Source organism: Segatella oulorum F0390 (assembly GCF_000224615.1).
In the GTDB taxonomy this organism is placed as follows: Bacteria; Bacteroidota; Bacteroidia; order Bacteroidales; family Bacteroidaceae; genus Prevotella; species Prevotella oulorum.
Genome location: NZ_JH114215.1, coordinates 1,333,135 through 1,448,477, shown reverse-complemented (window position 1 = coordinate 1,448,477; position 115,343 = coordinate 1,333,135). Strand labels below are relative to the sequence as shown.

Here is a 115,343-nt window from a genome sequence, read left to right as displayed (position 1 = left end):
GCCTCGTCGAACGCCTGATTGTGGTCGCCGATGCGCTTCACGGCCCCCTCGGCATGCAGCACCTTCAGAGCTTTTGCGGCCTCCGTCTCGGCCAAATCGGCCAACAGATTTTTCAGTCCGCCCGTCTCCTTGTCATAGTTCATCGTAGCCACACCGGCATAGCGTTTCATGATTTCGCTGACGCGTTTCGCCGCCTCCAACTCTTCCGCCTCCTCGCTGTAGAGGCCCGCGTCCACGGCATGTTGCAGCGAATAGTAGGCCTTGTCGCGTCGGTCGTCCAACTCGCGCAGCTGCGCATTCATCGCGTTTCCCCGTTGCGGAAACACCGCCTCGTCCTCGGCTTTGAAGGCATCCTCCAACGGTTTCAACACAGCGGTTAATTTTGCCACGTTCGCCTCCTTGGCCATGCTGAGCAAGTGGCTCGTAAACTGGTAATGCTCCAAGTGTTGAAGATTACATCTTCTTAAAAATTTAATTTCCATTGTACATTTGTTTAGATTATAAAAAATATGTTCCGCAGATGCGGATATGCGAATTTACAAAATATTCTTCGTTCCGCAGGTGCTGAACGCCTATTTTTTTCATTTTTCTTCGTTCCGCAGGTGCTGAACAGCTGTTTTTCTCATTTTTAGTTGTTCCGCAGGTGCTGAACAGCTGTTTTTCTTATTTTTGGTTGTTCCGCACCCGCTGAACGAGTTTTTTTTCGTTATGGCAGTTGTTCGCCCGTGGACGAACAACTGCTTCCTTCTCATTTTATTGGAATTTCACGGCGCGGCGGGCATAGCTGCGCGCGTTGCCGATATAATTCCAGTTACACATAATAGTACCCATTGAGAAAAACCAAATATAAGGGCCTATTAATTCATTGCCTGCAAGATAGCCATCACGAATGGGGCAACTGGTACTTGTCCAATAACTGGCATAGCCAAACTCGTCGTTGCCGGGCAAGGTGAAATATTTTTTCATCTCGCTTGGGCTGGGACTTCCTTCTCGTGCCCCTTTTATAAAAACGGTAACACTTGGGTCATAGCCGGGGAACCTTGAAGGATCTCGTGCCGCTTGATCATCTGGTTGCCCCGTGGCATCGGCTGGTATTGAGGTGGGGATGGCCGTTTTGCTGGCACCGTGGTCGGCCACGAGATAGGCCCATTTTTTGAAGCGACGCACACCTTTGTACACCTTTCCGTTTGCCGTCCAAAATTCGTCGTCATCTTTGTAGGCATAGAAGGTCAGATACCAGGCTGCTTCAATCTGCGTGGGGCAGTCGCGGCATGAATACTGCGCCACCTCGGCATGGCCGGCGGTAAAATTGTCGTTAAACCATCGGTCGGGGTCGGCGGCTTTGCTCTGTGGGGCATCGGCCGCGGTGTAGGGAGGCGTCTTGCCGTAGTAATAGGAGCGCTTGGCATCCCACATGTAGAGGGTGGTCTCTTGCGAATAGTCCTTCACCAGGTCGGAGGCAAAGTCATAGAAGCCGTTGGCATCATAGGTTTGCGACGGCACGTTGGTGGTGACGGTTCCAGTGGTGTTGGTGGCAGGATTATAGAGCTCGTAAACGATGTTGAGCGCCGTGGTCTGCGGTGCCATGACGATGTAGCAGGCGTTGTCGATGGCATAGCTGGCGGGCAGCGTGAAGTCGTTCACGGTGAGCTTGATTTCTTTTGTGCCGTTGGCCGTTGGTGCGGCCGAGAGCCCAGCGGTGGTGAGGGCATAGTCGCCGGCAATGTCGTTTTCGGCCTTGATGGTGACCGATTTCAGCTTGAAATTGCGTGCCAAGGGGTTGCTTGTGAACGGCATCAGGCAGAGGTAGGCGGCCTTGTGCTCTAACTGAAAAAGATATTCGTTGGTGTTCATCGGATTGATGGTGGCCGAGGCTACGCCGCAGTCGCCCGACACGCCGAGATGGGCGAAATCGTTGGGTGAGGTTTGGCTTTGCGTGGCCTTGATGGTGACGCGGTTGGCCATGGTGCTGGCCTTGCCGGTGTAGTAGACATCGTAGGACGGTGCTGTGAGCGTGCCGGGCATGCTGAATTGTGCATGAGCCATTCTGCCCGTGATGTTGCTCGAAATGCTCGAGACGAACGTGCCGCTGTTGTCAATCCAAATGTTGTCGCCCGCTTCCCAAAACACATCGGCACCGTTGCCAATGGTGTGGTTGAGCGTGGTGCGTGTGGGCACCGTAGCTTGGGTGGCAAAGGTGGTGAACGTTTCGGGTTGCGTGGGTTGGGTGTTGTCCTTGTCTTTGTCGCCCATTTCGCCGGCACAGCCTGTCCACAATGCTAAAAAGGCGCAGGCAGACAGCGCAAGCACATTGAATTTTATTTTCTTCATACCGTTGTTTCTTTTGTTTTATTCTTCGTTCTCCATTTCCATTTCGTCTTCATCCTCGTCTTCCCAAACGGCACCGCCTTTCTTTGCGTTGGTGATGATGACACCGCCGCCTTGATTGATGCGTTTGTGGTCGCCGCTGGTGTTTTGCAAAAGACTTTCAACCGCCAGGGGATAAACTTTACTTTCGAGCTTTATGTATGCCCGCTTTGTTGCTTGTTTCTTCATTTTGTTAAAACTATTTTTTAATTGTGAGTGATTTTATCCTTGTTTTGCATACAAAATCCGTTCATTTATGCACGCAAAAAGGGCATGCAAAAAGTTTATAAAAAACTTCTTGCACACCCTTTGTTTATAAGTGATTATGTTGTATATTACGCGCGCGTCGCGCGTACCTTTATATTGGTCTCGCTCCTGTGTGTGTGTGTGTGTGTGTGTGTGTTACACAATTATTTGGATTGACCAAATAAAAAGGCATAAAAAAACAGGCAGAAGAAAAATTCTTTTGTGCTGCGAAAGTTGCCTTATGGTGTAAACTACTCATCACTTAACGTTTTATTTTATTGGCCGCAAAGTTAAATGTTTTTAGCGAAATGACGAAATATTTTCGAAAAGAATTTCCTTTTGTGGCGTTTTCGATGCGATAGACGGTGTGCTGAACTTGGTTCCGGCGGCAGCAAACAACGATTTTAGGGTTGTGGCATCGCCAAATTTTCGTTTGCGACATGGTGCCACCTTCTTATATTTTTTACTACCTTTGCTCGGCAATGAAATATGTAGAAGTTGTTCTTCCCCTGCCTTTGGATGGCCTTTTCACCTATTCGTTGCCCGAAGAATGGGCGCAGCAGGTGGCTTGCGGCATGCGCGTGTTGGTGCCTTTCGGTAAGACAAAGCACCACATTGGCATCGTGTGGCACCTCACGGATGTGAAGCCCGACTATGAATTGAAGCCCATTCTCGAAGTGCTCGACGCACAACCGGTGCTCCTGAGCCAGCAGATTCGCTTGTGGAATTGGATGGCCGACTACTATCTTTCGCCTTTGGGCGACATCTATAAGGCCGCGCTTCCCTCGGGCATGAAGATGGAAGAGGGCTACAAACCCAAAATGGAGACCTATGTTGCGCTGGCTCCTGCGTTTCAAAACGAGCAGGCGTTGCACTTTGCACTGAATGCGTTGGCACGCGCCACGCAGCAACAAAGGGTGATGATGGCCTATCTTTCGCTGTCGCATTGGGATAGCCTTTCAGCCGCCATGCCGCAGCCTTCCGTCACGCCCATCACGCGCGATGAGCTGCTGAACGTGACGCATTGCAGCATGGCCACGCTCAAAGCGCTGGTTGATCGCGGCTTTCTCGCCCTTTATAAGCAGGAGGTGGGGCGACTGAACAGCGCGACAACGGCGACGGCTCCGCTGCATTCGCTCAACGCGGCGCAGCAAAAAGCCTACGACGAAATCAAGGAAACGTTTCAAACGCGGAACGTAACGCTGCTGCATGGTGTGACCTCGAGCGGCAAAACGGAGCTGTATATCCATCTCATCGAGCAAGCGATTAAGGAGGGAAAGCAGGTGCTTTATCTTTTGCCCGAAATCGCCTTGACCGTGCAAATCACCAACCGTTTGAAGGCTGTTTTTGGTCAGCGCCTCGGCATTTATCATTCGAAATATAGCGATGCCGAGCGGGTTGAGATATGGAACAAACAGCTTTCTGCCGCGCCCTATGACATTGTGATTGGCGCACGCAGCGCGGTGTTTCTGCCTTTTCAGCGGTTGGGCTTGGTGATTGTCGACGAAGAACACGAGACGAGCTTTAAACAGCAAGAGCCTTCGCCACGCTATCATGCGCGGAGTGCGGCCATTATCTTGGCCCATCAGTATGGGGCGAAGACGCTTTTGGGCACAGCTACGCCGTCGATGGAGAGCTATCACAACGCCATCAGTGGAAAATATGGGCTCGTCAGGCTGGCAACGCGCTACCAAGACATTCAACTGCCGCAGATTGAAGTGGTGGATGTGAAGGATTTGCGGCGCCGAAAAATCATGAAAGGGCTTTTCTCGCCGCAACTGTTGCAAGCCATTGATGAGACGTTGGCTGCGGGAAATCAGGTGATTTTGTTTCAAAATCGCCGTGGATTTGCGCCGATGCTCACGTGTAAGGATTGCGGGTGGGTGCCCAAATGTGCCAACTGCGATGTCTCGCTCACCTATCATAAACAGCTCAATCAGCTCACTTGTCATTATTGTGGCTTCACCTATACGGTGCCAACCCACTGCCCTGAATGTGGCAGTGAGCAGCTCACCACGCAAGGTTATGGCACCGAAAAGATTGAAGATGCCATTCAAAAGCTGTTCCCACAGGCTAAAATCGCGCGGATGGATTTAGACACTACGCGCACGAAGAACGCCTATGAGCGATTGATTAGCGATTTTTCGCAGGGCAAAACGAATATCCTCATCGGTACGCAGATGATTAGTAAAGGGCTTGATTTCGACCATGTGCAGGTGGTGGGCATCTTGGATGCCGACACGATGTTGAACTATCCCGACTTCCGTGCCTATGAGCATGCCTTCACGATGATGGCACAAGTGAGCGGACGCGCGGGGCGGAAGGGTCGGCAGGGGCGTGTGATTTTGCAAACGAAGATGCCCGATTTGCCGCTGATTAGGCAAGTGGTGGCCCATGATTTCAACCATTTTAGCCACGACCTGTTGGAAGAACGTGCGTTGTTTCATTATCCACCGTTCTATCAGTTGGTGTATGTCTTTTTGAAACACAACAAGAACGAAGTGGTCGAAACGGCTGCGGTGGAGATGGGAAGCCGACTGAAACAGCTCTTCGGTACGCGCGTTTTAGGTCCCGATAAGCCCGCTGTGGCGCGCGTGAAGACAATGCACATCCGCAAAATTGTGATTAAATTGGAACGAAACCTCGACCCCAAAAAGGTGCGTGAAGCACTGCGGTGGGTGCAAAAACAAATGATGCAGGACAAACATTACGCTACCCTGCACATTTATTATGACGTTGACCCGCTGTAAAAAGCGGCCATTTTAGTGAGCAATCAATATCGAATTACGCGGTAATTGCTATCATATTACGCGATAATTCCTATCGAATTACTTAGAAGTTAATATCTAACCCCGCCGCAAACACGTTGTTATTGCGCGTGAAGTCGGCCTTATAGTTGCCGGCATCACCATTCACATGGCCGTAGAAGGTGTGGAAATAACCCAAGTTGAGGTTCATCTTCTCGCCCAGATGCAGGCAAACGCCCGCACCAACCGAGTTAGAATTGGCCACAAACGACTTGTCGTCCATGTATTCTTTCGTCAGACCATAGCTCGTGTTTTGCCAACCTGCACTCACGGTTAAGCACTGATTAACCTGGTATTCCGCACCCGCATTGTATTCAAGTGTGCCGCGTTTCAATTTCTTTTCGCGGTGTCCGTAGCTCGTAGCGTGCTTGTCGTCGAAGAAATGGAAACCCACATTGAGCTTTAAACGGTCGGTAGGCGTGTAGCCAACGCCCAAAGCTAAATAGGCCGGAATGTCATTTGCAATGGTCTTCCCATCGGAAAACTCGCCGATAGCTTCATCCATTTTGTGGTCGAACTGCTGTTTGAGTAATTGCATACCACCTGAAATTGCAGGATTAGTGAGAAGCGCTTGTGCTTGAGCGGGCGTGTAATGTGCCTCCGTAATGAGCATAGCGCCCAAGGTGGTGGGCAGGTTTCCAATGCTGGGTAATTGATTTACCGACTCGTTCTTTAGACGTATGCGCGTCTTAAACTCATATTTCGCAGCAAAATTCCATTTGCCTACTTTGTAATCAACGCCGATGATGGGGGTAAAACCAATCCCCGTTTGGTCGCAGTTCAATTGAATATCGGCCGAAGAAGGTTTGGTTTTGTCGAGCATGGTGTAAAGTGGCACCTTTCCAACCTTGATGTTTCGCACGTAACCATAGTAGTTGCTCATGGCATAAATGCCGCGAACGCCAGCAAAAGCACTAAGCTCCGGGGTGATGCGATAGGCTGCACCGAGCGACAAACTGTAGTAATATTGGCGGCCACGCATGTAGCTTTCAAAAGCATAGGTTCCTTGGTTACCAAACTTATTGGCCGAAGACAGCCCCAACACATTGCCTGTCGCATGGTCTAAAGCTTGTGCCAACAGATTAACTCCTTGTGCAGTTTCGCCAACAACCTTCTCGAATGAACCTAAACCATTATCGAAAGTGCATTTTCCACCGCCTCCTGTTACGCCAAACATCGCCTGGAAAGAAAACTTGTTCCAGTTGTATGCCGCTTGAATCGAAGGAATAACGGGGGCAAAAGCCTTGCCCTCGAAGGTTCTTTCCGTAGAAGGATTTTGCTGGTTGCGTGCGAAAAGGGGATACGAATTCTTGATCGTTCGGCTTTGAAAGGCCAGCTGCCAGTTGAACGACAAGTGCCAACCCGGTGACAAGAAAGCCACACCTGCGGGGTTAGCATAAACACCATCGATGCCAATGGCTGCATCTCTGCTCAGCATGCGGTCAAAGGCTGCATTTTGATTGGTGTTGGTTAATAACCCGCCTGCAAAGGTTTGTTGCGACAACACCATTGCAGTGCTTATGAAAACGAATTTTAATTTATTCATCTTTAAAATTACTAATAAAAATCTCCGCAAAGGTATTTCTATTGCTCTAAAATGCTACTATTTCGCGATATTATTTAAATAGCCTTAACATTCGAGCGCCTGTTTCATGCACAAGAGTGTTGTTTTGTGCAACTTTCCGACGGTTTTTCTTTCTTGTTTTAAAGAGTAAGTCCTGCACTTTCCATCGTTTCTGACGGTGGGGCCGTGTGCATCATGAGGATGAGAAGTGGGGTAGTGTGTGCTTTTGTTACTTCAGGAGCGCACCGGTAATGACACCTTATTATATAAGGGCTACCTCGTGGCGCTTGATGACGTATACACTTAGCGCGCCAACCAATAGTTATGATGCTATTGGTTGGCGCGCATCGTTATCCTCGATGCCCACTCTTTGTGAGCAATCTCATGCGATGGCGCGCACGTGCAAAGCACCATCGCTTGCAAACGCTATTTGTTTGCGTAATAGTTCTTGGTTGATTTCACATTGCCATTCTTACTCAATGTGAGCGTTACTTGCTGTAACGATTTGTTGGTATGGTCGAAAATAACGGCAGGGTTGAGCCTATGTCCTTGGAAGAAGAGTTCAAAATGCAGATGTTCTGTCGTGGCTCTGCCTGTTCTTCCCGTTAAACCAATCACTTGTCCTGCCTTTACTTTGTCGCCCACTTTCACTAAATTCTTAGACTGATGGCTGTAAAGGGTTTCAAAACCATATTTATGTTTGATGCGAATGCAATTACCATAGCCCGAAAAAGGACTGCTCCTAACGACGACACCATCAAAGGCTGCCAAGATTTTATCATTGGGAATGGTTTTGATATCAACACCCGAATGGTGGCGAGCCCCGCCATAAGGGCTGATGACATGACTTCCCGGGAGCGGATAAGCCCACTCTTCTTTTTCTAAATAGGAGAGGTTCCATTTGAAAGATTCTCGGTTGCTGAATGGATTTTCTTCGTCAATCTTGTCTTCTTTTTCAGGTTTATTCTTTGTTTCGGCGAGGGCTACATCTACATATTTCCCATTCTTGGTGCAGACAAGTGTCTTTTTTCTTAGCCGGTGTCCACGGATTTCCAAGACCACATCGGGATTAATTTTTCCACCATTAATCATGATGAAGAAGCGGCAAAGTCCTTTCTTTTTCGACTTTGTCGATGTGTTGTCAGTCCCAACAATCGCAATGCTTTGCCCAGCCTGCACTTTATCTCCTACTTTTACGAGGTTTTGTGCATTGTTTGCATAAACGGTTTCAAGGCCATTATCGTGGCGAATGACGATCGTGTTCCCATTCGTTCCCATCGTTTTTGCAAGGCGCACCGTACCGTTCAGCATGGCTTTCACCACGTCTCCTTCTTTCGTTGCAATCTCAAGGGTTTGATGATCGTCCGCGAGGTTTGCTTTTCCGACGGGCAATGGAAATGAAAAATTGTCTTTCCCAATGTCGCTTAGGTTGATTTGAAAGGCGTTTGAACGGGCAAAGAGCCCAGGTGTCGCGATACTTATCTGTTGCTGTTCGGCGGCTGTAAATTTGTCTTTTGCAGGCATAAAAGCTGAGCACAGCATGCAAAAGAAACTCAAAAATAATAGTACTTGGATTTTTTTCTTCATAAGTCTAAAGTGTTTAGAATGGTGGGTTGCTTAAAAATGAGCGGGTTGTAACATGATTCCCGAGTAAATACGCCCTGAATGTATGCCCAATTTCCGTGCAGAGAAATAGTCTTCTGACTGCTGATAGGTGCAGATATGGCTCATGATGATGTGCTGGGGAGGCACACCTTTCTCAATGAGTTGCAGTTGATTGCATCGCGGAAGGTCAATATGCCATTTCGTTTTTTGGCATGCAATGGCCGACATATCGAATGCAGCTTGCTGAAAAGCCTCATACACTTCGTCGCCCACTTCAAACGCTTCGAGCGATATTCCAGGGCCAATGGCGGCATAGAGGTGTTGAGGCTGGGTGCCAAAGGTCTGTGCCATGGTGTGGATTGTCTTCTCAACAATGCGTGCAACGGTGCCCCTCCATCCTGCATGAACGGCTGCAATGGCTTGCTGTTGCGCATCATAAAGCAGGATAGGGATGCAATCGGCTGTCGAAACACCAATGCAGAGGCCACGTTCTTGCGTAATCATCGCATCAACATCGTCTAAATATTCTTGCCGTTTCTCAGTGGGTTGGTTCAGCATCTCTTGATCAACGCAGGCCACTTTTGTACCATGCACCTGGTGAGGAACGAGAATGTTTTGCGAGGGAATGCCCAAGGTGGCTGCCAAAAGCTGTTTGTTTCGTGTTACATGTTCTAACGAATCGCCACAATATTCGTTAATATTGAACGCACAAAAGGTGCCTTTGCTTACACCGCCCTTACGCAAAGAGCTAAAAGCAAAGACACCTTTTGCTATGTCGTATATGTGTAACTGTGGCCTCATTCTCCTTCCTCTACTTCGTATTCATAGTCGTCTAAGTCCTCGATTTCATCCTCATCAACAAATTCTATGTCGTCGAAGTCGGCATCTTCGGCTTGCATTTCTTCTGCAAAAATGCGCATGTCTTTATCGCGATGCACCAAGGTATCTTCAGCAGTAATCTCTTGTAACTTGTTGCTTTCGCTATTGAGTTCGCGCCACAACACGTCTTTTAGTTCGTTTAATCCTAAGCCCGTTACCGATGAAATGAATACCACGGAGAGGTCTTCGGGCAGCGTTTCGCGAAGCATTTCGATGAGTTCATCGTCCAAAAGGTCGCTCTTTGTGACGGCCAGCACACGATGTTTGTCAAGCATCTCGGGGTTAAACTGCTGCAATTCGTTGAGCAGCACCTCATATTCGTGCTTGATGTCGTCGGTATCGCCCGGCACCATGAACAGCAAAAGCGAATTACGTTCGATGTGACGCAGAAAGCGAAGCCCCAAACCTTTACCCGAACTTGCACCTTCTATGATGCCAGGAATGTCGGCCATCACGAATGATTTGTGGTCATGATAGGCCACAATGCCTAATGAAGGCTCTAAGGTGGTGAAAGGATAGTTGGCGATTTTGGGACGAGCGCTCGATAAAGTTGAGAGCAATGTTGATTTCCCTGCGTTGGGAAAGCCCACCAATCCGACGTCAGCCAGCAGCTTAAGCTCCATGATAATCGTCATTTCTTCCATGGGTTCTCCCGGTTGTGCGTAGCGAGGAGCTTGGTTAGTTGATGTGCGAAACTGAAAGTTTCCCAAGCCTCCGCGTCCACCTTTGAGCAAAAGCACTTCTTGCTTGTCGTAGGTTACATCACAAATATACTTGCCTGTTTCAGCATTGTAGACCACCGTACCGCATGGAACATCGATGTAAACATCTTTTCCATTGGTGCCATGGCACTTGTCTCGTCCACCATTTCCGCCATGTTCCGCATAGATATGGCGCTGGTATTTCAGATGGAGCAGCGTCCAATAATTGTGATTGCCCCGCAGATAGATGCTGCCTCCATTACCTCCATCCCCGCCATCTGGCCCACCATTGGGCTGATATTTCACGTGACGGAGGTGCATAGAGCCTCGTCCGCCCTTGCCAGAGCGACAATAAATCTTGACGTAGTCTACGAAATTGGAGTCAGCCATGCTATGCTTTGCAGATTGATTTTATTCAGAAAGTTGGTCTATCTCGCTGGCAATGCGCGCGAAAATCTCTTCGACTGTGCCTAAACCCTCTACATGATGGTGCACACCTTCCTTCTTATACCAGTCAATCAAAGGAGCCGTTTGGGTGTGGTACACATTCAAACGTTTTTTAATCGTCTCCTCATTGTCATCACTTCTGCCGCTCTCTTTGCCGCGATTAATTAAGCGTGCCATCAGTTCTTCTTCTGGAACGGCGAGCTCAATCATTGCAGCTATCTTGTGACCCCGCTCATGAAGCATCTTTTTCAACGCCTCAGCCTGAGGTGTTGTACGTGGGAAACCGTCGAAAATTACACCTTTATGGTGGCTGCCGAAGCTGTCATAAACATGTGCTAAGATGTCAACCATCAGCTCATCCGGAATTAATTGGCCGTTGTCAATATAGCCCTTTGCGGTCTTTCCAAGCGCTGTTCCATTCTTAATCTCATTGCGTAGTACGTCACCTGTAGAGATATGGCCGAAGCCATACTTCTCAATCATCTTGTCGCTTTGTGTACCTTTTCCGGCACCTGGAGCGCCAAAAATAACAATATTCTTCATTATGATTTTATAAAATAATACTAACTGAATCTTCGTTCTTTAGGGTTCAACCACGGTATAAATATCACGAAGCTGACGACCTTGCTGGTCATAGTCCAAACCATAGCCCACAATGAAATCATTTGGGATTTCCATTGCGACATATTCGATGTTGAGTGGCACTTGCAACTTTTCTGGTTTTAAAAGTAATGTGCAGATATGTAGCGACCCGGGATTGCGTGTTCCTAAGGTTTCTAACATCCGTTTCATGGTCTGTCCCGTGTCAACAATGTCCTCAACAATCACCACAGTGCGCCCCGATATATCTTCATTCAGACCGATAACTTCTTTGACTTCTCCTGTTGAAATGGTGCCTTGATAGGAAGCTAACTTCACAAAAGAGATCTCACAAGGGATGGTAATATAACGCAATAAGTCGGCTGCAAAGACAAAAGAGCCATTGAGCACGGCCAAGAACAGTGGGTTCTTGTCTGCTAAGTCGCGATTGATTTCCTCGGCAACTGCTTTTACGTGCTGTAAAATCTCTTTTTCGGGAATAAACGTTTTGAACGTTAAGTCCTTGATTTTGATAATATTCATCGGTGCGAATAGGATTAATTTGTTGCAAATTTACTAAAAATATAGGAAACGCTCCCCACCAATTAGCATTAATTTTGTATTTTTGCAGCAACTATAACGATTAGTATGAAGATATTCAACAGCGCTCAAATTCGTGAGCTCGACAGCTATACCATCGCCCATGAGCCTATTGAATCGATTGAATTAATGGAGCGAGCCGCCAAGGCTATCACCTATAACATCATGCAAACATGGACTAACAAAACCCCATTTGTGGTGTTTGCCGGTTCCGGAAACAATGGTGGTGATGCGCTTGCCGTAGCAAGAATGCTGGCTTCGCATGATTATGAAGTGAGCGTTTATTTGTTTAATATTCATGACCATCTTTCAGAAGATTGTGCAAAAAATAAGCAACGGGCACTTGATGGCAAAAATTTAAAGGACTTTCATGAGGTCGTTGTTGACTTTGAACCCCCTAAATTAACAGCTGATATGGTGGTTGTTGATGGTTTGTTTGGAAGCGGTTTAAACAAACCTTTAGCGGGAGGTTTCGCTTCTTTGGTGAAATATATCAATCAAAGTCCATCCAAAGTAGTCAGCATTGATTTGCCTTCGGGACTGATGACCGAAGATAATACGTATAATGTGCGGCAGAACATTATACGCGCCGATTACACTTTTACGCTGCAACAATTAAAACTCAGTATGCTTTTGGCTGATAATCAGCCCTATTTAGGTGAAGTGCGCGTGTTGGATATCCGACTTTCACCCACCTATATCCAAGAAACCGTTGCGCAATATCAGCTACTTGAAGAGCAAGATATTCGTAATCGGTTGCACCGACGTTCCCCTTTTGCGCATAAAGGCGACATGGGTACAGCCTTTTTGGTGGCGGGATGTTATGGCATGGCGGGTGCAGCTGTGTTGGCAACGCGCGCTTGTTTGCGGGCGGGAGCCGGCAAAGTCATTGTGCATACGCCTAAACGTAACTATGGAATTATGCAAACCAGCGTTCCTGAAGCGGTATTGCAGATGGATAAAGAAGAAACGATTTTCTCGGAACCTGTAGAAACCGACGATTATGAGGCCGTTGGAATGGGACCGGGATTGGGTAAGAATGAGACAACCGCTATTGCTCTCATTGCCCAAATTCGGCGCACACAATGCCCCATGGTGTTAGATGCTGATGCCCTGAATATCTTGGGAAATCATCGCGCTTGGATGCAACAGTTGCCCGAAGGGCTTATCTTTACGCCTCATCCGGCAGAGTTTGATCGCTTAGAAGGGGTTGTTTCAAATGGCTGTTACGACCGTCTTTTGAAAGCCATTCGGTTAGCTGAGCGCATACATGGTTATATCTTGCTCAAAGGTCACTATTCCGCTTTGTGCACACCTGATGGGAAAGTGTTCTTCAATCCTACGGGAAATGCAGGCATGGCCACAGCAGGTAGTGGGGATGTGCTGCTGGGTATTATCACAGGATTGTTGGCACAGGGCTATCATTCAAAGGATGCTTGTCTCGTAGGGATGTATCTTCATGGTTTAGCGGGCGATTTAGCCGTGCGCGATTTGGGCGAAGAAAGTCTTTTAGCTTCGGATATGATTGCCTATTTGCCCAAGGCATTCCTACGTATTCGTGAATAGAAATTATGGAAATATGAAAAAAATATGGAGTTTATGGCTGTGCCTTCTATGGGTTGTTGGCCATGCACAAAATGTGGCAGAAGGTGCTACCTATTGTCTGCCTAAAACGGCTATACAGGTGCGTTTGCTGGTAGAAAAGACGGTTTATACACCAGGTGATTTGGCAGCGTATGGCGAAAAGTATCTCAAATTGCAACAGGTGGCTTTCGAACCCACAACCACTTATCGCGTCGTGCAAGCAAAGATGTTGCCCGTAGGCATTGCAGACACGGCAAAACAACACACGGTTTTGCTGGATAAAAAGCATAGCATCATCAAAGTTGACCGCAATCCTGCGGGCATTTTGTTGGCTATTAATGCCACAGGAAAGGAACCTGCGCCACCCAAGCCCTTCGTTTCTGCACCGAAAGCCACCCCTTTAAATCCACGCGATTTTATGAATGCCGACATTCTCTCTGCCGGTTCAAAAGGCAAAATGGCAGCACTTATCGCGTCTGATATTTATGAAATCCGCGACAGTCGCAATCAACTCACGCGCGGTGAGGCCGATTTTATGCCTAAAGATGGCGAACAGTTGCGTCTGATGATGGATAATCTGAATCGGCAGGAGCAGGCCTTGTTGCAGGAGTTTAAGGGGACAACGGTGTGCGATACAGCCGAAGTGGTGCTCTCTTTTGTGCCGCAACCCAATGTCATGCGCCACACCTTGTGCCGTTTTTCCGACCATGCGGGCATCTTAGATGCGAATAATGTGGAAGGGCGACCGCTCATAGTGCATGTGCAAGACCTGCATCAAGTGGCGACTTTCCAGCAACCTGTGGATGCAAAGAAGAGCAAAGAAGACATTGGGGTATATGTAAATCTGCCCGGAAAAATAAAGCTCTTGCTCTATGATGGCAACATTTTGCTGTCGCAACTCGAAACCCCTGCAGGGCAGTTTGGGCGGACAGAAGCCATCAGCAGCGAACTTTTTGGTAAGAAATTTACCACACATATTCGCTATGATGCGGCTACTGGCAGTGCCATCCAGTTTGATGTGGAGCCTTTGCAATAAGGTTATTTGATAGCCTCTGTAACCAGTTGGTTATAAGGATGCTATAAATTGCAAAGAAAAAGCTATGCTTTTGCACGGTAAAGTGGTGCAGATTGCACGGTAATCGCCATCACTTTGTGTGACAAAAGGATAGCTTTTTTGTTGCATTTCATTTGCGAATGAAAAACTTGCAGGTCTCATTTTAATTGTTTATATTTGCGCCATGAACACTAAGAAAAGGGAGAAATTGGGCGATTTGTCTTTAGATATAGCCAAATATATCATTACCGCAGTGTTGATTTCGGCTTTGTTTAACCGGTCGGATGAATGGAAATGGTATAACTTTATCTATCCGATAATTGCCGTAGCATTGACCATTTGGATTGGTCTTCTTCTCATTGATAGCAAGAAAGGTGATGGTAAACAACATAAAGGAGAAGGATTATGACAGGGGTAGATTTCTTTTTAACGGGAATTGTTTTAATGTTGTTCGGCTGGAAGCTCTACTTTGATTATGCAGATCGGAAAGAAGAGCGTCGGCAACGTGAGAAAAATGCACACCATTCTAAATAGTCTGCGCACTATTTCCCGATAGAAGGGTGCAGAAAAATGCATGCTTTAGTGGGTCAGATGAATGGAAATGGTATGATTTTATCTATCCTGTTATCGTTGTTGGAGTGATGATTGGGGTAAGTCTCTTTCTTATAGATGGAAAAGAAAACGAGAATAAGAAACAATAAAGGAGGCATCTTATGGCAGGAATAAACTTTTTTTAACAGCAATTTTATTGATGTTTTTGGGATGGGCACTTTATTTTCGGTTGCAAGATAAGAAAGAAGAGCGTCGGCAACGTGAGAAAAATGCGCACCACTCTGAATAATTGTCGTTGTTTTTTGCCGTAAAAGGCTCGCACGAAAGCGCTTTGAAAGCGCACTCTTCTTTGTGGTAGAAGGCGCTTTGGAGAGGAGTTTATGTTAAAGTATGCGTGTGGAGGGATGGCGATGTATGAAATAAAACTTCATCATAAGTTTGCGTTTTTCTTATGATTGTCTTAAATTTGCAACGAAATAAATCTGTTTTTTAAGCAGCATCAGCCATTCGATATGAAGAAAGCCACATTAACCAATCGGCAGTATTTCGTGCCGTTTGTGCTCATCACCTCATTGTTTTTCTTGTGGGGCTTTGCACGTGCGATACTAGATTTGCTCAATAAACATTTCCAAAACGCATTAGACATTAGCATAACGCAATCGTCGTTGATTCAAGTCACAACCTATTTGGGTTATTTCATCACCGCCATTCCTGCCGGATGGTTTATCAATCGTCATGGCTATCGGTTGGGTGTGGTGATGGGATTGCTGCTGTTTGGCTTCGGAGCACTCTTGTTTGTCCCGCTTTCGGCGCTCCATTCCTTCTACACTTTCTTGATTGCTTTATTTATAATAGGGTGTGGTTTGGTGTTTTTAGAGACCTCGGCTAACCCTTATGTTACGGAACTTGGCGCAAAAGAGACAGCCACAAGCCGATTGAATTTTTCGCAATCATTCAATGGCTTAGGCAGTTTGTTTGCAACATTTATCGTGGGACAATTCCTTTTTGGCGGCTCTGTTGGCGAGGGAGAGATCGTGGTACCTTATACCATCTTAGGCATTTTGGTGCTTCTTATCGCATTGGTTTTCTCACGGGTGCAGCTTCCTGAAATCAAACATGCCGCGTCAAGCGATGATGAAGTGAAAGGAACACGCATCATGAAACTGTTTCGTTATCATCCGATGTTTGTGTTTGGGCTTTTCGCTTTGCTGGCTTATGAGGTGTCCGAAATATCGATTAATAGTTATTTCATCAACTTTATGACCGGCGAAGGATATATGACCGACCGTACAGCCAGCGTCATTTTGACCGTTGCTTTAGGCTTCTTTATGGTGGGACGCTTTGTGGGTAGTTGGCTGATGCAGTATGTCCGTGCCGAGAAATTGTTGCTCCTTTGTGCTGCAGGCAGCGTCAGTTCTATGGTAGTGGTGTTGCTGGGCTTAGGTAAAATCAGCATGGTGGCACTCATAGCCAACTATTTATTTGAGGCCATCATGTTTCCAACCATCTTTTCTTTGGCGCTGAACGGATTGGGAAACCTTAAAAAGAGTGCGGCATCTCTGCTGATGATGACCCCTATTGGTGGATGTGGTTTCTTGCTGATGGGGATTATTGCCGATGCTTCTAACCTGATAGCACCATTTGTTATCCCCCTCTTTGGTTATTTTGTGGTGTTGCTTTTTGCATCAGAATTGTTGCGTAAGGCCCATGAAGCGGTATCCTGAAAGGGCCTACTTTGTTATATCTATGTGGCAATTATAAAGCGTAAAGGTGATAATTTTGCAGGCTTTAGACTTTTTAAACTTTCATCCAGTAAAAAACAAGAATAACATTTTGCGTTCTCAAAAGAATATGTTAAATTTGCAGTACTTATAAAAAGTGATAGCAATTCATTTGGAACATTCATTCATTTAAATAAAAATCATAATTATGGCAGTTAGTTATAAAGATTTAGGTCTTGTGAACACGCGTGAAATGTTCAAAAGAGCAATCAAAGGTGGTTATGCAATTCCTGCATTTAATTTCAACAACTTGGAACAGCTCCAGGCAATTATCACCGCTTCTTCAGAATTGAAGTCGCCCGTTATTCTTCAGGTTTCTAAAGGAGCTCGTAACTATGCAAACCCAACTCTCCTTCGTTATATGGCTGAAGGTGCCGTTGCGTATGCAAAAGAATTGGGTTGTGCGCATCCCGAAATCGTGCTCCATTTGGATCATGGTGATAGCTTTGAGTTGTGCAAAAACTGTGTAGACATGGGCTTCTCTTCAGTGATGATTGATGGTTCTGCACTTCCTTACGAGGAAAACATCGCTTTAACGAAGAAGGTTGTGGAATATGCACATCAGTTTGATGTTACGGTTGAGGCCGAATTAGGTGTGTTAGCAGGTGTTGAAGACGAAGTGGCTTCTGAAGTTTCTCACTACACCAAGCCCGAAGAAGTTGTTGATTTCGCTACACGTACAGGTTGCGATTCGTTGGCAATTTCTATTGGTACGTCTCATGGTGCCTACAAGTTCACGCCCGAACAGTGCACACGTGACCCGAAAACCGGTCGCTTAGTTCCTCCTCCATTGGCATTCGATGTGTTGGCAGAGATTGAGAAACAGCTTCCTGGATTCCCCATTGTATTGCATGGTTCATCTTCTGTTCCTCAGGAATATGTGGATATCATCAACAAGTTTGGTGGCAAGTTGCCTAACGCAGTGGGTATCCCTGAAGAGCAACTCCGTAAGGCTTCGAAGAGTGCTGTATGCAAAATTAATATCGATTCAGACTCTCGTTTGGCTTATACGGCAGGTGTTCGTGAGACATTGGCAGAGCATCCCGACTACTTTGATCCACGTCAATATGGCAAGGTTGCCCGCAACTACATGATCGATATGTACAAACATAAGATCACTGACGTATTGGGTTCAGAGAATAAATTAGCCGAATAAGGGTAATTTAAGATTGAATAATCGTATTTTTTATATGAATAAAAGGCGGAAGTTGTTGAGACTTTCGCCTTTTTAGTTCTTTGTCATAAGCTAAATGGCACCTTAATAGGAGGCAGAACAGGGTATTCCGGCTGCAATAACCTGTGCTTTGATGGCATCAAGTTCTTGTGGAGTAGCCTTAAAGAGGGTTTGATCGGGTGTCTCTCTGTCAATGGTGTAGACCATCACCGATTGAGGTTGTATGGCTTTAACAGCAGCTAACCAGGGTAAGACGTAGTGGTCTGAGAGGTTGCTTACATCGTTTCCATGCATGTCTTGCCCTTTTAGAAACATGGTTTGAATGATGATATGCCCTTGAAAGCGCTTCATGTTCTTGATAATTTCTTCCACCTTGTAATGTAATCCTGTAGGTCGGTCAACGCGTTGGATATAGTTTGCGTCGATAGTGTCTAATTTAAGTATGTTGTTGTCTACGAGCATCAGTGCCTCGAACACGTTGGGATGATGGATGAATGTGCTATTGCTGAGCACGCTGATCTTTGCGTTGGGACAGTATTTCTCGCGCAACATTCGGGTGTCAACAATAATCTCTTTGAAGGCCGGATGTGCGGTAGGCTCGCCATTTCCGGCAAAAGTGAGTACGTCGGGCAGTTGCTTTTGGGCAGCCATTTCTTGGAGTTTAACCTCAAGTTTCAGCCTCACTTCCTCTCGTGTGGGACGGCGTTGCGATGGAATGTGGCTCTGATTAAATCCACATTCACAATAAATGCAATCGAAAGTGCAGACCTTTCCATCTGCAGGCATGAGGTTAATGCCTAATGAAATGCCTAATCTTCGGCTGTGAACAGGACCGAAAATAGGGGCGGGATATATTATTGTACTCATAAGGACAGCAAAGTTACGGAATCTATTTCAGCCACTTTCTGTTTTAAAAGATTTAGAATGATATTAACGTTAAGGGACGTTAAACAATTGCTCTCCGCTGTTTTTTGCATTACCTTTGCAAGATATTAGGTGTGGTATATACTTTTCTTAGATGAGACAACGTTATAAAAGGTCGGGAAATCATTATGGATTGCAAGGCGTGACCCTCTGTATCAGTACGGCAATGGTGCTGATTTTGTTAGGAATGGTCGTGTTTTCAGTGCTCGCAGCACATAATATGTCGACTTATGTAAAAGAGCATTTGTTGGTTACAATGACATTCCAAGATGACGTAACCCATTCTGAAGCGCAGCAAGTTTGTGCGAAGTTGCGCCAGCATCCTTATATCACAAGTGTAAATTTTATTAGCAAAGAGCAGGCTTTAGCCGAGCAAAAGCGTGCCATGGGCACTGATCCTTCAGAGTTTATTGGCATGAATCCGTTCTTGAGTTCCATAGAGATTCGCTTGAAAGGTGATTACGCTAACAACGATTCTTTAGCATGGATAACGAAGGATTTGCAGCGCTATCCTAAGGTGGGGAAGGTGAGTTATGAGCGTGGTTTGGTGGAGAGTGTCAACCAAACGCTACAAAAGTGTAGCGTCATACTTTTGGTGTTGGCCGCCTTACTGACATTCGTTTCTTTCTCACTCATCAACAGTTCTACGCGGTTAGATATTTATTCGCGTCGTTTTTCCATTCATATTATGAAGTTGGTCGGCGCATCATGGGGTTTTATTCGTCGTCCCTTTGTGTGTCGGGCAATAGCGGTTGGTGTGGTAGCGGCATTGATAGCCGTGGGCGTTTTGGGTGCATGTTTGTATGCATTGTATTGTTCTGAGCCCGACGTATTGTTGGTTGTTACCCCCGATGTGATAGGCATCACGGTTGTCTCGGTGTTCTTTTTTGGCATAGTCATTACAGGGATTTGTGCCAATCTATCGGTGACAAAGTTCTTAAAGATGAAGGCCAGCGAGCTTTATAAGATATAGTAAATACGAAAACGCTGTTTCAATGCCGGGCTTTTGACGCTGCATTGTAACGGCAAATGCAAGATTAAATAAAATGGATAAGAAGAATTTTGCCTTTGATAAAGTCAATTTCATATTGTTGGCTGTGGGCATGTGTGTAGTGATATTAGGCTTTATTTTGATGAGTGGCGGTGGTTCTACCGAGACAACTTTCGATGAAAATATCTTTAGTCCCCTGCGCATTAAGGTAGCTCCTGTAGTGTGTTTTGTCGGATTCATTTCCATTATTTATGCTATTATGCATAAACCTAAGACGAAACAGGACGAATAAGGCTTATGGATTTCATTCAAACCATTATCATTGCCATTGTAGAAGGGCTGACAGAATTCCTTCCTGTCTCGTCAACAGGGCACATGATTATTACGCAAAATCTCTTAGGTGTGCCTAAAGGTGACCCCTTTGTGCATGCTTTCACCTTTATTATTCAGTTTGGAGCCATCCTGTCTGTGGTGTGTTTGTATTGGAAACATTTCTTTCAAATGCGCACAAAGGAAGAGTTTCAAGCTAAGTTAAGGTTCTATGGGCTACTGATTGTTGGCGTCTTTCCTGCTGTTGTGGTGGGCTTGTTGGCTAAAAAAAGTGGTCTTTTAGATTGGCTTTTAGACAGTGTTACCGTTGTTGCCATCACCTTAGTATTAGGAGGTGTATTCATGTTGTTCTGCGATCGACTGTTCAACGCAACGGATAAAACGAACGAAGTGAATTGGAAACGCGCCTTTAAGATTGGTTGTTTCCAGTGTTTGTCGGTCATTCCGGGCATGAGTCGCAGCATGTCTACCATCGTAGGTGGCATGCAACAGGGACTAACGCGTAAGCGAGCGGCTGAGTTTTCATTCTTCTTAGCGGTTCCAACGATGGCAGGTGCGACACTATTAGACCTATTAGAAATGTTTAAAGAAGGCACTAATTGGGCTACAACCACCAATATAGAACTGTTGCTTTTGGGCTGCATCGTGGCATTTGTCGTTGCCATCTTTGCCATGAAATGGTTTGTTGCTTTCTTGACAAAATATGGTTTTAAAGCCTTTGGTTGGTATCGAATTATCGTCGGTTTGGTGATTCTTGTGCTTTTAGCAACAGGACATTCTTTGACAATGGTTGACTGATGGATTTCAAAGCAGGCGAAATTTTTGCAATAGATAAGCCCTATCGTGTATCGAGTTTTGGGGCTTTAGCCCATGTACGCTATGTGCTTTCCCGCGCATTGGGCTATAAAGTGAAGATTGGTCACGCCGGAACTTTGGATCCATTGGCTACAGGTGTGCTCATTCTTTGCACCGGAAAGGCCACCAAACGCATAGAAGAATTTCAAGGACAGACGAAAGAATATGTGGCAACCTTGCAGTTAGGAGCGACCACAGCAAGCTATGATATGGAGCATGAAGTAAGCGAAACGTTTGCAACGGCTCATATTACACGTGCCCTGATTGATGAAAAGTTAGCCCAGTTTGTGGGCGATATTCTCCAAACCCCACCCAGTTATAGCGCCGTAAAGGTGAAAGGTGAGCGCGCTTATGACCTGCGTCGTTCAGGCGAATCCGTGCAGTTGAAGCCCAAGCAAGTGCATATTGAGCAGATAGAAGTGCTGCATTTCGATGCGGAGCGCATGCGATTGCAGCTTCGTGTCGTGTGTGGAAAGGGCACTTATATTCGTGCTTTGGCGCGCGATTTGGGCAGAGCTTTGCAAAGTGGTGCCTATTTAACCGAGTTGAGGCGCACCCGTGTGGGCGCATTTACGGTTGATACCTGCCTCGATTACGAAAACATTCAGGCTTGGTTAGACGAAAAAGAAATTTAAAGAAACGAGATATATGAAGTTATCGCAATTCAAATTCAATTTACCCCAAGAGCTTATTGCGCTCTATCCCCATAGCTTCACACGGGAGTTTAAACATGAAGATGGCAGCGTTGAGCGTTTCCATGTGACGCGACGCGATGAATGTCGTTTGATGGTTTTGCATACTAAATCGGGTGAAATCGAACTCTTTCACAAAGATGCCGATGGAAAACCTATCGAAGGAGACTATTTAGACTTCCGCAATCTTTTAGATTATTTTGATGAAGGCGACACCTTTATCTTCAATGATACAAAGGTTTTTCCGGCGCGTCTCTATGGAACAAAGGAGAAGACAGATGCAAAAATAGAAGTATTTTTGCTGCGTGAGCTCAATGCCGAAATGCGTTTGTGGGATGTTTTGGTTGAGCCTGCCCGCAAAATCCGCATTGGCAACAAACTCTTTTTCGATGATACGGGTTCTATGGTAGCCGAAGTTATCGACAATACCACCAGTCGTGGGCGCACATTGCGTTTCCTTTATGATTGCGATCACGAGGAGTTTAAACGCGAACTCTATTCGTTAGGCGAGGCACCTTTACCACGCTATGTCATTGATTATCGCGAGGATCATCATGCCACTGCTGAGGATTTGGAGCAATTTCAAACCGTTTTTGCCCAGGCAGAAGGTGCTGTAACGGCGCCTGCTACAGGTCTTCATTTCAGTCGTGAACTGATGAAACGTATGGAAATCAGGGGCATTCGTCATGCTTTTATCACGTTGCATTGTGGTTTAGGCACATTCAATCCCATTGAAGTTGAAGACTTAACCAAGCATAAGATGGACTCAGAGCAAATGCTGATTCATGCTGAAGCCTGCCGGATTGTGAACGCGGCAAAGCGCGAAGGGAAGCGCATTCTCTCTGTTGGTACCAGCGTTGTGAAGGCTACAGAGACAGCAGTTGGCACCGATGGCATGCTGAAAGAGTATGATGGTTGGACGAATAAGTTCATCTTCCCCCCTTATGATTTTGGACTATCCAATGCGATGGTGGCCAATTTCTATCATCCTTTGTCCACATTGTTGATGGAAACTGCGGCATTTGGCGGGTATGATGCTGTGATGGAGTGTTATCGTTTGGCCGTGGAACATGGCTATAAGTTTGGCTGTTACGGCGATGCTTTGCTCATTTTGAACGATTAAAGGAGCCGTTCGTGCATACCATTTATTTGAGCTTAGGCACCAATTTAGGTTCGCGCGAAGACAACCTTGAACGCGCCTTGCACTTGCTTCAGGAGCAAGTGGGCGCGCTTTTGCGTCGCTCTTCGGTGCATGAAACCGCACCATGGGGCTTTGAATCGTCCCACATGTTTCTCAATCTCTGCGTCTGTATGGCAACTTCACTGTCGCCTTTGCAGCTGTTAGCGACAACAAAACAGATTGAAAGACAGTTGGGACGGACACAAAAGAGCGTGCATGGTCACTATGCCGACCGCTTGATAGATATTGATATTTTGCTGTATGACGATGCACGTATCAACGAACCGGGCTTGGTGATTCCCCATCCGCACATGTATGAGCGCGAATTTGTGATGATGCCGTTAAACGAAATTTTAGAATAAGCAACCTAATCCCCAAGCGGTCGTTAGACCACTTGGGGATTATTTTAGATGGAACCATCGTTCTCCGCTCATCTTTCTGTTGCTGCTCGGTAGCCTGTCTGTCGTCATCTCTCAACCTAACCGGCTATGCTTTCGATAAGAAGAGCAACCATCTGACCAGCTGTTAAGCAAAATCTGTACGGGGGTTAATAAGCGGTTTGGAATCAAGACTTGCAGAATTTTTCTGCAAGTCTTTTTTTTGTGCGTTAAGAACCCTATGGGGCTGCGATAGAAAAGGGTAGAGATTACTGTGTAAAATGCACTATATTGCCGTGTAATACCATGCAAATCAGTCTTTAATTCAGATGCTTTTGCGGGCAATGTCGTGTTGAAAGCCTCAGAAACGGCGTAAGGTAACGGCATTAAAAGCAAAAATGCTCACTTCTCACGAAGCGAGCACTTGAATACTAAAGATGTTTCAATTGAGACCCAAACAATCTTATCATGAGAGAAAAATAGCTTTCTACATCAATGCTTTTAATTCCTTTATGGGGCGTTTCTCCATAGCACCATCAGGTAATGTTACCATAAAATGGTCGTGCATTGACTTTCCTTCTTTAAATTGCACCACGGCAATGCCTCCCTCACGCAAATGAAGTGTGAAATAGCCATTGCGCTTTCCGTTGACATATTTGCCATGCCATTTCTCTTTTCCATTCTGATAATAGGTTGTAACCTCGCCATTGAGAATGGTATTTGCATCGTTTCCTAAGTCGATAAAACTATATTCGCCTTCGGCTTTCAGTTGACCATTCATATAGAAATCCTGGAAAACGTCAACCTTTCCAATGCCTTTGTTCTGCTGCATCAAAAGGCGATAGTACTCGGCTTGCTCGCTATTTTGCACACGTGACATATCGGCTGCATAATAAATCGTATCGGCCACTACGGTAGCATTTTCTGAAACGTGTTTGCGTGCATAGCTAACAACAGAGAAAAGTGCCATTACTGTAATCAATAGTCCTTGCTTCATAATTGTAATTCTTTTAGGTTAGAGTATTTTTTCTGTTGCAAATATAGAGAAAAAGCATAATAGTTGTTCTAATTATTAACACTATTTTGCAAATAATTTTACCTTGAAAATGAGTTGAAATAGGTTGTGTGCTTTCAATTTAAAAGTGTATTATTTTTGTGCTTTTTACTTATGATTTTAAAAAGCATGATAAACTGATAGAGACGGGAAAGGGGAGGATTGCGCTCGAGTTGCTCCTTGCGGTATCCTATTGCGATAGAGAAGCCTTTTTTTATGGCTGTTACTTTTAAATTGAAAGTTGTTTAAAGGTGTAAAATTGCGTCTTTGAACGTTAATAGAATTGATTTATATCAATTTCGTTAAAAACCATATCAATCGCTTATAGATTGCAACAAATTATTTGAGTTTGATGGGAAGTTGCACCACGCTGCGCACCTTTCTGCCAGATTGTGTTGCGGGTTTCCACTGCGGCATTGCAAACAATACATCGACAAGGGCACGATCGGCCGAGGGAGATAGGGTTTGTTGCATCACGCATTGGCTTAATGTGCCGTCGTTTTCCACGATGAAGCACACCACGCCTTGCTTTGAAAGTCCCTCGTATTCTGTGGCCTTTGGAAGTGAAAGATGCGCTGTAATATAGTCTGATAGCGACTGGCCTTGAGCGGAAAAGGTAGCGGGTATGTCGGGGTTTTGGCAGATGGTGGTGTCGTTTTCCCATGGAATGTGCATGGGAATAGGTGAGTCATAGCTCACAGGGAGCGCTTTTTCTTTCAATAATGCTTTGAAAGGTTTGGTGAGAAAGTGTTTCCATGGCATGGTAGGAAGCACGGATGCAACGAGATGGGTGCTATCCTGACCGATGAAAAACTGCATCACTTCGTCGTTGATGGGAGCCGGCCCGAGTATCACTTGTGCTGCAATCTCGCCATCAAGGGGTTGCTGGAGTCCGGCAGTCAGGGCGTTCCCAAAGACATAGGCGTTGTAATCGTTGTTGAGAATAGCCGCACTTTTGAATAATTCTTCGCCATTGAATAGGTGTTGCTGTTGCAGGTCGTAGGTGAGTACGGCTAAATGATGGCAGGCCTTTTGCGAAGATAAAGCCGCAGGAACAATGTGCTTCTCGACGAGAAAAGAGATATAACGACCCTCTGAAAAGCCCAACTTTGTGAGGCGATAGGTGGCATAACAGAACTTGCTGTCGTCGGGAAGGCTGTCGAGTTGCTGTGTGAGACGGTGTCCATAGTTTTGAAGTTCGGCCTGCATGTTGCTTGTCAGGTCTTCGAGAGAACTATACCATAGCAATTGATTGAGCTTTTGTTTCAAGGGCCTTTGCAGATTGAAATCGAGCCATTCAGGCCACTCTAAGTTAATATCCACCACGTTCATTTCGCCTTTCTCATTGGTGTATACGGCATGATGGCGCACGTAACGCACGCTGTTTCGTGCCATATAAGTCTCTGCGGTGGCTGGGGTGAAGCCTAAGATGAGCAGGCATGCAATCAGGAATTGTTTCATTTTGCGTTTCTTTTTGTCTGCAAAGATATAAAAAAATAAGGCTTGTCATCACGACAAGTCTTATCGATACTTACTAAAACTAAATTAACCACTAAAAAAAACTAATCTTTTTCTTTTCGTTGCAAAGATATAGATAAAACTTAAGACTACACTTATCAAAAAGTCGTTTCTTTTTAGCATTTTGGCAGATTTTGTTATTTTTTGTCGCATTTCGGCCTTGAAAACCCTGTTTTTGCACTCTCATGGTGGTAAATTTACCCCCGATAAACGAGGAGAGGTGTGATGAACTGCGTCGGGATAAGGTTGTGTGTGGCATGTGTTTTCTGTTCCTCTGGTGGCGTTTAGCGAGAAGGGTGGGGTGTTCTTACATCTGTTAAGACGAAAATGGAGGAACTTCCTCCCGGAAATTCCTCCCATGAATGATAGTATATCACTCGTATAGGTATGATTATAGTTTACTGATAATTCCTATTTTTGTTGCCTTCACGAATGCTATGAGTGCGCGAACTTCGGGGCCATCGGGCACCTGTTCTTCAATTTGCCGCACTGCATCGAAGACACTTGTCTGCCCATGAAAGAGCAAACGATAGGCATTTGCGATGTGTTTCTGCACCTTGGGGTCGAAATTTGCTTGCTCCATGATGACCTTGTTCGTACCCGTATATTGCACAGGATTGCCTCCTGCTATAATATAAGGTGGTACATCTTTCGAGAAGGTAGTGCCGGCTTGCACCATCGCATAGCTTCCTACGCGTGTCTTTGCATTCTCAATCACGCTGCTACTGAGCACTACATAGTCGCCAATAACGCAGTCGCCGGCAATCTTACTGCCATATCCGAAGACGCAATAGTCGCCCACTTTGGTGTCGTGAGAGATGTGACTGCCCTCCATCAGGAAGTTGTTGTTGCCAATAACGGTTTGTCCGCCTTCGTAAGTAGCGCGGTTGATGACCACATTTTCGCGAATGATGTTGTCGTCGCCAATGATGAGTTCGGTCTTGGCGCCATTGTAATTAAAGTCTTGTGGAACGGCTCCGAGCACCGAACCTTGAAAGACTTGGTTGTTGTTTCCCATTCGAGTGCCAGTAAGAACACTGGTAAAGGGATAGATAATGCAGTTGTCGCCAATGACAACATCGTCTTCGATGTAGGCGAAGGGATATATTTTGCAGTTGTCACCAATCTTTACATTAGTGGCAATTTCTGCTTTGGGACTGATTTCACTTGCCATATTTTAATTGTTTAATGTGAAATATTGTGTGATAGAAGCTGTCGTATGACCTATTTTGCACCACCACCTAAGGCACTATATAGGTTGACAACGGCTTGCATTTTGCTGAAATCGTCGGCAATCTTTGTGAGCTGCACGTTGAGTAAACTGCTCTCTGCGGTGATAACTTCGAGATAGGTGCTATTGGCACTGGCCATTAATTCGCGTGTGTCGTTGACGTTTTGCTTGAGCACTTCAATTTGTTTTGCCTCGATTTTTGATTTCTCTTCGGCCGAATTATATTGAATAAGGGCGTTGCTTACCTCATTTCCTGCTGCCAAAACGCTATTCTGCCAGTTGTTATAAGCTTGCTCATATTGTGCCTTAGCCACCTTTAATCCGGCAACGAGCTTGCCATTTTGGAAAATAGGTTGCGTCAAAGAGCCGACCGCTGTGAGCAACCATTTGCCCGGATTGACGATGCCCATGCCACCACTGTTGGTGAAAGCACCCGATGCACTGATATTAAGTGCAGGGTAGAAGCGGCTGCGTGCCGTCTGGACATTGTAGAAACATTGTGCCAAATTCATTTCTGCGGCATGCACATCTGCGCGATTCTTGAGCAGCTGTAGGCCTATGCCGGTGGAGAATTTCGCAGGGAGTGTCTGTTGATCGAGCGAACCTCGTGCAATGGTTTGCGCCTGTTGGCCTAAGAGTAGCGATAGAGCGTTCTCCGTTTCGCGTATCTGTCGCTTGATATCTGTCTTCTGTGTGAGCACCGAATAATAGCTCGATTCGGCACGTTGCACAGCTGTTGACCGCACACCTGCTACTGCATCTTTCTGCAACACCATGATATCCCATGTATCTTTTGTGAGTTTCTCCATGTCGGTTACAATGTTTAATTGCTTGTCGAGCATGAGGAGTGTGTAGTACATGTTGGCGATATTGGCGATGAGTTTCGTTTGCACCGACACTTGATAGTCTTTGCTTTGCAGCAAAGCTACTTGTGCAGAGCGTTTCGATGAAAGCAAGGTGCCAAACAAATCAACGTTCCAGCTGGCTTGAATCGGCAGGCTATAAATCTTATTTGCTTTGTTTCCGTCCCATGAAGAGAGGGTTCCTTGTGGAGTAAGTGCTACCGAAGGAAGAAACGAAAGTTTTGCCGCTTGGAGCTGAGCTTCAGCCATTTTCACATTCAGCGCAGCATTAAGCAAGTTAGGATTGTGGTTTAAACCTTGCTCAATGAGCTTTTGTAGTTGCGGATCGGTGAACACACTGCGCCAAGGTATGTTGGCAAAGCTGGATGTATCTGTTGCGGCTAAGGTGTCGCGATCAGATGTAATATCGCGAATTAAGCCGCTTGTTTTGAGTTCCGGACGCTCATATTTCCCATAAAGGGCTTTGCAAGCCGTCAACGAGACGGTTGCAAGCGCCAGAAGTATCATGTGACTATATATCTTTTTCATACGATGCTTATTTGTTTTTATCCGTAATCTTTACTCCAAATGTGCGTGCATATTGCTTGAGTTCGGCCTCGGCTTCTGCGTTATGATCATCGTCAAACTTCAGCGGACTGAGCTTTTCTTGCAACCATTGGAAGATGACAAAGAGTGCCGGAACGATGAATACTTGGCAGAGTGTACCAATCAACATACCTCCAACTGCTGCTGCACCGAGGGTCTGGTTACCATTCTTTCCGACACCACTGGCAAACATTAAGGGCAGCAAACCAATGACCATGGCCAATGAGGTCATGAGGATTGGGCGCAAACGAGCTGCTGCTCCGAGGATAGCACTATAGCGAATGGCCATACCTGTGCGGCGTCTTTCCAAGGCAAACTCTACAATCAAGATGGCATTCTTAGCCAAAAGACCAATCAACATGATGAGCGAAATCTGCATATAGATGTCGTTGGAGTGACCGAAGAGCTGTGTAAAGAGGAATGCACCCGCCAATCCGAAGGGGATAGACAGTACTACAGCTAACGGAAGAATGTAGCTTTCATACTGTGCACTCAAAATCAAATAAACGAAAAGCAGGCACAAAACGAACACGATGGCGGTGGTATTGCTGCTCTCTGCCTCAGAACGTGTCAGGCCAGAATATTCATAACCATAGCCTTGGGGCAGCGTATTCTTTGCTACTTCAGCAATCGCTTGCATGGCTTGTCCTGAAGAATATTTCGTATTGGGCGTCACACTCACGTTGATAGCCGTGAACAAATTGAAACGAGCAATGTTTGATGGCCCATAAACACGCCTCAATTTGCAGAACTCTGACACAGGAGACATCTGCCCATTTGCTGTGCGAACGTAGATATTGCTCAACTGATCGGGGCGCAAACGGTCGCTGGCCGGTGCCTGAATCATCACGCGGAAGAGCTTACCATAGGCGTTAAAGTTGGATGCATACATACCTCCTAAGTAGCCTTGCAGCGTAGAAAGCACCACGGTTGGCGATATTCCGGCCTGCTTTGTCTTGGCAACATCGACATCAACCATATACTGTGGATAGTTAGGGTTGTAGGTAGTCATCGCCGTTTGTATCTCGGGTCGAGTATTTAATTCTTTCAAAAAGTCTTGCGTTATATTGAAGAATTTATTCAAATCACCACCCGTTTTGTCTTCCATCGTCATGGTAATACCATTCTGCATGGAGAAACCTGGTACCATTGGTGGACCAAAAGCCAAGATTTGTGCATCCTTAATGCTTGCCGTTTGCTTGTAGATCATGCCCAGAACCGAATTAGCTTCCAAGGGATTTACGATTAAAGCCATGGGATCTCCCTGCGTGATGGCATGCTTGATGCGTGCAAAGAAACCACCCGAACGCTCTTCAAAGGGTTTGAGTTTGATGATAAAGGTGGCTTGATCGGAGCCTTGTCCGGCGATGAAGTTGTAGCCAACGATACCTTCACGACGCTGAATAGCGGGGTTAGTAGCCAGCATTTGGTCAACTTCTTTCACGATTTCGCGTGTCCGTTCCTGGCTTGTTCCAGGGTTAGCCGATATCATCACAAACAAAGTTCCCGTGTCTTCGTTGGGCACAAGGCCAGTCTTTGTGGTGGCCATTGTTATGCCTAACACGACAAATCCTATCGCTACTGCAGCTGCAACCAACCATTTTTTGCCAATAATCTTGGTCACAATGTTTTTATATTTGTTGGTGGTTTTGTCGAAAACGCGGTTGAAATTGCTGTGGAACCGACTCACAAAGGTATTGTTATGCGCATTTTTCTCTTGGTCATGCGGCTTCAATAAAATGGCACATAAGGCGGGAGAAAGTGTCAATGCATTCAAAGCTGAGATGACAATTGATAGTGCCATCGTCACACCAAACTCGCGATAGAAGGTTCCTGAAGTACCACCTAAGAACGAAACGGGCACGAATACGGCAGCCATCACAAGCGTAATGGAGATGATTGCACCTGAAATTTCGTTCATGGCATCGATAGATGCTGTCAAAGCATTGTCATAACCTTGGTCTAATTTAGCGTGAACGGCCTCCACAACCACAATGGCATCGTCGACCACAATGGCAATAGCCAAAAGCAAAGCCGACAGTACCAGCAAGTTAATTGAGAAGCCAAACACCCAAAGGAAGAAGAATGTTCCGATTAAGGCCACAGGAACGGCAATCAAAGGAATGAGCGTTGAGCGCATATCTTGCAGGAAGATATATACCACAATGAATACCAATGCCAACGTAATGAACAAGGTTGTAACCACCTCTTCGATAGAGGCAAAGAGGAATTCCGTGGTATCCTGCTCAATCGTATATTCCATTCCCGGTGGAAAACTCTCGCTGGCCTCTTTCAAAGCTGCCTTCACATCGCGCGCAATGTCGGTAGCATTCGAGCCTGCAATCTGGTTCACCATGCCCATAACAGCAGGATGTCCGTTGTTAATCAAGCTCACATTGTACATCAATGAACCGAGCTCTATCTTGGCAACATCCTTCAAACGCAGGGTCTGTCCAGTAGTAGAACTGGTGATAAGGATGTTCTCAAACTCAGAAGCTTGCTTCAAACGGCCCTTATAGCGCAGTGCATATTCATAGGCAACTGAACCATTTTCGCCCAAAGAACCCGGTGCCGCTTCGATATTTTGCTCAGCCAATACCCCCGAAATGTCTGAAGGAATGAGGCCATATTGCTTCATCTTGTCAGGTTGTAGCCATATTCTCATCGAATAGGTTTCCAAACCTGGAGTCTGAACATCGCCCACACCTTTGATACGTTTCAGCAGAGGAACGATGTTAATGTTGTTATAGTTTGTCAGAAACTGACCGTTATAGCGTCCATCTTCCGTCGTCAGCGAATACATAATCACGTTGGACGACTGGCGTTTCGACACCGTAACACCCACACGTGTTACCTCGGCTGGGAGCAAAGCCTGTGCCTGTTGCACACGGTTCTGCACGTTGACAGCCGCCATGTCGGCATTCGTTCCTTGCTTAAAATAGACCGTTATCAACGCCATACCCGAGTTTGTTGCCGTCGATGTCATATAAGTCATGTTCTCAACACCATTGATACTTTCCTCCAAAGGTGTGACAACAGAGTTTAATACCGTCTGAGCATCGGCTCCGGTGTACGAAGTCATCACCGAAATAGTAGGTGGTGCAATATTCGGATACTGCTCAATAGGCAGCGAAACCAAGCCGATAGCACCCAATAGCACGAAGAATACCGAGATAACCGTCGAGAGTACGGGGCGCTTAATGAAGTTTGTAAAAGTCATAAACCTTTCCTTTTTTATTTACCTTGCATCGTTTTTACAAAGCCACCTGCGGAGCTTTGCTTCTCACCTAACTTCGCAGCGTCGTTGATACTCTTATTGTATTGTGCCAAGCTGATGGGCTTAATCTGCATGTTGTCGCTCAGTTTGGTCAAGCCTTTCAGCACGATGCGGTCGCCAACAGCTAAGCCATCGGTTACAATATAGGTGTTCCCATCGTTTTGTGGATTAACTTTTATCTCAGTGTATTTCACTTTATTGTCTGCACCCACTTTGTAAACAAACAATTTATCTTGCACCGATGTAGCAGCTTCTTGTGGAATAACAATCGCATGTTGGCTGGTACGTGGAATGATAATCGTACCCGAACCACCACTCTTCAGCAACTTTTCGGGGTTATCGAAGTGTGCTATAAGCGAATAAGCGCCGGTAGATGCGTTGATAACGCCACTCATCTTCACCACCTTTCCGGGGTGATTGTAAATCGTTCCGTCGGCCAACTGCAACTTCACAGCGGGTAAATCCTTCAGTGCAGCAGCTACGTTGCCTGCCGCTTTTGTCATATCTAAGATGTCACTTTCAGCCATAGAGAAGAACACTTCAACCGTTTTGATGTCTGAAACGGTTGTCAAGGCATCTACAGAAGATGCGCTTACCAAAGCTCCTTTCTTATAAGGTAGGCTGCCAACCACACCTGCTGACGGACTTTTTACTTGGCACCAGCTCAACGTTTCCTTAGCCGATGCCAGCGCAGCTTGTGCTTGTGCTAAGGCAGCTTGTGCGGTTGTGAACGCGTTTTGCGCCGTAGAAAGCTCATATTGTCCAATCACTTTCTTGTCGAACAATTTTTTATTGTTCTCGTAAGTCAAGCGTGCTGTGTTCAATTGTGCTGTAGCCGTGTTCACACCGGCTTGCGCTTGACGTACCGCTGCACGATAGGTTTCGCTGTCAATGGTAAACAACAACTGACCGGCCGATACCGCTTGCCCTTCATGAACATAGACGTTGGTGATGAAGCCCGATACCTTTGGCCGCACCTCTACGTCTTGGATACCGCGAATCGTTGCGGGATAGGTCGATTGAAGCGAAGCACTATTCGAACCAATCGTCTCTACAGGGAATTCGTTATTGCCAAAGTTGGGCATTCCACCACCGCCACCACAAGCGGTAAGCGCTACTGCAAGTGTGGCTACATACAAATAATTTTTAATCTTCATACCTATCTTATACTATATTATTGCCTTTGAAAAACAGTTACTTTTTTATTCGGTTGAATATCGTTATCAACAATCTTATTTCTGAAAACTTCTATAAAACTCTTGGTTTTGATAACGCAAAATTACAAATAATAGTTGGCTTTATATTCTTTCGAATGCCATATTTTAAGGAATATTATAGCTTGATGAAGTGAATTTAGTGGTAGTTGAGCGCATTCCTGCCAAGAGAATATTCTTATCTTTCCCCATAGCTGTAGGTCAACGAAGCTGCATTTCCTTTCTTCTGTTGTTGCAATGACGAGCCTGTAAGGCTGTATGCTTCCAAAAGTCTTGAAGCATATTGCTGCAAATCAATAGGCGAACGGGCCTAACCGCATTGCATCTTTCTTGGCTAATTCTAATGCAGTAGGGAGCATAATCCTTTTGTTTTTTTTGGCTGTTATGCACCTTTTCTTTATCTTTGTGCTGCAAAGCGGGTGCAAGTATATCTGAATTTGGTTGGCATAAACCGGTACTCTGTTTCCCGAACACGTGTTAAACAAGCACGTCAGCATGGTAGTATCGTAAAAATAAATCGTAAAAACGAATGAAATATTGGCTATGTCTCCTCCTTCTTATGGCGACTCCGGCATTGGCACAAGTGCGCCTTTCTCCATGTGATAAACAGGATTATGAGCTGTATGCCTCACGCTTGAAAGCACTTTTTAATCCCGACGCTTCGCAACAATATATTGTGGTGGATGGGCAAAAAGAATTATATGCCTTACAAGTTATCAAGGGAAGCCATTTGGGACAAAGGAAAAAGACGCTGGCTCTCAAAGATTTCAAGCAGGTGTACACCATTGATGATGACAGTCTTTGTCAAATAAAGGTTTCATCTTTATTGCGTTTCGCCGTATTTTCGTCCACATATCTTGTTCGTAAGCGGTTAGGCTTTTTAAAAACCTGCTTCCTCTTCGATATGCAAGATGGCGCACAATACTCCATAAGGAATGCCGATGTCGCTGCCGGTAGTTTAACAGATGTCCTTGAACAAGTATGTATAGCGGTACGAAAGAATAATCCTGAAACCATCAGGCGGCTCTTTCCGCAGATAGACTCACTTACGAAACATTTTAAATCTTATGAATTGGAAGAAAGTTGGGTGATTGAAACCGCAGAACAAGATGAGCGCAACATGCCTTCTGTGATATTATCCACACATTACAATGGTTTCAACTTTCAATTTTTTCAGCCGGAAACAGACACTGATTCACTCTGTCGAAAGTATGGGAAACTATTAAAAACAGTAGCACAATGGCTTTTTCTACATTCCAATGTGCTCGATTTCAATGAGCGCGTCTATGTCTGCATTCATCATGACCGTTCGACGATTTATGACCGTTTTGCCCATCTCTATGGAAAATATTATTTCCATATTACCGCCGACGAACTTAAAGAATCCACCTTGTATGCGCTTTTTAAATCTCGTTTTCTTGATTCTTGAATTTGCGTGAACTGTGAAGATGCACTGGGTTGTGTCCATTAAAGTTTAGAAATATGGTAAAGAAAAATCATATAGAATTGAAGTCTATCCGCTCTTTTGAGGTGTTTAGTCGATATTATTGGTATCGGAAAGATTTGTCGGATATATGCAAGCAGTTGGGGATAGAATATGTGGGAACGAAACAAGAACTGAATTCCTATATAAAAGAATACTTCAATGGAAATTTGATAGCACATCGAACAGGAAAAGAAAGTGAACCGAATGCCATAAAAGTTCCTCTCCATCAAATCTCTTTAGCAACTCCTTTACTGGATTGTGGTTTTGCATTTAATGCTTCTTTCCGAAAGCTATTCTCTGATTATACCGGCAAAGCCCATTTCAAGTTCACAGCAGATATGGCAGCTGCATGGCGGAAAGTAAAACGTGAGCATGACCATTCATTTACGCTTCAAGATATGTTGGATATCTATAATGGATGTTCTTCTTATGCTCATTATGATCATAGTTCTTGTCAATGGAATCAGTTTTTGAAGGATTTTTGTGCAGATTCACGGAATGCAGTCTTCACTAATAAACTGAAAGTTGCATCAATCCTTTGGAAACAGGTGCGCGATTCGTTCCACCCTAAAGTTTATAACTACAATCTCGTATTGCGCTATTGGGATATCATAGAGAAGTTGTTGTAGGGAAAGAACGAGAAAACAAGAATTTCCGAACGGCGTAAGCCTTTGCGATGCTATTTAATCTTGGTTTGGATTTGTATGGTATGCAGATGAATACGCCCCAAAATGGTGGATGAAGGACTTTACAAATCCTCTTCATTTTTCATTGCTTTCCCCGATAAAAGAAAAAGGAGTTGAGGTGAAACCGTAACTCCTTGACGTTGATTGTAGCGGGGGTGGGACCCGAACCCACGACCTCCGGATTATGAATCATATCTAACACATTTCTTCAAGTTGCTTAATATTTATAAACAACTGAATATTAAACACTTAAATATTTTGTAGATTCTATGAAATTACTTAAATTTGCACAGAATTTAGGTAGCAAAGTTCACCAAAAGTTCACCGATTTCATTCTTAATCCACCACAAATAAAGGGTTTTGTGATTTGTAATATGAGTAGAAAGTTCACTGAATCGGACATTTCGTCCAACAGACAGTATAGGGATCGAGGAGAAACAACACTTGCAAAGTTTGTTTCTTCCAATGGCAGCGTAACGGGAACACTTATGATAGATCCTCGCAGAGCATCTGGTGATGAATCGGAAATTCTGCCTGTTGCCATCCGCGTTCAATATAATGGCAAGAAGATATATTTACGAATTGGTAAGACTTTTGTTTTGTCAGAATGGAAAGCCTTGTGTGAAATAGAGCGGTTAGGAAAAAACAAAAATGCAAACGAGCGGGTAGAACTAAAGTCTCATTTGAACAAGGTAGAACGACTTGTTAATTTATTGATAGAAGAAGGTGCGTTTACTCTCAAAAGATTGCAAGAGCGATTTAGCGGTATCACACCCGAAGAAAGAACAATCTATACTGTATGGGATAAATATATTGAAGATAGGAAAATTGATAAATTAGGTACTGCACGAACTAACACAGACGTGAAGAGACGTTTTGTCAAGGAAATGGGTACGAATGTTACCTTTGGAGACATAGATAGGTCATTTATTCAGAAATGGGCAACGGTCATGAAGAAGCGTGGACTAAGCACGACAACTATTGGAATCAGCCTGCGTACATTCCGAGCCATTGTAAAAGTCTGCATAGATGAAGGACTAATAAAAGGTGATACACGAGAAATGTTCAAAGACACAGGCTATAACAAATCTAACAGCCGCAAACATGAGTTTCTGGACGTTACTACGATGCACCAACTTTACAACTTCTGGGAGAAAGGAGAAGTTAAGGGGGAGAATGGAAAAGAAGTTTTTTATTCGCATGAGAAAGAAGCTATTTTTCGTGACCTTGGTCTATTTCTCTTTATGTATCTCGGAGACGGGCAGAATCTAGCTGATACCTTGCGATTGGAATATGACGAGTGGTATTTTTCATCTCATGGCAAGCAACTTCGTTTCTATCGTCAAAAGACACACGATAGAAACGAAAGTGCCAGTGAGGTTATATTTCCAGTTACACCAGAGTTGCGAAAAATAATAGAAAAGCATGGCAATGAGCCCAAATTAGGAAGACGAGTTTTTCCGATTATGCCAAGGTTACTTCTGCCAGAGAGAGAATTATGGGTAATCCAACGATACAACAAATATATTAGTATCCATATGAATAAGGTTGCAACATTGTTAGGGATAGAGCAAAAACCTACTTCAACATGGGCCAGACATAGTTTCGCTACAAATTTGAACAACTCTGGTAAAGTCCCTTACAAATATATTAGCGATAGTATGGGACATAGTGGTAATGGAGATATAACTTCCAGCTATATAGGTGCCTATCCGATGGAAAAAATGCTGGAATATAACCGGTACCTGCTGTATGAAGATAAGAAAGATAATGACAAGCAGGCATTATTGAAACTTTTGAAAAATATGACGGAGGCTGAGCGAAGAGAATTAATAGATTCCATTTAATAATTGCTCTGTAGGATAGAAATTTAAAGAATTATTTGGAATACGGTAATATAATCACTACCTTTGCCTATGAATTATTGATAAAAATTACTATAAAAGAATGTTAATTAATTCTGGGAGTACAAAACAAATACTTGATCGCTTGGACAAGATGAAAGCACCTTGTGTGTGTTTTGTCAGCGATTTTACTGACATAAGCAGTGCTAATTATGTTCAGCAGGTGTTGAGTATCGCAGAACAAAAAGGACTTATTGAGCGTCTGGCACCTGGCATATATTGCAAGTCTGTTATTACCAAATTTGGCCCTCTAAGACCGTCTATATATGAGATAGCCGAAGCCATTGCAAAACGAGATCAAGTAGAGATTATGCCTACGGGGGCTACGGCTCTCAACATTTTGGGACTATCTACCCAAGTTCCAATGAAAGTGAATTATTTGACGACAGGATCTTCAAGAACTGTAAAAGTGGATGGGCATGAGATTAAATTTGTTCGAAGTGTACCACGAAACTTTGCTTATAAGAGTAGATTAATGTCAATGTTGGTTCAGGCTTTGCACAATATAGGAAAGGGAAAGGTTACAGAGGAAGATTTGTCTGCCCTGTATAAACTTATCCAGGATAATCCTGCAGAGGTTCCATATATTAAAAAAGATATATCCTTGGCACCCGCATGGATGCAAAACGTTTTTAAGGAAATAATAAAATAGTGACATGAAACATTGGCAACAATATAGTTCTCAAGAACGTTTGGTTATGCTGGATGCTGTCAGCAGAGAGCTGCATCTCTCGCCAGTCGCAATAGAAAAGGATTGGTGGGTGACAATAGTGCTTAAAGCTCTATCTATGACCTCTATTTCCCATTTGCTCAATTTTAAAGGTGGCACTTCGCTTTCTAAAGGCTTCGGCTTGATAGAACGTTTTAGCGAAGATATCGATTTATCAATTAGGCGTGAAGGAGATTTCTCCATATTGTCAACGTCTAAAAGTCAACGTGAACGACTTAGAAAGAAATCACGTTCTTATATTCAGGAGTTCTTGAAGCCTGAATTAGAGCAAGCCTTGAATCAAATGGGTGTTGTTGATTTTGACGTGAGGAATGTGACGCATGTAGAAACTAAGGATGGACTTAAGCCTATAGATTCCGATAAGGATCCTACAGTAATCATGGTTGATTATAAAAGTGTCGTTCCCAACAGCAACAACTATGTTTCATCTTGGGTTAAAATTGAAATAAGTTGCTTGTCAATGGAAGAGCCTACGACTAATGTCAATTTACAATCGTATATATCTCAGCTTTTTCCGGATGACGATGCCGACTCCCAAGTTATGCTTAGGACAGTCCTTCCAACAAGGACATTCCTTGAAAAGGCTTTTCTGTTATGTGAGGAGTTTCAAAAGGAGCATCCGCGCGCAATGAGAATGAGTCGCCATTTATACGATTTAGAAAAACTAATGGATACCAGTTACGGTTTTCAAGCGTTGAAAGACAAACAACTTTATGACGAAATTGTAGAGCATCGCCGTACTTTCTATGCCCTCAAATACGTAGATTATGACAAACTGAAAAGAGACACTATCGACTTTTATCCACCTTCATCCGTATTAGACGACTGGAAAAAAGATTACGAACAAATGACACACGACTTCATATATGGCAATCATTTGTCTTTTGAGAGTTTGTTAGAAAGAATAAAGGAACTTATAGACAGATTTAGGGGACTGGCTGAATAATAAAATAGAAGTAGCGGTGAAAAATAGTATAGAAAAAGCTTCGGTATTAGCTTGGTATCAAAACAACAAAATCACTGCAGACCGCATCATCAACGATTTGAAGAAGCAGTCGTTTGAAGCGGTAATGCACCTCTATGCTTATACTGCCAAATCATTGAAACTGGAACATATTGTGAGTCAGAGGGACTTCCCCATTCTGTTTTCCAACAATTACACGAGAGTTGGTGATACCATTGTAACAGCGATAGTATTTCTACTCAGTGAGGGGAACATAAATTTTCTTTGTCCAAACAGGATAAAGAATACATTAAGATACTGGCTATTTTGTGGCAATCTGTACGAAACGATTGTCTCAAAAATCATCGTCAAGACTGATGAAGCCCGTGAACGATTAGAGAAGAACGCCTATTCCGATTTACAGCAGCAATTAGTTGAGACCAGTATGCGAAATGGCATCAAGACTCAGGATGATTGGAATCGATTCTTTGGCTTGGAGATTACACTCGATGATGAATGTGAAATTGAAAATAAGCCAAATCCCATCCCAACCGAACTCCAGACGGAAGAAGCTCGACTGATTCTTGGCTTGGCGATTACACCCAATGACAAAGGTGATATCGAGAACAAACCTGTTCCCCTGCCAGCCGAACTTCAAACAGAAGCTGCCAGACAGATTCTTGACAAAGCAATTTTGTTGAGGTTATGTGATAATGAATATCACTGGCAAAAGACAAACTCCTTGTTGGCCTATTTCGCTGATTGTGCCTGTGAACATTTGAAGCTATCCAAAGCGGAGCAGGACGGCAAGAAGAAAACATATTGGAAGCCTTTTGAAACCCTATTCGGTGTTTCCGGACTGGCCAATTACAAGAACACCTATACCAACAAGACGGGCAAGCTGCCTATTGACCATGAAATCGTGGAATCTATATTCCGCTAAAAGAAGAAACCCATAGCCGTGTAAGTCAGCCTTGCATAGGCTTTTTCATTCATTCCTCTTACTATACAAGTATTCCGTTCCATAGGAGGAAATGCGCCCATACCCATATAGTTACCATGTGGTACCTATATGGGCATAATGCCATGTAATTCCATGATACTTTTGCAGCAAACTTTTAAAACCAAGAGACATGCAAGGAAATTTCATCATGCTGCAAAAGGAAGACCTCAAGGAGGCCATTGCAGAAGTATTAGAGACAATGGTAGGCAAGAATCTTCTGAAGGAATCCACTCCGGCAGAATCCACCAAGTATTACACCCGCGACGAGCTGTGCGCCCGTTTGCACATCACCTATACCACATTGTGGCGCATGGAGAAGCGTGGCGACATCCATGTCCATAAGATTGGCAGACGCAACCTGTATTCTAAGCAGGAAGTGGATGCACTGATAGCAAATGGACTTTCTTCTGATTCTGTAAGCAGGTAGTATGGCTATGGCAGAACTTAGTAAGAATATCCCCAAACCGCCAGAGGTGGATTATATTATTTCCTCTTTTCAGCAGTTGCAGGAACAGGATGCCATTGATGCGGGTGGCTTTCATGTGGCATCCATGAACGACTGCTTGAAGGCGGCCAAATCTTTGCCGCCTCTTGTGGTTCTCTATCTGAACATTGTCCTCGAAGGTGATCTTTGCATCATCTTCGGATAGTCAGGTGTCGGTAAAACCATCTTCGCCATGCAGATGGCAAGGGATATTGCCGCACAGGGGAAGCGCGTGCTCTATGCCGACTTTGAGATGACACTGCGTCAGCTGGCCCTGCGGTACGAGGTTCCGGACTACCCTCCTACCTTCTTCCGTGCAGAGATGGACAGAGACAATCTCGTTGATGATGTATTGAAGGGAATAGAAAAAGCAGCCGTGGCGAATCTTGCGGAAGTGGTGTTCATCGACAACATTACCGCCCTCAGCCAGTCGCTCGACAAAAGCTCTGACGCGGGCTCGCTCATAGCATCGCTGAACGCCTTGAAACGGAAGTATAACTGGACGCTGGTCGTCCTCAACCATGTTCCCAAGATGTTCTCCGGTTCAGTCCCTCTTTCCCTGTCGGCCATACAAGGCTCCGCCAAACTCAACCAGTTGATAGACGATGCCGTGGGACTGGGGCAGTCAGTCCGTGACAAGTCGTTGGTCTATGTGAAGCAGTGCAAGTGGCGCAACGGTGAAGTTGTGCTCGATGCCGACAATGTGGCTCTGTATGAGCGAGCCAAGAACAAGGACGGCAATCTTTGCTTTACCTTTCGTGGATATGACACGGAGGTCGCCCATCTGGAAACAACAGGTACCAGCGGTCGTGAGGAACTGAAATCAAGGGTCAGGGAATTGTCCTCGCAGGGCATGAAGCAGCAGGACATAGCCAGGGAATGCGGTATCACCCAAAGCAAGGTGTCAAGGCTCTTGAACCGTTGATTATTCACTTTATGCAGTTTATGCAATATGCATAAGTGCATAAACTGCATAAAACGCATAGCAAAAATGGGAAATCAGGACTTGAAGAGAATATCGGCGACTAAGGCTGCGCCCAATGATCGGATGTTGATAGAGATACCCAAGCAGGATATAGGATGCCATTATTCTTCTCTTACGGATTATCTGGATAAGATGGCTGGTTATGATTCCAAGATATTGTCGGCTATTGATAGTTTAATTATGAGATTTCATCTGGGAGCCGTTACCAAACTTGTGAACGGACATTATGGCACGGTGCTGCCTCGGATTAACCGGAACAACAAGGTTGTAGGAGGAAGTGTGCAGTACTTTGATACTGAGAGTGGAGCAATCCTGCAAAAAGAGTCCTTAGTGGAGCATCTTTATAGCTGGTATTGCTTCGACTATTATACGGATGATGAGGTGTTCTTTGGCGAGCATCTGCTTTCAAGCAAACCTGTCGCCATTGTGCAGGAGGAAAAGACGGCCTTACTGGGTACGCTGGCGGAACCGTCCGTTGACTGGCTGCCGGTTGGCGAGGGCTGCAATCTCACCAATGGTATGATGAGTAAACTGGCTGGCAAGAGAGTGGTTCTTTTCCCTGATGATATCAGCTGTGATTGTTGGAACGAGCAATTTGGAGGTCAGTTCAAAGTGGACAGCGGATTCACGCAGCGTGACATCAACGAATACCTAATTGATAAAATCAAATGCCGTGGAAGTCCATAGTCGCTGAAGGGTTGGGGCAAACGAACAGGGCTCTGCCCTTGTTATAGCCCACTATAACTACCCGCTGCGCTTTCGTAGTTGTGGGCCCAAGGCCAGCCTTGGAGAACCGGCGGGGATGACTCTCCCCCTGCACCCTCCACTCGGTGGCATCTGCCCCCAAGACCCCTGACCAGAGCGTGACCCTCTCTCTGGACTCTCCGCTTAGGGAGCCCCCCTAAGAACTTTATGAAAAGAAAAACCAACAATCATTTAATTCCCTTTTGTTATGACACAAATGACATCGGTACACATCAAGCCCTGTAATATCGGGCAAAGTGAGGCACACAACCAACGGACAAAGGCATATCTCGACCACATCAATGCAGAGAAGCTTTATATCAGGAAAGACCTGATACCTGAGAACCAATCGTGGACATCGGAACTGCAAGGCGATATGACCTTGCGGCAGTATTACGATGCCATTGGCAGAATGGTGAAGGAAAAGACGGGCAGGGCTATGCAGATCAAGGAACGGGAGCGAATCAACAAGAAGACGGGCAAGGTAACCAAGATAGCCGGTTGTACTCCTTTGCGTGAGGGCGTCGTGGTGTGCAAGGCAGACACCACCATGGAGCAGTTGCAACATTTCGCCGACCTTTGCCGACAGCGTTTCGGCATTACGGCCATACAGTTACACCTCCATCGTGACGAGGGGCATTGTCTTGATCCGAATGACACATCTACATGGAAGCCTAACTATCACGCCCATGTTATCTGGGACTGGATGAACCATGAGACGGGCAAGTCCTACAAGCTGGACAACGAAGACATCAGCCTCATGCAGGACATGGCAGCCGAGGCGTTGGAAATGGAGCGCGGTGTTTCCAAGTTGGAGACGGGCAAGCAACATCTTGAACGGAATGACTATATCGTGGCCAAACAGAAGCAGGAGTTAGATGAAAGCAAAAAAACAAGCAGAGAGGCTGACAAAGGAGAATGAGTAGAAAGTTCTCGCCTGTGAAAAGTTGGATAAGGAAATCCACAAGAAACAGGAGAAAGTCAATCGGGAAAATGGCAGTGCCATTCTTTCCGGTTTGGCTCATATTGCAGGGAAAGGCAGGTATGCCCAGTTGGAAACAGAAAATGAAGAAAAGTTGCTGCAATTCCGCAAGTGGTCGCTCAACAAGTAGAAACCTTAACCATTACCTATAAAGAGGGGATAGCCAAGGAGCGAGAACGTGCAGTCTTCTGGTTGGAAGAATGTAATAAGCAAGAGCGCATCTACAAAGGGTTGCTCACACAATCGAAGAATCGGGAGGTTGACCTCAAGCAAGAGTTGCAGCAACGTGATAACATTATCGCTACAATGAGGGCTGGACTAACAGATTTCCTGCGAGGATTCACGATTATTTGCCAAAATGCCATTAATGCCGTTATCGGCTTTGCCCATGACACTAAATTGCAGCACTTTACCTTCCTCCAGGCTGCAGCTCTCAACGAATATCTTTCAGAAGAGTCAAGTGACAGGCGTAATGGTGCCACGATTCTGGCCCTCCTCACCCGTCCCTTTCTTAGTTTGTTTGAGCATCAGAAAGGAAAGGCGGAAATTAAAAATGTGGTTAATAACTTTGATTGGTACAAGGAAAAACAGAAGCAGCAAGAGGAATTAAGAAATAAACAAAGATTTAGAAGATAGATAGGTTATGAAATAATGGTACTCCGCATAAGAGGAATTATGCAAGGGTATCATATTTAACGCATTCAAATCAAGATAAAGTCTACTAAATGATTCTATAATGAATAGTATGGACTAATTCCCTTAGTCATTTTGGCCATTTTTATAAGTCGATTTATTATCGCTTGTTCTTTGGGGTGTAAGTAGCCATCAACTTCTGCCATTGACAGAAATAGGCTGTGTACATATTTTAATTTTTCTACTGACATCTGCATAACTATTTGCTGTGAAATGAGTTCATCCATTGAACGACAATTCTCTAAATCTGCAATTTTTATGTCTTGCTCTGCAAAGAAATTATCCATAAACTCCTCTTCCTTTGGATCAACAATACCATCGGCATTCATTATTTGTGTTAGCACACTGACAATGGCATATTTTTCGTAGGTTGTAAACTGTATCATATTGCTTGTTCTCTAAAAAAATCATCATAAATAGTGTTTCCTATACTAATAATGTATAGGTTTTCCCTTGCACGTGTTATTGCCGTGTAGATTGTCTCAGGTGTAGCTGGGTTGAATGTACCTCCAGCGATAGTACTTTCATCTTCCAATATCAGTATCACTGCAGGAGACTCCCATCCTTTAAAACTTTGTACTGTTGATAGTTTCAGGCACCGCTTATCAGTTGTAAATTGCAGCTTTCTTGATCGCTCAAGTGCTTCGTAATCTCTCTTAAATTGCCAATTTGCATTACTTATATCGGTAACATTATGAATAGATTTCAAGCGTTCGTAATTTTCGCTGTTGACAAAAGTGACTTCCGTTTTATTACCCGTAGCTTGTCTGTAGAATTTGTCCACGTTTCGCAGAAGCTGTATCGTTGGTGCCAGAACAACGAAATTTTTGACCTCTTTACCATCGTTGCGTATGTACTGAGTGATTGTTGAAATAAGTTTTTCTAACGAAAAATTATTTCTTATGTCACTATAAGAAACGATTTTGAAATTCAGTGTATTCCCCATAGTCTCTTCTGTTTGTATATCATCCTTAGGTATGTTTAACATGTAAGTTGATTGAAAAGCCATTGCGAGTTTCGCCAAACGTGGGTTAGTAAAGCGGTGGCTGTTGCTCAGTTGCCTATTCCATTGACCACCAATGATACCTAGCCTTATGTCGCCATTAGAATCGAGCGGTCTGTGATATACGTTCTGTTTTGGATCGCCAAATACAACGAATTCTCCGCCTGGCACAAGAAAATTCTGCATGACGATTCTCAGCCATTCTGTTGTATAGTCCTGCACTTCATCTACAAAGATGGCGGCATAATGTTTCTTTATCTCTACTTTCTCAAAATGATGTAAGTCATCATAAGAACCGAACGAAACGTGCAGTTTATATTCAGATGATTGTATTCTAAAGAACTGATGATAGTGGTAAATATCGACCTTGTTCCAAGAGAAATCCTCCCGTAGTTCAGAAAGTCGGAACTTCAGGTAGTTTGTCAAAGTGATATTGTATGTAAGTATCAGCACATCGCCGCCGGTGCGCTTCATGGCGTTCACAGCTCTTTGTGCAAGTACATAGGTTTTTCCTGCACCTGCAACGCCGCTAATCTTTTGCTGCGTATCAACGCTCTTAACAAGCTCTCTCTGTGCTCCCTTGGGCTCTAAACCATTTCGCCCCTCTTGGTAAGAGTGCCATGATGGTGAGATGATGGAAGCCAGCTTGCGTTTCACGCAATCGTCAAAATAGTGGTTGTGGTGTGTTAATCCAATATCTTGGAAAAGGTTTCGGCAGGTTTGCCTATCATTTATAAGCTCGCTACCATACAGATGGGTGTAATTTTTCTGTCCACTATCTGTATGAAAAAAATTACAGACTTCCTGTTTGTTGTTTTCGGTAAAAACTACGATTTTTTTGATTAATGAGAAATTGCGTTTATCCTCAATGGTACTAATCAGCAGTTCCTCTATCCCGTCTTTAATGCTGTTTTGGCACAAGCTAATCAAGTCGATAGGCGACTGGTATGTTTGGCTGGAGCATAGAATCTCTTTTCCATCAGCCGACAACTGGCATTCTTCTAAGGATTCTTCGAATACATTTACTAAAAGTACACCTGTATTCGGGCGTACAATAATAAAATCAACAGTCGCTTCATTAACCACAGGACTTATATATAATATATCATCTATCGCCAATATGCTTTGCAGACGGTAAGCCACTCTTGCCTTTTGCGGTGTAAGTATTTTATTCTGAATTTGTAACTGCAAATCATAGTCGTTAAACACTTTTTCGGCAGAACTAGAAATGCTTGCCATTTTACCAAAGTCTAACGGTGCTCCGTTATAGGCAAAGCAACGTGTTATGCAGGTAAATGAGTGTCCTGTTCGTTTGGTGCGATCAAACCGAGCACTGTCGATGCAGCTGAAATATTGTTGGTCACCAAACGCTGAACAAAACTGCTCAATTCTGTAAGCAGCGGCGTTCTTTGGTCCGATGCATATTATATAATGTTGCCCGTGTGAGGAGGCTACCATTTTGGCCACGCGGGCTAAATCAATGGTAGCTACATCAAGGATGTTGGAAAAAATATGTATTACATTTGTATAGGTATAGCCTATGGAATTCAGTGTGTTGTCGGATGTTTCCGTAGCTGGCATAAACTGGTTGATGGGCACAATCTCAATGTTTCCTTGCACTATTTTCATTAGGTTACACTCTGCCCGCTGCATAGCATTCGGCGACGGTTCAACAAGCGTAATCCGTTTAACCCAGTTCAGCAGCTGATGCTGTTTCAGTATATCAACAATAGTGCCTGAGCCGATGCCTTGTCCGCAGCCCCAGTCTACAATTTCAATACTTCCCTTGAGTTTGTCGAAAGGAAAGTTCATCATGGCTGCCCTGCACTTTACAGAGTGCATTTCACCATAAGCCGACATATAGCAGTTTAGGGCTTCTTCGCTCGCAAGCAGATCTACACCGTGGTTCAGTTCCGGGTGTGTCCACGGTCGCGTCTTCCATTGTGTTGGCAAATATTCGTGGCATCGGTCAATGATGTCATATATGGTGCTACACGCTGACTTTGCAATATCGTCCTTGTAATTTGTCATGGCTATTTTCCTGTAATGGTATCTGCGTTTCTGTTTTCCTGATGCCGCTTCCAGTTTGCTATTGCAAGTTGCTTGGTAGTATTGGCATAGCAATACTCACAGAGATGCGGACAAGTGTTATACTCGCCAATATCCTTTGCTGCCATACAGCCACAGAAAGCCCGCTGACCGGAGTCTTTCTTGTGTGCGCTCAGAAAATATTGGTTGTTAGGCAGCGCAATGGCTCCCTCCGGAAGAGGAGGGCTGTCATCAAATAGCGATAGGGTAGGCATAGGAAGAATTTTTACCTTCATAAAGTCCATTAAGACCTTATCCTGCCACGCCAACCGTGTTATCAAGTCTCCGTCGATGCAGCGGTTGTGTGCGATACCATATTTCTCTATATCTATCTTCTCGCTGCACGTAGCGAGCTGATAGTTCCACCCAAGCTTACGGTTTAACTCCGATAACTTAGCTGCAAACTCTTCCATTTGTGGTGTTACCCATTCCCTGTAGAGTATGCCGCTTCTTTCGAGGTTTTTCTTCACTTTTCGGTATGTCCCAATATCGGCATACGAGAAAACAAACTTCTCGGTGTAGCCTTTTAACTGATTACCAACATTCTGTACCTTGTACAAAAGGTCATCCACTGATATGTTGTCGGTTAAAATCAAGGGGTCGAAGCGCCACACTACGCTGCCTACCCCTAGTTCATGGACAAGCAGTTTGAATGTTTCTATGCGAGTGGCTAATGGCGGAACTTTCTCCAAGTGTTCCTGTTCATAGTCGTTCAACGAGTACTGGATGTAGCATTTTATATTTCTCTCCTTCAGAACATCGAGATAAGGTAGAAGCGGTCGAGGGTTTTTGGACCAGAAAACTATGAAGCGCGTTTGTTCATATGACACATACGACTTTACCCCGTTAAAAGGATTCATCCATGCTGAGTAGCCTTGCTTCAGGCGGTCGAAGAACCAATCGGAATAGAAAGCTGGTATATCGGTGCTTCTGCTTGCTGAAACGATGACGGGGGCCTGTGCTTTCACTGTCTGTCCATCAATAATTATATCTTTATGTTGCCAAGTTGCCATAGCTTAAAATATTAAATCGTCAGAATAATCATGTTAACCTGTGAAGTTATTAAAATCAGCTTCAGGTTCTTCTATATTGCAATAAGACCTTCTTTCTGTTTCTCAGCTCCATTTGAGAAAAAGTTTTTGAACGTTTCTTGAATAGAGCTGCAAGTGGGTATCTTCACTTTTTTGATGGATAACAAAATAAGGGGCCATAAGTTCCTGTAATGGCCTTCTGTAGTTATAGACAATACTTTTATATTTCACTAGATTTCTTAACATAACTCTGCTTTTAGAAAGTTCGTCAAAAGTTCACAGTATGGATTATTAACGAAACAAAGGAACTACGAGTGATTTTGTAACTCCTTTATTTATAAGATTTTAATCTTTGTAGCGGGGGTGGGACCCGAACCCACGACCTCCGGATTATGAATCCGACGCTCTAACCAGCTGAGCTATCCCGCCATCACATTTAGGTTTTGCCTAATTGCGGGTGCAAAGGTAGTATAAAGTTTTGGATATGCAAAATTTTCATGTGATTTTTATTTTGAGTTTTTATGCTATAGGGTCATCATCTGTTTCCCGTTCAGTCTGCGATTGTTGCATGATTTACATGGATGGGAGAATAAAAGGAATGCGCCATGCAGGTGTTGTGGGGTGTACCTTTTTGCAAACGCATAGAGATTAGTGGATAATCTATGCGGAATCATGCGATGAAATGGTGCATATTGCGACGTAAAATGCACGGTTTTACTTTGCAACGGCTGAATAGCGTGTCGGACAGGTGTCAGAGATAGCGGGGCGGGGGATAGTGGAAAGAGGAACGTGGGTGGTGAAAAGAAGGCGGAGGAAAAGTGCTTTTGGGTTGCGAAGAGCATCTTTTTGATGCAGCAAGGGATGCGATGGCCTGTTTGGAGTATGCGCTCTGTGTTTCATAAAAAAGCCAAAAACACAGGCTGTTTCACTTTTTTATGCTAAATTTGCAACACGGGAAAGGGCGCTTGCGTTGCTTTTCGCAGAGGAATGTTTTCATGATTCGGATTAAAAAATTAGATATATTCATAGCCAAGCAATTTGGTTTGCTCTTTTTGGGCACTTTCTTCATCTGCCAGTTTGTGCTGATGATGCAATTCCTTTGGCGTTATATCGACGATTTAATCGGTAAAGGATTGTCGATGGAAATCATGGCACAGTTCTTTTGGTATATGGGTTTGATGTTGGTTCCGCAAGCGTTGCCGTTGGCCATCTTGCTTTCTTCGCTCATCACCTTTGGTAATTTGGGCGAGAGCAGTGAGCTTACAGCCATCAAAGCTGCCGGCATTTCCTTGATGCAGTCGTTTCGATCGCTCATCGTTATCTCGATAGTTATCAGTGGCATATCATTTGTTTTTCAAAACAATATCGGTCCGGAGGCCAACAACAAGCTGGCACAATTACTGATTTCGATGAAGCAAAAAAGTCCTGAATTGGAAATTCCTGAAGGCGTTTTCTATGATGGTATTCCCAACAGTAATCTGTATGTGCAGCATAAGGACTTGGAGACGGGTAAACTTTATGGCATCATGATTTATCGCATGACGGGCAGTTACGAAGATCAAGCGATTATCTTAGCCGACTCGGGTATGTTGCAATCAACGGCCGACAAGAAGCATTTGCAGTTGAGTTTGTGGAGTGGCGAATGGTTTGAGAACATGCAAAATGATGCCTTTGGCAATAATACGGCGGTGCCTTATCGGCGTGAAACGTTTACGGCAAAGCGTATACTGTTGGATTTTGATGGTGATTTTAACATGACCGATGCCGCAGGATTGGCCAATAATGCGCGTGGAAAGGGACTTGCACAGTTGTCACATGACATGGATTCGCTGAAGCATACGTATGACAGCATAGGGCAACAATATTACAAAGATGCGCAACGCTCGCTGTACTATGCGCCGCCCATTGATAGGAAAGACTCGCTGCAGGCGGTGAAAGCGGCCTACAATGCGCGGTTTAATATCGACTCAACCTTTGCGCATTTGCCGTTGGCGCAGCAGCAACAGGTGGTGAGTATGGCGCAATCGAGGGTGCAAAGTGCCATCTCGGACTTAGATTTTAAGAGCATGCTCACGAGTGATGGTGATTTGTTGATACGCCAACATGAGATTGAAATGATAAGCAAATTCTCCGTAGCGCTGTCGTGTTTGATCTTCTTTTTCATCGGAGCGCCGTTGGGAGCTATTATTAGAAAGGGCGGATTGGGCATTCCTGTGATTGTCTCGGTGTTGGTGTTTATCGTGTATTACGTGCTCGAGAATACGGGCTATCGCATGGCACGTGGTGGCATTTGGACCGTGTGGTTTGGCAAATCTTTAGCGCCTGCCGTGCTCACTCCGTTGGCAGTCTTTGTGACTTACAAGGCTTCGAACGACTCAATGGTGTTTAATTTTGACGCCTATCGGGAGTTCTTCCAAAAACTTTTAGGCTTGCGTGTGAAACGACACGTGTTTGCCAAGGAGGTGATTATTGATGAACCACATTACGAAGAAGATGTGAAGTTGCTGCAAACGATGAATGAAGATGTCCGCACTTATGTGGCGGTGCACCATTTGCAGCACTTGCCCAATCCGGTGAAAGTGTTCTTTAAGTATCGTGCAGACCATGCCGTGGAGCAGCTAAGTGAGCGGTTGGAGCAGGTGATTGCCGATTTGTCGAACACGCGTAACACCTATATCATCAAGGCGTTGAACAACTATCCTGTGTTAGCAACAAAGGCACATACGCGGCCTTTTGAACGCAGATGGCTCAATATGGTTTCGGGAATTGTTTTGCCCTTAGGCGTGTTTTTTTATTTGAGAATGTGGATGTTTAGAATGCGTTTGTGGCGAGATTTGCGAACGATAGAGCAGACCAACCATGGTATTGTGACGCTGATTAAAAAGAATTTTCCGGCATAGCGTGCAAGGCTCCTATATATAATAAGGTGTAAAAGGAGAATGTGTGGCTGTGGCGAATAGATAAATTGCAACAAAAGAAAAATTATATGGAGGATTTTAAATTAAGTAATATTGAAGCCGCACTTGACGATTTCCGCCAAGGAAAGTTTGTTATTGTGGTGGATGATGAAGATCGTGAGAACGAAGGAGATTTGATTATTGCGGCCGAAAAGATAACGCCCGACGACGTGAACTTCATGTTGAAGCATGCAAGAGGTGTGCTTTGTGCGCCGGTAACGCTCTCAAGAGCTGAAGAGTTGGACTTGCCCCATCAGGTGGCCGATAACACTTCGATGTTGGGAACGCCCTTCACCATCACGGTAGATAAGTTGGAAGGTTGCACAACGGGGGTGTCGACCCATGACAGAGCGGCGACCATTCGGGCTTTAGCTGATCCTGCTTCTACCCCTCAAACCTTTGGACGGCCGGGGCATATCAATCCCTTGTATGCGCAGGATAACGGTGTATTGCGTCGTAGTGGGCACACAGAAGCCACCGTTGACTTGTGTAAATTAGCGGGACTTTATCCCGTTGGTGCCTTGATGGAGATTATGAACGAGGACGGAACGATGGCGCGCATGCCACAGTTGATAGAGAAGGCGAAGGCATGGGGGCTGAAAATCATCACAATTAAGGACCTTATTGCCTATCGTTTAAAGAAAGAATCGACGATTGAGGTGGGCGAAGAGGTGGATCTTCCCACCATTTACGGGCATTTCCGTTTGGTTCCTTTCCGTCAGAAAAGCAATGGTGCCGAGCACATGGCCGTTATTAAAGGTGAATGGAAGCCTGGAGATGCTGTGTTGGTGCGCGTGCATTCGTCGTGTGCAACGGGCGACATCTTGGGCAGCAAGCGTTGCGATTGCGGCGAACAGTTGCACAAATCATTAGAAATGATTGAGCAAGAAGGGCAAGGTGTGGTTATCTATATGCAGCAAGAAGGGCGTGGAATAGGACTCATGAATAAGATGGCTGCTTATAAGTTGCAGGAACAAGGCTACGATACGGTGGATGCTAATGTGCATTTAGGCTTTAAACCCGATGAACGTGACTATGGTTGTGGGGCACAGATGTTGCGGCATTTGGGTGTGAGCAAAATGCGCTTGATGACCAATAATCCCACGAAACGTGTGGGGTTGGAGGCTTATGGCTTGGAAATTGTAGAAAATGTGCCGATTGAAATCACGCCCAATCCTTATGATCGCAAATATTTAGAGACCAAACGTGATCGCATGGGGCATGAGCTTCATATCAAGATTTGACGTGTAGGGATTGAATGTGGAAGGCTAAAAGATTTCCACATTCAATGTTTTTAGAAGGTTGTCTGTGTCTGAAAACCTGAAGAATTGAAAAAAAAGTGATGTATATTCTTCGCAGGCATGGAGAAAATCATTACTTTTGTGCGCAGATATATAACCTAACGGATAAAGCTATGGCACATTTATCGGATCGTTTAAATCGTCTTGCACCCTCAGCAACGCTTGCGATGTCGCAGAAAAGCAGTGAAATGAAGGCGCAAGGGATTGATGTTATCAATATGAGTGTAGGGGAACCTGATTTTAATACACCCGAACATATCAAGGCGGCTGCCGCACAAGCTATTGCCGAAAACTATTCAAAGTATTCTCCGGTGCCGGGCTATCTTTCGCTTCGGCAGGCTATCGTTGATAAGTTGAAGCGTGAAAACGGCTTGGATTATCATGTAGATGAGGTGCTGGTGAGCAATGGTGCAAAGCAGAGTGTGTGCAATGTGGTAATGGCTTTGGTGAATGCGGACGATGAAGTGATTATCCCTTCGCCTTATTGGGTGAGCTATCCACAAATAGTGAAGCTCGCAGATGGTGTGCCTGTGTTGGTTGAGACCGAGTTTGAACATGGTTTTAAGATGACCCCTGAGCAGTTGGAGGCTGCGATTACGCCGAAAACACGCATGTTGATTTTGTGCTCACCTTGCAATCCTACGGGGAGTGTGTATACTCAGGAAGAGTTGGAAGCCTTGGCGGAAGTGGTGCTTCGGCACGAAGATTTGTATGTGGTTTCTGACGAAATCTATGAACACATTAATTATATAGGGCATCATGCCAGCATCGCTACAGTGAAAGGAATGCGTGAACGCACGATTGTGGTGAATGGTGTTTCGAAGGCCTATGCCATGACCGGTTGGCGCATTGGCTATATTGCAGCGCCCGAATGGATTGTGAAAGGGTGTAATAAATTGCAAGGACAATATACCAGTGGGGCTTGTTCGGTGAGCCAAAAGGCTGCCGAAGCGGCTTATACTATGGGGCAGGAATGTGTGGAAGAGATGCGTAAGGCCTTTGAAAAGCGCCGTGATTTAATCGTTGATCTGTTGCGGAAAATTCCAGGATTGGAAGTGAATAAGCCCGATGGAGCTTTTTATGTGTTCCCGAAGTGTAGCGCTTTCTTTGGAAAAAGTGATGGGAAACGGGTGATTAAGAATGCCACAGATTTTGCATTATATTTGTTGGAACAGGCCCATGTGGCGACCGTTTCTGGCGATGCATTTGGCCATCCGGCTTGCTTCAGATTGAGTTATGCTATGAGTGAAACGCAGATTACAGAAGCGATTCGAAGGATAGCAGCTGCATTAATGAAATTGCATTAAGAACGATACGCTGCTAAGAAATTGTTACAGAAAGGGCTGTTTTTGAATAGAATGCTCGTTAAAACTTCTTAATTAGCGTAGTAGTTATGCATAAATTGCTATCTTTGCGAGGTAAAAAGGGGCTGTTATATTCCCTTGTCAGACACAACTAAAAAATTAAATGTGGAAAAATTATTAATATTATTATACTAACAAAAGATTAAATTTTTCAAATTATGGCAACTACACAACAAGCAGCCAACCCTAAGAAGGGTCAAGGCTTTCAGGGAGTTAGAGGCGCATTCTGGATTATCGTCGTTTGCGCTGCAATCGCTTTTACATTGTTCTACACTTGGTTTGCTAACCCCATGCACTTCCAAGGCGGTAACCTTGATGGTCATCCTGCAGACGTTTGGGGAACTATCTTTAAAGGTGGTTTCATCGTTCCAGTGATCCACTCTTTGTTGTTAACCGTGTTGGCAATGACTATTGAGCGTGTTTTGGCTATGAAGACCGCTTTCGGTACGGGTTCTTTGCCAAAGTTCGTTCTGAACATCAAAGCTGCATTGAATGCAAACGACTTTGATAAGGCACGTCAGTTGTGCGACAAGCAGAAGGGTTCTGTAGCAAACGTAGTATATGCTTCTTTGAATGCATATAAGAGTATGGAGTCTGGTGCAAACGCAAACTTGAAGAAGTCTCAAAAAGTTTCAAAGATTCAGCAGGCACACGAAGAGGCTACTCAGCTTGAAATGCCTACCTTGACCATGAACCTTCCTATTATTGCAACCATCGTAACGTTGGGTACATTGACAGGTCTTCTTGGTACTGTAACGGGTATGATCAAGTCGTTCTCAGCTTTGTCTTCGGGTAACGTAGACTCAACTGCACTTTCTGCAGGTATTTCTGAGGCTTTGATCAATACAGCATTCGGTATTTTAACATCATGGTGCGCCGTTATTTCTTACAACTATTTCACCAATAAGGTTGATAAGTTGACATACGCACTCGACGAAGTAGGTTACTCAATCGCTCAGACATACGAAGCTAACCACGCAGACGAGGCTTAATTTTTTGCTAACCCTTTAAAATTTTATCGCTATGGGTAAAGTAAAAATTAAGAAAAGTGATGTATGGATTGATATGACGCCTATGTCAGACGTGATGACCTTGCTGCTCACTTTCTTCATGCTCACCTCTACTTTTGTAAAGAATGAGCCTGTGAAAGTAAACACGCCAGGGTCGGTTTCCGAGATTAAGGTTCCGGAAAAGGGCGTTCTGACGATTTTTGTCAATCCTGAAAAAGATGCATCAGGAAAGCCAACTGGCGAGGGACAGGTATTCATGAGTATGGATAATCCAGAAGAAATGGTACAGGTTCTCGACAAGATGACTGAAAGTTTCGGAGTGAGTTTGAATCCTGCACAAACCAAAGCATTCAAGGCTGAAGATCAATTTGGTGTTCCAATGAGTGATTTAAGCAGCTATCTGTCTGCACCTCTTAATATTCGTATGAAGACTCTTCCATTGAAGGGTATTCCTTTGGATAGTATTAAAGGGGGTATGAGCGAGTTCCAGCAATGGGTAAATGCTGCTCGTACAGTAGACGATGATATTAAGATTGCTTTGAAGGCAGATGCAAGTACACCGTATAAGACAGTGAAACGTGTAATGAGTGAGCTCCAGGATATGGACGAAAGCCATTACTATATGATCACTCAGCTTAAAAAACAGGAGGACTAATCAATGGCAGAAATAGTAGAACAAGGCGGAAGCAAACAGAAGAAGTCTAACGCTCGCGTGGACTTTACGCCGATGGTAGATATGCTCATGTTGTTGATTACGTTCTTCATGTTGGCAACATCTCTCAGTAAACCTCAGACGATGGAGCTTACCATGCCGAGTAATGATAATGTTCAAAAAGATCAACAAACAGAGGCAAAAGCTTCAGAAGCTATCACAATCTATGTTGCAGCCGACAACAAGATTTATTATGGTGAGGGTGAACCTCAATATAATAATCCTGCATGGTTGAAGGAAACAATATGGGGTAACGATGGTATTCGCAAGGTGCTGAGAAATCATGCCACAGCAACGGGTATTAAACCTGTGACACGTATTGAACTTGCAGTGAAAGAGTTGAATGCAAAGAAGGCTGAGAACCCTCAGATGTATCCCGACTCAATCTACCAGAAAGAGTTAAGTAAGTTGAAAGCCGGTGAGCTGAAAGATGGAAAGATTCCAACTTTGACCATCATTATTAAGCCCACAGACAACGCTTCTTATAAGAATATGGTGGATGCACTTGACGAAATGCAGATTTTAAGTATTGGTACTTACGTTATTGACAAGCTCAACAGCGACGACTTACATTTGTTGAAGCTGCGTGCTGTTAAGCAGTAGTCGATGAAGTAAAGAAACAATTTAAAAAGAAAGAAACAAATGGCAAAAATAGATTTATACGATCCCAAATGGGTCGATTTGGTGTTTGCCGGTAAGAACCAAGGCTACGGTGCATATAAGCTTCGTAAGGGAACTTCTGGTCGTAACATCAAGGCACTTGTTATCTTGATTATTGCTGCAGCACTCGTTGGTGGTTTTCTTGCATGGAAAGTGATTGAACAGAAGAATGCCGAACAGCAGCAAGCCTACATGGAAGCGATGCAGTTGGCACAACTTCAGCAGGAGGCTAAGAAGCAAGAGAAGAAGAAACAGGAACAGGTGAAGCCAAAGGTTGAGCCAAAGAAAGAGATTCCTGTTGCGCGCGAAACGCAGAAATTCGTTGCACCTGTCATCAAGAAGGATGAGCTCGTAAAAGAGACCAACCAAATGAAGCAGATGGACCAATTGGATGCGAAGATTGCAGTAGGTACTGAAACCCATGAGGGTGCAAAGGACCGTACGATTGAAGCTGTGCGTAATGACATCGCTGTTGCTACGCCTCCTCCAGCACCAAAAGAAGAGGTTACACAGAAAGTATTCGACGTCGTAGAAGTGATGCCTTCGTTCCCTGGTGGACAAGGGGCATTGATTCAGTACTTGAATTCTCATGTAAAGTATCCTGTTGTAGCACAAGAAAATGGTATTCAAGGTCGTGTAACCATTTCATTCGTTGTAGAGCGTGATGGCTCTATCACCGATGTTAAGGTAGCACGTTCCGTCGATCCATCTTTGGATAAGGAAGCAGCTCGCGTTGTAAGCAGCATGCCTCGCTGGACACCGGGAAAGCAGAATGGTTCTGCTGTTCGCGTGAAGTTTAATGTTCCCGTCGTGTTCAAATTGCAACAATAATTAAATGAATAAGAAACATTCTTATATTCTACTCGGACTATTGTCATCTTTTGTGCTCTTAACGTCCTGTTGGAACAAGGGCACAAAGAACAATAGGACGGATACTCCAACGTCAGGGACGATCACATTCGTCTCTGACGAAAGTTTTAGTCCTTTCATTGAGGAAGAACGTCAGCAGTTTGAGTTTCAATTTCCTGAAGCACATCTGAAGCCTATTTATGCGGATGATATTACGGGCTTCAAGATGTTGCAAGACCTCAAGACCTGTTTGTTTTTCACTTCGCGAGGACTTACTCCAAGCGAGATAGCCTATTTCAAAACGAAGAATCTTGTTCCCGAGGTTTTTATGATTGGGTATGACGGTTTGGCTTTTATCGTTAATCGCAATAATTCCGACACGTGTATTACGGTGAACGATGTGAAACGTGTGCTATCCGGGCAGGCAAAGCATTGGAGTGATGTTTATCCTCACTCGAAACGTGGGGACATTGAGGTTGTTTTCGACAATAAAGCTTCAGCCACCTTGCATTATGTTATCGACTCGATTATGGGTGGAAAGCCACTCACGGCCAGCAATATCGTTGCGGCAAAGAACAGTAAGGCGGTGATAGATTATGTGGATAAGAACGTCAATGCAATCGGTATTATTGGTTCGAATTGGTTGAACGACCGACGCGATACCACCAATACCACATTTAAAAAGAATATTCATGTCATGTCTGTATCCATTAAGGATAAGGCTACGCCCGAGAATAGTTGGAAACCCTATCAGGCTTATCTGTTAGATGGTCGTTATCCCTTTGTGCGCACGTTATATGCCAATGTGGTCGACCCGATGCGTGCTTTGCCGTGGACGTTTGCAACATTCATCACCAGTCCCAAGGGGCAGTTGATTCTTTTCAAAACGGGTTTGTTGCCTTACAGAGGTGATATCACAATAAAGTCAGTCAATATCAAGAAATAATCGGTTAGGAGCCTCTCCCTTTTTAGCCACTTTTCTATATAGCGTTTGATTGGAGAGTTTTGTTGAACAAAAAAGAATTATGACTATGAAGATAACAAGGTATATGGCCGTGGGCTTATTATCGATGAGTTTGTCGATGCCCGCAATGGCACAGACGAGTAGTTATTCAGTGATGTTGCAGCCCATTGAGCAGGCGTTGAAAAGCAATGCGAACATGGATGCTAAGGCATTGAAGAACTTAACGAAAGACTATCAGAAGACTTTCAAGAAAGACCCAAAGGCATTGGTTGCTTTGGGCGAGTTGTTATTGCTCAACAAGCAGTTTGACGAAGCAACCAATATTGCGAATGACGTGTTGGCCAAGAACAAGAACTATGGCGATGCCTACATCCTTTTAGGCGACGTGGCTGCGATGAAAGACGATGGTGGAAATGCCGCCATGTGGTATGAGCAGTCGATGACGATGGATCCCAAGAATCCACAAGGTTACATGCGTTACGCCAATGTTTATCGCAAACGCAGCCCCGAAGAGAGCGAGCGCGCGTTGAATATGCTGAAGCAAAACTGTCCCGATTTCCCCATTGATGCCGAGGCTGGCAACAATTTCTATCTGGCAGGCAATTACGAAAAGGCTTACGAATATTTTGCAAAGACCGACAAGGCCAACCTCGCCGAGTTCTATCTCGTAGGCTATGCCGTTTCGGCCTATATGAGCAACCACAAGGAAAGTGCCTTGGAGGTGTCGAAATTGGGTGTTCAAAAGTTTCCCAAGGACATCACTTTCGACCGTGTTGCCTTGTGGAGCGCCGTTGATTTGCAGAAATTTGACGAGGCCGATGGCTATGCCAAGGTGGTGTTGAGCACCGATTCTGTGGAGAAGAGTTCGCGCGACTACATTTATTATGGTTTGGCTTTGAAGGGACAAAAACAATATGAAGCCGCTATCGCACAGTATGAGAAGGCGTTTGAACTGAACAAAACCGATTTCAAACCCTATCAGTATATTGCCGACACCTACACCGAAATGGGGCAGGAGGACAAGGCTTTGGAATATACCGAGAAGTATATGGCCAACAATCAGAACTCCACACCTTCCGACTATGCGCGTTTGGCCAACATCTATGCGCAGAAGGCTGAGAAGGGAGGTGCCACGAAGCAGGCCAGCTTAGACAAGGCTTACGGCATTTATGAGCAGATGGCTGCCAAATGGCCGAGCATTGCTGCGTGGGTTTATAACATGGCCGGCATGCAGGCTTCCAAGGCGGCTGACGACGAAAGGGGCGCCGAGTTCTTCAAAAAGGCAGTCGAGTTGCTCTCTGCCAAGACCGATCGTCAGGCCGATGATGACGCCACTTTCAAATCGGCTTTGGCCAATTTGGGCTATTATTATTGGGTGACGAAGAACGATCTCGAGACGGCTAAGCCCTATTACGAGCAGCTCATCAAGCTCGATCCCAACGATAAAAATGCGCGTGCTGCGCTCGGATTAGATACTCCTGCTGCCAGTGAGCAGCAGCAATAAAGGTAAAGAGGTACTGTAAAATTTGTGATTATTTTTTACACGATGTGTGTGTAATTTTAAATGAGTCCCGTGGGGTGCGCGAAGCATCTCACGGTTTTTTATGCCTCAATCGTCTGACTTCCCTGGCGTGCTGCCTTCCTGATTGCTCGCATTGCTTTCTTCATCGGTCATGCTACCTTCCTCGTTGCCCGCATCGCTTTCTTCATCGGGCATGCTGCCTTGCTCATTGCTCACATCGCTTTCTTCATCGGTCATGCCGCCTTGCTCATTGTCCGCATCGCTTCCTTCATCAGTCATGCCGCCTTGCTCATTGTCCGCATCGCTTTCTTCATCGGTGGCCTTGGCCTTGTGATGCGGAATGACTTCGCGCTTATAGCGGCGCACCATTTCGTTGATAAAGTCGGCGATGGGCACCATGCTTTCATCGTCGTTGAGAAACATGCGCGCGTTGATGGCCTTCACCACCAGGCGGAATTGCTCATCCATCTTGAGCCGCGTGGCGCGCAATGCCCCTTTCACAATCCCTGTTTGTTCATCCATACGCAGGTTGAGCAGTTGGCTCACCTTGTCGTTAGAGGCAGCGAGTTGCGTCACATACTGCGTCAGGTGCAGCAGCTCGATTTCTTCGGCGTGCTGTGTCAGGCATTTTTTCGTCAGAATGTAGAGCACTCCTGTCTGCTGTTCGAGCTGCATCCTGTTGTTTATTCTGTAGCCGGCGATGTCCAGCCAAATCGTCTTTGCCGCCGCTTTGGTCTCCGGGTTTGTGCCCTTTGTAAAAGCTCTCACGACGGCTTTAAACCCCGTGAAGAGCATGTCGCGTTCGTGGTCGGCTTCGGCTATCTGCGCTGTGCGCAAGCTCGTGCGGCTCAATCCCATGCAGGCTTTCTCTTGTTGCAACAGCTTTCCAAACTCCGCCGTGAGCATTTTTGTTTTCGGATGCGCCGCTATGGCCTGTTCATATTCGGCCAAAATCTTGGCCACGCTCTCCATAAACATTCGATGTGCGCCGTTGTTCACTTTTGTGAGGTCGATGTTTCTTATTTCTTTCATATCAGATAGCATTTAAAGCGTTTATATGCTGATGAATTGATTTTGTTTCGGTTTGTGAGCGTTTGCTCTCTGCAAAGATACGTTTTTTTCTGCATCTTGCTTGCGGAAGTTCCGCAAATATGTTACATTTTTGTTTAATATCTGCGGAATTTCCGCAAATAATATTCAGTTTTGCGCGTCGTTTGCGGAACTTCCGCAAGGATTATGCTTGTTTGTAAGGCATTTGCGGAACTTCCGCAAGCAAGATGCGTGTTTGTTCTATGTTTGCGGAGTTTCCGCAAGCATCATTCATTTTTGTTTATTATTTGCGGAACTTCCGCAAATATTGCTCATTTTTGTGTTTTGCTTGCGGAATTTCCGCAAAAGCAATGCAGTTTGCTTTCAGGTTCGTTCCGTCTTATTCCGGTCTGTTTTTGATGGGGGTTAATGGTTTTTCGGGTGGTAATAGCTGCGGCGGAAAGGGGAAGACGCAATGTAGGCTTTCTGCTTCTCTCGCCCTTTTCCGGATGGTTCTCAGCAGGTCGAAATCTGTTTCGAGCGCTTTTGCTGAGATGGAAATGTGGTGTGGAGCTTGCAAAAAGCCTACATGCGGGTTGCCGTCGGGCGTGCTATTCCTTTTTGGCGTCGATGGCTTGCGTGATGAGCGCCTCTAATTCTTCGCAAAGTTCGGGGTTGTCGTGCAACAACGTCTTCGTTGCGTCGCGTCCCTGTGCCAATTTAGAGTCTTTGTAGCTGTACCAGCTTCCGCTCTTTTTGATGATGTCGTATTCGACACCGAGGTCGAGGATTTCGCCCGTTTTGCTGATGCCTTCGCCGAAGGTCATCTCAAATTCGGCGCGGCGGAATGGGGGCGCCAGCTTGTTTTTGGCCACTTTCACCTTCGTGATGTAGCCCGTCACGGTGTCGCCATCCTTGACGGGTGAGCCTTTGCGGATGTCAAGACGCACGCTGCTGTAGAACTTCAGCGCGTTACCGCCCGTTGTGGTCTCCGGATTGCCAAAGCTGACTCCGATTTTCTCGCGCAGCTGGTTGAGGAAGATGCAGCAGGTGTTGGTTTTGCTCACCGTCGACGTGAGCTTTCGCAGCGCCTGACTCATGAGCCTTGCCTGCAATCCCACCACGTTTTCGCCCATGTCACCCTCGATTTCTTTCTTGGGGGTGAGGGCTGCCACCGAGTCGATGACGAGGATGTCGACGGCGCTCGAGCGTGTCAGTTCGTCGACAATCTGCAAGGCTTGCTCGCCGTTGTCGGGCTGGCTCACCCACAGGTTGTCGACGTCCACACCCAGTTTTGCGGCATAGGTGCTGTCGAAAGCGTGCTCGGCATCGATAAATGCGGCGATGCCACCTTTCTTTTGCACCTCTGCGATGGCGTGGAGCGCGAGGGTTGTTTTACCCGATGACTCGGGACCATAGATTTCTATAATTCGCCCGCGCGGATAGCCTCCGATGCCCAGGGCCACGTTGAGCGCGATGCTTCCGGTGGAAATCACCTCGACATCTTCAATCTGCTTGTCGCCCATGCGCATGATAGCTCCTTTTCCAAAGTCTTTTTCTATCTTCGACATGGCCGCCTGCAAGGCCTTTAGCTTGTCGTTCTGCGGGTTGCTTTCTGTTTCTTTTGCCATAAAAATATTTAATTTAATTGGTGATAAAATGGGTAGGCGTGGGGTGCTGTCGGCCTACACTTCTAAGTCGATGTCGAACTCCTCGTTCCAGGGCAAGCCGTGGATGTTGAGTTGTTCCATGAAGGGGTCGGGGTCGAATTCTTCTACGTTCCACACGCCGGGGCGCTTCCAGATGCCTTGCACAAACATCATGGCGCCAATCATGGCGGGCACACCCGTGGTGTAGCTCACGCCCTGCATGCCCGTTTCTTGGTAGGCATCTTGGTGCTTGCAGTTGTTGTAGACGTAGTAGGTGCGCTCTTTGCCGTCTTTTACGCCGCGAATGCGACAGCCGATGGAGGTTTCGCCATCGTAGTTTTCGCCCAGGTCTTGTGGGTTGGGCAGCACGGCTTTGAGGAATTGCAGCGGCACGATGTTCACCTTGGCCGTCTTCGTGGGGTCGTCGGTGAGTGGTGCTTCGTAGCTGATGGCGTCGATGCGTGCCATGCCAATCTGCTGAATGACGTCCAAATAGTTGAGGTATTGCTTTCCGAAGGTCATCCAGAAGCGTGCCTGTTTGATGGTGGGATAGTTTTTCACCAGCGACTCTAACTCCTCGTGGTGCATGAGATAGCTGTCGCGCGGGCCGATGTTGGGGTAGGTGATGTCGCGGTGAACGGCCAGCGGCTCGGTTTCAATCCATTGTCCATCCTTGTAATAAAGTCCTTTTTGTGTGATTTCACGAATGTTGATTTCGGGATTGAAGTTCGTCGCAAAGGCCTTGTGGTGGTTGCCTGCATTGCAATCGACGATGTCTAATTGGTGGATTTCGTCGAAGTAGTGTTTTGCGGCATAGGCCGTGTAGATGCCCGAAACGCCGGGGTCGAAGCCGCATCCTAAGATGGCGGTGAGGCCAGCCTGCTCGAACTTTTCTTTGTAGGCCCATTGCCAGGAATATTCAAAGTGGGCTTCGTCTTTGGGTTCGTAGTTGGCCGTGTCCAAGTAGCTGCATCCGCATGCTAAGCAAGCCTCCATGATGGTGAGGTCTTGATAGGGCAAAGCCAGGTTGACAACCAAGTCGGGCAGGTAGCTCCTGAACAAGGTTTTCAGCTGTTCCACGTCGTCGGCATCCACCTCGGCCGTTTTCATCGGCAGGGTGTATCCCTTGTCGTGAATGGCTTTCACGAGTCGGTCGCATTTCTCTTTGTGATGGCTGGCAATCATCAGTTCTGAGAACACATCCGTGTTTTGTGCCATTTTAAATGCTGCAACGGTAGCCACTCCGCCAGCACCAATCATCAAAATTCTGCTCATATCTTTTGGTTTATTTCTTCCGATTTTATGCCCAATGCGCTCATCAGCGAATAGCCCAACAGCTCTTGGCGAAAGTTTCCGCCCGGCATGGGCTCCATGGCAAACAGGGTGATGCGCTTTGTGTCGTCGTCGGCGTGTTGCAACAACTGGCGCAAGCGGTCATAAGCCGTTCCCGTTTCGCTGTCAGGAATAAGCATCACGCGCTTCACCTCGTCGTGGTGCAACAGCGTTTCCATCACCTCTTCGAAATATGTTTCTTTGCTGATGGTGTCGTCTGTGGCCACGCTCGTCACCGTGAATTCGCCCAAGTGAGCGTCGTTGAAAGCCTTTGCGTTGAGGGTGTGGCTGAAGTTTCCCGGTTCGAAATGCGCCATTTCCTCCCGTTGCTTGTCGTGAACCAGCACCACTTGCACATCGTTTTTCCCTTCGCGCACGCCACCATCCAAGGCCACGCAAACGGCCCATTGTGCAAAGTCGGCTTTGGGAAGGGCGCGGTTGAGCATGCGTTCAAAATTAACAATGAGATTAAAAGCTACAGAATCAACATAATCAGCATCGGCGATAATGATGTTTTCGCTCATAGCGATGTTGCCATTTTCCTGTGAATTCATGCCACAAAGTTAGTATTTTAATTTGAGATTATCATGGGTGGTAATATTTTTTTTACTACCTTTGCCCCGCTACAAATAGTAAACAATGTTAAACAAAAGATTTTAATAAAAGATGACATCTTTAACTATTGCGATTATCGTGGTCTTTGTCGTGGGCTATCTGTTTATAGCCCTTGAGAGTGTCACGAAAGTAAACAAGGCGGCCGTCGCTTTATTGATGTTTGTGGGCTGTTGGACGCTCTTCATGTGCAGCCCCGAGAGCTATCTTTCGGGCTTCAATGGTCACGACTTAGCCAATCAAGTGAGCACCATCATCGAGCACCATCTCGGCGGCACCAGCACCACGTTGTTCTTTCTTATGGGAGCCATGACGATTGTCGAGATTGTCGATCAGAACGGAGGTTTCAACTGGGTGCAGTCGCGTATCAGCACCAAGAGCAAGCGTTCGTTGTTGTGGAAAATAGCCTTTATGACCTTTTTCCTGTCGGCCATCCTCGACAACCTCACCACTTCCATCGTGATGGTTATGATTTTGCGCAAGTTGGTGTTTGACAAAAAAGACCGACTCATCTATGCTTCGTTGGTGATTATCGCTGCCAATTCGGGTGGTGCTTTTTCACCCATCGGCGATGTCACCACCATCATGCTGTGGAACAAGGGCTCCATCACAGCCTTAGGGGTTATCAGCGAGATTTTTGTTCCATCGCTCGTCTCACTCATCATCCCCACGCTCATCCTGCAATATCAGCTAAAGGGCGAGCTGGGGAGCGAGGAAGCCGCCGTTTATGATGTGCGTGCCGGCGAGATGCTCGAGTTCAACAGCTTGCAAAGAAAAGTTATTTTTGCCATCGGTGTGGGCGGATTAATGTTCGTTCCCGTGTTTAAATCCATCACTCATCTGCCACCGTTTGTCGGCATTTTATTCGTCTTAGGAATGCTTTGGACCATCACCGAAGTGTTCTATCGCCAGTTGCATCGCCATCATGCGGGCATGACTTTCCAAAAAAGAGTGACCAATTTGCTGAGCCGCATCGACATGAGCACCATCTTGTTCTTCCTCGGAATTCTCATGGCTGTGGCTTGTTTAGAGGAGATTGGCGTGCTCACTTCGCTTGGCGGAACACTCAACACCGCCTTCGATAACAACCATTATATGGTGACGGGCATCATCGGTGTGCTCTCAAGCATCGTCGACAACGTGCCTTTAGTAGCCGGATGTATGGGCATGTATCCCATCGCTCCTTCAGGTGACATGGCTGTTGACGGCATCTTTTGGCAACTCCTTGCCTACTGTGCCGGTGTGGGTGGCAGCATCTTAATCATCGGAAGTGCAGCCGGAGTGGTTGTCATGGGCTTGGAGAAAATCACCTTTGGCTGGTATATGAAGCGCATCACCTGGATTGCTTTCGTGGGCTATTTGGCCGGAATCGTGAGCTATTGGGTCATCCGCACCTTCATTATCACCACGCCCATTTAAACTTTTTGTTGAACAAAGGTAGGCCTTCGCGCCTTTCTCATCCTTATAAAAGGAGCAAATCCATGTCAGATTTGCTCCTTTTATAGTCTTTATATGCTTTGAAATCAACTCCGTTCTCCTGCTTGTTAACTAATTTGGATAAAAATACCATGGGATAAAAAAACAAATGATTAATCACTTGGTATTATCGTTTTGTTTTTCCAAATAAATCAGCGTGTGAACCTGTGTCCAACATGAGTAAAGTCAACTCTGTATTATTTTGTTCCCATATAAGCAACCAATCTGGTTGTATATGACACTCCCACTGTCCATTTCTGTTACCATGTAACAAATGTGGTTTAAAACTGGCAGGAACTTTACCATTGGCCACTAATTCTTTGATTACTTCTTTGAACTTATCCATTGGTAACCCGCGTTTCTTGCACCGCTTGAGGTCTTTTTCAAACTGGTGTGTAGTTCGTAATTTATAGGCCATCAGATGCCCAATTTGGTAAACAGCTCATCTGCATTGGCATATTCGTTGATGCGCCCTTGCTCTTTGTCTTCAAGTGCTTGTTCGTAGGCGGTGCGCTTCACTGTGGTCTTATGCACCGTCCATCCCATACGTTTGACGAGAGACTTCAATAACGAACTATCAGCTTTGGGTATCTCCAAAGAAAAAGTATCTGTCGCTGTATGATTGATATCCATAGTCTATCCTCCTGTTTAATTCGTTCTGATTGCAAATATAGTCCTTTGCTTTGAAATTTGCAAGAGAATAAAAGAAAAAGCACCAAATGATGGCTCAAATGGTGCTTGCGTTCGTTTGAATTATTCTTCTAACTATAATCACATTGGTCAGTTAGTGTATAAACGAACACCTGGAGAACAAAACTAACGATGCCAACGCGCGCTACCGCTGATAGACAACGTTAGCATGAATCTATGTTCTGCTCTTACGGCCTATTGCTTCTTTTTCAATAAGCTCGCTTGCCTATTCTATCTCTTTTTCTATCTCTTTGGGGTCTTTGAAACTTTTTACATAAGTTCCGTTGCGAAAATAATAGTAAAGCGCATAATTTACCTCTTTGAGGGTCAAACCTGTTAAGGCAAAATAAAAGGAGTCGATATATTTTCCCCTCCATTTTGTCTTACATTCCTTTGTATCTATCATCAGCATGGGGAATTCTTTGTTAACGGACTTAAATATGTCATCATAAATATTCGATATGACCAGTACGTCAATTCCCTTAGCCTTATATCGTTTGGTTAAGGCTGTTGGAGAAGTACAAAAAGGAGATTTACAAAACGGAGTATAATCATACACAATTACTTTCTTATGTGTTAGAACATATTCCTTTACCTGTTCTACGGTTACAGCATATACATTCGCGTAGTCGGATATACTATCGATGTTGCCTTTGTAATGGATAACCTTTGCTTGTTCTCTCTTTGACAAATGCGTATAACCTGATGTCAGTCCCGCAATCTGACAAGAAGTCAGGACGAAGCAAGTTAAAAGCGCATGTAAAATGTAGTTTCTCATCATTTTGTTTTAATTAAACACTAAAGTTTCCCACCCTAATAAATAGATAGAAAAAATAACAGTTTGTCGAATTTTCTTTGTAAATTAGTAATCGCTAAAGAACTGATTTTAAAGACAAGACAACAAAACTATTATGGAAACAAAAATAGAGAAAATAAGTGAGTTATCCAAACTTTTGAGTGTTAAAACTCGAATGAGTGATGATTTATTTCCTTAATTTCGCAGCATAAATTCTTGTGAGAACTCCAAGTGCCTGAGAAACAAAGTTCTTAAAGCACTTGGATATGTCAGAAATTTCACCTATCTTGGTGCTGCAAACATAACAAGTAAGCAAAAATCTGACATGACAAAGATAGCAATTAAAAACGAGAATATCACTTCTTTCGGTGGAATTTACATCATTTCTTTGTGGTTTTTCATACTTCCCCATTGGTTTGGGTGGGGGATTTCATGTCTATGCAAGAACCAAGAATCCTAGAAAATCCCCATATCAATGGATAAATCCCAAAAGACATCTCAATATATAAAATTTCCTCACAAGAAAAAATGCTGCGGAATTAAGGCCTTATACGATGCGTTTATTTACCGAGCTATCTCTTCTTTATTATTTTCCTTAACTTTGCAGGAAAGGCTATACCTTCTGAATCTTTTATTTTAGTTCCATTCACCTTCATTGAAGTTACAACACAGCTCACAGAAGGACCAAACATTCCCCAATGTTCTCTATCTTCCCTTGTCTCTCTCCGGATATCTGATATGTCGTAAACAATAGAGTCATCTAAAACTAAATAAAAATCATTTATATAATATAGTTCATTTCTCTCTATTTCGCAAGTTATATAAGTAGAATCAAGTTCGTCTGTGAAGATATTTATAACCGGAATAGAATCTTTTTGACCAATAAAAGATTTTCTACCAGAAATATAGAGCATTCCTTTTTGGGGAATACTTTTATGTTCCCATTTATCTATGTATATATAACTAAGCGTATCATATATACTACATTTTGATGGCGAACACGATACTAATAAGAATATTACAAGTAAAGTAAATAATAAAATTTTCATGTTTTATGTTTTTGTTTTTTTGGAGGGGGTGTTTGTCAATATAAGTTACTTTTAAAGTAAGACATATTCTTTATTAATAATCTTCTCTTTATAGAGAAGGCACAGAAGTTGATTCCACATTCTTTATTTCTACATAACTCTTATCTCTTTTTAGTTTTTATAAAATTATGAGAGAAAGCTAGCTCTCCGGCTTTTGTTGTGTCATTAGAAGTATGTCCATTCACATTTACTGACGAAACGATACAATATTCCATTGGTCCTCCTATACCTCCCCATTGTCTTCCATCTTTAACCCATGATAGTTTAAATTGTGAGATATTGAAAATTAATGTATCATCTAATATAATACTAATATCATATTGATAATTTAATTTTTCTTTATCCGGTATGCAAAGTAGAGAAGTAGAGTCATCATACCCCCTCCTTATATTATCTATCTGTAAAGAATCTATAATTTTAGAGTAATCGGAGTTGAGTTTATAAGTGTAAACCATGCAATGCTTGGGCATTTTCCTGCTATCCCAATGTGTAATTTTAATAACAGAAATAGCCCTACCATAATTGCATTTATCTTCTTTACATGCTGATAAACTTAGTATAATAAGGTAAATCAAAACTCTTTTTATCGCGGCAAACATATTTTTCACGTTATTTGCAAATAATCTCCAAGAATGACAGAACGCAGCTCTTTCCATTGCTCCTGCATTTCTTCCGGATTATCTATACCCATAATCTCTCCTTTTTCATCGATAATAGGAATCAACCAGTCATAACGATAGACCGTTCGACGAAAGAAATCGGACGCTTTCTTCATTTCCTTTTCCAAGCTTAGTGATACATCACGTAAGTCTATTCTGTATGCAACTGTCGGCATAGGGAATGAAGTATTGTTCCTCTCTTCCTTGTACAACTCTTCGAGCTCGAACAACAGAGTATTACGGGATTCTGTGAGTTGTCCGTTACGATTGGTCGTCTTTTTATTGGTTTCTATGTAGTATAGCATAATTCTTTAAGAGACAAACTATTTCTGTTTCTTTTCTTTCTGCTCTTTCAATTTCTTTTCAAAGTAATCTTCAATATCAGTTCTTTTACCATTTATATTTTCCATAATAATTGTACCATCAATCCCATCAATACTATATATTACCGGGAAGCCTTCTTTCGAAATAAAGCGGAGCATATAATGCGGTGTTGGTGTAGGACTTCTACTTATTAATGTCCACGACCCTTTCTCTCTTTTAAGTAAGTCCACATCATATTTATCTTTGATAAATTTTACCACATCTTCTATTGTATATTTATAAGGAGCATCCATATCACGTATCTCTGTCAATTTTCCTTGTATATCATAAGATCTTATTTCACCTATAAACATATCATATAAGGTAGTGGCTGTTCCCATAACAGTAAGCTCTTTCTTATAATAAGTTGTACCGTATTCAAAAGCACTACTATCGGGATAAATGACCCTTTTATACATATTCCCCAAATCAGATAATACGACAGTATAATCATCATGATGGTATTCATAAAAACCATCTTTTTGATTTCTATCAAATAATTCCTTATCAAACTTGTCGCCAACAGGTGGTGACCATAAGCCTATACTCATATTATAAATTAAGCTAATTAATAAAACCTTAATCATCATATCTCTTAGTGAAAATGTAGAATCAATCAATTATATTCTTAACTTTCGGTTGACAATTTTCCATTGCCATGCCCATGTGAATGTCTTGAAAGGCTCATTCGTATATTTTCTATAATCCATTATATTATCTGTCATATGCTTTTGAAATTGGTGTTTACTTTGTTTATCGAAAGGATGATATAAGCCGCAAGCATGTAGAGTCTCATGAATTAATATTGATTTACAAAAATAGTAACTCTATTTCTTTTCCTTTTGCTCTTTCAATTTCTTTTCAAAGTAATCCCTGATTATTGTTTCCTTACCATTGACATTTTCCCAAATAATTGTTCCATCGATACCATCTATACTATATACAACAGGAAGACCTTCTTTTGTATGGAAACGAAGCATATAATGCGGTGTAGGTGTAGGACTTCTACTAATTAGCGTCCATGACCATCCTTTCTCCCTTTTAAGCAAGTCTACATCATATTTATCCTTGATAAACTTTACCACATCTTCTATTGTATATTTATAAGGAGCATCTTCGTCACTAATTTCCAGTAGTTTACCCTGTGGGTCATAATATCTTATCTTTCCTATATACATATCATAGAGTCTGGTTGCTGTACTTTTAACCGTTAATTCTTTCTTATAATAGTTTGTGTAATACTTAATAGCACAACTATCAAGAGTAATAGCTTTACCATATACATTACCTAAATCGGATAATAAAACAGTGTAATTATCATGATGGTATTCGTAAAAACCATCTTTTTGATTTCTATCAAATAATTCCTTATCAAACTTGTCGCCAACAGGTGGTGACCATAAACCTATACTCATATTATAAATTAAGCTAATTAATAAAACCTTAATCATCATATCTCTTACCTTAATTCCGCAGCATAAAATCTTTTAAGAACTCCAAGTGCCTGGGAAACAAAGTTCTCAAAACACTTGGATATGTCAGAATTTTCACCTATCTTGGTGCTGCAAACATAACAAGTAAGCAAAAATCTGACATGACAAAGATAGCAATTAAAATCGAGAATATCACTTCTTTCGGTGGAATTTACATCATTCCTTTGTGGCTTTTCATACTTCCCCATTGGTTTGGGTGGGGGATTTCATGTCTATGCAAGAACCAGAATAAATATTATAGATTTCTTCATTTGATAATCTTATCATCTTTAATACATTTATTTTACCTCCACGGGTAGTTTCTTATGAGCAATTTTCCATTTTGTATATCGTCCATAGAAATAGAATCCAAATCGGATACTATCTTTTTGTAGAAAAGTCTTTATAAATTGTGAGGATGTTTGTTTTAATTCTTGAATACTTTTCCAATGTATAGTATCTTTATTGGCTTCTATATGGATAGATTTAATCTGTTCATGAATTAGTGCTTGTGCTTCTTTGGTTAAGTTACCATAATATACATATGACACAAATTCATGCTCTTTTCTTGTTATATCTTGCAAAGAATTTTCTCTTGTGGGAAGGACAAGATTATTGTTGTTATCTTTTGCCCACAACTCAACACCACCCCGCCAATCTCCATTTCTTGTATATTTACTATTGTAATAGTAGTCACAACTACATCTATCAACATGTATTTCCCAAAAAGAACTTTGAGAAATTAAGAATGTTAAAGGAAAGACTATATACTCAATAGAATCTTTTGATGAGTCAAGTCCTATAATAATAGGATAGTTAGATTCAACTTGAGTAATGGTTACATTATCAATACTTGTATTACAAGAAAATATAGTAAAGCTAATAATTAAAAATATAATTTTTCTCATTGTGATGTTATTTAAAATTTAAAAAGAATGTTTCAACAATATATATATCAATATCACGATTTATATCTTTCTGGATTCTATATAGTATGCTAAATTTTTGAAAGAGTATTATACTTTAATTTATTACCTTAATTCCGCAGCATAAATCCTTGTGAGAACTCCAAGTGCCTGGGAAACAATATCCTCAAAACACTTGGATATGTCAGAAATTTCACCTATCTTGGTGCTGCAAACATAAAAAATAGACAAAATCTGACATGACAAAGGTAGCAATTAAAAACGAGAATATCACTTCTTTCGGTGGAATTTACATCATTTCTTTGTGGCTTTTCATACTTCCCCATTGGTTTGGGGGGGATTTCATGTCTATGCAAGAACCAAGAATCCTAGAAAATCCCTATATCAATGGATAAATCCCCAAAATGTCACTTCAATATATAAAAGTACCTCACAAGGAATAATGCTGCGGAATTGAGGATTCATATAAATGCTATTGTCGATGTTTTCCCGCCTCTTTTTTGATGTTGGCGAAAGGATGTCATAAAACCAGCCCTATTGCACAACAATCTCTATCATTTTGCCTGATAAAGTGGACTGCATTCTTCACCAATATGGCCTTGTTTACGCCGTCATGGCGAACATCTGATGAGAAGTGTGAAGAAATATTGTTGCGGAAAGGGGCGTTGCAGAGGCCTTGAAAGCTGCAAAAAGTATGCGGATTGACACAAAAATGTGCTCTTATATGCAATTATCTTCGTCAAAAAGCACCTGAAATTATGATTTTTTACTATATTTGCAGCACTAAAAATGGCGGAGATACATTATGAAAAATCAGAAGATATATGAGCCAGAAGATAAGATGATTGATATCATCCGTGATAATTGTGACATCTTACAGAGCCTTGGTGGCTTTGGCATTAGTTTGGGTTTCGGCGATAAAACCGTGCAAGAGGTGTGCGAAAGCGAGGACGTTGACACCTATACGTTCTTGGCTATTGTCAATCTTGCCATTAATGGTTATTATCGAAAGGACGAGGCCGAGAACATCTCTGTGCCCACTTTGCTCAAATATCTCAAGGCCTCGCATGCCTATTACATTGAGTTTCAGTTGCCCTTCATGCGCAAAGAGCTGGCCGAAGCGTTGGACGAAAACGACAGCTTGGCACAGTTTATTTTGAAGCTTTACGACGAGAATGCGCATGAAATCATTAAGCACATGCGCTATGAAGAGAAGACCGTGTTCCCCTATGTAGAGCAGTTGTTGAAGGGGGTAGTGATGAACAATTACGATGTCAACACCTTTTCGCAGCACCATCGCCAGGTGGAGCAGCGTCTTTCCGAACTGAAGAGCATCATTATTAAATATCTGCCGTCGGACGAATTGCACAACAACCTGCTCACTGCCACGCTCTATGACATCTACAACAGTGAGGCCTGGCTCAATCAACACTCGGATGTCGAAGACAAAATCTTTATGCCTGCCATTCGACAGTTGGAGAAAAACCTCAGTCAACAAGGTGTTTCGCTGAACATTGCCAATATGCTCAACCCCACAATGCCTGCTGAAGAGAAGCTGAGCGACCGCGAAAGAGAAATCATTATTGGTATCGTGAAAGGCTTGAGCAATAAAGAAATTGCCGACGAGCTCTGCATTTCGGTGAACACGGTGATTACGCACCGCCGCAATATCGCACGGAAATTGCAAATCCATTCGCCTGCCGGACTCACCATTTATGCGATTGTCAACCATTTGGTCGACATCTCAAACGTAAAGCTATAAACGCGTTTTTCCTTTTGTTCGACAAGCAGGACAAATGCCTTTCACGATGAGTTGCACTTGTTGAACAAGATAATCGGCCGGCAAGGTGAGCGTGGGTAAGGGCGTTTCGCGCAGGCAAAAAGTGCGGTGACACTGCTCACAAAAGAAATGAACATGCGCATCTTCGTCGTTGTCGGCATGCTTTGCATGGCAAAGCTCATATTTCACACTGCCCGTTCCATCGTCTAATGCGTGCACAAGATGGTGTGCATAGAAAAGATTGAGTGTGCGCGAGATGCTCGATTTGTCTATGGATTGAATTTGTTGCTCTATCTCTTTCATCGAAAGGGGCGACGCAGCGTTCGCTAACGTGGCCGCAATGAGCAATCGGTTGGCTGTCGGGCGAATGTCGTGGGCAGCTAAAAGCGCGGTGAAAGCTTGATGGTTCATATGAAAAACACCATTTAAACAAGACGGTTAGAGTGCGTGGTTGTGCACTAAGTTGCGCCCGGCATCAATGCGTAGGAAGATGAAAAGCAAGAAGGTGAAGCCCCATAACGACGAACCCCCATAGCTAAAGAAGGGCAGGGGAATGCCGATGACGGGCGTTAAGCCTAACACCATGCCCACATTGATAAACACATGGAAGAGGAAAATGCTCAGCACGCAATAGCCATAGATGCGTCCAAAGCCAAAAGGTTGTCGCTCGGCTAAGTGGATAAGCCGCAAAATGAGCAGCAAAAAGAGTATCAACACACCGGCCGAACCGAAGAAACCTTCTTCTTCGCCCACAGTGCAAAAGATGAAATCGGTGTCTTGTTCGGGCACAAACTTCAACTTGGTTTGTGTGCCATTCAAAAAGCCTTTACCCTGAAGACCACCCGACCCAATGGCAATCTCGCTCTGATGCACATTGTAACCGGCGCCATTCAGGTCTTCGTCTAAGCCTAAGAGCACATTGATGCGCACGCGTTGGTGGGGCTCAAGCACGTGGTTGAGCACATAGTCGGCCGAATAAAAGAAGGTGAGTGAGCCAAGAGCAAAGGCCGCAATGAAGAGATAGTTGTTGAGACGTGTGCGCAACCAGGCGTAAAGCAGATAGCCCACCATGACCAGTGCGAGGCTGAGTTGCACCCAGACAATATCGAAATGGATGACATAATTCGAGCATAAAAGGAACAGTGAGGTGACGCCTAAGCTCGCACTTAACATGAGCCACATCGCTTTTTTCTGCCGACAATACACCCTCACCATGATGGATGAGAAGATTTGTACCAATAAAAGTACAATGAAAACTCCCATCGAAGTTGGTGTTTGAAATAGCGTCACATGTTCGAATTTGATGCCCACCACAAAATAAATCACCATGGCCACGCCGGTGAACAGGATGCTGCCGGGCATGCCTTCGCGGTAGAACATCAGGAAGAACGAGAGATAGACCAAGGCCGACCCCGTTTCTTTTTGGGCTATGATGAAGAGCATCGGGAGCAGAACTACTCCGCAGGCCGCCGCAAAATCTTTCCATCGTTGGATGTTAAAGTTATATCCGCCCATGAGTTTTGCTATGGCTAAGGCCGTGGCAAACTTTGCAAATTCGGCAGGTTGCAAGCGCAAAGGGCCTAAAACGAGCCACGAACGCGAGCCTTTTATCTCGTGTGGATTGAAAATGGTGAGGAAAAGGAGGAGCAGAAGCGCTGCATAGATGACGTAGGCAAAGGTGTCATAGAAGCGATCATCCAGCAAAAGCAGCACCAAGCCTAAGAATAAAGAGGTGCCTATCCACACAATCTGCATGCCCGAACGGGTGGAAAGGCTGAAAATATCGGTGTCGCCATAGGTGTAGCTGGCACCACAAACGCTCACCCATCCGAAGATGAGTAGCGCAATATAGATGGCGACTGTCCACCAATCGATGGCGCGTAACACACTGGTTTGTCTATCTGTTGTGCGAACCATAAGCTATTCTGCGATGTTGTAAAGCATCGGCCATACGTTGAGCCGATGGAGATAATTTCCCCGTTAGATATTGTTCGAAAAGCACTCCGGCAATGGGCACGGCAAAATCGGCACCAAAGCCACCATTTTCCACATACACGGCAATGGCTATCTTGGGTTGATTCATGGGAGCAAAGCCCATGAAAACGGAGTGGTCTTGTCCTCTGTTCTGTGCGGTTCCCGTTTTTCCGCAAATGTCAAAGGGAAGGTGTCCCAAGGCTTTGCAGGTGCCCCGGAGTGCCGAAGAGCGCATGCCAGCCACCACAGTTTGATAGGCTCGTGGCTTAGCCATGGTGACATGACGGCGCGTGTAGAGGGTGTCTAAAGGCAAACCTTGCACCTTTCTCACCACATGGGGCACGTAGAAATAGCCGCGATTGGCAATGGTTGCGCCAAGGTTGGCAATCTGTAGGGGGGTGAGATTGACTTCTCCTTGGCCAATGGAGATGCTGATAACGGTCAATCCGTTCCAAGAATTGTGATAAGCACGGTCGTAAAACGAGGCATTGGGGATGAGACCGCGCTTCTCTCCCGGCAGGTCGACGCCCAATTTGTAGCCAAATCCCATGCTGACCATGTAGTCGCGCCAGCGATTCATCGCTGCATCTACGTTGGGATATTTGCGCCGATTGCCCATCATGTAGTAGAGTCCCCAGCAGAAATAGGCGTTACACGACGTGCTGATGGCCTCGATTAAGTTTAAAGGTGAGGCATGTCCGTGGCAACCTACGTGCAGACCGCGATAATAAAAACCGTGGTGACAGGTGAACATTGTGGTGGGATGGATGATGCCTTCGCTGAGATAGGTGAGTGCCTGCGTGGTTTTGAAGGTCGACCCTGGCGGATATTGTCCCATGATAGAGCGGTTGAGCAGCGGCTTCCACACGTTGCGTGAGAGGGCAAGATGGGCTTTACTGCGATTTCTTCCGACTAACGTTCTCGGGTCATAGGTGGGTGATGAAGCCATAGCCAACACCTCTCCGGTAGAAGGTTCGATGGCAACAATGCTGCCAATCTTTCCTTCTAAGAGTCTTTCGGCTAAGGCTTGCAACGGAATATCAAGGCTTAGTGTGAGGTTTTTCCCGGCAACAGGCTGATGATCGAGCTTGCCATTTTGATAGCTTCCTTGCACTCTTCCGTGTGCATCGCGCAGCATAATCTTAATACCTTTTTCGCCTCTGAGCTCCTTTTCATAATAACGTTCAACACCAAGTTTGCCGATATAATCGCCCGGCTGATAGTAATTATCTTCTTCTATGTTAGATGGCGAGACCTCACCCACATCACCTAAGACGTGAGCGGCATAGGGATAGGTGTATTGTCGCACACTTCTTCGTTGCACGTAGAAGCCCGGAAAGCGAAACATCTTCTCGCGGAAGACGCTAAATTCTTTATCGGAGAGTTGGGGAATGAAGAGCTGTTCGGTGAACCGACTGTAGCCGGGATTTTTGTTTCTATCCTTAATATCATCCATACGCTTGATGAAATAGGCTTTTGTTATGCCTAAGGTGTTGCAAAAATCCAAGGTGTCAAGGCGGTTCTTCGCTTCGTTCATGACCACCATAATGTCATAGGAAGGTTGGTTATAGACCATCAACTTCCCGTTTCTGTCGTAGATGGCACCACGCGCGGGATAGTCTATTTTCTTCAAGAAGGCGTTACTATCGGCGTTTTTCTTAAAGTCATCACTTAACAACTGAATCGTGAAAAGGCGGATGATATAGATGAACACAATGGTTAAGGCTATACCACCAATGACGAAACGACGATTATCTAAATTGAAATCCTTCACAAATGCGAGCTAAACCTAAATGAAATTAAAAGTTGAATATGCTTTTTGAGGGGTGTTGTGGGGATGAGATGCGGCGGTCATCGCGATCGAAATCCTTCGATGATGATGATGAAAAGCGATGTGAGTGCCATGCTTCCGCCCACATTTTTAAGCCATTGTTGCCAATTAAAGAAATTGAAACTTTCGAGAGAGAAGAAGCATAGACAGTAAATGAGCACCATGAAAAGGGTGTAATAAATGAAGCGTGCGGTGCCTAAGGCTTCTATTGAGGGGATAAATTCGTCGGTGTTATCGCGTTGAACAAACAGCAATAATAACTTGGGTTGAATGAGACCGAGCAACGTGAGCGAGGCCATGGTGACGCCAGGCGTGTTAGAAAAGATGTCGATGAAGGCGCCCATTACGAAGCTAAACAGCAAAGCTAAGCTGCGAGAAAGGCCACGTGGATAGCGCAACACTGCGTAGATATAGAGCAGAGGGGTAGCGAAGTTGAACAGATGAATGTGATTAAACACTAACACCTGGCCTAACATCAGCATGAAAAAGACGGCTATCTCTCTTACAACGTGTAGATTCATACGCAAAATTTTCTAACAATAGTCATTGTTTCTCTCCACCATTTTTTACCCGCATCGAGTCTTCTGCCGCACGGAGAATGTCTATTTGTTCGGCAAAAGCACTGTTATCTACAACGAAAACATCACGGAGGGTGCCAAAGTTTGTCGATAGTTGGAGTTGCAAACGATAGGACATTTGGTCGGGAGAATTATATACATGCAAGATTTTTCCTACGGGAATACCAGCTGGGAACACAGAAGAATAGCCGCTGGTAACGACGTTTTCGTAGAGTCTGAAGTGGGCATGGCGTGGAATATCATCGACAAAGGCTCGACAAATATCACCACCTGTCCAATGCAGATAGCCAAAATAGCCCCGGTTTTCAATCACACAACTGATGCTGGATTGTGAACTTAGTACGGGAATAACCACAGAATAGTGATTGGAAGTGAGGTAAACAATGCCCACAACTCCTGTGCCACAAACGACGCCCATGTCGCGTTTTACACCGTCGCGTGCACCTTTATCAATGGTTAAAAGGTTGTCCCGTTTGTTCAATGAGGCATGAACAATCTTCGCAGGGATAAGCTTGTAGGGGGATAAATGTTGCAGCAATGCACTTGCATGTGCCAGTGAATCGGCGATAGAATCCTCTTTTTGTGCATTCAACAGCTGCAGTCTGTGTGCCAAATAGAGGTTCTCTTTTGTCAATTCTTCATTGATTGTTTCTAATTGGAAATAGGACTTTACCTTGGCACTTTGCTCATAAACCTTCCCCGAGACGGCGTTTGCAGAGGTAAACCAAACACTGCCTTGGTAACTGTTGAATTGAAATAGCAACACAAAACTAATGGCTTCTAATACTAAAAATAGAAACCAATAGCTATATTTCGCAAGAAAGTTTAAGAGGTTGTGCATGTATATCCTTCATAAAGCAACAAGTGTTAGCAGTCAAATCGAAAGAAACTGCCAACACCTGCCTTATCAGTTAACGCATCAAGAATGAGAAGCGTTCCACATTTTTTAAGGCAATTCCTGCACCTCTTGCCACACTATGCAAGGGATCGTCGGCGATGTGGAATGGAATATTGATCTTGTCTGTCAAACGTTTGTCTAAACCTCGCAACAAAGCTCCACCACCAGTGAGATAGATTCCATTGCGAACAATGTCGGCATAGAGCTCGGGTGGTGTATTCTCTAATGCCGAAAGCACAGCATTTTCAATCTTCGAAATGGTCTTATCTAAGCAATGTGCAATCTCTTGATAGCACACAGGAACCTCCATTGGCAATGCCGTTATGCGATTAGGACCATGCACAACGAAGTCTTCTGGGCCTTCTTCGCCTAAATCTGTCAAGGCAGATCCAACGTGAATCTTAATACGTTCGGCCATTCTTTCGCTCACTTTTACATTGTGTTGACGGCTCATATACTCCTGAATGTCGGCAGTTAGGTCATCGCCTGCTGTGCGAATGGAGTTGTTACTCACGATACCTCCCAAAGAAATCACAGCAATCTCGGTGCTACCACCGCCAATATCAACAATCATATTGCCCTCGGGTGCTTCGACATCAATACCGATACCGATAGCTGCAGCCATGGGTTCGAAGATTAAGTACACGTCACGTCCGTTGGCATGTTCAGCGCTATCGCGAACCGCACGCAACTCAACTTCGGTAGAACCCGATGGTACTCCGATTACCATTCGTAATGAAGGCGACCATAAACGACGCCCGGAATGTACCATTCTAATGAGCCCTCGCATCATTTGTTCACATGCAGTGAAGTCGGCGATGACACCATTTCGCAAAGGTCTTATGGTGCGAATGTTGTCGTGAGTCTTCTCATACATCATCTTAGCTTGAGACCCTACGGCAATCATTTTGTCTGTACGACGATCAAGAGCAACGACAGATGGCTCGTCAACCACAATCTTATCATCACTCGTAATGATGGTGTTGGCGGTGCCAAGATCCATTGCTATTTCTTGGATAAAAGAAAAAAATCCCATATAATATGCTTAATTATTTTACAAACCATTGATGAATAGCGGTGTCATAATGACTGCTAACGGCAAATGCACGCGCTGCAAATTCGCGACGTTCTTCGATTGTTGTCTCTGCACCCTGTTGCTGAAGCAAGTGTAAAAGCATCGAATATTCGGCCTTACTGGGCACAATAACAATATCTTTATAGTTCTTTGCAGCTGCACGAATCAAAGAAATACCACCAATATCAATCTTCTCAATGATGTCTGTTTCGCTTGCTCCTGATGCCACTGTCTGCTCAAAGGGGTACAAATCCACCACCACTAAGTCGATGGCTGGTATCTCATACTGTGCCATTTGTGCTTGATCTTCAGCCAAATCTCTGCGACCTAAGATGCCGCCGAATATCTTTGGATGCAGCGTTTTCACGCGACCTCCCAAGATAGATGGATAACTTGTGATGCTTTCTACCGTTTCACAAGCATAGCCTAACGACTCAATAAACTGCTGAGTGCCGCCTGTTGAGAGAAATTTCACACCCTCTTCATGCAATTTAGCCAACAATTCTTCTAAGCCATCTTTATGAAAGACCGATATCAATGCTGTTTTTATTTTTCTTGTTTCAGCCATTCTTCTGTTCAAAAAAGTTCACATATTCGCTCGCAAAGGTACTAAAATAAGCTGACAGACATTCGGAATAAACTAAAAAATTGTGTTTTATTTAGCTGCTTCTCGGTCTTCTTCAACTTTTTTAGCAACCTCAAGAAGTTTGATGGCATCCACATATTGTGCCATGCCTTGTGCCACATCTTTGGCCGCTTTCATGGCCAATACCACCGTTTGTGGGCGATGTACTACATCACCTCCGGCGAAAACACCACGCCGAGTGGTCATTCCCATGGGACGATCCACCACCTTTATATAACCGTTTTCGTCCACTTCTATGCCTGCTGTGGAGCGAACGATGCGGTTGGCCGGCTTGCTTCCGATGGCTAAAAACACACGGTCGAAGGGTGCCTCATGTTCATCTGTCGGTGTTTTGAGCTTGCATGCTGCCAAACGGCCATTCGAACCTGCAATGAATTCGGTGACCGTTGTTTGCCATTCAAACTTCACTCCTTCGGCAACCGCTTGCTCGTACTCTGCCTTTATGGCCGGCATTTCGGCTTCCGTGCGCCGATAAAGCACCGTAACTTCTGCGCCTAAGCGGATAGCAGTGCGTGCAGTGTCCATCGCAACATTACCACCTCCGATGACAGCTACGCGCTCTCCCTGCCTAAGGGGTACGGCATTGCGGCTGATAGCACCCTCGTTAAAGCTGTTCACATTGTGTAAAAAGTAGGTGCTTTGGCTCACACCACGCAGCGTTGCACCAGGCGTTGTGTCCATATTTTGCGGTACAGCCGTTCCCGTTCCAATGAAGATGGCATCAAATCCCTGCTCAAAAAGGCTGTCAATGGTGTTGTCTCCCTCGCCCATGAGCGTGTTACATTTAAAGTTTACGCCCAAAGCTGCAATCTTTTCTATCTCGGCTCGTACCACTTTCTTGGGCAAACGATATTCAGGAATGCCATACATTAGCACACCTCCCGGCTCATTCTGCCCTTCAAAAATCGTAACATTAAAACCAATTCGTGCCAAATCGCCCGCCACAGTGAGCCCCGCTGGCCCCGAACCAATCACAGCTATCTTGCCACGGCTCTTTTGTGGCAGTGGTTCTCGCGTGAGATTCATCTCCGTATCGAAGTCAGCTATGAACTGTTCTATCTTGCCTATTTGGATAGGTTCATTCTTTTTGTTGAGCACACAATGCCCTTGACATTGCTTTTCGTGTGGACAAACACGTCCACAGATGGCCGGAAGATTGCTCTTTTCGTTGATAATCCGCATGGCGTCCCCCACATTTCCCATGGTCAAGGCATGGATAAATTGCGGAATATCATTCTCAATAGGGCAACCTTTTCTGCATGAAGGCACCTTACATTGCAAGCATTTCTTAGCCTCAGCCACTGCTTCTCTCAGGGTAAATCCCTCGTCTACCACTTGGAATGTGTTTTTTCCTTCTGCTGTCATTGTATAATGTTGTTCAAATTTACTGTGGTAAAGGATGGAAAAGTCGCAACCTTTCTACCTCCATTGCCACAGGAGCATGCTATGATACATAAAAAGCGAGGGGATGACACCCCTCGCTTTCTGCGCCATGCAGTGTCTTTTGTGACGCTTAGCCCAAATATTTCATTAAGATTTTTGCATAACCGCTGTCGCGAAGTTTTGCAATACTCTTCTCTCTAATCTGTCGAACGCGCTCACGAGTGAGGCCCAGTTGGTCGCCAATCTCTTCCAAACCTTTCTCATGACAGCTGATACCAAAGCATTCACGGATAATGGTTATCTCGCGATCTTTAAGCACTTTGCGCAAGACCGAGTCCAATTCCAAAGCCATCGACTCGTGGTCTACCTGACGATCCGTGCGGCTATCTTCGCCACCAGCCATCACATCAACCATGCTATTGTCCTCACCTTCTTGGAAAGGCGCATCAATACTCACATGATGACTGTCGGCCATGAGGCTTTGGTCAATCTTCTCTTCGTCAATTTTTGTAGCATTTGATAGCTCTGTCAATGAGGGCTTGCGCTGATTTTCTTGTTCAAACCGGTTGATTTCGCGATTGATTTTATTCAGCGAACCCACCTGATTCAGAGGTAAACGCACAATACGGCTCTGTTCAGCAATCGCTTGAAGGATGCTTTGGCGTATCCACCAAACGGCATACGAGATGAATTTAAAGCCGCGTGTCTCATCAAATTTCTCGGCAGCTTTCACCAATCCAATGTTACCTTCGTCGATAAGGTCGGTCAATGACAGCCCCTGATGCTGATATTGTTTTGCAACTGACACCACAAAACGCAGATTAGCCGTCACCAATTTCTCCTTAGCCCGCTCACCTTCGCGTCCACCTTTTTTAATTTTCTGTGCTAATTCTATCTCTTCATCAATAGAAATCAAAGGCGCACGTCCAATCTCTACAAGGTATTTATCCAACGCTTCACTCGAACGGTTCGTAATACTTTTCTGAATTTTTAGCTGTCTCATTATGCTTGTTCCTATATCTTAAGTCTTGAAAAACAATCTTTTGCCCCTGTGGTATGTTGCAAAATGCGTGCAAAGGTACACATTATTATTATAAAGTGCAATTATTTTGTGTGTAAATTGAGTATTTTTAACATAAAAACAAATCTATTAAAGCTCGAAGAAAATCGATAGTGTGCAAGTTGTTTTCCTGTTTCTTTCGACCCTTTTGTGTGATTAAATTTTATTGAACCTTTTTTTATAACGCACGAATATAATTTTTATTATCTTTGCACGAAATCTTTTTTGAACGCAGGAGTAGCTTCTTTTGGCATACGGCATCATGCTACTTTTACAAAAACATTTATGCAAATGATTCAATTAAGACGGCCTTTTTTGGTGGCGATCATTCTGTTTCAATTATCAATGTTGGTAATTGGACACGGAATAGATGGTGGGACGACCGACACACAGCTTACCGATTCCTTAAAAGCAACCCTGTTGCCACAGCATGCTTTTAAGACTATTCCCCCTGGAAATTATAGTGGTTTGGCCTATTTGGGCAACGATTTATATGCCGTTGTGAGCGATAAAGGCGGACGTGCAGGCTTCTACATCTTTCATATTGTGCTCAATACGCGTGGCGAAATCATACAGATTGACAATCGGGGCTTTACAGAACTCCCTGGGAACAATCAAGATGAGGAGGCGATTGCTTATGACTCTGCGCGCCATCATATTTATATTGGTAACGAAGCCTCTGCAGAAATTATCGATTATGACTGTGAAAGCCGAATGGTGGTGCGCAAGACCATGGTCGAAGACTACCGCAAGCATGCGCCTGTCAATCGCGGAATCGAAAGTCTCACCTATGATGGCGCGCGCCAAAAGCTCTTCACCATCAGCGAATCACCGCTCATCATTGATAATGGTTTGCTGTTGCGACTGAAACAATTCGATTTGCATCTTGATGAAGAGAAGCAATATCCCTATTTGATTGATGAGCCTTTGGAGGATCTTTCTAAGCCCGACCAGCGCCATGCTTATGGCGTTTCCGAATTGACAGCCCTCTCGGATGGTACCTTGTTGGTGTTAGAACGCGAAGTGTATATTCGTCCTTTGTATCTCAATAGCTGGGTGATGAATAAGCTGTTCCGCATCAAACCGGGCAATCCCCAAAAGCAGTTTGTTGTGGGATGGCGCACATGGCTGCGGTTGGGTGATATGGATTTTGCCGATTATGAAGGCATGTGTGAAGGCCCTTTACTGCCCGATGGCCGCCGAGTGATAGTGCTTTGTGCTGATAGTCAAAACCAGGCTAAGGGCGTTTTGAAAGACTATTTCAGAACGATTGTGGTCGAACCCTATCAAAAGAAGTAGTTCGTGTATGATGAATTTTCTGATAAACTTTGTTCAAAATAAACTATGATGCCGTTCATTGATATGTTGCTTTTGGCCGTTGCTGTGGCGATGGACTGCTTCACCATGGCCATAGCCAGTGGCATTATCATTAAGAAATTTCAGTGGCGTACCGCACTTTCCATGGCTTTCTTTTTTGGATTGTTCCAAATGGCGATGCCCCTTTTGGGTTGGTTTGCCATCAACTCGTTTGCCCATTATGTCGAAGCCTTCGACCATTGGATTGCTTTCGGGCTGTTAGCTTTCTTGGGTGGGCGCATGATTCGCGATGCCTATTTGCCCGAAGAACAGCGGAAGATGAACCCTTGCGAACTTAAAAATCAACTCATCTTGGGCGTAGCCACCAGCATTGATGCCTTAGCCATTGGCATTTCTTTTGCTTGTATGGGCTATCACCACGTCACAACACTCACGCAACCCTTGCTGCTCATTGGGGGAGTGACCTTCGTTTTAACCCTTTGGGGCATGAAATTGGGCACACGGTTTGGCGCACCTATCGAGCGAAAGCTCAAGCCTGCCTTGTTGGGGGGCGTTATCCTCATTGCTATTGGCATCAAGGTTTTGATCACCCACCTCACAGCTTAAGGCACCGTCGCAACCTACATCCCAATGAGTTTGTTGCAACCTCCCATCAACTCCATTCCGTCTTTCTTTCCCTCTTCTATGTCCTTGTGCTGGTGTTGGTCATCAATTTGGGTTAAAAAGGCAATTTGCGATATGGCGGAAATGTTTCGTTAACCATCGTTTGTGCACCTAAAACCTGCAAATCCTCAATATGGCGCATCAACTTTTCCCTTTCTTCGTGTAGCAAGAGTGCTTCGCGTCGTGCCTTACTTAACCGACAAAACACTTCCTCTTGCTCAATGCCTGCGAAGCGTCTGCCATGTTATTGTTGGATAACGAATCATGATGTTGCAACCTCTGTATACGATTTTAATTTGTGATAACATTGATAGTGTTCCCCCAAAATCGTGATTTTGTCTTATGATAAATGGTGGTGTTGCATCCAACCATGATGTATTTGTTCTGTGATAACTGCTAATGGTGTGCCTTACCCCGTGCTTTTGTCTTATAATAAACGGTGGTGTTGCATTCAACCATGGTATATTTTTTCTGTGATAACCGCTAATGTTGTGCCTTCCCCCCATGATTTTGTCGTATGATAAATGGTGGTGTCGCATTCAACCATCATATATTTGTTCTGTGATAACCGTTGATGGTGTGCCTTCCCCCGTGATTTTGTCTTATGATAAACGGTGATGTTGCATCCAACCATGATATATTTGTTCTGTGATAACTGTTGATGCTGTGCCTTACCCCGTGATTTTGTCTTATAATAAATGGTGGAGTCGCATTCAACCATGATGTATTTGTTCTGTGATAACCGCCAATGGTGTGCCTTTCCCCGTAATTTTGCCTTATGATAAATGGTGATATTGCATTCAACCATCATATATTTGTTCTGTGATAACCGTTGATGGTGTGCTCAACCCCACCGGGGTTGTACTTTCGATAGCCCAGGGTTGCCGACGATAGGAGGCTACCCCGGGTAATAATGAATGAGGGAGGCTACCCCCTTGGGGGTTGTACTCTTTCATTATTCTTTCTCCCAATATAATGTTTCTTCATAATTTTTTATTTGTGCTGATTGTAATAGTGCTGCCAATTCAACACGTATATCCATCCGTTTATGATGTTCTTGTTGGTGAGCGATGTAATCAAACACAACCTCTCTCAACTTTACTGAAACTCCAAATGCACCATATCCCGCTTGCCAATTAAAATGTTTATAATATTCTTTGTCATGATATTTTAAATAATGTGTTGACATTCGTTTTACTTCTTTAATCACTTCAGATACCGTTCGCTGTGGGGATAAAACGAACAACAAATGTTCATGATCGCCAATACCATTTGCAATGAGACACGGACATTGTAGGTTGTGACAAATATTAACAATACATTTGTTGAGAAGTGGTTGGTCATTAGGACGAATAGTTGCCGCATGCGTGCGTTTATGGAACACCGCATGAATAAGTATTTGATGTAGGTTTTGTGCCATTATTTATCGTGTTAGTATGTTGCAAATATAATCAAAATAGTTATTGAATGGTATTATTTCACCATTTTTTCATGTCATTTTTATTCCATTTCTCATTTATCCATTTGGAGTGATGGTGCCATTTACAAAAAGTACAACCCCCAAGGGGGTAGCATCCCTCACACCTTGCTCCCCAGGGTAGCCTCCTATCGTCGGCAACCCCGGGCTATCGAAAGTATAACCCCGGTGGGGTTGAGCACACCATTGGCATTTGCCACGGAGTGAAATCGCGCAGATGGTATACGGTATTGCCATTTACCAATGAGCGAAATGCGTATATTGCCCACCACATTACCATTCATCAACAAACAAATTTGCACGAATTGTCCGCAACATCATAATGCACAACCAAACAATATCATATCTATATCGGCCGACACCCCTATTTGCACAGCACATAACACGAGGATTGCACACAACATCATTACTCATCAATAAATGAAATGGCGCGCATTGCTACGACATCACCCTCCACAATCAAATGAAATCACGTGGATTGTACACAAATTATTATTCGCCAGCATCATAACAAGGTCGCTATCGTAACGCTTGTTAGTCCATCCCCACCGAAAACGTCATCTCTTTTGGTATATAATATGCGCTGAGTTTCAATCTTTTTCTATCTCGGCAAACATGATCAAACAGGTTGGAGGAACGGCGATTCCGCGCGGATTGCGGGTTGAGGAATATGTCTGTGAGAGAGGATTGTGTGGCGGTTGCGACGCATCATGTCTCCCGATGCATACTAAAAGCAACGTAATTAGCAGGGAAAATGATAGAGATTGTTGGATAAAATGGGCGAGATTGCCTTACAAAAGCATTGCTTTTAGTTTGCGAAAGAAAGGGCATGGTGGCAGGATGGCTGAGAAAAAGTGGGGGAGAGGCGGTGGCATGTGGTGCCTGCTCATGGTGTGTAGGGGCAAGAGGGAGTGGGGGGTTGGCAAAGGGCTGATAGGGTTCTGTCTATGGTTCCATAGATTTATTTTTCGATGAAAAACTTGTTGCGCATGGAAATAAGGTCTATCTTTGCAAACATAAACTTAGAAGTACGCAAAGAAAGGAGCGACATTAAACGTAAGACAGCATGAAGAGAATAAACATTTGGGCTTTCACCATCGCCACTTTTGGGCTTATGGCTTGCGCACAAAATAAGTCACAGCCAGCGAAAGCCGCGCAACAAGAACAGAATATTAAACAAGAAAAGGAGAAGAACATGGGTGTACAGAATTTAACAGCCGCATTATTTAAGCAGAATATTATGGACTATGAGAAGCATCCTAATGATTGGGTGTTTCAAGGAGAGCGTCCTGTAGTGATTGATTTCTTTGCCACTTGGTGTGGACCTTGTAAGGCTACCGCGCCCGTTGTGGAGGAGTTGGCTAAGGAATATGCCGGGAAGATTGATTTCTACAAGGTGGATGTTGATCAAGAAGAAGAATTGGCAGCCTTGTTTGGCATACGCAGTATTCCTTCGTTGCTGTTCATTCCGAAAGACGGAAAGCCCCAGATGCAAGTGGGAGCAATGAACAAACAGCAGTTTGAAGAGCAGATAAAGGCGCATTTATTGAAATAAAAGGGCGCGGCGTTGGCGCTGCACGGCAAGCCTTTACATATTATACAAAAACGAAATCGCATCGAGCATTATGCCCGATGCGATTTTTTGATGAGGGAATTTTCAAATTATCCAACCATGGTTTTCAAATCTTCTTCAACCGTGGTGATGCCACCTAAGCCGAAGTTCTCAACCAAAACTTTCAATACACCCGGCGAAACAAACGCAGGAAGCGTGGGCCCGATGTGAATGTTTTTGATGCCAAGATAGAGCAAAGCGAGCAACACGATGACGGCTTTCTGCTCATACCATGCAATGTTGAAGGCGATAGGCAGGTCGTTAATGTCGTTGGCTCCGAAGATTTCTTTCAGCTTCAAAGCCACAACTGCCCATGAATAAGAATCGTTGCACTGCCCTGCGTCGAGCACACGAGGGATGCCATTGATGTCGCCGAGGTGGAGTTTGTTGTATTTAAACTTTGCACATCCGCTCGTAAGGATAACGGTATCCTTCGGAAGTTGTGCGGCAAACTCTTCGTAATAGTTGCGGCTCTTCATGCGACCATCGCAGCCACTCATCACCACAAACTTGCGAATGGCCCCCGATTTCACGGCTTCTACCACCTGATCGGCTAAAGCAAACACCTGTGCATGGGCAAAACCACCCACGATTTCGCCTTGCTCGATGGCTGTTGGTGCCTTGCATTGTTTGGCCAAGGCAATGACTTCAGAGAAATCTTTGCGTCCGTTGGCATCGGCCTGAATATGCTTCCAGCCCGGGAACCCCGCCGAGTTGGTGGTAAACACGCGGTCTTTATAAGAGGCTTTCGGTGTGGGAGGCACAATGCAGTTGGTGGTAAACACGATGGGACCATTGAAGGTTTCGAACTCTTCTTTTTGCTTCCACCATGCGTTGCCATAGTTACCCACGAGGTGTTTGTATTTTTTGAGCTGCGGATAATAGTGTGCGGGCAGCATTTCGCCGTGGGTATAGACGTCCACTCCCGTACCTTCTGTTTGCTCAAGCAGTTGCTCAATGTCCTTCAAGTCGTGGCCACTGATTAAGATACCGGGATTTTTTCCCACGCCAATGTTTACCTTTGTGAGCTCGGGATTGCCATAAGCGCCGGTGTTTGCGGCATCAAGCAGTGCCATAGCATCAACACCAAACTTACCTGTTTCCATCACACAAGCCAACAGTTCGTCGGCCGATGCGTCGGGGTTGGTCACAAGATGCGACGCTTTACACATGAAAGCGATAATCTCTATTTGATGTTTGCCCAAGTGAGCTGCATGCTCATAATAGGCAGCCATGCCCTTTAAGCCCAGCACGGTGAGCTCTTTCAACGAACGAATGTCTTCGTTTTCGGTGCGCAACACGCCCTCGCGCTTCCCTTCTTCGGCATATTCGGCTTTCTCGCCACCCCAAGTTACTTCGTTCCATTGCGGTAACCGGATGTGGAGTTCTTCGGCCTTTTTCAGCAAATCGGCCTTCAACCACAGCCCCGTATCTACGCGTTGCAAGATGGCTGCATCGTCAAAGTTGGCGTTGGTGATGGTTGAAAACAAGGCATCGGGAATGAAATCCTCCACCTTATTATATATGGTGTTATCCACTTTCCCAATTTCATGGGCGATAGTTCCTACGCCACGCACGACGCTGAGCAACAAATCTTGCCACAAATTGGTTTCGGCTTTCTTGCCACAAACACCCTGAACGGTGCATCCTGTACCCTTAGCTGTTTCCTGACATTGGAAACAAAACATTTGATTCTCTGTCATATTATCCTTTAATGTTTTTGTAATATTTGCGTGCAAAGGTAAGGTTTCGACTAAAATTGAAAGGGTAACATTTGTGACATGGAGGGACTTAATGATTGTTAAACCCCAATCGGCCTCATGAGACGGCGCTGTGATAGTGATAAATGTGCCTTGTCAACGGACAAACTGCAAAGTATTCTGCCCTCGATTTTTTTATCTTTTATCGTCGCCGCGCAGCGCGGGAACAATATCTTTGCCGTTTTATCGTCACCGCGCAGCGCGGAAACGATATTTTTGCCTTTTTATCGTCGCCGTGCAGCGCGGAAACGATATTTTTGCCTTTTTATCGTCGCCGTGCAGCGCGGAAACGATATTTTTGCCTTTTTATCGTCGCCGCGCCGCGCGGGAACAATATTTTTGCCATTTTATCGTCACCGCGCGACGCGGGAACGATATTTTGCCGTTTTATCGTCGCCGTGCAGCGTTCCTGCAAATGCATCTGCTACGCCTCTGAAAAGAGGGCAGATTATCCGGCCAAGCGGCAGACAAACGGGGCGTAGGTGCTGACGATGGATTGGGATTAAAGGTGGAAAACTGATGAAAGGGAGACTGCGACAGGGGATGGCATGGCTGGAATAAAAATAAAAAATCAAGGGGATGGTGTCGTCATTTGCTTGAAAAGCGTTACTTTTGCACAACAATCACGCCCAGAGGGTGAGGACCGAGCAGGATAATCGGCAAAAAGTCAGATGGCGAAGGTGCATGACAGGCGCGGTGAACTGTTGGCGTAGCCATCATCAGAACGTGATAACAACAATAAAAACAAGGATTATATAAATTAAAAAGCAAGCTGCAAATGCCGACGGCTGACAGGCAAAAGGCGATGCAGTGTGCAAACATTAAAAAACTTTTAAGAACAATGAAACATTTATTTCTGACAGCAGTGTTGGCTCTTTTGAGCCTTGGTGCTTCGGCACAGAGTAAGACATGGGAAGTGGGTGGCAAGTTGGATTATGCGACAGACGTACCACATTTTGGTATTGGCGCATTCGCACGCTACAACATCGACGGGCACTTCCGCCCCGAAGCCGCCGTGAATTTCTATCCTTCAGACGATCATGTTTCGGGTTGGGACATGAGTCTTAACCTGCATTACATCTTCCACATCACCGATAAGTTTAAGCTTTATCCCCTCGGTGGCCTCTCGGTTGTGGGTTATGCTTTCGATTATGATGGTCCAGACTCTTCATCAAAGACGCGAGCTGGTTTCAATTTGGGTGGCGGTTTGCAATACCATATCACCGATAACATTCACCTGAATGCAGAGTCGTATTATAAATTTACCAGCGATTATGATAGAGCCGTGATTAATGTAGGCATTGCTTACGTCTTTTAATCCGCTTTAGAACATCCTGTTCTATTTATTGTAAATGCAGCATCAATGGCTCTTTTGTGGGGCTTTCGATGCTGTTTTTTTATGCATTGCCTTTGGAAATCTCAGCAAAAGAGCCTGCCAATCTGTGTCAACGAACGGATGTTGGCATCATTTTGCGCAGTGCAAAAAAAAATAGTTTGCCGCCATAACAAGCAACGAAATAATTTGCTATCTTTGTGCCATTATCATAAATCCATTAACAATAACCAAAAAAGAAGGACCTATGAAAATTGGAATTCCTAAAGAGTTGAAGAACAACGAGAGTAGAGTGGGCATGACTCCCGCCGGCGTTTATGAGCTTACGGCGCATGGTCATGAAGTGTTTGTGCAGCAATCAGCAGGCGAGAAGAGTGGATTCCCTGATGAAAGCTATCGTAAAGCCGGTGCGAAGGTGTTGCCAACTATCGAAGAGGTGTATGCCATTGCCGACATGATTGTGAAGGTGAAAGAGCCGGTTGCTGCGGAATATCCGCTCATACGGCAGGGGCAAGTGGTCTTCACTTACTTTCATTTTGCCTGCGAACGTGAACTCACCGAAGCCATGTTGCGCAGCGGTTCGGTTTGCATTGCCTATGAGACGGTGCAAAAGGCCGACCACTCCTTGCCACTTTTAATCCCGATGAGTGAGGTTGCGGGGCGTATGGCCGCATTGAATGGGGCTTATTATTTGCAGACAACCAAAGGCGGCAATGGCAAACTCATCAGCGGTGTGCCGGGCGTTTCGCCTGCACGTGTGTTGGTTTTAGGTGCAGGCACCGTGGGAGAGGCTGCCGCTCGCATGGCTTCGGGCATGGGATGCGAAGTGGTCATCACCGACATTAATTTGCAACGGTTGCACGATTTGAGTATCACGTTGCCCAAGAATGTGCATACGCTCTATTCTTCGGCCTACAATATTCAGCATGAGTTGCCCCACACCGACATTGTCATCGGCTCCGTTTTGGTGCCGGGCGATAAGGCTCCGAAGCTCATTTCGCGTGACATGCTGAAGCTGTTGCAGCCCGGATCGGTGTTGGTTGATGTGGCTATCGATCAAGGAGGCTGCTTTGAAACCTCGCATCCCACAAGCCATTCCGAACCAACGTATATGGTTGACGGCATTCTTCACTATTGTGTGGCCAACATTCCCGGCGCCGTTCCTCACACATCTACCATTGCTTTAACCAACGCTACCTTGCGTTATGTGGTGGCATTGGCCGATAAAGGATGGCGCAAAGCGTGCCAGACGGATGCGGCACTCTATCAAGGTTTGAATATTGTTGAGGGCAAAGTGACGTTTAAAGCGGTGGCCGATGTCTTCAACCTGCCTTATGAAGCCGTTACATTTTGAGGCTATTGAAGCCCCATGGGTGAGCCTTTGAGGCGATAAAGTAAAGTAATTATAGGCTATGTGTTGTGCAAACGCATAGCCTTTTCTCATGCTAAATGCGGGATTATATCGGGATATTCCCTTTTTTTTCGTAACTTTGTAGCGCAAAGTTCTCACCCATAAATAGGCTTTTTGTTAGGGATTATGCGCAAAAGGGTGGGCTTGTGCATGGGAGTTTGCAACACTATTGCATCGCAAGTATGAACGTAATTGACATCATTCAACAGCATAAAGGTCACAATAACTTTTCCTTTGAGGTGCTTCCGCCCTTGAAAGGCTATGGAACGGCAAACCTTTTTGCCACGATTGACCGTCTAAATATGCTCCATCCGCTTTATGTAAACATCACAACCCATCACAGTGAATATGTTTATCGTGCGTTAGAAAATGGGCAATTTGAGCGCAATCGTGTGCGTCGTCGCCCCGGAACGATAGCCATTGCCGCTGCTATTCAAAATAAATACCAACTGCCTGTTGTTCCACATGTCATTTGTAGTGGGGCAACAGCGGAGCAAATCGAGTATGAATTGCTCGATTTGCAGTTCTTAGGCATTGAAAATCTCTTGCTACTTCGGGGCGATAAGGCTAAAGATGACCGTGTGTTTACCCCCGTTCCCGGTGGATATTGCCACACCACCGAACTTATTTCGCAAGTCAATCGCTTCAACAATGGACAGTTTCTTGACGGCACATCGATGAAGTATCCGGGGCATCCTTTTGCTTATGGTGTGGCGGCTTATCCCGAAAAGCATGATGAAGCGCCCAACATAGCGCTTGATCTTCAGTATTTGAAAGCCAAGCAAGAGGCCGGCGCTCAATATGCCGTTACGCAGCTTTTTTATGATAACAGCAAGTTCTTTACGTTCGTAGAGCAGGCTCGTGCACAGGGAATTACCCTCCCTATCATCCCAGGTATTAAGCCCTTCGCAAGGCTTTCGCAGTTCACTGTTGTGCCGAAAACCTTCCATTGTGACCTGCCTGAGGCCTTGGCACATGAGGTGTTGAAATGCAAGACCGATGAAGATGCCAAGCAGTTGGGCATCGCCTGGGGGATAGAACAATGCAAAGAACTCTATGCAGCAGGTGTTTCCAATATTCATTTCTACACGGTTTCGGCTGTAGAGAGCGTTTACGAAATCGCAAAACAACTCGTGTAATATGCAATTTTCGGCAGTCATCGGACAACAAGCCATCATCCATCGGCTATGCAACATGGCGCAACAGCAGCGCATTCCCAACACATTGATGCTGTGTGGTCCTGCGGGTTGTGGCAAAATGGCTGTGGCTTTGGCTTTCGCTTCCTATCTGTTGGGCGAGCGAAACGAGGGCAAGTCTCTGCTTACCGATGAGGCTTCTATCCGCAATGCCGAAGCCATGTTGCATCAATATAGCCATCCCGACCTACATTTTTCATTCCCAGTCATCAAGCCTTCGGGTGCATCTTCCGACCATAAAGCCGTGAGTGATGATTTCATTGGCGAATGGAAAACAATGCTTTCTGCCTCACCTTATTTTACACTTGAGACCTGGTTAACGGCCATGGGAGCCGCTAATCAGCAGGCACTTATTGGCGCAGGCGAGAGCGATGTGTTGGCTAAAAAGCTCCTGTTGAAATCAAGTCAAGGGGGATATAAGGTGAGTATCATTTGGCTTCCCGAACGCATGAATGTGGAATGCGCCAACAAATTGCTGAAATTGTTGGAGGAACCACCCCATCAGACCATCTTTATTTTGGTGTGCGAAGAGCCCGAATTGTTGCTCGACACCATCAAAAGTCGTGCACAGCGCATTGACATGAAGCGCATTAACGATGCCGATATGGCCGCAGCCTTGGTGGAACGGCGTGCGCTTTTGCCCGAGGATGCGCAACGCATTGCGCGCATAGCCAATGGAAATTGGCTTAAAGCCCTTGAGAGTTTAGATGTCAACAGCGAGAATACGCAGTTCCTTGACATGTTTAAAATGCTCATGCGCTTGGCCTATCAGCGCAATGTGAAGGAGCTAAAGCGTTGGAGCGAAATCGTAGCTACCTATGGACGCGAGAAGCAACGCCGCTTGCTGAGCTATTGTTTGCGCATGGTGCGCGAGAACTTTATGTATAACTTTGGCGAGCCTTCATTGTGTTATATGACGCGTGAGGAGGAAGAATTCTCACAAAAGTTCGCCCGATTTATCAACGAAGCAAATGTTATTCCCATTAGCGAGCTGCTGCAAACGGCTCGACAAGATATAGGACAGAATGCCAATGCAAAGATTGTTTTCTTTGAATTGGCCCTCCAAATGATTGTGTTATTGATTAAGAAATAGAAGATAATGGACTTTAAAAATATGAAATTCAAGGTTGCCTCGGGCTGTGATCGTGGTTTATGCCATCGTGGTTGCGGCCGACAAGACCATCAACTCAATAGCTATGACTGGTTGGCTGATGTGCCAGGTAACGATGAAAGCACCGATTTAGTGGAGGTGCAGTTTAAGAATACGCGGAAGGGTTACTACCACAATGTGAGCAAACTTGACCTGAAAAAGGGCGATGTTGTGGCCGTTGAAGCCAGCCCCGGACACGATATTGGCACCGTAACCCTCACGGGGTCGTTGGTGAAATTGCAACTGAAAAAGGCCAATTTAAAATCGTCTGACGAGATTAAGCGCATCTATCGGTTGGCCAAACCCGTGGACATTGAGAAATATAAAGAGGCAAAAGCGCGCGAACACGCCACCATGATTGAAAGCCGACAAATTGCTAAAAAGTTGGGCTTGCAAATGAAAATCGGCGACGTGGAATACCAAGGTGATGGCAACAAAGCCATCTTTTATTATATTGCTGATGAGCGCGTTGACTTTCGACAGCTCATTAAAGATCTTGCATCGGCATTCCATGTGCGCATTGAAATGAAGCAGATTGGTGCGCGACAAGAGGCCGGACGCATTGGAGGTACGGGGCCTTGTGGTCGTGAACTGTGCTGTGCAACGTGGATGAAGAACTTTGTAAGCGTGAGCACCAATGCGGCTCGCTTTCAAGATATTTCGCTCAATCCACAGAAGTTGGCAGGCATGTGTGCCAAGTTGAAGTGTTGTTTGAACTATGAAGTGGACGACTATGTGGAGGCCAGCAAGCGCATGCCGCCGAAAGATGCTGTGTTGCAAACGGCCGATAACGACTACTATCAGTTTAAAACCGATATTTTAGCGGGCGAGATTACCTATTCAACGGATAAGAAGATGGCGGTCAACTTAGAGACCATTAGTGCCGAACGCGCGTTGGCTATCATCGAATTGAACAAGCAAGGCGAGAAACCTTTGTCGCTGATGGGTGATGGATCTGTGGTTGAAACCAAGAAATCAAAGGACTTGTTGGAAGGCGATATTAATCGTTTTGACAAGGCAAAGCGCAAGAAAAATAAACGCAGAGGACAGCGCAATGGTGAGGGACGACCCGGAAAAGGCACTACGCAAAAGGGCGAAACGCCTGCTGTTGCGGCTTCTGTTGATGGCGAATCGCATGCTGAACGACGCGAAAAAATGGCTGATAATGGTGCCCATGCGGGACGTAATCGCTCTTTTCAGCGTGGCGAAAATGCAGCAGACACAGCCGATAGTCCTCAAAAACCTACCGAATCGTGATGCAAAGGTGGTGGATAGGTTGGGCACTCTGTGTCGCGATGCTGTGTGTGGCTTGTTCTGAAAGGCGTGTGTATGACCGCTATCAGCACACCGTGTTGAGTGGATGGGAACGCAATGACTCATTGAAATTCAATGACATTCCGCGTTTTCAGCAGGCTGGTTGTTACACCCTTGATTTGGGTTTGCGGGTCACGGCCAACTATCCTTTCACGACGTTGACCCTTGTTGTCGACCGCATGCTCTATCCTTCCATGGCCATTAGCCGCGACACGGTGACGTGTAGTTTGGTCGATCGGCGTGGCAGACGGCAAGGAACGGGTGGCATTAGCTATTTTCAGTATCAGCAACGGTTGCGTGATGTGCGGGTGAAGGCGGGTGATAGTTTGGTGGTTTATGTGCGCCATTACATGAAACGCGAGATGCTTCCCGGCATCAGCGATGTGGGCATTCTGCTTCAACAACAATAACCCGTTTCTGCCCCGAGCGTGCTTTGAGGAAGAAAGTGTGCTATATTACGTTGCAATATAGCGCAGATTACACACTAAAGTGCACCATTTTGCCTTGCAAAGTGGTGCACTTTACTCGTCTTTTATTTGCTGGTCGGTATCTTGTTTGCCGTTTTCTTTTGACGTAGCCCGCTATGCCTTTAAGAATGTGGCAGCTAATCTGCCCAATCATCAAACAAAGTCCGGACAGGGTCTAATGGCCGATTGGGGGTTAAAGGCATAGCGCCGCGTTGCGATAAGCGGCCAGTTTTTAGCTAAATCATATTAAATATATCGTTTTACGATAAAAATATTATGCAATTTAATATGTTTTCTTTATCTTTGTGGCATCCTATTAATTAACAAATGTGTCGTTTTGAGCAATGAAAATGTGTTGTAATTCAAGAGAGAAGGTGATCAGTATTGTTTGCCGTATGGTACTTATATTTTTGGCAGGATGGTTTTTGCTTTTCCTTTTTCAACTCTTACGTTGGACGAATGCCATTCATATCAATGTTGGTTTAGGCACTCAAATTCGTCCCATAGCATGGTCGTCTGTTCCCAAGGTGCTTACCATACAATGGGTGGAATTAATATGCTATTCGCTTTCTACAATCATCTTAATATCGCTTTCTTCGAAGTTTATGATTAGCTGCCTTGGCAAATTGGATATAAAAAAGATATTCAACCGACAGCATACTAAACTTTTATGGGGCATCACGATTGCTGATTTCTTCTTTGAATTTTTCTCTTTAAATATTGAAATACTTTTTGGTCTGCGGGAGATTCAATTTAGCAGTGGAATGATTATTTCTCCATTATTATTTCTTGTAATGACACTCATGTATGAAGTGGCGGTCAGTGTCACAGAAGAAAATGAACTAACGATATAAGTTGTGTTTGTATGATTGTAGTAAATTTAGATGTCATGATGGCTAAACGAAAAATTTCATTAAACGAATTATCTCATATCGTTGGCATTACAACCGCCAACCTCTCTATCTTAAAAACAGGGAAAGCAAAGGCTATTAGGCTGGTTACGCTTGATGCTATTTGCAAAGCTTTGGACTGTACTCCCGGAGATATTTTAGAATATAGAGAAGATAGCTAATGAGAAGAAATGTGTTTTTGCTTGCAATGCTGATAATATTTCTATATTTTCAGCAGGCATCGGCTCAAAATCCAACGGACTCTATCAGCGTTGACAGTGTTATAAGAAGCCTTCCTGAAGTGATGGTTAAAGGCGAAAGACCATTGGCTGTTGTTCATGGCAGTGCTATAACCTATGATTTGCCTCGCATTATTGAGAAGAAAGGTGTGGACAACATATTTGATGCAATCAAAGAATTGCCTGGCGTTACGGAGAGAAATGGCGAGTATCAACTGGCCAATCGAAGTGTAACGATTGCTCTAAATGGGAAAGTGATGTCGTTGACGCCAGAACAGATGGCGCAACTACTAAAGAGTGTGCCGGCCGATCGACTCGAAAAGGCTGATGTGATGTATGCTGCTCCGGCAAAATCACAAGTCCGTGGGGCACTGATTAATCTTCGATTGAAAGATGGAACACAATCAGAAGTACCTTTGCAAGGTGAATTGAATGCAGCCTATAATCAGAAACATCATGCCATGTTCGGTGAGCGTGCAGCAGTTCTTTACCATAAAGGAAAACTTACCTTGGATGCCATGTATCTCCATAGTCATGGTAGCGCATTTCAGGTTACAGATGAAAAATCTCGGCATAAGCTCAACGATGGCTCAATATATGAGATAGAAAATCATCAAGAACAGCTTGTCAAACAGTTTGGACACGACTACCGTGTAAGTGCAGAATATGACTTTGCAAAAGAACATCGCTTATCATTGGCCTATCAGGCAAATTACAATCATCGTGACATCTATAGTGACTATGTGGGCAATATCATTGGCAGAACCTTTTCTACACGTCGTATATGGCTACATAATATCAGGTTAGACTATCAGACACCCTTTGGCTTAAAAGCTGGTTTTGAAACCACCTATTATCATGATCCCGAGCAACAAGATCTGCAAAGTGTTACACCTGCTGGTAATTTTAACTTCTTTGCAGACAACGATCAACGTGTAAATGTATGGCGTTATTACTTAGCTGAGGAGCATCAATTAAGGAATAGCTGGAACTTGAATTACGGTGTTTGGTACAAACAGTCTCTTAACCACAGTCTACAATCTTATCGTGACCAGGTAGGAGTGGGCTATTTGCGTCAAAGAGAAGACATCATCAATGTTTATATGGGATTAGGGAAAAGCTGGAACAATAAGTTTATCTTGGATGCTTCATTAGCAGCGGAATACTATCATTCACCACAATGGCATCAATGGAACATATATCCCACACTGAACATGACATACGTTCACACCCCAAGCAATATATGGGTTATGAGTTTCTCTACAAATCGAACCTATCCTGAATATTGGGCAATGAATAATTTTACGGTGTATAGTGATGGTGGGTATGATGAGATTACAGGAAACCCCTATCTAAAGCCGGCCAAATCATACCAAACAAATTTGGTATGGATATTGAAAAATAAATATCATTTTGTGGCAGGGTTCAACTATGTTGACGACTATTTTATACAGACCCCTTATCAACGTTCGGACCGTTTGGCTAAAACTTTCAGGTATGTGAACTTTAATTATCAGCAACAAGCTTTCATGCAGGCAGTCATTCCTCATCGATTCGGTTCGTGGTTAGACGCTCGGTTAACATTAACTGGGGTTTGGATGCATGAGAAGTGCAATGACTTTTATGATATACCGTTTGATAGGGCTATCCTGTTTGGGATGGCTCAAATGAGTAATGTGATTACACTTAGTACTAAACCTGATTTGTCACTGACTGTTGATGGGATGCTACGCAGTAGGGCGCATCAAGCCATCTACGATTTACCCGGCTCTGGGAATATAGATATTGGGTTTCGTTGGCAATTCTGGAAGAAGCAAGCTGTTTTGCATGTTTTCTGCAATGATCTATTAGAGACTTCTTCTATCAACCCTCGAATTGATTTCAAAGGGCAATACGTGAATATGCACTTTGGTTGCTATCGTGAGCTTGGTGTTTCATTAACAGTCAAGTTTGGAGGATATAAGGCAAAGAAGAATGACGCTATCAATACATTACGATTCCGCAAATAGAAATGGTTGCAAAGGCCAAAAGCAATGATGGCAGCAAGAAAAAGGCCCCATGGCAAGAAGAAACCGCGTGTAAGACCGCTTTGGCAGGACGTGTTTCACGCCGTAATCGGGGCAAAACAAGCCCCATCTTTTGCTCGAAATTAACCGACAAGACGAAAGCTATATCGTCTTTTTTTTGTAACTTTGCCTGCAATAAGAACATATAGCATAACAAAAAACATTATGGCAAAGAAAGTTGATTTCAAGTATGCTCCCATGTTTCAACTGGGTGAAGACCATACTGAATATCGTCTGCTCACGAAAGAGGGCGTATCGACCAGCGAATTTGAGGGAAAAACCATCGTGAAAGTTTCAAAAGAGGCGTTGACGTTGCTCGCACAACAGGCGTTTCACGACGTGGAATTTGCGTTGCGGCGCGCACACAACGAGCAAGTGGCAAGCATTCTGCGCGATCCTGAAGCATCAGAGAACGACAAGTATGTGGCATTACAGTTCTTGCGCAATGCCGAGACGGCAGTGAAAGGTGTGCTACCTTTCTGCCAAGATACCGGTACGGCCATCATCCACGGCGAGAAGGGACAGCAGGTGTGGACGGGTTTTGAAGATGAAGAGGCACTCTCGCGAGGCGTTTACAACACGTTTACAGAGGACAATCTGCGCTATTCCCAAAACGCTCCGCTCAATATGTATGACGAAGTGAACACGAAATGCAATCTTCCTGCGCAGATTGACATCGAAGCTACCGAAGGAGCCGAATACCGATTTGTGATGGTTGCAAAAGGCGGTGGCTCGGCCAATAAAACCTATTTTTATCCTATGACCAAGGCAACCATACAGAATGAGGGCACGTTGCTGCCCTTCTTGGTGGAGAAAATGAAGAGTCTCGGCACGGCAGCCTGCCCGCCCTATCATATTTGCTTCGTTATTGGTGGTACTTCGGCAGAAAAGAACCTGCTCACCGTCAAGCTGGGTTCAATCAAGTACTACGACGATTTGCCCACGACCGGTGACGAGACGGGACGTGCTTTCCGCGACATTGATTTGGAAAACAAGCTGCTTGACGAGGCTCACAAGATTGGACTTGGTGCGCAATTCGGTGGTAAAGCATTTGCTCACGACGTGCGTGTCATTCGCCTGCCGCGTCACGGTGCAAGCTGTCCCATCGGGATGGGCGTAAGCTGTTCGGCCGACAGAAACATCAAAGCCAAGATTAATGCCGATGGTATATGGATTGAAAAAATGGATATGAACCCCTCTGAACTCATTCCTGAGGAGTACCGGAAGCCGGGTGAGGGCGCTAAAGGGGTGGAGATTGACTTAGACAAGGGCATGGATGCTGTGCGCGCTGAGCTTACAAAGTATCCCGTGAGCACGCGCGTCAGTCTCAAAGGCACCATCATTGTGGCGCGCGACATTGCGCACGCAAAACTCAAAGCACGTTTGGATGCCGGCGAGGATTTGCCGCAGTACATCAAGGATTATCCAGTGCTTTACGCCGGTCCTGCCAAAACCCCCGAAGGATATGCGTGTGGTTCGATGGGGCCAACCACTGCCAACCGCATGGATCCGTATGTTGACGAGTTCCAGGAGCATGGCGGTTCGTTGGTGATGATTGCAAAAGGCAATCGAACCCAAGTGGTGACGGATGCTTGTCAGAAACACGGTGGTTTCTATTTGGGCACCATCGGTGGTGTGGCTGCCGTGCTTTCGCAGAGCAGTATCAAGAGCATTGAATGCGTGGAATACCCGGAATTGGGCATGGAAGCCGTGTGGAAAATACGCGTTGAGGACTTCCCCGCGTTTATTTTGGTCGATGATAAAGGTCACGACTTCTTCAAGGAGTTAAAACCTTGGACGGCTTGTGCCTGCACGAAATAAAGCAGACAAGAAGGAGCTGTGGGCACGACTAAACCCACGCTCCTTGCGCTTATAACGCAACAACAAACGGCTCGCAGAGCCACGCGCAACACCATGCGCAACATTTCATCTCAATAGGTAGACTTTTTTAAGAAAATTCGGGGTGCAGACAACACCTTCACTATACTCGAAAAGAAATAACTTGTAGAGAACAAACCACTTGAATGCAAAATATAAGTTGTCGCAACCCCATCATTGTAACGCAAAAGAACAGATTGCATGACAAAGAAAAGAAAAGCGCATACGTCGTACGCCTCGTTCAAGGAGGTGGCTGACATGCTGCTTGAGCTGCAAGAAACAGCTCCTAACGACTATTCAGTAACGCAGAACTACAGTGTTTTTACCCATAGTCCGGCCTTCTTTAAACATTTTCTCGGCAACCGAATGCCGGTAAGAGCCGATTGTGCACGTGTCGCGGTCGTGCGAGAGGGATGGTTTTCGCCTACCATCAACGGTCACACTTATCACTGCAAGGCCGGCGAATTATTGTTCGTAAACTGGGGGGCCGTGATCGAAGACGACCAGTTTAGCGACGACCTCGCCATGGATGGATATATGCTCACCGAAGAATATGTCAATTTGATGTTCGGCGGTAATTTACCATCTATATTCAAAAGCACCACGCTCTGTTTTAAAGCAACCCTCACAGCGGAAGAGAACAATACGTTCTGCAAGATCCTGCAAACGTTGCTCACGGTGAAATTGCTCGGTCCGCACACCGAATCCACCACGACAAACGCTTTGTTTGTGGCGATTAATCTCTTTACACAAAAACTGTATGAAAGCGACATCCTGTTGCCCAGTGTACAATGGTCGCGCAACAAAAAACTCACCGAAGCCTTCACACAACTCGTGAATGTTCATGCCAAAACGCAACATTCTATCGGTTTCTATGCCAAGCAGCTCTGTGTTTCGGCGCACCATCTCAGTATGGTGGTGAGAAAAGAAACAGGCAGCACGGCCAAAGAATGGATTGATCGTGCCACGGTAACTGCCATTCAAGTGGAATTAAAATACAGCGAGAAAACGTTGGAGCAAATCTCTCATGACTTTTCCTTCCCCTCACTCAGCACTTTCTGCAAATTCTTTAAGCGCAACACGGGGACAACGGCCTTCACTTATCGCGCAGAATAAGGCACATGCCGTAACAGGGCTGCTTGGCATCTATTTAGCCCATTACTGAAAAAAGATAAGCAAAAATTTGCAACATTGACACGAAGTAGCTACCTTTGCGACGAAATTCATTCCACAGATGAACTTCTTCGGGGTGCTACCGTCGTTGCGGATGCTGAGATTAGACCCATGGAACCTGAAACAGGTAATGCTGGCGAAGGGATAAATTAAAATTTCCACGTGTTTTCTTCATCAACACTGCGTTGCGTTGTTAAAAGCAAGGTACTCCAATGAAATCCATCGTTGGATGAACAGAATGTATCACTTTTAACAACGATTATCGTATGAAATCATCATCTTTCGCATGGCTCTGTGTTGCTTTGCTGGCAACTGCGGCAGAAACTAAGGCCGAAAAGCTCGACACGCTTAAAACTTATGAACTGCAAAATGTGCAGGTGACGGCCACACGTGCGCAGCACAACACCCCCATGACATTTAGCAATCTCACCCAGCAAGAGCTTGCAAAACACAACCACGGACAGGATATTCCTTCGTTGTTGAGCTTTATGCCCAGTGTAACCTTCACGTCGGATGCGGGCAATGGCATAGGCTACACTGCACTAAAGGTGCGCGGAACCGATCCGTCGCGCATCAACTTCACCGCCAACGGAATCCCCTTGAACGACGCCGAAAGCTCACAAGTGTTCTTAGTGAACATGGGCGACTTCATCAGCAACGTCAAAGATTTGCAGATTCAACGCGGCGTCGGCACTTCAACCAATGGCAGTGCGGCCTTCGGAGCTACGGTAAATCTGCAAACCGATGCACCTTCTCTGAAACCATTCGTGACACTCTCGACCGCAGCGGGTAGTTATGCGTCTCACAAAGAGACGCTCCTTTTCGGTTCGGGACTTCTGCAAAATCACTGGAGTTTCAACGTGCGTCTGTCGAATATCGGCAGCCACGGCTACATCGACCGCGCAACATCGAGTCTCAACTCCTATTTTCTGCAAGGCGCTTACAGCAGTCGTAGTACCTTGGTAAAATGGCTTACGTTCAACGGAACCGAACACACGTACATGGCTTGGGATTACGCTTCGTTGGCACAAATGGCGCAATATGGGCGGCGTTACAATCCTGCTGGCGAATATACCGATGCTAACGGGCAAACACAATATTATCCCAACCAAACCGACAACTATCATCAGCAGAACTATCAGCTCATTTGGAATCAGCTCGTCTCGCCTGCTTTCAACTTCAACATTGCGCTCCATTACACTGCGGGTAATGGCTTTTACGAGCAATATAAGGCGCAACAGAAGCTGAAGAAATATGGATTTCCACCCACTTCGCCCATTGCCGACCTCATTCGCCGCAAGCATTTAAGCAACGATTTCTATGGATGGGTGTATGCACTCAACTACCAACAGGCACGTTGGAATGCCACTTTGGGAGGCGCCAACAACCGGTATAGCGGCCGACATTTCGGTAAAATCCTCGCCATCATCAATGCAGCCGTGCCCTATTCCCCACTACAAGAATACTATCGCAACAAAGCTGAGAAGACCGAAAACAGTGTTTATGCCAAAGCCAACGTAGCGTTGGTGAAAGGGCTTAGCGTCTATGTCGACCTACAATATCGCAACATCAACTATCGGTTGCAAGATCCCAACGACAATCCCACAACGGCTGCCAATGCACCTTGGCGCTACAACGAGCACTATCACTTCTTCAATCCCAAGGCCGGTCTGTTTTTTCAGCCCGCAGAAGCACACGCATTCTATCTTTCTTGGGCCGTGAGCCATCGCGAACCCACGCGCAATGACTTTGAAGGAACGCTACGCCAGCTGCCGCGTGCTGAACGAATGACCGACTGGGAAGCAGGCTACAAGTTGGCTTTACCACGCTTGACCATGGGCATCAACCTTTATTCCATGCACTACAAAGACCAGTTTGTGCTCACAGGCGAAATCAATTCCACTGGCGAAATGATTCACCGCAACGTGGGAACATCCTATCGGGAGGGCATAGAATGGCAGGTATCGTGGCAACCGCTCAACTGGTTTAAATGGCAAGCCAACGCGACATTCAGCCGCAACCGCGCCAAAGACTGGATGGTAGAGAGCAAGGCAGGGCGACCACTGCGCTTTGGAACAACCCATTTGAGCTTCTCTCCCGATGTGCTGGCCAACCAAATCATTACTTTTACACATGGAGGATTTGAGGCGATGGTGCGCAACCAATTTGTCAGTCGACAACACATGACCAACGACAACAACACGAATCTCATGTTGCCAAGCTATTTTCTGACACATTTGGATGCCAACTATAGTTTCCATCTACCATCCATTCGCCGTATCACAGCGGGCATCACCATCTACAATCTCTTCAACAAAAAATATTTCTCCAATGGCTATGCCAGCGCTGAATATGACAATATGGGGCGCGAAGTCTCCTCTTCGGCAGTCTATTCAGCACAAGCCACAGCACATTTCATGACGTATTTAACGATTACTTTGTAACGCATGATGCAATTTCTCACACAGCATGGGCTCGACTTGCTCACCACTTTCCTTGGCATCGTCTATCTCGTTTTAGAATATCGTGCCAGCACCTGGCTGTGGATTGTGGGCATCATCATGCCGCTACTCGATGTGTGGCTCTATGCCACACATGGTCTTTATGGCGATGCGGGCATGGCCGTCTACTATACTTTGGCGGCCATCTATGGGCTCATCGTGTGGAAATTTGGACGCAAGCGCGGACAGGCGGCGCACCAACCGATGCCCATCACCCACATGAAACGACGTCACTACCTGCCCCTTTGTGCATTTTTCTTGTTGGCATGGGGCATCACTTTTTGGCTTTTGCGCACGCAAACCAATTCCACAGTTCCCGCATTAGACGCTTTCACCAACGCGCTTAGTTTCATCGGTCTATGGGCATTGGCACGCAAATACATCGAGCAATGGTGGGCATGGCTCATCGTCGATTTCATCAGCACCTATCTCTACCTCACCAAAGGCATTCCCTTCAAGGCGGGGCTCTACGCTCTCTACACTGCCATGGCTATTGCCGGTTACTATAAATGGAAACGAATGATGCAGCAACAACATGACACACTATCCTAAAATAATGGCCGAAACCCCATTCGATGCCGTCATCGTGGCCAACGGAGCCTTTCCCAAACACGAGACATTACTACGCATTTTGCACCACGCACCGCATGTGATTGCTTGCGATGGTGCCGCCGAAACGCTCTTAAATGCGGGCTTCACTGCTCAGCAAATGACAGTAATTGGCGATGGAGACAGTTTGGCACCAAGGCTCAAACGACAATTACATTTCATCTCTATCAGCGAACAAGATGACAACGACCTTACCAAAGCTACACGCTATGTATGCACACAGCACGGGCAAGTGCAACCGCAACTGACCGCCAACCGTCGTCTTCGCATTGCTTATCTCGGTGCAACGGGCAAGCGCGAAGACCACACTTTGGGCAACATCGCCCTCATGATGCATTATTACAACCACTTCAACGTGCAGCCATTCATGCTCACCGATGAGGGAATTTTCATTGCGGCATGTGGCGATGGTCGTTTCGATGTCACACCGGGACAACAAGTAAGCCTCTTCAACTTTGGCTGCCAACAATTAGAAAGTCAAGGGTTGCGCTGGCCCATCTATCCATTTGATGCCTTTTGGCAAGGCACTTTAAACGAAGCAGTGCAACCCATCATACAGATAAAAGCCGATAATGCCTATCTCGTGTACATCACATGGACGTTTTATTGACATTTAACTAAATTTTAAAGTCAAAAATTTGTATGGTAAAAGAAAACATAGTACCTTTGCTTCATAAATCATTATATAGACTACTATCATTTAGAGTTACACACGTTACCGAAACATTTTCGTGAGAAAGATATTCGTAACGCATGGTTAAGACTATTTAGTTTGATTATAAGAGATGCTGGAATCGTGAGGTTCCGGCATTTTTTGTGCACTTAATCTCATGCATATTACGGTGCAATCTGCCTCATTTTAGCACGTGATTAGAGTCACATTGCACGGTAATATGAGGCATATTGCAAGGCCATGAGAAACGACTTGCTGTTTCATACTTTTATTGCCATGATGAACTGATGTGGGTTCAGCGAAATCAAGCGATGGTGCGTCCCTTGTCAATGTCCTTACGTTCTGTATTTGTTTATGTTGAAAAATCAAAGCAGGTAGAACTTTTTGCATACTAAGCTTGTCTTGAACTTGCGTAATACATCAGTGCAAGCCTTAGCAATGTTTTCTGCCGTGTGCTCAGATGGAGTAGAGCTGCCGCGGATGTATATCAATAGGTGGAAATAAAAAAATGCGGCGTAATGGACATTTGGTAGGCTGAAAACCTCTCGGGTTTTAGTAATGGACATTTGGTAGGCTGATTCTTCCAGCCTACTTTTTTGTATTTATGAATCCATCTATAAACTTCTTTTTATTAGCTTTATTCAATCCATTATGATTATGTAGTGCCCTTTTAAGTTGTGAGTTAAATCCTTCCAACAGGTTTGTTGTATTAGGTATTTGTATATCTGGATGCTCCTCACACGTATAGAGCCATGTCAGATGTGTCTTAATAGAACGTCTTGCCGTTCTCAGCCTTCTATGTGTATAGGTCGTCTTGCCCGAGATTAGAAGAGTTCGTTCATTTAGGAACTCTTTCCATTTATCACACCATTTATCAAAAGCTGTTATAAACTCGTCTTTTCTCATAGAGAACATCCTTCTCATTAATGCCAATAGTTCAACGCCTGCAGGCAAATGTGGATTGTTTGTAAGAAGCCTTCTAACTATCTGAAATTGGTGAAATTGACACATTTGTACGGGACAGAAACGTATCGCTTGCAAAAGTCCTACATGCCCATCACACACCACTGCTTTTATTATAGTTCCACGTTCCGCAATATACCGAAGTCCATCAAGATAATCTCTATTAGTTTCGTTCTTGACGAACTTGCGATAGAGTATTTTGCCTGATGAAGCATCCTGAAACAGCATCACACCAAATGTCTTGGAAAAGTATGTTGTATCCAGTATTATTACTGCAGATTTAGGGCAAGTAGCAGTGAAGCTATCCACCACTAAGCTCAACCTACGTCGTATGGTTCGCTCTGAACATTTATAAAGAGTGGATAGATCGGAAATCGTTCGATTTGCCGTCAGATAGTCATTCCATAGAGAAATATTATTTATACGCAGACCGCCTTGAAATTGCCTACCACAATCCCTGCAAAGATACATCTGAACAGTACGTCGGTGCCCATTCTTTTTAACATTTGAACTGTTGCAGAAGATACAGTTTTTTATTCATAGGTTTTAAAATGCTGCAAAGGTAGTAAATAAAAGAATTCCGAGAGGTTTCAGCCTACCAAATGTCCATTATGCCAAAAATGCTGTTTCTGACGTTGGAAACAGCATTTTTCGGTTCGAATCGATTTTAATAGCCGAAAATCTCTTCGGTGGAGAGTCGCTTCACGGGCGCAATCTTTTCTAATTCTTTCATATCAAGTTCTTTCTCATCGCCCAGCACAATGTAACGGTAGGTTTTGTTGGCAATGTTCTGACGGGCAAAGTTTACTACGTCTTTCAGCGTGATTTTGGGCAGTGCGTCGTAAACCTGCTGCATGTAGTCGTTGCTCAGACCGAGTTGTTTCATTCTGAGATAGCGCGTGATGACGCCATAACGTGTGACGCGGTCGCTCTGAATGGACTTGATGAGGCTCTGTTTGGCCAAGTCGAATGCCGCCTCGTTCTCGGGCATGTTGTTGACGATGTCGTTGAACACGCGCAGGCAGTCGCTCATCTTGTCGTTTTGTGAGATGATTTGTGTGAGGAAATATTCATCTTCGTTCTTCATTTGTGGCATTGCATAGCGGGCACCGGCGTTGTAGGCTAAGCCGCGGGTCTCTCTCAGTTCTTGAAAGACAATGGAATTCATGCCACTGCCAAAATACTGGTTGAACAACATCTCGGTGGGTGTTTTGCTGACATTCCACTGGTTGCCCTCGTTGTGATATTGGCGCAAATAGATGTTTTTCGCCTTGAAAGGTGCCAGAAGCACTTCGTTTTGAGGTGTTTGCTGCAAACGATAGCTCTTGTTGACGGGCAGTTTGAGCAGCGTCTTACCCACTTTGTGCTCGCGCTGCACGATACTAATGAGTTGCTGCTCGGTAGCGGGTCCGTAGTAGAGCACGCTGTGAGGCATGCGGGTGAGGTTGGTGATGAGTTGCACCATCGACTGCGGATTCATGGCGCGCAACTGCTCAACGGTGCAGATGTTGCGCGTGGGATTGTAGGCACCGTAGCGGGCATAGTCCAACAGTGCAAAAGAATTGGTGCGTTGGTTCTTCTTTTTGTCGTCGCGGTTCTTTGCTACTACATCGCAGTAGCTAAGCCATGAGTTTTTATCGGCTTTCGCTTGGTGCAGCACCTGTTCTAAGAGTCGCAGTGCGCGTGGCATGTTTTCACTCAGCCCGGACAGGGTGACGTTGAGTTTATTTGTGCTGACATTGATGTTGTACTGGCAGGCAAGGTTGTAGAAGGCTTGTTTCAACTGCGAGACTGTGGTGTTCTGCGTGCCGATATAGTCTAAATAATCGGCTGCATAGTCGTAGCGTTTGTCGGCGGTGGTGCCAAAGTCATAATGGAAGGTGAGCACGAAAAGTCCATCGTTGGGATTGCGCTTATAGATGAGCGGCATGCCGTTGACCTTCTTGCCCAGCGACAGTTCTTTGCTGAAATCCAGAAACTTGGGCTGTATCGGCGTTGTTTTGCTCAGGCGAATGCTTTTCAGCAGTGCACTTTCATATTCGCGGTTGGCGGGAATGGGGGTGATGATGGGTTTTTCGATTTTTTTCAATGTGCTGTCTACGCCCTGCCGTTTATAGACGCAAACGAGGTTGTTTTCGCCAAAATGCTGGCTGACAAAGCGCTGGATGTCTTGTTTTGTGATCTTTGCCTGTCGGTCAAGCTGCAGTGCTACGTCGCTCCAGCGCTGGTCGTTAACAAACGCATGTACCATGAAGCTGGCGCGCAGGATGTTGTTTTGTAAATCTTCAAAATAGTGCAGTTTCTTGTTAGCCATGACGGCAGGCAGCAGTTGATTGCTGAATTCTCCGCGTGCCAACTTGTTAATCTGTTCGAGCAGCAGTTTTTTCACCTGTTTCAGGGTTTGACCATGCAGGGGCGAAGCTTCGATGATGAATGCCGAGTAGTCATGAAGCCCGTCGAAGTCGACTCCAACATCCTGCACCTTCATAGGCTGTAATAAATTGATGTCGATGAGGCCTGCCTGCCCGTTGTAGAGCAGGTGACGCACGAGATCGAGCGTGTCGCTCTGCATATCGTTCTCGCCTTTGAAGCGCCAGGCCATCATCAGGTTTTCAGCATTCTGCCCCATGACGGTCGTATCGCGTTGCGCGGTGATTTCACGTTGCGCGGGAAACTCGGGGCGAGTGAGGTTGGTTGACGGCTTCCACTGGCCAAAATATTTGTCGATGATGGCGATGGTTTCGTCGGGATTGAAGTCGCCCGCCAGAACAATGGCTACGTTATTGGGCACATAGTAGCGATGAAAGTAATTTTTGATGTTGACAATGGATGGATTTTTCAGATGCTCCTGTTCACCGATGGTGGTTTGCGTTCCATAGGGGTGGGTAGGCGTGAGCAACTTCCACAACGCGGCATATTCCTTCGAACCGTCGCTTGCCATGGAGATGTTTTTCTCTTCATACACGGCTTCCAGCTCGGTGTGGAATCCGCGAATGACCATGTTTTGGAAGCGGTCGGCTTGTATGCGTGCCCAGTTATCGATTTCATTCGTGGGAATGTTCTCAACATAGCAGGTAACGTCGTTGCTCGTGTAGGCGTTGGTGCCTTCCGATCCGATACTCGACATGAGCTTGTCGTACTCGTTGGGTATATTGTATTGCGCGGCAAGCTGCGAGACGGAATCAATCTGGTGATAGGCGGTTCTGCGCTGAACGGGGTCGGTCAGCGTGCGATACTGCTCGTAACGGCGTTCAATTTCGTCCAAGTAGGGTTTCTCCTTAGCGTAATCGGTGGTGCCAAATTGTTGTGTGCCTTTAAACATGAGGTGTTCGAGATAGTGGGCCAAGCCCGTGGTCTCTGCCGGATCGTTACGCGACCCGGTGCGCACAACAATGTTGGCTTGTAGGCGTGGACGCTCCTTATTGACACTCATGTAGACCTTTAACCCGTTGTCAAGGGTGTAGATACGGGCTTGCATTGCGTCTCCCTTCACGGTAACGAAGGAATAATTTTTGGCCGAAAGCGTTGCAAGCGTGCACAGCGCTACCGACATGAAAATGGTTCTTAAATGCATCATATTTTTTAGTTTTCAAAATTGATTTCGTGATCTAAACTGTTGATAAAATCGTCGAGCACATGGGGTTCGACATCTCCCATGGCATATTCTTTCTCGGCATCCTTGCGTATCTCGGCAATCCATGCGCGACGTGCCTGTACGTAATCGTCGTGGGTTTGTTCGGCTGTGGTTTCGGTAATATCGTCCACGTGGTAGTAATTGCATATCATGTGATAGGTCCACGCCCACTGATAGTCGCGATAATGGCGGTGGATTTCCTCAAATCGGCAGATGACGTCTTGAATCGTTTCGATATTTCCTTGCTTGATATCGTGGCACAGGCGTTGCTCCTCGGTATCGGGCAGCAGCAGTCCGCTCAGGTCGTTCCACGTGCCTTGCCCGACAGTCGTGGTAGGTTTGGCGTAATTTCCCTGCTGTTTATAAACGCGCTTGAGCACGGCACCCATGTAAATGCGCAGGGCGATGTCATAGTACTTGATTCCCTTGTTTAACGAGCTGGCATGGATGACATAATTATGATAGGTGTAGGATGCCACGTCGGTTCCACTGGCTTCGCGCAGTTTCTCCAAGATTTCTTTGCCTTGCAGGATTTCGCCAACGGAGAAAGGCGATAACCAATCGAAGTTTACGATGCTTTTGTGGGATCCGGGCATGCGCACATCACGTTTCGGCCACTTTCGGATGTCGCGATACAAACCCACAGTAGTGATGTTGCGGCCGGGCGAAAGGTACATCGTGTCGCCATAGGCAACGAGGTAGGAAAAGGGTAGGTTGCGTGTGTCGGGGTGATACATCAGCTTGCCGAAGCACACCGAGAACGTGCCGATATGGGCAGGCATGAGAATATAGGCGCCGCTGGCTGTTTTCGTGCCGCGCTCGAGTATGCCATAATGCATCGGCCCCATCTTGTAGGCGTGATTACTGAAATTGGTAGCGCTCCCCGCATTATAGAAAGAGAATTGTCCGCCGATGAGCAAACTACTTTTGTGATGGCTGGAAGTGAATGGACCGCAGAACGCCGCGCATGCTTCACCATTGCTCATGTAGGCATTGGCAAAGAAAATGCTTGTTGACGCAGTGAAACCGTTGCTGATGTGGCAGGCTTCACCCACGAAACAGTCTTGCATCTTCACGCTGTTAGTGATGCTGCTGCCTTCGCTGATGATGGTGTTCTCGCAGATGACACCCGTGCCGATGTACACGTTGGCAGCGGGCGTGCTCAGAATGGTGCAGTCGCTTAATCGCGAAGCTCCGTTGATTTCGCAGTCGTCGTGGACGATGGTGTTGTTGACTTCGCGTGTATTGACAATTTTCACGTGGTTACCAATGTAGGCTTGGTCGGAACGGTGGCGGGCAATATCTTCGTTGATGAGGTGACGCAGCTGATCCTTGAGCGTGCGGTCGTTGAAATGCTTCACCATGAAGGCCGCCAGCTGGCTGTTCAGGTCGCTGAAGAGAATGACGTTGCCGTCGCCCACTTCGTTGAGTACTGAGATGAGATTGCCCTCACCATAGGTGGCGCCCTCGGTTGTCTCCATGGCACTGACATTGCTGATGTAGCAGTCGTCGCCGATCGTATAATTGTTGATGTAGTTGCCGATGTTTTCAATCAAACAGTTGTCGCCAATGGTCACGTTGCGCAGGGTGGCGTTGTTGATGCCGCTGTGTTTGAGGAAACCACGGCTCACTTCGATGTTTTTCTCGAAGTCACCGATGTGGATTTCGCCGTAGAGCATCACGCGATGCATGTAGTTGGGCTTAAAATCTTCGCTCACATGGATGTTTGTCCAGTCTTCGGCCCAACAACTTTGAACCTCAAGAATGTTGATCTCTTCGTTGGTTAGTTGTCTCATTTTCTGTCGTTTTACAGGTTATTCCATTGCAGGATAGAGGAAATCGTTGTAAGGATATTTCTGTACATGCAATTCGCGCACACGGATGTAGAGTGTCTTACGGAAGGTTTCGATGTTGCATTTGGTTTTTGCGCTGATGAAGAGACAATTATCATTGAGGCGCGCCATCCACGTGCGTTCCAACTCTTCCAAGGGGATATTTTCTTTGGTGGCTGGCGTCAGATCGTCTTTTTCTTTCTCAATCCAATGGTAATTGTCGATTTTATTGAAGATAATCATCGAGGGCTTGTCGCTGCAGCCGAGTTCCTTGAGGGTGTTATCGACGACGCGTATCTGTTCTTCAAAGTCGGGATGCGAGATGTCTACCACATGCACCAGCAGGTCGGCCTCACGCACTTCATCCAACGTGCTTTTGAAAGAGTCGACCAAGTCGGTGGGCAGTTTCCGGATAAATCCCACAGTGTCGGCCAAAAGAAAGGGCAGATTGTCCACAACCACCTTGCGCACGGTGGTGTCGAGGGTGGCAAAGAGCTTGTTTTCGGCAAATACTTCGCTTTTCGCCAGCAAATTCATGATGGTGCTTTTGCCCACGTTGGTATACCCCACGAGGGCCACGCGAATCATACGTCCGCGATTCTTTCGCTGGGTGGTTTTCTGCTTATCGATCTCTTGCAGGCGCTGTTTCAGCAAGGTGATGCGCTGCAAAATGATGCGACGGTCCATCTCTAACTGGGTTTCGCCCGGGCCACGCAGCCCTACCGAACCTTTTCCGCCGCCTGAACCAGAACCACCTCCTTGCCGCTCTAAGTGCGTCCAGAGTCGTTGCAACCGCGGCAGCATGTAACGATATTGCGCTAATTCCACCTGAGTTTTGGCGTTGGCTGTTTGTGCACGCATCGCAAAAATGTCTAAAATGAGCGATGTGCGGTCGAGTATCTTCACTTTCAGCTCGTTCTCGATGTTGCGTATCTGTTTCGCCGAGAGTTCGTCGTCGAAGATAACCATTCCGATAGGTTCCTCGTTGTCTTCGCACTGTTCAATGTATGCTTTGATTTCCTCGAGTTTTCCTTTGCCTACATAAGTCACAGCGCTCGGGCCATTCACCTTTTGTGTGAATCGTTTCACTGTCACAGCACCTGCCGTGTCGGCGAGAAACTCCAATTCGTCGAGATATTCCTTGGTCTTAGCCTCGTTTTGTGTCTCCGTAATCAAGCCCACCAAGATTGCACTTTCGGCTTTAACTTCTGAAATAACAAATTCTTTCATGCCTGTTTGTTCATTCGATAATTGAATGCAAATTTACGAAAATAGGCTGATAAAATGGGGCGTTCTGTGCGTAAAAATCGAAACGTTTGCCGTAGTTTGCAAGGTTGTTGACAAGGGCATCTTGCAGGGGGATGAAACCACGGGGTAGATTTTATAAAATGTAAGGGCGCATATTAAAAAGTACAATGCCGATGGCATAGGTTCCCCTCCACGACTTTACCCAGGGTAGATTTCGCTATGCTCAATCAACCCTGGGCTGACAAAAGTACAACACCGATGGTGTTGCTCCCTCCCTACATTCTATCACGATTTTGAACATATCATCCACCACACACATTAACCATTTGCGCGCAATCTGCCCCAACGGCATCAACCGCCCATGCGCAATCCAGCCAAACGTCACCAACTGCCCATACGCAATCTGCCCAAACGAAACCGTAGGGGCGGTGCCTGTGTGCCCGCCCGAACGTCCGCGTAGCGGCGTTTCCATACCAAAAACACACGCATTGTACGCGGGGAATGAACGATGGATGTGCCCTTGCAGGGCAACACGGGCGGGCACACAGGCACCGCCCCTACCCAGTTCCGTAATATTTTGTCACGCAATCCCACCCAAACCAAATAACCATTTACACGCAATCCACCCTCAACGACACCAACCACCCATGCGCAATCCTCCCAAACGAAACGCGTGAACAATCCATACAACATATCGGGGGCGGAAATGCATCGCGCACTCCCGCCCCCATTCTTTAAAACAAGTTGTGTATGCAAACTGGCATCGAGATGATGCCCATCTGTTTTAAAGCAAGTTATTCTTTCGGTGTCACCGTGGCCGAACCTTGGCCGCCGCCGGGTTTGTTTCCTCCGGGATTGCCCGAGCCGCCGTTCTTTCCATCGCCCGACGGATTGCTGCCACCATTGCCACTGGGATTGCCGCCATCGCCGAAAGGTTGCTTGCCATCATCCGAAGGCTTTTTGCCGTCCGAGCCATGGTTGCCGCCCTTGGGTTTCACCGTGGCCGAGCCGCTGCCACCTGCTGTCGGCTTTGTTTTGATGGCCACCAATCGGCCGGCTGTCACCCGCGCCCACAGCGTCTTACCCGTGCTGGCCACACGCAGTTCGTAGCGCAGTTCGCTGTTGCGGTTCAAGGTGCGACCGGTGAAGGTCACGTCGCCTGCCGCATAGCCCGCCGCCGTGGCGAAGGCGGGCAGCAAGGGGTCGATGAGCCGGTGGTTGCTCTCCAGCTCCATGGCGCGCGCGATGGCCTTCTGCGCCTCGCTCGCCTTGCGGCTCGTGGCATAGCGGGCGAGCACGGCGTTGATGTTGTCCACCAGCGTGGCAATCATCTGTTTGTCGGCCACGGTGGTGGCGTAGCAGAAGGCCGCCTCGACATTGCCGCGCACCTCGTAGAATGCCTCGTCGGTCAGCGGACGCAATGCACTCGTCGACGAAAGCCCCGGTTTATCGGTGCCATCGATGCGTTTCAGCTCCAACTGCTCAAAC

General features: G+C 45.2%; 102 protein-coding genes, 1 tRNA gene, 4 pseudogenes and 1 riboswitch (1 of these 108 running past the window's edge). Of the genes and pseudogenes, 55 read left to right on the top strand and 52 right to left on the bottom strand.

Going from position 1 to position 115,343, the window contains the following annotated elements; genetic code table 11:
• The 3 genes from HMPREF9431_RS06240 to HMPREF9431_RS06230 all read right to left on the bottom strand — a co-directional run.
• Positions 1–482, bottom strand: the start of a protein-coding gene (locus HMPREF9431_RS06240; protein WP_004380339.1) for a DUF6261 family protein. 676 nt of this gene lie to the left of the window's left edge; only the first 482 of its 1,158 coding nucleotides appear in the window; the start codon lies at positions 480–482; its stop codon lies off the left edge, out of view.
• Between the two features lie 271 nt (positions 483–753).
• A complete protein-coding gene (locus HMPREF9431_RS06235) occupies positions 754–2,331 on the bottom strand; it encodes a hypothetical protein (RefSeq protein ID WP_004380338.1) in 1,578 nt (525 codons plus the stop codon).
• A gap of 18 nt (positions 2,332–2,349) precedes the next feature.
• The gene (locus HMPREF9431_RS06230; protein ID WP_004380337.1) at positions 2,350–2,556 is read right to left on the bottom strand and encodes a hypothetical protein; all 207 of its coding nucleotides are present in this window, start codon (positions 2,554–2,556) and stop codon (positions 2,350–2,352) included.
• A gap of 539 nt (positions 2,557–3,095) precedes the next feature.
• Here HMPREF9431_RS06230 and priA point away from each other — a divergent pair.
• Complete coding sequence (gene priA / locus HMPREF9431_RS06215; RefSeq protein ID WP_004380335.1) at positions 3,096–5,363, top strand: replication restart helicase PriA; 2,268 nt, start codon at positions 3,096–3,098, stop codon at positions 5,361–5,363.
• A gap of 82 nt (positions 5,364–5,445) precedes the next feature.
• Here the strand turns inward: priA and HMPREF9431_RS06210 are convergent, their stop codons facing one another.
• The 6 genes from HMPREF9431_RS06210 to hpt form a co-directional block, all read right to left on the bottom strand.
• Positions 5,446–6,966: an OmpP1/FadL family transporter gene (locus HMPREF9431_RS06210; protein WP_040560940.1), complete on the bottom strand. Its 1,521-nt coding sequence runs from the start codon at positions 6,964–6,966 to the stop codon at positions 5,446–5,448.
• Between the two features lie 444 nt (positions 6,967–7,410).
• Positions 7,411–8,571 (bottom strand): M23 family metallopeptidase, encoded by a 1,161-nt coding sequence (locus HMPREF9431_RS06205; protein ID WP_004380333.1) that lies wholly within the window; start codon positions 8,569–8,571, stop codon positions 7,411–7,413.
• 30 nt (positions 8,572–8,601) lie between these two features.
• Positions 8,602–9,390 (bottom strand): peptidoglycan editing factor PgeF, encoded by a 789-nt coding sequence (gene pgeF / locus HMPREF9431_RS06200; protein WP_004380332.1) that lies wholly within the window; start codon positions 9,388–9,390, stop codon positions 8,602–8,604.
• A complete protein-coding gene (obgE, locus tag HMPREF9431_RS06195) occupies positions 9,387–10,559 on the bottom strand; it encodes a GTPase ObgE (protein WP_004380331.1) in 1,173 nt (390 codons plus the stop codon). The genes pgeF and obgE overlap by 4 nt, the downstream gene beginning before the upstream one ends.
• A gap of 21 nt (positions 10,560–10,580) precedes the next feature.
• Positions 10,581–11,159, bottom strand: a complete 579-nt coding sequence (locus tag HMPREF9431_RS06190; RefSeq protein WP_004380330.1) for an adenylate kinase — start codon at positions 11,157–11,159, stop codon at positions 10,581–10,583.
• A 39-nt stretch (positions 11,160–11,198) separates the two neighbouring features.
• Complete coding sequence (gene hpt / locus HMPREF9431_RS06185) at positions 11,199–11,738, bottom strand: hypoxanthine phosphoribosyltransferase (RefSeq protein WP_004380329.1); 540 nt, start codon at positions 11,736–11,738, stop codon at positions 11,199–11,201.
• A gap of 105 nt (positions 11,739–11,843) precedes the next feature.
• On the opposite strand from hpt, the gene HMPREF9431_RS06180 reads away from it, so the two are divergent.
• The 6 genes from HMPREF9431_RS06180 (at position 11,844) to HMPREF9431_RS06160 (ending at position 17,922) form a co-directional block, all read left to right on the top strand.
• Positions 11,844–13,361, top strand: a complete 1,518-nt coding sequence (locus HMPREF9431_RS06180; RefSeq protein WP_004380328.1) for a bifunctional ADP-dependent NAD(P)H-hydrate dehydratase/NAD(P)H-hydrate epimerase — start codon at positions 11,844–11,846, stop codon at positions 13,359–13,361.
• Between the two features lie 13 nt (positions 13,362–13,374).
• Positions 13,375–14,415: a DUF4831 family protein gene (locus HMPREF9431_RS06175; protein WP_004380327.1), complete on the top strand. Its 1,041-nt coding sequence runs from the start codon at positions 13,375–13,377 to the stop codon at positions 14,413–14,415.
• Between the two features lie 202 nt (positions 14,416–14,617).
• A complete protein-coding gene (locus tag HMPREF9431_RS06170; protein ID WP_004380326.1) occupies positions 14,618–14,842 on the top strand; it encodes a DUF6722 family protein in 225 nt (74 codons plus the stop codon).
• A complete protein-coding gene (locus HMPREF9431_RS13640; protein WP_004380325.1) occupies positions 14,839–14,967 on the top strand; it encodes a hypothetical protein in 129 nt (42 codons plus the stop codon). The genes HMPREF9431_RS06170 and HMPREF9431_RS13640 overlap by 4 nt, the downstream gene beginning before the upstream one ends.
• A gap of 530 nt (positions 14,968–15,497) precedes the next feature.
• The gene (locus HMPREF9431_RS06165) at positions 15,498–16,709 is read left to right on the top strand and encodes an MFS transporter (RefSeq protein WP_004380324.1); all 1,212 of its coding nucleotides are present in this window, start codon (positions 15,498–15,500) and stop codon (positions 16,707–16,709) included.
• Between the two features lie 205 nt (positions 16,710–16,914).
• Positions 16,915–17,922 (top strand): class II fructose-bisphosphate aldolase, encoded by a 1,008-nt coding sequence (locus tag HMPREF9431_RS06160; protein ID WP_004380323.1) that lies wholly within the window; start codon positions 16,915–16,917, stop codon positions 17,920–17,922.
• 102 nt (positions 17,923–18,024) lie between these two features.
• On the opposite strand, the gene HMPREF9431_RS06155 is transcribed toward HMPREF9431_RS06160, so the two are convergent.
• Complete coding sequence (locus tag HMPREF9431_RS06155; RefSeq protein ID WP_004380322.1) at positions 18,025–18,807, bottom strand: radical SAM protein; 783 nt, start codon at positions 18,805–18,807, stop codon at positions 18,025–18,027.
• A gap of 151 nt (positions 18,808–18,958) precedes the next feature.
• On the opposite strand from HMPREF9431_RS06155, the gene HMPREF9431_RS06150 reads away from it, so the two are divergent.
• The 6 genes from HMPREF9431_RS06150 to folK all read left to right on the top strand — a co-directional run bounded on the left by HMPREF9431_RS06150 (position 18,959) and on the right by folK (position 23,274).
• Positions 18,959–19,837: a cell division protein FtsX gene (locus HMPREF9431_RS06150; protein WP_004380320.1), complete on the top strand. Its 879-nt coding sequence runs from the start codon at positions 18,959–18,961 to the stop codon at positions 19,835–19,837.
• A 73-nt stretch (positions 19,838–19,910) separates the two neighbouring features.
• Positions 19,911–20,147: a DUF3098 domain-containing protein gene (locus HMPREF9431_RS06145; RefSeq protein ID WP_004380319.1), complete on the top strand. Its 237-nt coding sequence runs from the start codon at positions 19,911–19,913 to the stop codon at positions 20,145–20,147.
• Between the two features lie 5 nt (positions 20,148–20,152).
• A complete protein-coding gene (locus tag HMPREF9431_RS06140) occupies positions 20,153–20,983 on the top strand; it encodes an undecaprenyl-diphosphate phosphatase (RefSeq protein WP_004380318.1) in 831 nt (276 codons plus the stop codon).
• On the top strand, positions 20,983–21,675 hold the full coding sequence (gene truB / locus HMPREF9431_RS06135) for a tRNA pseudouridine(55) synthase TruB (protein WP_004380317.1): 693 nt from the start codon (positions 20,983–20,985) through the stop codon (positions 21,673–21,675). Before HMPREF9431_RS06140 ends, truB begins: the two co-directional genes overlap by 1 nt.
• A 13-nt stretch (positions 21,676–21,688) precedes the next feature.
• Positions 21,689–22,855: a tRNA preQ1(34) S-adenosylmethionine ribosyltransferase-isomerase QueA gene (gene queA / locus HMPREF9431_RS06130; RefSeq protein WP_004380316.1), complete on the top strand. Its 1,167-nt coding sequence runs from the start codon at positions 21,689–21,691 to the stop codon at positions 22,853–22,855.
• Positions 22,856–22,866: 11 nt separating this feature from the next.
• Positions 22,867–23,274, top strand: coding sequence for a 2-amino-4-hydroxy-6-hydroxymethyldihydropteridine diphosphokinase (folK, locus tag HMPREF9431_RS06125; protein ID WP_004380315.1), 408 nt, complete (start codon positions 22,867–22,869; stop codon positions 23,272–23,274).
• Positions 23,275–23,776: 502 nt separating this feature from the next.
• On the opposite strand, the gene HMPREF9431_RS06120 is transcribed toward folK, so the two are convergent.
• From HMPREF9431_RS06120 to HMPREF9431_RS06095, 6 genes are all read right to left on the bottom strand, one after another.
• On the bottom strand, positions 23,777–24,286 hold the full coding sequence (locus tag HMPREF9431_RS06120; protein WP_004380314.1) for a toxin-antitoxin system YwqK family antitoxin: 510 nt from the start codon (positions 24,284–24,286) through the stop codon (positions 23,777–23,779).
• Between the two features lie 396 nt (positions 24,287–24,682).
• Entirely contained in the window at positions 24,683–25,804 is a 1,122-nt protein-coding gene (locus tag HMPREF9431_RS06115) for a hypothetical protein (RefSeq protein ID WP_004380313.1), read from the bottom strand.
• A gap of 448 nt (positions 25,805–26,252) precedes the next feature.
• Positions 26,253–27,035, bottom strand: coding sequence for an acyl-ACP--UDP-N-acetylglucosamine O-acyltransferase (gene lpxA, locus HMPREF9431_RS06110; RefSeq protein ID WP_004380312.1), 783 nt, complete (start codon positions 27,033–27,035; stop codon positions 26,253–26,255).
• A gap of 50 nt (positions 27,036–27,085) precedes the next feature.
• Positions 27,086–28,483, bottom strand: coding sequence for an efflux transporter outer membrane subunit (locus HMPREF9431_RS06105; protein ID WP_004380311.1), 1,398 nt, complete (start codon positions 28,481–28,483; stop codon positions 27,086–27,088).
• A 7-nt stretch (positions 28,484–28,490) separates the two neighbouring features.
• A complete protein-coding gene (locus tag HMPREF9431_RS06100; RefSeq protein WP_004380310.1) occupies positions 28,491–31,760 on the bottom strand; it encodes an efflux RND transporter permease subunit in 3,270 nt (1,089 codons plus the stop codon).
• A gap of 14 nt (positions 31,761–31,774) precedes the next feature.
• Entirely contained in the window at positions 31,775–32,974 is a 1,200-nt protein-coding gene (locus tag HMPREF9431_RS06095) for an efflux RND transporter periplasmic adaptor subunit (RefSeq protein ID WP_004380309.1), read from the bottom strand.
• Between the two features lie 586 nt (positions 32,975–33,560).
• Here HMPREF9431_RS06095 and HMPREF9431_RS06085 point away from each other — a divergent pair.
• The 12 genes and pseudogenes from HMPREF9431_RS06085 to HMPREF9431_RS13485 all read left to right on the top strand — a co-directional run bounded on the left by HMPREF9431_RS06085 (position 33,561) and on the right by HMPREF9431_RS13485 (position 43,614).
• Entirely contained in the window at positions 33,561–34,460 is a 900-nt protein-coding gene (locus HMPREF9431_RS06085) for a hypothetical protein (protein WP_004380308.1), read from the top strand.
• Between the two features lie 53 nt (positions 34,461–34,513).
• Positions 34,514–35,146: an SAP domain-containing protein gene (locus HMPREF9431_RS06080; protein WP_004380307.1), complete on the top strand. Its 633-nt coding sequence runs from the start codon at positions 34,514–34,516 to the stop codon at positions 35,144–35,146.
• 326 nt (positions 35,147–35,472) lie between these two features.
• The gene (locus HMPREF9431_RS06075; RefSeq protein WP_004380305.1) at positions 35,473–37,050 is read left to right on the top strand and encodes a tyrosine-type recombinase/integrase; all 1,578 of its coding nucleotides are present in this window, start codon (positions 35,473–35,475) and stop codon (positions 37,048–37,050) included.
• A 100-nt stretch (positions 37,051–37,150) separates the two neighbouring features.
• Positions 37,151–37,759, top strand: coding sequence for a DUF6088 family protein (locus tag HMPREF9431_RS06070; protein WP_004380304.1), 609 nt, complete (start codon positions 37,151–37,153; stop codon positions 37,757–37,759).
• Between the two features lie 4 nt (positions 37,760–37,763).
• Positions 37,764–38,783 (top strand): nucleotidyl transferase AbiEii/AbiGii toxin family protein, encoded by a 1,020-nt coding sequence (locus HMPREF9431_RS06065; RefSeq protein ID WP_004380303.1) that lies wholly within the window; start codon positions 37,764–37,766, stop codon positions 38,781–38,783.
• A gap of 16 nt (positions 38,784–38,799) precedes the next feature.
• Entirely contained in the window at positions 38,800–39,723 is a 924-nt protein-coding gene (locus HMPREF9431_RS06060; RefSeq protein WP_004380302.1) for a DUF6043 family protein, read from the top strand.
• Positions 39,724–39,913: 190 nt separating this feature from the next.
• Positions 39,914–40,210 carry a helix-turn-helix domain-containing protein gene (locus HMPREF9431_RS06055; RefSeq protein WP_004380301.1) on the top strand — a complete coding sequence of 99 codons (297 nt, stop codon included), beginning with the start codon at positions 39,914–39,916 and terminating at the stop codon, positions 40,208–40,210.
• Position 40,211: 1 nt separating this feature from the next.
• Positions 40,212–41,192: pseudogene (locus tag HMPREF9431_RS06050) on the top strand (AAA family ATPase).
• Positions 41,193–41,219: 27 nt separating this feature from the next.
• Positions 41,220–41,939 (top strand): DUF6371 domain-containing protein, encoded by a 720-nt coding sequence (locus tag HMPREF9431_RS06045; RefSeq protein WP_040560935.1) that lies wholly within the window; start codon positions 41,220–41,222, stop codon positions 41,937–41,939.
• A 265-nt stretch (positions 41,940–42,204) separates the two neighbouring features.
• Complete coding sequence (locus HMPREF9431_RS13495) at positions 42,205–42,918, top strand: hypothetical protein (RefSeq protein WP_004380297.1); 714 nt, start codon at positions 42,205–42,207, stop codon at positions 42,916–42,918.
• Positions 42,919–42,943: 25 nt separating this feature from the next.
• Positions 42,944–43,108 (top strand): hypothetical protein, encoded by a 165-nt coding sequence (locus tag HMPREF9431_RS13490; protein WP_231287727.1) that lies wholly within the window; start codon positions 42,944–42,946, stop codon positions 43,106–43,108.
• Positions 43,090–43,614, top strand: a complete 525-nt coding sequence (locus tag HMPREF9431_RS13485; RefSeq protein ID WP_004380296.1) for a hypothetical protein — start codon at positions 43,090–43,092, stop codon at positions 43,612–43,614. The genes HMPREF9431_RS13490 and HMPREF9431_RS13485 overlap by 19 nt, the downstream gene beginning before the upstream one ends.
• Before the next feature lie 95 nt (positions 43,615–43,709).
• Here HMPREF9431_RS13485 and HMPREF9431_RS06030 read toward each other — a convergent pair whose 3' ends face one another.
• From HMPREF9431_RS06030 to HMPREF9431_RS06015, 4 genes are all read right to left on the bottom strand, one after another.
• Positions 43,710–44,057, bottom strand: a complete 348-nt coding sequence (locus tag HMPREF9431_RS06030; protein ID WP_004380295.1) for a tellurite resistance TerB family protein — start codon at positions 44,055–44,057, stop codon at positions 43,710–43,712.
• On the bottom strand, positions 44,054–46,705 hold the full coding sequence (locus HMPREF9431_RS06025) for a UvrD-helicase domain-containing protein (RefSeq protein WP_004380294.1): 2,652 nt from the start codon (positions 46,703–46,705) through the stop codon (positions 44,054–44,056). Before HMPREF9431_RS06025 ends, HMPREF9431_RS06030 begins: the two co-directional genes overlap by 4 nt.
• A gap of 2 nt (positions 46,706–46,707) precedes the next feature.
• Complete coding sequence (locus HMPREF9431_RS06020; RefSeq protein ID WP_004380293.1) at positions 46,708–47,775, bottom strand: DUF1848 domain-containing protein; 1,068 nt, start codon at positions 47,773–47,775, stop codon at positions 46,708–46,710.
• Positions 47,776–48,148: 373 nt separating this feature from the next.
• Positions 48,149–48,222, bottom strand: a tRNA-Met gene (locus tag HMPREF9431_RS06015).
• 566 nt (positions 48,223–48,788) lie between these two features.
• Here HMPREF9431_RS06015 and HMPREF9431_RS06010 point away from each other — a divergent pair.
• From HMPREF9431_RS06010 to HMPREF9431_RS05970, 9 genes are all read left to right on the top strand, one after another.
• The gene (locus HMPREF9431_RS06010; RefSeq protein ID WP_040560934.1) at positions 48,789–50,693 is read left to right on the top strand and encodes an LptF/LptG family permease; all 1,905 of its coding nucleotides are present in this window, start codon (positions 48,789–48,791) and stop codon (positions 50,691–50,693) included.
• Between the two features lie 86 nt (positions 50,694–50,779).
• Positions 50,780–51,994, top strand: coding sequence for a bifunctional 3,4-dihydroxy-2-butanone-4-phosphate synthase/GTP cyclohydrolase II (locus HMPREF9431_RS06005; RefSeq protein WP_004380290.1), 1,215 nt, complete (start codon positions 50,780–50,782; stop codon positions 51,992–51,994).
• Between the two features lie 170 nt (positions 51,995–52,164).
• Entirely contained in the window at positions 52,165–53,358 is a 1,194-nt protein-coding gene (locus HMPREF9431_RS06000) for a pyridoxal phosphate-dependent aminotransferase (RefSeq protein ID WP_040560932.1), read from the top strand.
• A gap of 215 nt (positions 53,359–53,573) precedes the next feature.
• The gene (locus HMPREF9431_RS05995; protein WP_004380288.1) at positions 53,574–54,407 is read left to right on the top strand and encodes a MotA/TolQ/ExbB proton channel family protein; all 834 of its coding nucleotides are present in this window, start codon (positions 53,574–53,576) and stop codon (positions 54,405–54,407) included.
• A gap of 31 nt (positions 54,408–54,438) precedes the next feature.
• Entirely contained in the window at positions 54,439–55,080 is a 642-nt protein-coding gene (locus HMPREF9431_RS05990; protein WP_004380287.1) for an ExbD/TolR family protein, read from the top strand.
• Between the two features lie 3 nt (positions 55,081–55,083).
• A complete protein-coding gene (locus HMPREF9431_RS05985; RefSeq protein ID WP_004380286.1) occupies positions 55,084–55,740 on the top strand; it encodes an ExbD/TolR family protein in 657 nt (218 codons plus the stop codon).
• 39 nt (positions 55,741–55,779) lie between these two features.
• On the top strand, positions 55,780–56,628 hold the full coding sequence (locus HMPREF9431_RS05980; protein WP_004380285.1) for an energy transducer TonB: 849 nt from the start codon (positions 55,780–55,782) through the stop codon (positions 56,626–56,628).
• Between the two features lie 4 nt (positions 56,629–56,632).
• Positions 56,633–57,592 (top strand): PstS family phosphate ABC transporter substrate-binding protein, encoded by a 960-nt coding sequence (locus tag HMPREF9431_RS05975; RefSeq protein ID WP_004380284.1) that lies wholly within the window; start codon positions 56,633–56,635, stop codon positions 57,590–57,592.
• A gap of 85 nt (positions 57,593–57,677) precedes the next feature.
• A complete protein-coding gene (locus HMPREF9431_RS05970) occupies positions 57,678–59,114 on the top strand; it encodes a tetratricopeptide repeat protein (protein ID WP_004380283.1) in 1,437 nt (478 codons plus the stop codon).
• Between the two features lie 105 nt (positions 59,115–59,219).
• Here the strand turns inward: HMPREF9431_RS05970 and HMPREF9431_RS05965 are convergent, their stop codons facing one another.
• The 4 genes from HMPREF9431_RS05965 to HMPREF9431_RS05950 form a co-directional block, all read right to left on the bottom strand.
• Complete coding sequence (locus HMPREF9431_RS05965) at positions 59,220–60,164, bottom strand: DUF6261 family protein (protein ID WP_004380282.1); 945 nt, start codon at positions 60,162–60,164, stop codon at positions 59,220–59,222.
• Between the two features lie 608 nt (positions 60,165–60,772).
• Entirely contained in the window at positions 60,773–61,792 is a 1,020-nt protein-coding gene (recA, locus tag HMPREF9431_RS05960; RefSeq protein ID WP_004380280.1) for a recombinase RecA, read from the bottom strand.
• A 54-nt stretch (positions 61,793–61,846) separates the two neighbouring features.
• The gene (locus HMPREF9431_RS05955) at positions 61,847–63,085 is read right to left on the bottom strand and encodes a saccharopine dehydrogenase family protein (protein ID WP_004380279.1); all 1,239 of its coding nucleotides are present in this window, start codon (positions 63,083–63,085) and stop codon (positions 61,847–61,849) included.
• Positions 63,082–63,696 carry a DUF6621 family protein gene (locus HMPREF9431_RS05950; protein ID WP_004380278.1) on the bottom strand — a complete coding sequence of 205 codons (615 nt, stop codon included), beginning with the start codon at positions 63,694–63,696 and terminating at the stop codon, positions 63,082–63,084. Before HMPREF9431_RS05950 ends, HMPREF9431_RS05955 begins: the two co-directional genes overlap by 4 nt.
• A 112-nt stretch (positions 63,697–63,808) precedes the next feature.
• On the opposite strand from HMPREF9431_RS05950, the gene nhaD reads away from it, so the two are divergent.
• Entirely contained in the window at positions 63,809–65,173 is a 1,365-nt protein-coding gene (gene nhaD / locus HMPREF9431_RS05945) for a sodium:proton antiporter NhaD (RefSeq protein ID WP_004380277.1), read from the top strand.
• 184 nt (positions 65,174–65,357) lie between these two features.
• On the opposite strand, the gene HMPREF9431_RS05940 is transcribed toward nhaD, so the two are convergent.
• Positions 65,358–65,648, bottom strand: a complete 291-nt coding sequence (locus tag HMPREF9431_RS05940; protein WP_004380276.1) for a type II toxin-antitoxin system YafQ family toxin — start codon at positions 65,646–65,648, stop codon at positions 65,358–65,360.
• Positions 65,648–65,863, bottom strand: a complete 216-nt coding sequence (locus HMPREF9431_RS05935) for a hypothetical protein (protein ID WP_004380275.1) — start codon at positions 65,861–65,863, stop codon at positions 65,648–65,650. Before HMPREF9431_RS05935 ends, HMPREF9431_RS05940 begins: the two co-directional genes overlap by 1 nt.
• Positions 65,864–66,018: 155 nt before the next feature.
• Here HMPREF9431_RS05935 and HMPREF9431_RS13770 point away from each other — a divergent pair.
• Positions 66,019–66,137, top strand: a pseudogene (locus HMPREF9431_RS13770) (IS982 family transposase); the annotation flags it as partial.
• A gap of 9 nt (positions 66,138–66,146) precedes the next feature.
• Here the strand turns inward: HMPREF9431_RS13770 and HMPREF9431_RS05930 are convergent.
• The 7 genes from HMPREF9431_RS05930 to HMPREF9431_RS05900 form a co-directional block, all read right to left on the bottom strand.
• Complete coding sequence (locus HMPREF9431_RS05930) at positions 66,147–66,698, bottom strand: hypothetical protein (protein ID WP_004380274.1); 552 nt, start codon at positions 66,696–66,698, stop codon at positions 66,147–66,149.
• 590 nt (positions 66,699–67,288) lie between these two features.
• Positions 67,289–67,765 carry a hypothetical protein gene (locus tag HMPREF9431_RS05925; protein WP_004380273.1) on the bottom strand — a complete coding sequence of 159 codons (477 nt, stop codon included), beginning with the start codon at positions 67,763–67,765 and terminating at the stop codon, positions 67,289–67,291.
• Positions 67,766–67,905: 140 nt separating this feature from the next.
• A complete protein-coding gene (locus HMPREF9431_RS05920; RefSeq protein ID WP_050795622.1) occupies positions 67,906–68,403 on the bottom strand; it encodes a hypothetical protein in 498 nt (165 codons plus the stop codon).
• Between the two features lie 5 nt (positions 68,404–68,408).
• Positions 68,409–68,579, bottom strand: coding sequence for a hypothetical protein (locus HMPREF9431_RS12920; protein WP_155812959.1), 171 nt, complete (start codon positions 68,577–68,579; stop codon positions 68,409–68,411).
• Positions 68,580–68,786: 207 nt separating this feature from the next.
• Entirely contained in the window at positions 68,787–69,416 is a 630-nt protein-coding gene (locus HMPREF9431_RS05910; RefSeq protein ID WP_004380270.1) for a hypothetical protein, read from the bottom strand.
• Positions 69,417–69,653: 237 nt separating this feature from the next.
• The gene (locus HMPREF9431_RS05905; protein WP_050795621.1) at positions 69,654–70,280 is read right to left on the bottom strand and encodes a hypothetical protein; all 627 of its coding nucleotides are present in this window, start codon (positions 70,278–70,280) and stop codon (positions 69,654–69,656) included.
• 317 nt (positions 70,281–70,597) lie between these two features.
• Complete coding sequence (locus HMPREF9431_RS05900; protein WP_004380267.1) at positions 70,598–71,206, bottom strand: hypothetical protein; 609 nt, start codon at positions 71,204–71,206, stop codon at positions 70,598–70,600.
• Between the two features lie 823 nt (positions 71,207–72,029).
• Here HMPREF9431_RS05900 and HMPREF9431_RS05895 point away from each other — a divergent pair.
• On the top strand, positions 72,030–72,986 hold the full coding sequence (locus tag HMPREF9431_RS05895; RefSeq protein WP_004380265.1) for a LuxR C-terminal-related transcriptional regulator: 957 nt from the start codon (positions 72,030–72,032) through the stop codon (positions 72,984–72,986).
• On the opposite strand, the gene HMPREF9431_RS05890 is transcribed toward HMPREF9431_RS05895, so the two are convergent.
• The 9 genes from HMPREF9431_RS05890 to HMPREF9431_RS05850 all read right to left on the bottom strand — a co-directional run bounded on the left by HMPREF9431_RS05890 (position 72,981) and on the right by HMPREF9431_RS05850 (position 82,392).
• Positions 72,981–73,415, bottom strand: a complete 435-nt coding sequence (locus tag HMPREF9431_RS05890) for a Fur family transcriptional regulator (RefSeq protein WP_004380264.1) — start codon at positions 73,413–73,415, stop codon at positions 72,981–72,983. The genes HMPREF9431_RS05895 and HMPREF9431_RS05890 overlap by 6 nt on opposite strands.
• Positions 73,416–73,442: 27 nt before the next feature.
• Entirely contained in the window at positions 73,443–74,921 is a 1,479-nt protein-coding gene (rodA, locus tag HMPREF9431_RS05885) for a rod shape-determining protein RodA (protein WP_004380263.1), read from the bottom strand.
• Positions 74,902–76,752, bottom strand: a complete 1,851-nt coding sequence (mrdA, locus tag HMPREF9431_RS05880; protein ID WP_004380262.1) for a penicillin-binding protein 2 — start codon at positions 76,750–76,752, stop codon at positions 74,902–74,904. The genes rodA and mrdA overlap by 20 nt, the downstream gene beginning before the upstream one ends.
• Positions 76,753–76,829: 77 nt before the next feature.
• Positions 76,830–77,330 (bottom strand): rod shape-determining protein MreD, encoded by a 501-nt coding sequence (gene mreD, locus HMPREF9431_RS05875; protein WP_004380261.1) that lies wholly within the window; start codon positions 77,328–77,330, stop codon positions 76,830–76,832.
• 22 nt (positions 77,331–77,352) lie between these two features.
• On the bottom strand, positions 77,353–78,228 hold the full coding sequence (mreC, locus tag HMPREF9431_RS05870; RefSeq protein WP_004380260.1) for a rod shape-determining protein MreC: 876 nt from the start codon (positions 78,226–78,228) through the stop codon (positions 77,353–77,355).
• 70 nt (positions 78,229–78,298) lie between these two features.
• Positions 78,299–79,321 carry a rod shape-determining protein gene (locus tag HMPREF9431_RS05865; RefSeq protein ID WP_004380259.1) on the bottom strand — a complete coding sequence of 341 codons (1,023 nt, stop codon included), beginning with the start codon at positions 79,319–79,321 and terminating at the stop codon, positions 78,299–78,301.
• Between the two features lie 13 nt (positions 79,322–79,334).
• On the bottom strand, positions 79,335–79,928 hold the full coding sequence (locus HMPREF9431_RS05860) for an IMP cyclohydrolase (RefSeq protein ID WP_040560928.1): 594 nt from the start codon (positions 79,926–79,928) through the stop codon (positions 79,335–79,337).
• A gap of 87 nt (positions 79,929–80,015) precedes the next feature.
• Positions 80,016–81,371: an NAD(P)-dependent oxidoreductase gene (locus tag HMPREF9431_RS05855; protein WP_004380257.1), complete on the bottom strand. Its 1,356-nt coding sequence runs from the start codon at positions 81,369–81,371 to the stop codon at positions 80,016–80,018.
• 148 nt (positions 81,372–81,519) lie between these two features.
• Positions 81,520–82,392 carry a sigma-70 family RNA polymerase sigma factor gene (locus HMPREF9431_RS05850; RefSeq protein ID WP_004380256.1) on the bottom strand — a complete coding sequence of 291 codons (873 nt, stop codon included), beginning with the start codon at positions 82,390–82,392 and terminating at the stop codon, positions 81,520–81,522.
• A 348-nt stretch (positions 82,393–82,740) separates the two neighbouring features.
• Here HMPREF9431_RS05850 and HMPREF9431_RS05845 point away from each other — a divergent pair, with 348 nt between their 5' ends.
• On the top strand, positions 82,741–83,748 hold the full coding sequence (locus tag HMPREF9431_RS05845; RefSeq protein ID WP_231287725.1) for an esterase-like activity of phytase family protein: 1,008 nt from the start codon (positions 82,741–82,743) through the stop codon (positions 83,746–83,748).
• 45 nt (positions 83,749–83,793) lie between these two features.
• The gene (locus HMPREF9431_RS05840) at positions 83,794–84,372 is read left to right on the top strand and encodes a manganese efflux pump MntP (protein WP_004380254.1); all 579 of its coding nucleotides are present in this window, start codon (positions 83,794–83,796) and stop codon (positions 84,370–84,372) included.
• A 508-nt stretch (positions 84,373–84,880) separates the two neighbouring features.
• Here the strand turns inward: HMPREF9431_RS05840 and HMPREF9431_RS05835 are convergent.
• Both HMPREF9431_RS05835 and HMPREF9431_RS05830 read right to left on the bottom strand, forming a co-directional pair.
• Positions 84,881–85,240, bottom strand: coding sequence for a hypothetical protein (locus HMPREF9431_RS05835; RefSeq protein ID WP_040560926.1), 360 nt, complete (start codon positions 85,238–85,240; stop codon positions 84,881–84,883).
• A 144-nt stretch (positions 85,241–85,384) separates the two neighbouring features.
• A complete protein-coding gene (locus HMPREF9431_RS05830; RefSeq protein WP_004380251.1) occupies positions 85,385–85,849 on the bottom strand; it encodes a transposase in 465 nt (154 codons plus the stop codon).
• Positions 85,850–86,972: 1,123 nt separating this feature from the next.
• On the opposite strand from HMPREF9431_RS05830, the gene trxA reads away from it, so the two are divergent.
• Positions 86,973–87,461 (top strand): thioredoxin, encoded by a 489-nt coding sequence (gene trxA, locus HMPREF9431_RS05820; protein ID WP_004380250.1) that lies wholly within the window; start codon positions 86,973–86,975, stop codon positions 87,459–87,461.
• Between the two features lie 107 nt (positions 87,462–87,568).
• On the opposite strand, the gene hcp is transcribed toward trxA, so the two are convergent.
• Entirely contained in the window at positions 87,569–89,221 is a 1,653-nt protein-coding gene (hcp, locus tag HMPREF9431_RS05815) for a hydroxylamine reductase (RefSeq protein ID WP_004380249.1), read from the bottom strand.
• A 143-nt stretch (positions 89,222–89,364) separates the two neighbouring features.
• Here hcp and HMPREF9431_RS12910 point away from each other — a divergent pair, with 143 nt between their 5' ends.
• From HMPREF9431_RS12910 to HMPREF9431_RS05740, 15 genes are all read left to right on the top strand, one after another.
• Positions 89,365–89,760, top strand: a complete 396-nt coding sequence (locus tag HMPREF9431_RS12910) for a hypothetical protein (RefSeq protein WP_155812957.1) — start codon at positions 89,365–89,367, stop codon at positions 89,758–89,760.
• 359 nt (positions 89,761–90,119) lie between these two features.
• A complete protein-coding gene (locus HMPREF9431_RS05810) occupies positions 90,120–90,596 on the top strand; it encodes a porin family protein (protein WP_040560922.1) in 477 nt (158 codons plus the stop codon).
• A 262-nt stretch (positions 90,597–90,858) separates the two neighbouring features.
• Positions 90,859–91,965, top strand: a complete 1,107-nt coding sequence (gene ald / locus HMPREF9431_RS05805) for an alanine dehydrogenase (RefSeq protein WP_004380246.1) — start codon at positions 90,859–90,861, stop codon at positions 91,963–91,965.
• A gap of 239 nt (positions 91,966–92,204) precedes the next feature.
• Positions 92,205–93,161: a methylenetetrahydrofolate reductase gene (locus HMPREF9431_RS05800; RefSeq protein WP_004380245.1), complete on the top strand. Its 957-nt coding sequence runs from the start codon at positions 92,205–92,207 to the stop codon at positions 93,159–93,161.
• Between the two features lies 1 nt (position 93,162).
• The gene (locus tag HMPREF9431_RS05795; RefSeq protein WP_004380244.1) at positions 93,163–94,311 is read left to right on the top strand and encodes a DNA polymerase III subunit; all 1,149 of its coding nucleotides are present in this window, start codon (positions 93,163–93,165) and stop codon (positions 94,309–94,311) included.
• A gap of 6 nt (positions 94,312–94,317) precedes the next feature.
• Entirely contained in the window at positions 94,318–95,625 is a 1,308-nt protein-coding gene (locus HMPREF9431_RS05790) for a PSP1 domain-containing protein (RefSeq protein ID WP_050795619.1), read from the top strand.
• Positions 95,625–96,092 (top strand): gliding motility lipoprotein GldH, encoded by a 468-nt coding sequence (locus tag HMPREF9431_RS05785; RefSeq protein WP_004380242.1) that lies wholly within the window; start codon positions 95,625–95,627, stop codon positions 96,090–96,092. The genes HMPREF9431_RS05790 and HMPREF9431_RS05785 overlap by 1 nt, the downstream gene beginning before the upstream one ends.
• A gap of 452 nt (positions 96,093–96,544) precedes the next feature.
• Positions 96,545–97,003, top strand: a complete 459-nt coding sequence (locus HMPREF9431_RS05780; protein ID WP_040560919.1) for a hypothetical protein — start codon at positions 96,545–96,547, stop codon at positions 97,001–97,003.
• Between the two features lie 11 nt (positions 97,004–97,014).
• A complete protein-coding gene (locus HMPREF9431_RS05775) occupies positions 97,015–97,221 on the top strand; it encodes a helix-turn-helix domain-containing protein (protein ID WP_004380240.1) in 207 nt (68 codons plus the stop codon).
• A complete protein-coding gene (locus tag HMPREF9431_RS05770) occupies positions 97,221–99,287 on the top strand; it encodes an outer membrane beta-barrel protein (RefSeq protein WP_004380239.1) in 2,067 nt (688 codons plus the stop codon). The genes HMPREF9431_RS05775 and HMPREF9431_RS05770 overlap by 1 nt, the downstream gene beginning before the upstream one ends.
• Positions 99,288–99,509: 222 nt before the next feature.
• Positions 99,510–101,165: a fumarate hydratase gene (locus HMPREF9431_RS05760; protein WP_004380237.1), complete on the top strand. Its 1,656-nt coding sequence runs from the start codon at positions 99,510–99,512 to the stop codon at positions 101,163–101,165.
• 258 nt (positions 101,166–101,423) lie between these two features.
• The gene (locus tag HMPREF9431_RS05755) at positions 101,424–102,338 is read left to right on the top strand and encodes a helix-turn-helix domain-containing protein (RefSeq protein ID WP_004380236.1); all 915 of its coding nucleotides are present in this window, start codon (positions 101,424–101,426) and stop codon (positions 102,336–102,338) included.
• 119 nt (positions 102,339–102,457) lie between these two features.
• Positions 102,458–102,557, top strand: a riboswitch (TPP riboswitch).
• Positions 102,558–102,661: 104 nt separating this feature from the next.
• The gene (locus tag HMPREF9431_RS05750) at positions 102,662–104,839 is read left to right on the top strand and encodes a TonB-dependent receptor (RefSeq protein ID WP_004380235.1); all 2,178 of its coding nucleotides are present in this window, start codon (positions 102,662–102,664) and stop codon (positions 104,837–104,839) included.
• Positions 104,840–104,842: 3 nt separating this feature from the next.
• On the top strand, positions 104,843–105,448 hold the full coding sequence (gene pnuC / locus HMPREF9431_RS05745) for a nicotinamide riboside transporter PnuC (RefSeq protein WP_040560918.1): 606 nt from the start codon (positions 104,843–104,845) through the stop codon (positions 105,446–105,448).
• Positions 105,432–106,115 (top strand): thiamine diphosphokinase, encoded by a 684-nt coding sequence (locus HMPREF9431_RS05740; RefSeq protein WP_040560917.1) that lies wholly within the window; start codon positions 105,432–105,434, stop codon positions 106,113–106,115. The genes pnuC and HMPREF9431_RS05740 overlap by 17 nt, the downstream gene beginning before the upstream one ends.
• 651 nt (positions 106,116–106,766) lie before the next feature.
• Here the strand turns inward: HMPREF9431_RS05740 and HMPREF9431_RS05735 are convergent.
• The 7 genes and pseudogenes from HMPREF9431_RS05735 to HMPREF9431_RS13230 all read right to left on the bottom strand — a co-directional run.
• Positions 106,767–107,612, bottom strand: coding sequence for an IS256 family transposase, variant Zn-binding type (locus HMPREF9431_RS05735; protein WP_004380231.1), 846 nt, complete (start codon positions 107,610–107,612; stop codon positions 106,767–106,769).
• A gap of 6 nt (positions 107,613–107,618) precedes the next feature.
• Positions 107,619–107,666, bottom strand: a pseudogene (locus HMPREF9431_RS13765) (hypothetical protein); the annotation flags it as partial.
• A gap of 142 nt (positions 107,667–107,808) precedes the next feature.
• A complete protein-coding gene (locus HMPREF9431_RS05730) occupies positions 107,809–110,715 on the bottom strand; it encodes a M16 family metallopeptidase (protein WP_004380230.1) in 2,907 nt (968 codons plus the stop codon).
• An 8-nt stretch (positions 110,716–110,723) separates the two neighbouring features.
• The gene (locus tag HMPREF9431_RS05725) at positions 110,724–112,571 is read right to left on the bottom strand and encodes a DUF4954 family protein (protein WP_004380229.1); all 1,848 of its coding nucleotides are present in this window, start codon (positions 112,569–112,571) and stop codon (positions 110,724–110,726) included.
• A gap of 18 nt (positions 112,572–112,589) precedes the next feature.
• Positions 112,590–113,837: a GTPase HflX gene (gene hflX / locus HMPREF9431_RS05720; protein ID WP_004380227.1), complete on the bottom strand. Its 1,248-nt coding sequence runs from the start codon at positions 113,835–113,837 to the stop codon at positions 112,590–112,592.
• Between the two features lie 241 nt (positions 113,838–114,078).
• Entirely contained in the window at positions 114,079–114,327 is a 249-nt protein-coding gene (locus HMPREF9431_RS12905; protein WP_040560914.1) for a hypothetical protein, read from the bottom strand.
• 322 nt (positions 114,328–114,649) lie between these two features.
• Positions 114,650–115,343: pseudogene (locus tag HMPREF9431_RS13230) on the bottom strand (hypothetical protein); the annotation flags it as partial.

Excerpts from the sequence above, each read along its gene's own strand:
- HMPREF9431_RS05830 (WP_004380251.1), bottom strand. The coding sequence starts at position 85,849 with ATGGCACAAAACCTACATCAAATACTTATTCATGCGGTGTTCCATAAA.
- HMPREF9431_RS05910 (WP_004380270.1), bottom strand. The coding sequence starts at position 69,416 with ATGATGATTAAGGTTTTATTAATTAGCTTAATTTATAATATGAGTATA.
- HMPREF9431_RS06005 (WP_004380290.1), top strand. The coding sequence starts at position 50,780 with ATGGAGGATTTTAAATTAAGTAATATTGAAGCCGCACTTGACGATTTC.
- trxA (WP_004380250.1), top strand. The coding sequence starts at position 86,973 with ATGAAGAGAATAAACATTTGGGCTTTCACCATCGCCACTTTTGGGCTT.
- HMPREF9431_RS05725 (WP_004380229.1), bottom strand. The coding sequence starts at position 112,571 with ATGAGACAACTAACCAACGAAGAGATCAACATTCTTGAGGTTCAAAGT.
- HMPREF9431_RS05920 (WP_050795622.1), bottom strand. The coding sequence starts at position 68,403 with ATGTTTGCCGCGATAAAAAGAGTTTTGATTTACCTTATTATACTAAGT.
- HMPREF9431_RS05965 (WP_004380282.1), bottom strand. The coding sequence starts at position 60,164 with ATGAAAGAAATAAGAAACATCGACCTCACAAAAGTGAACAACGGCGCA.
- queA (WP_004380316.1), top strand. The coding sequence starts at position 21,689 with ATGAAGTTATCGCAATTCAAATTCAATTTACCCCAAGAGCTTATTGCG.
- nhaD (WP_004380277.1), top strand. The coding sequence starts at position 63,809 with ATGACATCTTTAACTATTGCGATTATCGTGGTCTTTGTCGTGGGCTAT.
- HMPREF9431_RS12910 (WP_155812957.1), top strand. The coding sequence starts at position 89,365 with ATGTGCCTTGTCAACGGACAAACTGCAAAGTATTCTGCCCTCGATTTT.
- HMPREF9431_RS06175 (WP_004380327.1), top strand. The coding sequence starts at position 13,375 with ATGAAAAAAATATGGAGTTTATGGCTGTGCCTTCTATGGGTTGTTGGC.
- HMPREF9431_RS05835 (WP_040560926.1), bottom strand. The coding sequence starts at position 85,240 with ATGATGGTTGAATGCAATATCACCATTTATCATAAGGCAAAATTACGG.
- HMPREF9431_RS06065 (WP_004380303.1), top strand. The coding sequence starts at position 37,764 with ATGAAACATTGGCAACAATATAGTTCTCAAGAACGTTTGGTTATGCTG.
- HMPREF9431_RS05810 (WP_040560922.1), top strand. The coding sequence starts at position 90,120 with ATGAAACATTTATTTCTGACAGCAGTGTTGGCTCTTTTGAGCCTTGGT.
- HMPREF9431_RS06180 (WP_004380328.1), top strand. The coding sequence starts at position 11,844 with ATGAAGATATTCAACAGCGCTCAAATTCGTGAGCTCGACAGCTATACC.
- HMPREF9431_RS06095 (WP_004380309.1), bottom strand. The coding sequence starts at position 32,974 with ATGAAGATTAAAAATTATTTGTATGTAGCCACACTTGCAGTAGCGCTT.
- HMPREF9431_RS06105 (WP_004380311.1), bottom strand. The coding sequence starts at position 28,483 with ATGAAAAAGATATATAGTCACATGATACTTCTGGCGCTTGCAACCGTC.
- HMPREF9431_RS05980 (WP_004380285.1), top strand. The coding sequence starts at position 55,780 with ATGGCAAAAATAGATTTATACGATCCCAAATGGGTCGATTTGGTGTTT.
- HMPREF9431_RS05950 (WP_004380278.1), bottom strand. The coding sequence starts at position 63,696 with ATGAATTCACAGGAAAATGGCAACATCGCTATGAGCGAAAACATCATT.
- HMPREF9431_RS05800 (WP_004380245.1), top strand. The coding sequence starts at position 92,205 with ATGAACGTAATTGACATCATTCAACAGCATAAAGGTCACAATAACTTT.
- HMPREF9431_RS05855 (WP_004380257.1), bottom strand. The coding sequence starts at position 81,371 with ATGACAGCAGAAGGAAAAAACACATTCCAAGTGGTAGACGAGGGATTT.
- HMPREF9431_RS05730 (WP_004380230.1), bottom strand. The coding sequence starts at position 110,715 with ATGCATTTAAGAACCATTTTCATGTCGGTAGCGCTGTGCACGCTTGCA.
- HMPREF9431_RS05955 (WP_004380279.1), bottom strand. The coding sequence starts at position 63,085 with ATGAGCAGAATTTTGATGATTGGTGCTGGCGGAGTGGCTACCGTTGCA.
- HMPREF9431_RS06085 (WP_004380308.1), top strand. The coding sequence starts at position 33,561 with ATGAAATATTGGCTATGTCTCCTCCTTCTTATGGCGACTCCGGCATTG.
- HMPREF9431_RS05795 (WP_004380244.1), top strand. The coding sequence starts at position 93,163 with ATGCAATTTTCGGCAGTCATCGGACAACAAGCCATCATCCATCGGCTA.
- HMPREF9431_RS06210 (WP_040560940.1), bottom strand. The coding sequence starts at position 6,966 with ATGAATAAATTAAAATTCGTTTTCATAAGCACTGCAATGGTGTTGTCG.
- HMPREF9431_RS05925 (WP_004380273.1), bottom strand. The coding sequence starts at position 67,765 with ATGAAAATTTTATTATTTACTTTACTTGTAATATTCTTATTAGTATCG.
- HMPREF9431_RS06235 (WP_004380338.1), bottom strand. The coding sequence starts at position 2,331 with ATGAAGAAAATAAAATTCAATGTGCTTGCGCTGTCTGCCTGCGCCTTT.
- rodA (WP_004380263.1), bottom strand. The coding sequence starts at position 74,921 with ATGGTTCGCACAACAGATAGACAAACCAGTGTGTTACGCGCCATCGAT.
- HMPREF9431_RS06010 (WP_040560934.1), top strand. The coding sequence starts at position 48,789 with ATGATTCGGATTAAAAAATTAGATATATTCATAGCCAAGCAATTTGGT.
- priA (WP_004380335.1), top strand. The coding sequence starts at position 3,096 with ATGAAATATGTAGAAGTTGTTCTTCCCCTGCCTTTGGATGGCCTTTTC.
- HMPREF9431_RS05770 (WP_004380239.1), top strand. The coding sequence starts at position 97,221 with ATGAGAAGAAATGTGTTTTTGCTTGCAATGCTGATAATATTTCTATAT.
- HMPREF9431_RS06030 (WP_004380295.1), bottom strand. The coding sequence starts at position 44,057 with ATGATACAGTTTACAACCTACGAAAAATATGCCATTGTCAGTGTGCTA.
- HMPREF9431_RS06070 (WP_004380304.1), top strand. The coding sequence starts at position 37,151 with ATGTTAATTAATTCTGGGAGTACAAAACAAATACTTGATCGCTTGGAC.
- HMPREF9431_RS05840 (WP_004380254.1), top strand. The coding sequence starts at position 83,794 with ATGATGCCGTTCATTGATATGTTGCTTTTGGCCGTTGCTGTGGCGATG.
- HMPREF9431_RS05930 (WP_004380274.1), bottom strand. The coding sequence starts at position 66,698 with ATGAGAAACTACATTTTACATGCGCTTTTAACTTGCTTCGTCCTGACT.
- ald (WP_004380246.1), top strand. The coding sequence starts at position 90,859 with ATGAAAATTGGAATTCCTAAAGAGTTGAAGAACAACGAGAGTAGAGTG.
- HMPREF9431_RS05985 (WP_004380286.1), top strand. The coding sequence starts at position 55,084 with ATGGCAGAAATAGTAGAACAAGGCGGAAGCAAACAGAAGAAGTCTAAC.
- HMPREF9431_RS06000 (WP_040560932.1), top strand. The coding sequence starts at position 52,165 with ATGGCACATTTATCGGATCGTTTAAATCGTCTTGCACCCTCAGCAACG.
- HMPREF9431_RS12920 (WP_155812959.1), bottom strand. The coding sequence starts at position 68,579 with ATGAAGAAAGCGTCCGATTTCTTTCGTCGAACGGTCTATCGTTATGAC.
- HMPREF9431_RS05735 (WP_004380231.1), bottom strand. The coding sequence starts at position 107,612 with ATGTATCTTTGCAGGGATTGTGGTAGGCAATTTCAAGGCGGTCTGCGT.
- HMPREF9431_RS05905 (WP_050795621.1), bottom strand. The coding sequence starts at position 70,280 with ATGATGATTAAGGTTTTATTAATTAGCTTAATTTATAATATGAGTATA.
- HMPREF9431_RS05970 (WP_004380283.1), top strand. The coding sequence starts at position 57,678 with ATGAAGATAACAAGGTATATGGCCGTGGGCTTATTATCGATGAGTTTG.
- HMPREF9431_RS05975 (WP_004380284.1), top strand. The coding sequence starts at position 56,633 with ATGAATAAGAAACATTCTTATATTCTACTCGGACTATTGTCATCTTTT.
- HMPREF9431_RS05760 (WP_004380237.1), top strand. The coding sequence starts at position 99,510 with ATGGCAAAGAAAGTTGATTTCAAGTATGCTCCCATGTTTCAACTGGGT.
- HMPREF9431_RS05995 (WP_004380288.1), top strand. The coding sequence starts at position 53,574 with ATGGCAACTACACAACAAGCAGCCAACCCTAAGAAGGGTCAAGGCTTT.
- pgeF (WP_004380332.1), bottom strand. The coding sequence starts at position 9,390 with ATGAGGCCACAGTTACACATATACGACATAGCAAAAGGTGTCTTTGCT.
- HMPREF9431_RS05780 (WP_040560919.1), top strand. The coding sequence starts at position 96,545 with ATGGTACTTATATTTTTGGCAGGATGGTTTTTGCTTTTCCTTTTTCAA.
- HMPREF9431_RS05750 (WP_004380235.1), top strand. The coding sequence starts at position 102,662 with ATGAAATCATCATCTTTCGCATGGCTCTGTGTTGCTTTGCTGGCAACT.
- HMPREF9431_RS06170 (WP_004380326.1), top strand. The coding sequence starts at position 14,618 with ATGAACACTAAGAAAAGGGAGAAATTGGGCGATTTGTCTTTAGATATA.
- HMPREF9431_RS06160 (WP_004380323.1), top strand. The coding sequence starts at position 16,915 with ATGGCAGTTAGTTATAAAGATTTAGGTCTTGTGAACACGCGTGAAATG.
- HMPREF9431_RS06055 (WP_004380301.1), top strand. The coding sequence starts at position 39,914 with ATGCAAGGAAATTTCATCATGCTGCAAAAGGAAGACCTCAAGGAGGCC.
- HMPREF9431_RS06020 (WP_004380293.1), bottom strand. The coding sequence starts at position 47,775 with ATGGCAACTTGGCAACATAAAGATATAATTATTGATGGACAGACAGTG.
- HMPREF9431_RS06155 (WP_004380322.1), bottom strand. The coding sequence starts at position 18,807 with ATGAGTACAATAATATATCCCGCCCCTATTTTCGGTCCTGTTCACAGC.
- recA (WP_004380280.1), bottom strand. The coding sequence starts at position 61,792 with ATGGCAAAAGAAACAGAAAGCAACCCGCAGAACGACAAGCTAAAGGCC.
- mreD (WP_004380261.1), bottom strand. The coding sequence starts at position 77,330 with ATGAATCTACACGTTGTAAGAGAGATAGCCGTCTTTTTCATGCTGATG.
- HMPREF9431_RS06165 (WP_004380324.1), top strand. The coding sequence starts at position 15,498 with ATGAAGAAAGCCACATTAACCAATCGGCAGTATTTCGTGCCGTTTGTG.
- HMPREF9431_RS06100 (WP_004380310.1), bottom strand. The coding sequence starts at position 31,760 with ATGACTTTTACAAACTTCATTAAGCGCCCCGTACTCTCGACGGTTATC.
- HMPREF9431_RS05890 (WP_004380264.1), bottom strand. The coding sequence starts at position 73,415 with ATGAACCATCAAGCTTTCACCGCGCTTTTAGCTGCCCACGACATTCGC.
- mreC (WP_004380260.1), bottom strand. The coding sequence starts at position 78,228 with ATGCACAACCTCTTAAACTTTCTTGCGAAATATAGCTATTGGTTTCTA.
- HMPREF9431_RS05940 (WP_004380276.1), bottom strand. The coding sequence starts at position 65,648 with ATGGCCTATAAATTACGAACTACACACCAGTTTGAAAAAGACCTCAAG.
- HMPREF9431_RS06025 (WP_004380294.1), bottom strand. The coding sequence starts at position 46,705 with ATGACAAATTACAAGGACGATATTGCAAAGTCAGCGTGTAGCACCATA.
- HMPREF9431_RS05755 (WP_004380236.1), top strand. The coding sequence starts at position 101,424 with ATGACAAAGAAAAGAAAAGCGCATACGTCGTACGCCTCGTTCAAGGAG.
- HMPREF9431_RS06140 (WP_004380318.1), top strand. The coding sequence starts at position 20,153 with ATGGATTTCATTCAAACCATTATCATTGCCATTGTAGAAGGGCTGACA.
- HMPREF9431_RS05935 (WP_004380275.1), bottom strand. The coding sequence starts at position 65,863 with ATGGATATCAATCATACAGCGACAGATACTTTTTCTTTGGAGATACCC.
- HMPREF9431_RS05790 (WP_050795619.1), top strand. The coding sequence starts at position 94,318 with ATGGACTTTAAAAATATGAAATTCAAGGTTGCCTCGGGCTGTGATCGT.
- obgE (WP_004380331.1), bottom strand. The coding sequence starts at position 10,559 with ATGGCTGACTCCAATTTCGTAGACTACGTCAAGATTTATTGTCGCTCT.
- hcp (WP_004380249.1), bottom strand. The coding sequence starts at position 89,221 with ATGACAGAGAATCAAATGTTTTGTTTCCAATGTCAGGAAACAGCTAAG.
- HMPREF9431_RS06075 (WP_004380305.1), top strand. The coding sequence starts at position 35,473 with ATGAAATTACTTAAATTTGCACAGAATTTAGGTAGCAAAGTTCACCAA.
- HMPREF9431_RS05845 (WP_231287725.1), top strand. The coding sequence starts at position 82,741 with ATGATTCAATTAAGACGGCCTTTTTTGGTGGCGATCATTCTGTTTCAA.
- HMPREF9431_RS05785 (WP_004380242.1), top strand. The coding sequence starts at position 95,625 with ATGCAAAGGTGGTGGATAGGTTGGGCACTCTGTGTCGCGATGCTGTGT.
- hflX (WP_004380227.1), bottom strand. The coding sequence starts at position 113,837 with ATGAAAGAATTTGTTATTTCAGAAGTTAAAGCCGAAAGTGCAATCTTG.
- lpxA (WP_004380312.1), bottom strand. The coding sequence starts at position 27,035 with ATGGCAAGTGAAATCAGTCCCAAAGCAGAAATTGCCACTAATGTAAAG.
- HMPREF9431_RS06150 (WP_004380320.1), top strand. The coding sequence starts at position 18,959 with ATGAGACAACGTTATAAAAGGTCGGGAAATCATTATGGATTGCAAGGC.
- HMPREF9431_RS05900 (WP_004380267.1), bottom strand. The coding sequence starts at position 71,206 with ATGAGAAAAATTATATTTTTAATTATTAGCTTTACTATATTTTCTTGT.
- HMPREF9431_RS05740 (WP_040560917.1), top strand. The coding sequence starts at position 105,432 with ATGACACACTATCCTAAAATAATGGCCGAAACCCCATTCGATGCCGTC.
- HMPREF9431_RS05865 (WP_004380259.1), bottom strand. The coding sequence starts at position 79,321 with ATGGGATTTTTTTCTTTTATCCAAGAAATAGCAATGGATCTTGGCACC.
- HMPREF9431_RS06190 (WP_004380330.1), bottom strand. The coding sequence starts at position 11,159 with ATGAAGAATATTGTTATTTTTGGCGCTCCAGGTGCCGGAAAAGGTACA.
- truB (WP_004380317.1), top strand. The coding sequence starts at position 20,983 with ATGGATTTCAAAGCAGGCGAAATTTTTGCAATAGATAAGCCCTATCGT.
- HMPREF9431_RS05990 (WP_004380287.1), top strand. The coding sequence starts at position 54,439 with ATGGGTAAAGTAAAAATTAAGAAAAGTGATGTATGGATTGATATGACG.
- HMPREF9431_RS06080 (WP_004380307.1), top strand. The coding sequence starts at position 34,514 with ATGGTAAAGAAAAATCATATAGAATTGAAGTCTATCCGCTCTTTTGAG.
- HMPREF9431_RS06115 (WP_004380313.1), bottom strand. The coding sequence starts at position 25,804 with ATGAAACAATTCCTGATTGCATGCCTGCTCATCTTAGGCTTCACCCCA.
- HMPREF9431_RS06145 (WP_004380319.1), top strand. The coding sequence starts at position 19,911 with ATGGATAAGAAGAATTTTGCCTTTGATAAAGTCAATTTCATATTGTTG.
- HMPREF9431_RS06120 (WP_004380314.1), bottom strand. The coding sequence starts at position 24,286 with ATGAAGCAAGGACTATTGATTACAGTAATGGCACTTTTCTCTGTTGTT.
- pnuC (WP_040560918.1), top strand. The coding sequence starts at position 104,843 with ATGATGCAATTTCTCACACAGCATGGGCTCGACTTGCTCACCACTTTC.
- HMPREF9431_RS05860 (WP_040560928.1), bottom strand. The coding sequence starts at position 79,928 with ATGGCTGAAACAAGAAAAATAAAAACAGCATTGATATCGGTCTTTCAT.
- HMPREF9431_RS05775 (WP_004380240.1), top strand. The coding sequence starts at position 97,015 with ATGATTGTAGTAAATTTAGATGTCATGATGGCTAAACGAAAAATTTCA.
- HMPREF9431_RS06230 (WP_004380337.1), bottom strand. The coding sequence starts at position 2,556 with ATGAAGAAACAAGCAACAAAGCGGGCATACATAAAGCTCGAAAGTAAA.
- hpt (WP_004380329.1), bottom strand. The coding sequence starts at position 11,738 with ATGAATATTATCAAAATCAAGGACTTAACGTTCAAAACGTTTATTCCC.
- HMPREF9431_RS06045 (WP_040560935.1), top strand. The coding sequence starts at position 41,220 with ATGCATAAGTGCATAAACTGCATAAAACGCATAGCAAAAATGGGAAAT.
- HMPREF9431_RS13495 (WP_004380297.1), top strand. The coding sequence starts at position 42,205 with ATGACACAAATGACATCGGTACACATCAAGCCCTGTAATATCGGGCAA.
- HMPREF9431_RS06205 (WP_004380333.1), bottom strand. The coding sequence starts at position 8,571 with ATGAAGAAAAAAATCCAAGTACTATTATTTTTGAGTTTCTTTTGCATG.
- HMPREF9431_RS12905 (WP_040560914.1), bottom strand. The coding sequence starts at position 114,327 with ATGGAAACGCCGCTACGCGGACGTTCGGGCGGGCACACAGGCACCGCC.
- HMPREF9431_RS13640 (WP_004380325.1), top strand. The coding sequence starts at position 14,839 with ATGACAGGGGTAGATTTCTTTTTAACGGGAATTGTTTTAATGTTGTTC.
- HMPREF9431_RS05895 (WP_004380265.1), top strand. The coding sequence starts at position 72,030 with ATGAAAAATCAGAAGATATATGAGCCAGAAGATAAGATGATTGATATC.
- HMPREF9431_RS05850 (WP_004380256.1), bottom strand. The coding sequence starts at position 82,392 with ATGAGACAGCTAAAAATTCAGAAAAGTATTACGAACCGTTCGAGTGAA.